This is a genomic window from Mycolicibacterium rutilum (assembly GCF_900108565.1).
Lineage (GTDB): Bacteria > Actinomycetota > Actinomycetes > Mycobacteriales > Mycobacteriaceae > Mycobacterium > Mycobacterium rutilum.
Map to the genome: position 1 here is coordinate 57,672 of NZ_LT629971.1, position 115,343 is coordinate 173,014.

Sequence of the window (115,343 nt, forward strand, 5' to 3'; positions counted from 1 at the left end):
TGAGGAAGTTGAACGGGAACCACTTGGTCAGCGTGTTGGGCAGCGCGACGACCGACGCCTCACCCTTCGGGGTCTCGAAGCTGAACGCCTCGCCGGGCTCGAGGTAGATGCCCTCCTCCTGGTTTCCGGCAAACATGTCGTTGACCCAGCCGACCATCAGCATCCGCGCGGCCGCCGAGTTCTGCGGCTTCGAGAAGCCCGCCACCAGCTCCTGGGCGAACTGGATGAGCGGGTTGCCGCCTCGCATGGCGTCGACGTGCGACCCGCCCACGAGCGTGACACCGACGAACGTGTCCGGCCGCGCCTCGACCAGCGCGTCCAGGCCGACACCGAAGTTGTTCCAGAAGTACACCGGTGCGGCGAGCTGGTAGATCGGAATGTCGAGCGGAACGAGCCTGAGCGACTCCGTCATCCGCTCCGGGTCGTCGAGCCCGACGCCGTCGAGCAGCACCACGCCGGCCAGCCGGTCGATCGTCTCGCGCTCGACCATGTAACCGGCGATGCCCGACACCGCGCCGCCGCCGAGCGAGTGCCCCATCAGCACCACCCGGTCCGGAATCGGGCCGGTGTAGCCCGCGGCCGCAGCGCTTTCGGCGAGCGCGGTGTTGCCGTCGTCGAACAGCTTGGCCATGCCTTCGTGCATCGGCGCGGCGCCGAGCCAGCACGCGTCGGCGGCGAAGAAGTTCGACGTGATCGACGGGGCCACCACGATGCTGTTGGTCTGCTCGGCCAGCGCGGCCGCCGTGTGGCTGTACCACGGCCCCGCCGCCAGGAACCCGTGCTGCAGATAGATCATCCGCTCGGGTGGGTTCTCCTCGGCGCCCTGCGGGATGTACCAGTCGGCGGGCACCTCGACACCCTTGCCGTCCTCGCAGGCGCAGTCGATGCGCAGCGTCGAACTGCGCACGGTGACAGTGCTGTTCGCCGGCAGAATCGGCGGCCCGCCCAGCAGCCGGGTCGCCACGGCGTAGAGGTTGAACACCAGCGTGCCGATGAACCGCACGATGGCGGGCATCCGGGGAGCCATCGCGGTCGCGGTGATGGCCGCGGTGGCCGGCGCCGACGCGAACGCCACCGCCTCGGTCTCGGCCTGCTCGTCGACGACGGGCGCATCCAGCACGACGTCTTCCTGCTCGACGGCCGGTGCGACGGTCGCCGTCTCTGCGACGGTGTCGTCGACCTTGGCTTCGGACGTGTCCTTCGACCGGGTTTGGGTGGCGACGACGGCCTTCGCGGCGGGCGCCGCAGCCGTGTCCGGCTCGTCCTCGACGCGGTCGGACCCCTTGTCCTTCTCCGGCTCCCGCGCGGGTTCTTCCTCGACCGGCTCTTCTTCTTCGGTCGTCTCCTCTTCGGCCGGCTCCTCTTCCGCGACGTCCTCGTCCGTCGGCTCAGGCTCCATCGACTCAGGCTTAGTCGACTCAGGCTCAGTCGACTCAGCCGGCTCCTGATCCGTCGAATCCGCCTCGTTCTCAGCCGGTTTCGACGACTCCGAGGTGTTGGCCTTGTCAGCGCCGGACGAGCCGGTCTCGTCGGCGATCGCCGCGCCCGCACCCGCAAGCACCGCCGCCGACATTCCCGCCGTAAGCACACCGACGCTGAACCACGTCACGAACCGGTCGACCATGACCCACCAATCTCTTTGCGCCGAACGCACACGGATTTCGACGCGTAAAGATAACGTGCGTTGTCACTTCGGCGAGGTGTTTTCAGCCGCTCGGACTGATCCGCACCGGCACACCGGTCAACCGGGCCATCCCGGCCAAGCTCTCGACATCGTCGACGGCGCTCGACATCAGCCGGTTGACGTTCGCGCCGCCGGCGCTGTTGGCCACCCGCCAGCCGGCGGTGCCCTTGTGGCCCCAGCCGTGCGGCACCGCGACCACCCCGGCGACGATGTCCTTGGTCACGGTGGCGGGCAGCTCGATCTCGCCGTGCGGCGACGCGATGCGCACCAGGTCGCCGTCGTCGATGCCGGCCGCCGCGGCGTCGTCGGCGTGGACGAGCGCGTGCTGGGCGCGCCCGCCGCGCATCAGCAGCGGCGCGTTGTGCAGCCACGAGTTCTCCGAGCGCGCCTCGCGCATACCGATCAGCCGCATCGGATAGCCGTCAGGCACCCGGCGCCGCGACAGCTTGTCCACCTCCGCGCCGATCGAGTCGTGCCGCAACCGCACCCGCCCGCCGCGGTAGACGACAACATCGCGCAACACGCCGCCGCGCAAATAACGTGCCAGCACGGCGCCGTGCGGGTGCTCACGCGTCAGCTTCGAAAAGCTCAGCCCGCGCCGCAGCCCGAACCGGTCGCCGCCCTCGGACAGCCGGATCACCGCATCGGCAAGCATCCGCGGCGACAACCGAGCCCCGAACAGCGACAACACTTTCCGAACGCCGGCGAGGAGAGCGAAACCCGGCGTAGTCCGCGACAGCCGGCCGGCCAGGTCGTCGATGATCTGCCACTCGGCGCGGGCCTGCCCGACCGGCGCGATGACGGCCTCGGTGGCCTGCCGCAGCGGCGTCGGCTGCAGCGTCTGGAACGGCAGCGGAAAGTCGTCGCGCTCGTACATCGACGTCGCGGGCAGCACGTAGTCGCAGTGCGCGAGCGTCTCGTTGACGTACAGGTCGATCCCGACCATCAGGTCCAGCGACTCCAGCGCGCGTTCTAGTTCGTCGCCGTTGGGCACCGACAGCACCGGGTTGCCCGCGCCGACGAACAGCGCCTTGATCTGTCCGCGTCCGGGTGTGGTGATCTCCTTGGCCATCACCGCGGCGGGCTCGGACCCCAGCACCGCGGGGAACCCGCCGATGCGTGAGCGCCGGCGCGTGTAGACGCCGCGCAGCAGTGCACCGCCGGCCTTGGTCAGCCACCGCTCCCCCGGAATGCCGAGGCGGCCGAACATGCTGCCGCCGGGCACGTCGAGGTTGCCGGCAACCAGGTTCACCGCGTCGATCAGATACGTTGTGAGCGTGCCGTTTTCGCCGATACTGGTGCCGACGCGGCCGTACACGGCGGCGCGTTCGGTGCGCACCAGATCGCGGGCCAGCGCCCGCACGGTGCCCGGGTCGATCCCGGTGTGCGCCTCGGTGGCCTCCGGGCTGAACGGACGCGCCAGCTGTTCGAGCCAGTCGACGCCGTCGGCGTGCCGCGCCAGCCGCGCGCGGTCGGCGAGGTTCTCGGAGAACATCACCTGCAGCAGCGACAGGAGCAGGAACGCGTCGCCGTCGGGGACGATGCCGAGCCACTCGAACTGCGCGGCGGTCTCGGTCCTGCGCGGATCGATCACCAGCACGCGGCCGCCGCGTTTGACGATGTCGTGCATGCGGTCACGGATCCGCGGCGCGGTCAGCACGCTGCCGTGCGAGACGACGGGGTTGGCGCCCATGACGACGAGCAGATCGGTGCGCAGCACGTCGGGCACCGGCAGCGCCAGCGGCGATCCGTACAGCAGCTGGCTGGCCACGAAGCGGTTGTTGACGTCCTGCGAGCCCGCGGTGAACAGGTGCATCCGCGGAAAGCCGAACGTCATCGACTGCAGCGCGATCGTGTACGAGTAGTTGAACGCCCCCGGGTTGCCGAAGTACCAGCCGATGCCGCCCGAACCGTGGTCGCGGTGCACAGCCGCGACGCGCGAAGCGATGTCGGCCATCGCCTCGTCCCAGCTGACGGGTTCGAACCCGTCTTCGGATGAGCCGCTTGCGCGAAGACCATCAACGCGAGTGCGGCGCAGCGGGGTGGTGACGCGGTCGGGGTCGTTGACGACCTCGCTGAACGCGATGCCCTTCTGGCAGGCGAACCCCGCCGACACCGGATGGTCCTTGTCGGGTCGCAGGGCGACCAGCCGACCGTCCTCGACGGTGGCAATCATCCCGCAGAGAGGCTCGCAGATCCGGCAGAACGTCGGCTCGTGGCTGACGTTCACCGGGCCGGCTTACTGCTGGGCGCGCGGAATGGCGCCCGTCGGGGCGTCATCCTCCACATGGCGGTGCCGGGCGGTCTCCCCCTCGGGGAACGCGCTCGCCGAATACGTGTTCGTGCCCTCGAGGTCGGCGCGGATCGCTTCCTGCGCGGCGGGCGGCAGCGTGTGCATGATCTCGCGCACCCGCGCCTGACGACGGCCGACGGCCTGGCGCTCCGGCATACCCGGAGTGGCCTGGATCTGCGGCGGCACGCCCTCGATCTCCTCGACGCCACCGTCGTGGTGGCCGGCGTCGATCATGGCCTGCTCCTCGGCCATCGTCGACTCGTCCTTCTCCTCGGACATACCGATCGGGCCGATACGGCGGCCGTTGAGGAACTGACGCACGACGGGCTCGTCGCTGGTCAGCAGCACCTCGCGCGGACCGAACATCACCAGGTGCTTGCGGAACAGCATGCCCATGTTGTCGGGCACCGTGCGGGCGATGTTGATGTTGTGCGTCACGATCAGGATCGTGCAGTCGATCTGCGCGTTGATGTCGATCAGCAGCTGGGACAGGTAGGCCGTACGGACCGGGTCCAGACCGGAGTCGGGCTCGTCGCAGAGGATGATCTGCGGATCGAGCACCAGCGAGCGGGCCAGGCCGGCACGCTTGCGCATACCACCGGAGATCTCGCCGGGGAACTTGTTCTCGTCACCGGCCAGACCGACCAGTTCGAGCTTCTCCATCACGATCTGGCGGATCTCGGATTCCTTCTTCTTCGTGTGCTCACGAAGCGGGAACGCGGTGTTGTCATACAGGCTCATCGAGCCGAACAGGGCACCGTCCTGGAACATCACGCCGAACAGCGTGCGGATCTCGTAGAGCTCCTTGGCGGTGCACTGGATCACGTCGGTGCCGTCGACGATGATCTTGCCGCGCTCGGGGCGCAGCAGGCCGATCAGCGACTTCAAGAACACGGACTTACCGGTACCGGAGGGGCCGAGCAGAACGCTCACCTCACCCGGCGGCAGGTCGAAGGTAACGTCCTCCCAGATTCGCTGGGGGCCGAAGGACTTCGTCAGTCCTTCAACCTGGATACCAATGCCCACGCGAGATCCTTCCGCCAATCATTGTCACAGGCCACACGCCTACCCGCCTGTGGCTTGAGTCACTGTATCTTACGCAGTCAGGCCACGGCACAGGTCTGCGCTCAGATTGTGACCCATCGCAAAAACGCCGATGGGGCCGACCCATTTGCTGGATCGACCCCACCGGTGTGGTATCGCGTCGGCTGAGCCGACTCGGTGCTACTTGACGGTCACCGAAGCGCCGGCGGCCTCGAGCTTGGCCTTGGCATCGTCGGCAGCGGCCTTGTCGACCTTCTCGAGCAGCGGCTTGGGAGCGCTGTCGACGAGGTCCTTGGCCTCCTTGAGGCCCAGGCCGGAGACGATCTCGCGGACGACCTTGATGACGCCGATCTTCTTGTCGCCGGCACCCTCGAGGATGACGTCGAACTCGGACTGCTCCTCGGCGGCCTCGGCGGGGGCACCACCGGCGGCGGGGCCGGCAGCCGCGACGGCGACCGGAGCAGCGGCGGTGACCTCGAAGGTCTCCTCGAACTTCTTGACGAACTCCGAGAGCTCCAGCAGCGTCAGTTCCTTGAACGCGTCGAGCAGCTCGTCGGTGGACAGCTTGGCCATGATGGTCCTTTCCTTACTTACTTCTTGCTAGTCGGGGGGTTAAGCGGCTTCTTCGCCGGCCTTCTTCTCTTGCAGAGCGGCGGCCAGCCGTGCGACCTGCGACGCCGGAGCGTTGAACAGGCCGGCAGCCTTGGACAGGTTCGCCTTCATCGCGCCGGCCATCTTGGCCAGCAGCACCTCGCGCGACTCCAGGTCGGCGATCTGCTCGACCTCGGTCACGCTCAGCGGGCGGCCATCCATGTAGCCGCCCTTGATGACGAGGGCCTTGTTGTCCTTGGCGAACTTCTTGATCGCCTTGGCGGCGTCGACGGCCTCGCCCTTGACGAACGCGATCGCGGTGGGACCGACGAACAACTCGTCGAGGCCCTCGATGCCCGCCTCCGCCGCGGCACGCTTGACCAGCGTGTTCTTGGCGACCGTGTAGGTGGCGGAATCACCGAGCGAACGGCGAAGGTCCTTGAGGTTGGCCACCGTCAGCCCGCGGTACTCGGTGACAAGCGTCGCCGAGGCCTCCTTGAACTGCTCGGCGATGTCGGCAACCGCGGTGGCCTTGTCAGCCTTGGCCATGCATGCCTCCTCGTGGTGGGTTACCGCCGGTCAACCCCGGAAACGACGAACGCCCCGACGCAGACAGGTCGGGGCGCGCATGCATACTCGCTACTAGCCTCGTCCTCCTGCGTGGGCCGCCCGGGTGATCCGGGACCTTCAACCGATTTCTCGGTGACCGACGGTCTTCGGTGGAACGCCGTCAAGAATAGCCGACCACCCCACGATCAGCCAAAACGCTCAACCTCGTCACGCCTCGGGCGGCTCGGCAGCTTCGTCGGCCGCCGTTTCGGTGCCAGTTTTGGCGGGCGCATCGACCTCGTCCTCGGCGGGGGTCTCTGTCTCGACCTCCTCGACGACGTCGGCGCCGTCGGTCTCGTCGCTCGGTTCGTCGACGACGTCGCCGGGTTCGACCCGGTTGCCGTCCGACAGATCCGTGGCTCCGTTCGGAGCGGTGGTCTCCTCTGCATCGTCAGCGACGGGTGCCTCGGTGGCCTCCGGCTCCACCTCGTCCGGCGTCGACGTGCTGACGGTGACCGTCGCGGCGGGGAGCGAAAACTCGTCGGGCGCGGGCAATGGGTCCGTCACATCCGGCGTCGCAACCTCCTGCCGCGCCTGCGGAACCGCTTCCGGCGGAACAAGATCCGCGATGGGCAGCACGACGCCGAACGCGCCGATGAGATCTTGGAAGTACTCGACCGCGTTGTTGACCCGCAGCGTGACGGCCTGGATCAGGTCGGGAACCAGCCCACCCGGCGTGTCCACGCCGTCGATCACCTCGGCGACCTCGAGCGCCAAATCAGCGATCAGATTGGGCAGCACCGTCGCCAGCCGGTAGACCGACATCACCACACCGTCGGACGTCCCGAACGGCGGCGGCAACTCGCTTTCGAACACCCCGAGAACGGGTGCCAGCGCGTCGATGACGGGCCACCCCAACGCGATGTTGAGCGCCAGCACGCCGAGATGGGCGAACTCGCCGGCGGCGACGTGGGCCTGGATCAGTTGCGGCAGCGTGCTGCCCGCGAACTCGACGAGCCGCTGCCCGACCTCCGGGAGCGCGGCGATCAGCGCATCGGCGAAGGCGACCAGTTCGACATCGGCGGTCACCGTGCGCACCGTCGACACGGCGGCGACGTCGACCGGCGGCTGCGGGGGCATCACCACCAGCGGGCTGAGCGCGATGACGCCGGCGCTCATCACCGCGAGGCCGGTGGTCAGTCCATTCTGACGAGCGACAGGCATGGTGGTCTCCTCCCGATTACGCTTACGCCGCAGGTGGACCCGGTGGTGTCCACGCTCGCTGGGCTTCAGTGTGCGTGCGCCGCTTCGCCCGCCACATGAGGCGTTCACCTCATTTGTTGACGAGCGGCCTCGTAACCCGTGGCCCCGGAACACAACCGAGGCGGTGAGTCGATGGCGGTGAGGCCGCGTCTTCTCGAACGTGAGCGCGTGCACGACCGACTCGACCGCCACCGACAGCAGGCAGCACAGGGCCAGGGCAGCACGGTGTTGCTGCGCGGCGAGGCCGGCGCGGGCAAGACGGCGGTGATCGCCGAGTTCCTCGCCAAACAGCCCGGAGACACGAAAGTCCTGCAGGGCTGGTGTGACCCGTTGTCCACGCCGCGGCCGCTGGGCCCGCTGATCGACATGCTGACCGGGGTGGCGCCCGAGCACGCCGTGGATCTGCGTGCCGGCGTCGACGCGGGTGACGTCGAGGCGGTCCACGCGGCGGTGACCGCGGTTCTCGCCAGCGGGCCGACGTGGGTCTGCGTCGTCGAGGACGTCCACTGGGCCGACGGCGCGACGCTGGATCTGCTGCGCTACCTCGCGGGCCGCATCGAGTCGTTGCCGGTGTTGCTGGTGGTGTCGTACCGCGACGACGAGGTCGGCGACCGGCACCCGCTGGCCGTGCTGCTCAACGAGCTCGCAGCCGCCGACCACGTCGCGGTCGAGCCGCTCAGCGAGGCGGCCGTGGCCGAACTGTCCGCAGGCAGCGGGGTGCACCCGGCAGAACTGCATCGCCTCACCGGCGGCAACCCGTTCTACGTCACCGAGGTGCTGGCCGCCGGACCCGCCGCTCTGCGCGACGGCCCGCTGCCGCCGAGCGTGTACGACGCGGTGTGGGGACGGCTTGCCCGGCTGTCCATGGCGGGCCGCCAAACTGCGTATGCTGCAGCGATTTTCGGTCCGAGGATCGACGTGGCGGTGCTGCGCGCTGTGTGTCCGGCCGCCGTCGACGGGCTGCCGGCCTGCCTGGAGACGGGCGTCCTGGTTGCCGATACCGCGACGGTGCATTTCCGCCACGAGCTGGCCCGCCGCGCCACCTACGAACAGATCCCGGCCTTCGAGCGCCGGTCACTGCACCGCCGGGTGCTCGACGCGCTCGCCGAGTACTCAGACCCGAACATGCTGAACCTGTTGGCTTTTCACGCCGACCAAGCCCGCGACAGCGAGGCGGTCATCCGGTACGGTCCTGACGCCGCCGCACGCGCATCCGCGCTGGCTGCCTACGCCGAGGCCGCCGAACTGTTCGCCCTGACGCTGCGTCACGCCGACGCGGTGCCCGACCATCGGCGCGTCGAGTGGGTCGAACAGCACGCGCTCAACAGCAACCTCGCCGGCCACGGCGAGGCCGCCGCGGGCTCTTTCCGGCAGGCGGCGGACATGCGGCGGGCGCTGGGCGATCGACTCCGCGAAGGCGACAACCTGAGATGGTTGTCCTACTGGTTGTGGGCGATGGGCCGCACGACCGAGGCCCTCGAGGTCGGTCGCGAGTCGGTCCGCCTCCTCGAGGATCTCGGCCCGTCGCGGGAATTGGCATGGGCGCTGGTGAACCTGACCGAACTGGCCGCGGTCGGATACGACCCGCAGTGCCCCGACTATTCCGCGCGCGCCGTCCGCCTCGGCGAACAACTCGGCGACCGCGCGGTGGCGGTGCGGGCGCGCTGCCACGGCACGCTGTCTACGGTGACCCGAACGGGCACGGGTTGGGAAGTGCTGGAATCGGTTTGGCGTGAGGCCATGGGCGACGACCTCGGCCCAGAGCATGCCGGCATCATCGGCGTGGTGCTGTGCTGGAACGCCGCTCACCATCACCGCCTCGACGACGCCGATCGCTACATCCGCACCAGTTCGGCCTTCTGCCGCGAACACGACCTGCGGGTGTTCGAGACGTTGACGACGGCGACGGCCTCTCTTACGGCGCTGCACCGCGGCGACTGGGTCAACGCGGCGTCGGCGGCCGAAGACGTGCTGACGAAGCCGGCGTTGTCCCCGCTGCACCGCTACCTGCCGTTGGTGACCCTGGCGCTGACCCGCGCGCGCCGCGACGACGCCCGCGTGTCCGATCTCCTCGATGAGGCGGTGGCCATCAGCGAGCCCCACGACGTGTACCGGCTCGGGTTGGTGTGGGCGGCGCGCGCCGAGGCCGCGTGGCTCGCCGGGGACGACGCGACCGCCCGCGCGGAAGCACTCGGCGGCCTGGCGGTGTGCACCGAACACACCGACCCCTGGCGCGTCGGGCAGTTGCAGCGCTGGGTGCGGCTCGCCGGCGGAGAGCACGGCATTGCGCCGAGCACCGACGTCATCACGCCGTATCGTCATGAGCTGCAGGGTGATTACGCGGCGGCCGCCGCGGAGTGGACTCGGCTCGGGTGTCCTACGACGCGGCGCTGGCCCAACTCGGCGGTGACGCCGACGCGGTCGCGGCCGCGCTGCAGACGTTCACCGACCTGGGCGCACCTGCAGCGGCCCGCCGCGCCGAGCAGCGGCTCGCCGAGCTCCGCGGCCGCGCCGACCGGCGCAACAAGGCCACCATCGCCGACCCCCGCGGGTTGACGCGCCGCGAGCACGAGGTCCTCGAACTTCTCGCCGCCGGCCACAGCGACGCCGAGATCGCCGCCGCGCTGTACATCAGCCCGAAGACCGCGAACCGGCATGTCGGTTCGATCCTCGCCAAATTGGGCGTCCGCAACCGCACCCAGGCGGCGGCCCACGCGCGGCTATCCGAGTGACGCCGGCGCCGAGAGCACCACGGCCGCAGCGCCGATCAGGCCCGCATCGCCGCCCAGTTCGGCCGGCACCACCTGCAAGTCGTGCAGGAAACTCAACCCGGCATACCCGTCGAGCGCCTCACGGAGCGGATCGAACAGCAGCGCACCCGCCTTGGCCACCCCGCCGCCGATGACGACGCGGTCCAGGTCGCACACCGCGCCGACCGCCGCGATCATCGCCGCCACCGCCGTCGCGCCGCGTCGATACGCCTGCAGCGCAAGCGCATCGCCCGCGTAAGCGGCATCGGCCAACTCCTTGGCGTCGGCGCCGGCGGGTGCCTGCCACCCGTGCTCGCGGGCCCAGCGCGCCATCCGCGGGCCCGCCGCGATCGTCTCGACGCAGCCGTGCCCGCCGCACGAGCACCCGTCACCGTCCGGGTCGACCACCACGTGCCCGACGTGTCCCGCGTTACCGGTCCGCCCGTCGTACGGTGCGCCGTCGAGCACCAGGCCGCCGCCGACCCCGGTCGACACCACCATGCCCAGCAGGAAGTCGGCGCCGCGTCCCGCGCCCCGCCACCGTTCACCCATCGCCATGCACAGCCCGTCACCGGCCAACCGCGCCGGCGCCCCCACCGTCTCCGAGACGCGGGACACGATCGGAAACCGTTGCCACGTCGTGATGTTGATCGGACTGACCGTGCCTGCCGCCAGGTCGATCGGCCCCGCCGACGAGATACCCACCCCGCGCACCCGGCCACCCGCCGCGGCCATCGCCTCGGTGACCAGCGTGTCCACCACGGCCCAGATCGCTTCGGGGTCGACGGCCGGGGTGGGCAGGGTGGCCCGGTGGACGAGCGTGCCGTCGTCGTCGACGAGGCCGGCGGCGATCTTCGTGCCGCCGATGTCGAGCGCGAGCGTGGGTGGTGCCATCAGTGCCGATGGGTGTTGTCGGGCTGCCGCGGATCGCCCGGATGCTCGTAACCCGGCGCCAGTTCGACGACGGCCGCGCACCGGGCGTCGAGCCAGAGCCGGAACGCGCGCCGCCGCGCCGCCGCCCGCAGGTGCTCATAGGCCTCGCTGTCGCTGTAGCGCAGCGGGTTTCGCGACTGGTACGACGCCACCTGCTCGGAGGTCACGTCGACGTCGGCGGTGACGCTCGCGAACACGGCCCGCGCGACCGGGTCGGCCAGCACTGACGCGGCGACGCTGCCGATCTCCATCCGCACGGTCAGGTCGGGCAGCAGCTCGTCCTCGGTCGGCGCGCCGTCGGCGGTCAACCCCCGCGCCGAGGCCTCCGCGGCGACCACCCGTTCGATCACCGCGAGCTGAGTCAGCCAGCGCCGCAACTGGCGTCCCTCGCTGGTGCCGGACCGCGGCAGCGACGACGCCAGCCGCGACGCCCGCAACTGCTCTTCGCGAGCATCGATCTCGGCGACCGGAACCGCCACCCCGCCCACCGTCGCGGCCACGTCGACGCTCATCGCACCGTCACCTTCACCGCCGGCGAGTACACGAGGTGCCCGGCCGCGGCAATGCGGATCAGCGCCCACCACTCCCCGGGTTCCGTCCAGGCCGGCGGCGCGACGTCGAACGACAGCGAAACCGTCCCCCGCGCAGGCACTTCCAGACCGCACGCGGCCGGGCCGATCCACTCCCAGGTGCCCCACGGGCTGATCAGGTGTGCCTCGGCCGCGATGTCGGCGTGCGCGTCGGTGCCGACGGTCACCGTGAGCCGCGCCGACTCACCCGCAGCGACGGCGACGGCGACCGGACCGTCGACCAGGCGCAGCAGACGGTCGTCCGGCGGCGCATCCACCGCGACCACGCACACGTCCTCGACCACCTGCCGCCACGACGGCGGGATCGGATCGTGCGCACCGGTCAACGCCATCTCCGCGCGCACGGGATACAACCCGGGCGCCACCCCGTCCGGCGGGCTCACTTCCACGGCGGCGTCCACGTATTCGCCGGGCGGCAGCATGAACGGCAGCACGGCCGGTTCGACGGTCCACCCGTCCGGACACACCATCCGCACCCGACCGTGCAGCACCTCGTCGGTGCAGTCGCTGGCGACCGTGAGCCGCAGGCGCACCTGCGAATCCGCGACCACATGCTGCGGGTGCAGGTGCGCGACGGCGGGCAACCCACCCAACGGGGCCGGGCCGCGGTTGTGCAGCCAGTAGCGGGCGTACAGCGGCTGCGCCTCCTCGGCGTCGGGCGCGAGCACCTCGTGGTCGGCGTCGATCATCCGCGGCAGGTTCAGCCGGGTCAGCGCGGTCGCGATTTCGTAGCCGTGCAGTGCCAGTCCGTCGGTCACCAGTTCCTGCACCCGCGGCTGCTCGAGCAGGTCCACCCGCGACGCCGACACGCGCCGCAGTCCCGAGGTGATCGTCACATCGGTTGCCGCCCCGCATTTTTCGACCAGCCGCATCGCGACGCCGTCGGAGGGGTGCAGCGGCTGGCTGCGGCCCGCGGCCAACGGATTGCCCGCCGCCTTCAGCGCGCCGAGGTGCACCTTGCCGGCGGGCTCGATCTCCAGCAGCGACCCCCACGACGGCAGGCTGCCGGTGACCGGGCGCCGCTCGGTGACCGGCAGCAGCGGCCGGGAGAACTCCGCACTGAGCGCCGGGACGCCCGATTGCCGCCAGTCACCGGCGCCGCTGACCAACGCGTACTCGAACGTGTGGGTCCAGTGCTGCAGCTGGAAGTTTGACCCGTCGGGTGCGGTGCGGCGCGGCGGGTCGATCCAGGTGCCCGACGGCCATCCGGTGCATGACCGCATCAACGACAGGTGCAGTGTGCCATCGGGTTCGACGGCGAAACCGGGTATCCCGCGGTTGAGCACCGCGACCGTGCGGTCCTCGAACTCGGCGGCCGGGGCCTGCTGCGCGACGGCGATCTCGAAGTCGGCCAGGTCGTCGGCCACCGCGGCGACCGCGTCCTCAAGCGCCGCACCCGCGACGATCAACACCGGCAGCGCCCGCACACCGCGTAGATCCGCGCCCGGCACCCAGACCGCGGACAGCGGCTCCGAAGCCGGCACCCACACCCGGGCCGTGCCGGTGGCCTGCAACTGACGGTGCAGTTCGTCGGTGTAGGCCTGCCCGGCATCGGCGAGAACCGCTGCGGTGAACGGGTTTTCCGACGGGCCGCCGAGGGCGATCCTCGTGTCGGGCAGGTTCGAGTCGACGGTCAGGTCGCCGTAGCGCGGGCCCGACGCCGAGCTGCACGTCGCGGTGACCCCGGCGCGGGCCAGCGCCACCATCAGCGGCCGCGCCACCGCCGACGACCCCACCACCTCGGCCACCGACACCGCACGCGTCGACGCGCCCACCCGGACCCGCACCGCCGACGATAGCCCGAACCACCCGTAGGCCGGATTGTCGAGTGTCCACGGGTGTTCGGCGGAGTCGACGGCCGCCTCGCCGGCGTGCAGCAGCCCGAAGCCGCGACCGATCACCGCGTCGCCGACCTCGCTGACCGGCAGCGCACCCGGGATCGGACAGGGCCACCGCAGCCGCAACAGCCGGTCCTCGCCGGTGAATTCGTCGATGACGGTACGACAGTCGACGCGCGCGACACCGTCCCACAGCGTCAACGTCTGGGTGTAGCGCAACAGCTCGCCGATGCGGCCCCGCACGACGAGCCGCGACCCGAGCGGCCCGCGGAACGCCTGCACCGACGCCGGCCCCGATGACGACGCCACCACCGGGCCGCGCGGCAGCAGATGCCACGGCCCCTCGCCGGCCTCCGGATGCGCCGAATACTCGTCGTAGACGGCCAGTTCGTTGCCGACCCGCCCGTCGGCCAGCAGCTCGCGGCCCGAGGCGACCAACGAGTCGACCGCCCCGCCGCGGGCCGGGTCGACCCGCAACCGGTACCACTCGTTGGCGATCTCGCAGCCGTCGACGGGTTCCCACGCCGACGACGTGTCCGCGGTCAGCACCCGGTACGACCGCCACCCCACCGACGGCACGTCGCGGGCCAGGAAGCTCACCGACCGGCCGTCGTGCTCGACGTGGGCGGGCACCTCGGCGCCGTCGGCGTCCATCACCCGCACCGCGCCCGCCGCGTCGGGCATCCGCGCGGTCACCACATCGGTCCGTTTGTGCGCCAGCGGATTCCACACGACGACACTGCCGTCGACCGCGCCGGACAGCAACGCCAGCGCGTTGTCTCGGGCGGTGCGGCCCAGCTCCCAGGCGTCGCGCCAGCCGGTCAGCAGGTCGAGGTACACCTGATCGGATTCCGACCCGGTGATCGCGTCGTGGTGGGCGCCGTAGACCAGTTGCACCCACGCCTTGGTCAGCGCCGCCTGCGGATAGGTGGCGCCGCCGAGCAGCCCGGCGAATACTGCGAACTTCTCGGCGTCGAGCACCGCGTCCTCGGCGGCCCGGTTGGCCTGTTTGGTGTCGATGTAGGAGACGTCCTTGCCGGTGTAGATCGGGTTCATGTCGCGTGTCTGCGGCGACGCCTCGACACCGCGCTCGGCCAGCTCGGCGCGCACGGCGGCGAAGAACTCGCTGGGCAGTGCGCAGATGAACCGCGGCCAGGTGTAGCGCGCGTTCCACGATCGGTGAATCTCGGTGACCCACTTGTTCGGTGGCGTGTAATCGGTGCCGACGGGCAGCAGCACGTTGCGGGTCAGCGCGACCTTCTTCAGCGCGGTGAACAACTCGTAGGTCTGCGCGGAGGCCTCCTCGAGCGTCGGCGCCGAGTCCATCCACCAGCCCGCCGCGTAGTGCGCAGGCATGTAGTGCGTCAGCAGCCCGCGCCCCGACGGCGCGATCCACTCGAACTCGCTGTCGAACTGCATCCGCTCCGGATCACCGCCGCCGGCCATCGGGCCCCACTGGTGGTGCGGCCCACGCGCCCACGAACTCGACGTCAGCCCGGCGTCGGCGGCCATGCCCGGGAACTGCGGGTCGTGGCCGAACGCGTCGAGCTGCCACGCGGTCGCAGGGTCGGCGCCGAGCACGTCGCGCTGAAAGCCGATGCCGTGCACGAAGTTCCGGATCGTCGTCTCGGGACTGGTCAGGTTGGTATTCGGCTCGTTGTAGGTGCCGCCCATGATCTCGACGCGCCCGTCGGCGATGAAGCGGCGCAGGTCGGCGCGCTCTTCGGGGTGGGTGTCCCAGAACGGTTTGAGGTAGTCGACCTCGGCGAGCACGAACTTGTATTCCGGTTCCCGGCGCGCCATTTCGAGGTGCGCGCTGACCAGGTCGAAGCCGTTGGTCTGCCGGCACCGGCCCGGCGGGTCCTCGCTCCACACGCTGGTGTAGGCGGCCTGGGTGTTCCACCACACCGGGTCGTAGTGGAAGTGGCTGATCATGAACATCGTCCAGCCGGGCTCGGCGACGGTGAAGTCGAACGGCGTGATCGCGTCGCTGGTGACGACGCGCGCCTGCCGTATGTCCCCGACGGCCGCCGCGGTCACCGCCACCGGCACCTCGACGGTGTCGGAGTCGGCGCTCGCATACGCCTGGCCGGTCAGCCCGTCACCGTCGACGCGGACGTCGCCGCCGCCGTCGGTGTAGCTCACCCGCACAAGCTGCAGCGGCGCATCGACCGGCCCGACGAACAGTTCCGTCGACTCCGCCGAAGTGACGCGCACGCCCCGACCCTACGTGCCGTTCTCCTGGCGAGCAGTCGCAAATTGCCCCAAATCCGCCGCGAAAAGGGCCACTTTGCGGCTGCTCGCGCAGGAAGCGTCAGGACCGGGACACGTCGACCACCAACGCGCGGTGGTCGCTGATCGGCAGCTCCGGTGTGCAGCACCGCTCGACACGCAGTCCGCGGTCGTCGGTGAGGATGTGGTCGAGCTGCCGGTCGGGCTGCTCGGCGGGAAAGGTGATCCCCGACGCGAGCGGCCGCAACCGCGTCCACCGGTGCACCGTCTCGGGCACCATGTTCAGATCGCCCATCAACACCCGCGGCGCCGGGAAACCCTGCATGTCGCGCACCAGCCGGCGCAGCTGCATGCGGTTCCACCCCGGCACGAACGACAGGTGCGTGTTGGCGACGGTCATCGGGCCCAGCGGCGTGTCCAGACAGCCGACCATCGCCGCGCGCGGCTCCTCGTTGACGACCTGCACGCGGTTCGGCCCCGGCAGGTACATCGGAAACCGCACCGGGATCCGCGGCAGCCGCACCACCTGCCACGACTCGGCCGGATAGCGCGACAGCAGCGCGATGCCGTAGGCGGCGGTGCCGGGCTGCTCGTGACCGGTGGCGGCCATCCAGGTGGCGCCCGGTGTGCCGGAGATCGCCGCGACGAACCGGTGGCTGACCGCGCCCATGGCCTCGGCGGCGACGGCGGTGAGGTCGGCCATGCCCGATCGCGGCTGGTCCAGGTCGACCTCCTGCAGGGCCAGGATGTCGGCGTCGAGCTCGCGGACGGACTCGACGAGCCGATCCCGGTGAACAACACCGTCGTGAACGCTGCGACCGTGCAGGATGTTGAAGGTGGCCATCCGCATCTGCATGGGTACTAGCTACCCACAATGACCGCTAGGTGATCAGTCGGCCCCGGGAGAGTAGTGCCACAGAGAAACGATGATCTGCGCGACGCGCTCAAGCGGGCGGCGTCGGCACTGCGCGCGCAGGGCCCGGACTTCGCGCTGGCCGGCAGCTATGCGCTGTGGGTGTTCGGCGGCCCGGAACCGGTGCACGACGTCGACTTCGTCGTCGCCGAACCCGACACCGAGAAGGCGGCCGCGACGCTGGAGGAGGCCGGTTTCCGCGTCGAGCGCACGCCCGAGGACTGGTTGTTCAAGGCGTGCGTCGAGGACGACTTCGTCATCGACGTGCTGCACCGCCTCAACGGCGTCCCGGTCGACAAGGAGAGCATCCTGGCCGCCGAGGAGCACGATGTGCTGGCGATCCGGATGCGGGTGTTGCCGCCGACCGAGGTGTTGACCGAGAAGCTGAACTCGCTCAACGAACACCATTGCGATTTCGCGGCGCTGCTGCCCGGCGTGCGTGCGGTGCGCGAACAACTCGACTGGGAGCACATCCGCACGGCCACCGCCGAGAACCCGTTCGCGGCGGCGTTCCTGTTTCTCGCCGACCGCCTCGAACTCACCGGCTGACGCTGCGCTGCAGCCGGGCCGAGACGGCGTCGACCGCACGTACCACTTCGTCGGGCTCGAGAACCTCGAAGTCGCAGCCGACCGTCGCGAAGTAGAAGACCATGCGCTCGGGGTCGTCGGCGCCGGTGGTGACGACGCACGCGTCGGGCCCGTCGGGTTCGATCGTCACCGACGCGGGTGAGAAGTGCTGAGCGACAGTGCTTTCCGGAGCATGGAAGCGCACGCGCGCGACGTAGCGGTAGGGCGAGCTGCTGATGGACCGCTGCACGTAGGTGGCGGCGTCGGGCGCCTCGCGCGGGGTGAACGTGCTGCCGGCCGCGCACACGTCGGCCATGCGGTCCAGCCGCAGGCTGCGCCAGTCCTGCTTGTCGCGGTCGTAGGCCAGCAGGTACCAGCGGCGCCCGGTGGTGACGAGCTGGTACGGCTCGAGGCGACGCTGGGTGGCGTTGCCGCGGATGTCGACGTAGCCGGCGGTGACGTGCTCGTGGTCGCGGCAGGCCCGCGCCAGCGTCATCAGCACATCGGGGGCGACGGGGGTGTCCGACGACGAGGCGAGGCTGACGGTCGAGTCGTGCACCGCGGCGACCTGCGAGCGCAGCCGCGACGGCATCACCTGGTCGAGCTTGCTCAGCGCCCGCAGCGCGGACTCGCCGACCCCGGCGACGGTCCCGCCCGCCGCCAGCCGCAGGCAGACGGCCATCGCGACGGCCTCGTCGGGGTCGAGCAGCAGCGGCGGCAGCGCCGCGCCGGCGCCGAGTTGGTAGCCGCCGCCGTGGCCCTTGCTCGCGTGCACGGGATAGCCGAGGTCGCGCAGGCGTTCGACGTCGCGGCGCACGCTGCGGGTGGTCACGCCGAGCCGCTCGGCGAGCTCGTCGCTCGTCCACACCCGTCGCGACTGCAGCAGCCCAAGCAGTTGCAGCACCCGGCTCGTCGTCTCCGACATAGCCGAAGACTGTCACATATTCAGGACAGATTCTGTCCGCTGAGTAGTTGGGCGGCTCCTCGCCGGTAGAGCGCCCAGCCGCCCGCGACCAGCAGCACCCCGAACACCAGGAAGCCGATGTCCCAGGACAGCGGGGCGCCGAGGTCGTCGCGCACGTGGTGCACGCCCAGCAGCTGGTGGTCGATGACGCCCTCGACGACGTTGAAGATCCCCCAGCCCGTCAACAGCAGCCCGACGTGGAACGACCAGTTCGGCGCGAGCCGGCGCTGTTGCCAGGCCAGCAGGGTCAGCGACATGCCGAGCGACACCAGCAGCCACGTCGCGGCGTGGAAGAAACCGTCGGCGACGACGTTGGCCTCCAGCCCGCCCAGCGTTTTCGGCGGATAGGCCTCAACGCTGCTGACCATGTGATGCCACTGCAGGATCTCGTGCAGCACGATGCCGTCGATGAAGCCGCCGAGCCCGAGCCCGAGCAGCAGACTGGGCGCGCGGGTCGGCATACGTTCGGTCACCGGGTACTGATGCCCGCTCGGTGGCGAGGTATGCGCCCGAAAATGTCATAGGACCGAAACTGTCCTATAGTTCTGCGACGCTGATCGTATGCGCACAACGGTCACCAACGAGCTCGCCGAACAGACCGACTTCCACTGGACCCGATTCCTGCGCCCGCGATTCCAGGGGCTCAGCGACGACGAGTACTTCTGGCAGCCGGTGCCCGACTGCTGGACCGTCCACCCGGACGGGTCGATCGACTTCGACTATCCCGAGCCGACACCGACACCGTTCACGACGATCGCGTGGCGGCTCGCGCACGTCATCGTCGGCGTCTTCGCGGTGCGCAACCACAGCCACTTCGGCGCGCCACCGGCCGACTATGAGACGTGGCAGTACGCCACCGACGCGGCCACCGCGCTGCGCCAACTCGACGAGCAGTACCAGACCTGGATCGACGGCGTGCGCGCGTTGTCCGCCGATGACCTCAATCGGCCGGTCGGACCGGCCGAGGGGCCTTACGCTGACTATCCGATGCTCACCCTGGTTCTGCACATCAACCGTGAGTTCATTCATCACGGTGCCGAAATCGCTTGTATTCGAGATCTTTACGCTCACACCAACCGAGAGGGAAAGTAACCATGCCAGGAATGCCGCCGCCCGCCGCCGACGAACGCCAGACGCTGATCGAGTTCCTCGCGTTCCAGCAGAACGCGTTCTTCTCGGTGGCGTTCGGGCTGACCGACGAGCAGGCGCGCTCGACGCCGTCGGTCAGCGCGCTGTCGATCGGCGGATTGGCCAAACACGCCGCCGGGGTGCAGAAGGGCTGGACCGACCGGATGGTCGCGGCGCCGGACTTCCCGCCCAAGGACGACCGTCCGATGGACGTGGTGATGGCCGAGTACCAGGACCAGTACGTGATGCGCGACGACGAGACACTCGCCGGGCTGCTCGACGCGTTGCGGGCGCAGAACGAGGAGACGCTGCGCGTGCTCAAGGCCGCGGATCTGTCGACGCCGGTGCCGGTGCCGCACGAGGTGCCATGGTTCCCGCACGACATCGACCACTGGAACGTGCGCTGGGTCGCGATGCACCTGATCGAGGAGCTCTGCCGGCACGCCGGACACGCCGACATCATTCGCGAATCCCTCGACCGCGCAACGATGTACGAGTTGATGGCCGCCAACGAGGAGTGGCCGGAGACGGACTTCATCAAGAGGTGGCGTCCCGCGTCGGTGGTGAGCTGACTCAGGGTCGGCGCGTCGTGCGCCGACGCGTCGTGCGCCGATTTCTACGCCAGGGCTGCGATTTGGGCCGTTTCACAGCCCTGGCGTAGAACTCGCGGAGACCCCGTGAACCCCGAGACCTACCGCAGCCACTGGCGCACGGCGTGGTCGACGACCGCATCGAGGTCCGTGCCCAACCGCCCCGCCAGCCACTGCTGGGCGAGCTCGGCCATCGCACCGGTGTACATCGCCGCGCCGACCTGCGCGGCGATCGGATCGGAGTCGGGGTGTAGCCGCCCGCCCTCGGTCAACACGCCCTCGCGCAACAGATCCTGCGTCGCCGCCCGCCGCGCCGCCAGCACCGGATTGGACCGTGCGTCGGTGAACAGCACGCGACCCCGCCGCGGGTCGGCCGAGCTGAACCCCAGCACCGCGGCGATGCCGGCGCGGGTCCGTGCGCGCACCGAGTCCTCCGCCGACGTCATCGCCGCCTCGACGGCCTCGCCCAACTCGGCGCTCACCTGGTCGTACACGGCACCGAGCAACTCGTCGGTGTCGGCGAAGCTTTCGTAGAAGTAGCGGGTGTTCATTCCGCACGCGCGGCACACCGAGCGCACCGACAGCGCCGCTTCCCCGCCGTCGCCGAACAACTGGAAGGCCGCGTCGATCAACCTCGCGCGCCGCTCGGCGCGACGGTCCGTCAGTGGCACCCCGGCCCAACGCGTGGGACTCGACATGAACCCAGGGTAGATCTGGTCACGGCCGTACCCAAAATGTATTCTGGCTACAGCTGTAACCAGAATCCGTGAAAGGACGCCGGACCGTGATCCTGCTGCCGCACCAGTTCATCGGCGAGTTCCTCAACCAGCGCTTCGACAAGGACGTCCGACGCAACTACTTCCGGGGCATGGAGTTCGCCGCGCCGGTCGGTGATCCCGGCTGGTTCGGGCCGGGCAGCGCCACCTGGCACGTGCACTCGCACATGCAGACGCTGATCTTCGGCCTGCAGTGCGCGGCGTTCATGGAGCGCCTCGACCCGTCGATCTTCTGGATGGGCATGCACCACTCGCGACTGGTCAAGCGCGACGAGAACGGCGTCGGCATCCCCGAGATCGACCCGAAGGGCGCGGCGGTGCGGCTGGGCCACTCGATCGCGTTCTTCATCGGCACCGCCTACGGGTCCACCGAGACCGCCGAGCGACTGGCGCAGACCGTGCGCTCGATGCACCACACCATCAAGGGCACCCGCCCCGACGGCGCCCGCTACGACGCCGACGACCCCGACTGGCTGCGCTGGAACTACGCCACCGTGGTGTGGGGCCTGGCCACCGCGCACGAGCTCTACCATCCGAACCCGTTGCGCGGCAAGGACATCGACCGCTACTACCGCGAGTTCATCCGCGTCGGCCACGCGCTGGGCGGCACCGACCTGCCCGAACCCAAGGCCGAGGTCGCCGAGTGCCTCGAGTCGTATCTACCGAAGCTGGCCGTCACGCACGGCACCGCGGTGGCCACCGGCCCGGAGCTGCCGCTGGCGGAGTCGGCCATCAACTGGGCGATCCGCGACACCATGCCGCGCTGGGCCAAGCAGTTGATCCAGCACAAGGACATCAACATCGTCGAACGCACCGCCCGCCGGGCCACCGTGTGGACGATCATCAACGGCCTGCATCTGGCGCAGGGCCCGATCCCGGAGTTCCGGCAGGCTCAGGCCCGGGTCAAAGCGGGGACGACGGTCAAGCACACGCTGCCGACGTACCAGCCGGGCGACGACCCCGTGCGCAGCCGCGACGAGGTCGAGCGCGCCTTCGCCGAAGCCTGAGGCGCGCCGGCTCACTGTGAGCCGGTCCACAGCTTTTCGCGGGCCACCACGGATTTTGAGAGACTGCAACCTATGAGTGCCACGCGAAAGACGCAGCACCGCGACATCGCCAGGCTGGACCGGGTCCCGCTTCCGGTCGAGGCCGCGCGCGTCGGCGCGACGGGATGGCAGGTCACCCGCACCGGCGCGCGGGTCCTCGGCAACATCACCGGCCGCGGTTCGCTGCAGCAGAAGATCCTCAAGCAGATCCCCCAGACCTTCGCCGACCTGGGCCCGACGTACGTCAAGTTCGGCCAGATCATCGCGTCGAGCCCCGGCGCGTTCGGCGAGCAGCTGTCCAAGGAGTTCCGCGGCCTGCTCGACCGGGTACCGCCGGCCGACGCCAACGAGGTGCACAAGCTGTTCGTCGAGGAACTCGGCGACGAGCCCACCAAGCTGTTCAAGAGCTTCGACGAAAAGCCGTTCGCGTCCGCCTCGATCGCGCAGGTGCACTACGCGACGCTGCACAGCGGCGAGGAGGTCGTCGTCAAGATCCAGCGGCCCGGCATCCGCCGACGGGTCGCCGCCGACCTGCAGATCCTCAAGCGCGGCGCGCGGCTGGTCGAATTCGCCAAGCTGGGCCAGCGCCTCTCCGCACAGGACGTCGTCGCCGACTTCGCCGACAACCTCGCCGAGGAACTCGACTTCCGCCTCGAGGCGCAGTCGATGGACGCCTGGGTGTCGCACATGCACGCCTCGCCGCTGGGCAAGAACATCCGCGTGCCGCAGGTCTACTGGGACCTCACCAGCGAAAAAGTCCTGACCATGGAACGCATCCAGGGCACCCGCATCGACGACGCGAAAGCCATCCGGCAGAAGGGCTTCGACGGCACCGAACTCGTCAAGGCCCTGCTGTTCAGCGTCTTCGAGGGCGGGCTACGCCACGGCCTGTTCCACGGCGACCTGCACGCCGGCAACCTCTACGTCGACGACGACGGCAAGATCGTGTTCTTCGACTTCGGCATCATGGGCCGCATCGACCCGCGCACCCGCTGGCTGCTACGCGAACTGGTCTACGCGCTGCTGGTCAAGAAGGACCACGCCGCCGCGGGCAAGATCGTCGTGCTGATGGGCGCCGTCGGCACCATGAAGCCCGAAGCCGAGGCCGCCAAGGACCTGGAGAAGTTCGCGACGCCGCTGACCATGTCGACGCTGGGCGACATGAGCTACGCCGAGATCGGCAAGCAACTGTCGGCGCTCGCCGAGGCCTACGACGTCAAGCTCCCGCGTGAGCTTGTTCTCATCGGAAAACAGTTCCTCTACGTCGAGCGTTATATGAAGTTGTTGGCGCCCAAGTGGCAGATGATGTCCGACCCGCAGCTGACCGGGTACTTCGCCAACTTCATGGTCGAGGTCAGCCGAGAGCACAAGGACGAACTGGAGGTCTGAGTAGTGGAGGTCCGGGAAGGTAAAGCCCGATCGAGGGATCTGCAGATCCACTACGAGGACATGGGCAATCCCGACGATCCCGCCGTCCTGCTGATCATGGGCCTGGGCGCCCAGCTGGTCTACTGGCGCGACGGCTTCTGCCAGCAGCTGATCGACCAGGGCTACCGGGTGATCCGCTTCGACAACCGCGACGTCGGACTGTCCAGCCACCTCGACGGTCAGCGCACCAAGGGCTCCCAGCTCGGCAACATGCTCCGCTCGCTGCTCGGCATCAAGAGCCCGGCGGTCTACACGCTCGAAGACATGGCCGACGACGCCGCCGCGCTGCTCGACCACCTCAACATCGGCAAGGCGCACATCGTCGGCGGGTCGATGGGTGGCATGATCGCGCAGGTCTTCGCGGCCCGGCACGCGCACCGCACCCGCACGCTCGGCGTGATCTTCTCGTCGAACAACCGCGCGCTGCTGCCCCCGCCGGGTCCGCGCCAGCTGCTCGCGGTGGTCACCGGTCCGTCGCCGGACTCGCCACGCGAGGTGATCATCGAGAACTCGATCCGGGTCAGCAAGCTCATCGGCAGCCCGGGCTACCCCGTCGACGACGAGACGCTGCGCGCGGACGCCGTCGCGTTCTACGAGCGCTCCTACTACCCGCAGGGCATCGCGCGGCAGTTCAACGCGATCACCGGCAGCGGCAGCCTGCTGCACTACGACAAGCAGATCACCGCGCCGACGGTCGTGATCCACGGCAAGGCCGACAAGCTGATGCGCCCGGCGGGCGGCATATCGATTGCCAAAGCTATCCCCAACGCACGATTGGTGCTGTTCGACGGCATGGGCCACGAGCTGCCCGAATCGCTGTGGGACGACGTCGTCGGCGAGTTGAAGAGCAACTTCGCCGCCAGGGCCTGAGCGCGCGACGGACTTTCTGCCGACGGGAACGCAGCGTACTGTCTGTTCCGAGTGCTTCGGGGCTTGAGATGTCACAGGCGACGCCGAGCTTTGAATCCGCCCAGAAAGGCACCACGATGGCTGTTGGCCGCAAATTGAAGCCGCATTTCAAGGACGTACAGGCCCACTACGACCTGTCCGACGACTTCTTCCGGCTCTGGCTCGACCCGTCGCAGACCTACAGCTGCGCCTACTTCGAGCGCGACGACATGACCCTCGAGCAGGCGCAGCAAGCCAAGGTCGACCTGGCGCTGGGCAAGCTGGGCCTGCAGCCGGGCATGACGCTGCTCGACGTCGGCTGCGGCTGGGGCTCGACGATACTGCGGGCGCTCGAGAAGTACGACGTCAACGTCATCGGCCTGACGCTCAGCGAGAACCAGTTGGCGCATGTGGAACGCAAGTTCGCCGAGCACGACAGCCCGCGCACCAAACGGGTCCTGCTGCAGGGTTGGGAGCAGTTCGACGAACCGGTCGACCGGATCGTGTCGATCGGCGCGTTCGAGCACTTCGGCAAGGACCGCTGGGACGACTTCTTCGCGATGGCCTACCGCGTGCTGCCCGACGACGGCACCATGCTGCTGCACACCATCACCGCGCTGACGCTGCCGCAGATGGCCGAGCGCGGGATGCCGCTGACGTTCTCGGTGGCCCGGTTCGTCAAGTTCATCCTCACCGAGATCTTCCCCGGCGGATATCTGCCGACGATCGAACTGGTCGGCGAGCACGCCGCGCAGGCCGGCTTCGAGCTGACCCGGACGCAGTCGCTGCAGCCGCATTACGCGCGCACCCTCGACTGCTGGGCCGAGGCGCTGGAAGCGCACAAGGACGAGGCCATCGCGGTGCAGTCCGAAGAGGTCTACGACCGCTACATGCATTACCTGACCGGCTGCGCGAAGGGTTTCCGCGTCGGCTACATTGACGTCAACCAGTTCACGCTGCAGAAATAGGCGTCAAACCCGCCCTCACCAGGTCAAACAACGGCCGCTCGGGGGCGAGTTCACAGGTTTCAGGGATGTACTGAAAGTCGAGGCACACACGTCGGGCAAACACCGCCGGAGTGGCGCGCCCGCGAATTAGGGTCAAGCTCTCGCCGACGGCTAGGGTGTACGACCAGATCATCAGGTGACGAACCGCGTCCCGATACCGGTCACGTCATGAGAAAGGCCAAGCAGGGGAAATATGTCTGACAACTCAACCGGCACGAAGGACATGCGGCCGCACTTCGAGGACATCCAGGCGCATTACGACCTCTCCGACGACTTCTTCGGCGTGTTCCAGGACCCGACGCGCAAGTACAGCTGCGCGTTCTTCACCGGCCCCGACGTCACGCTGTCGGAGGCGCAGATCGCCAATGTCGACCAGCACCTCGACAAGCTCGACCTCAAGCCGGGGATGACGCTGCTCGAGGTGGGCTGCGGTTGGGGTCTGACGCTGCAGCGGGCGATGGAGAAGTACGACGTGAACGTCATTGGCCTGACGCTGAGCAAGAACCAGCAGGCCTACTGCAACCAGCTGCTGGGCAAGATCGACACGCAGCGCACGTTCGACGTCCGGCTGGAGGGCTGGGAGCAGTTCCACTCCCCCGTCGACCGCATCGTGTCGATCGAGGCGTTCGAGCACTTCGGTTTCGAGCGCTACGACGACTTCTTCAAGACCTGCTACGACATCCTGCCCGAGGACGGCCGGATGACGATCCAGAGCAGCGTGGGCTATCACCCCTACGACCTGGCCGAGCGCGGCAAGAAGCTGACGTTCGAGCTGGCCCGCTTCATCAAGTTCATGATCACCGAGATCTTCCCCGGCGGCCGGCTGCCGACCACGCAGATGATGGTCGAGCACGGCCAGAAGGCCGGCTTCCAGGTGCCGGAGACCATGTCGCTGCGCAACCACTACATCAAGACGCTGGGCATCTGGGCCGATCGCCTGGAGGCCAACAAGGACGTCGCGATCGCGGCCACCGACGAGCAGACCTACAAGAACTACATGCGCTACCTCAAGGGCTGCCAGTACTACTTCATCGACGAGAGCATCGACGTCAGCCTGGTGACGTACCTGAAGTCCTCGGCCGCGGCCTGACTTCAGCAAATCCCCGCGGAACGTAGCGGTCGCGCCGCAGATGCGGTTGAATCGCTCCCAATCGCCAACGGGGAAGGCTGAAGTATGGGGGACGCGGTCGTCTCGGCGCGGATGCGCAAGAACTTCGAGAACATCCACGCCCACTACGATCTGTCCGACGAGTTCTTCGGGCTGTTCCAGGATCCGAGCCGGATCTACAGCTGCGCGTACTTCGAGCCTGCCGAGCTGAGCCTCGAGCAGGCGCAGTACGCCAAGGTCGATCTGCATCTGGACCGCCTCGCGCCCGAACCCGGGATGACGGTGCTCGACATCGGATGTGGTTGGGGCGCAACGCTCAAGCGCGCCGTCGAGCGCCACGACGTCAACGTCGTCGGCCTGACGCTGAGCCGCAACCAGCACGCCGCGAGCACCGCGCTGCTCGACGCCGTGGACACCGACCGCAGCCGGCGGGTGCTGCTGACCGGTTGGGAGGATTTCGACGAACCCGTCGACCGGATCCTGTCGATCGAGGCGTTCGAGCACTTTGGCTTCGAGCGCTACGACGAGTTCTTCGCCAAGTGCTACGACATCCTGCCCGCCGGCGGGCGCATGACGATCCAGACCAGCATCAGCTACCACCCGGAGGAGTTCCGGGCGCGCGGGATTCCGCTGTCGATCGACGTGCTGAAGTTCATCAAGTTCATGATCACCGAGATCTTCCCGGGCGCGCGGCTGCCGTCGACGCAGATGCTGTGGACGCACGCCGAGCGGGCCGGCTTCACCGTCGACGAGGTGGTGTCGCTGCGCGAGCACTACGTCAAGACGTTGACGCTGTGGGGCGACGCGCTCGAGGCCAACCGGGACGCGGCCGTGGCGATCCAGTCGCAGACCGTCTACGACCGCTACATGAAGTACCTGCGCGGCTGCGCCCAGAAGTTCGCCGACGAATACATCGACGTCCTGCTGGTCACCTACGCGAAGGACTGATCAGGCGGCTGCCTTGTCGGCGTCCTTGTCGTTCTTGTCGGCCTTGGCGGCGGTGTTGTCGGCGCCCTTGTCAGCGTCCTTATCGGCGTCCTTGTCCGCGTCCTCGCCGGCGTCGTTGGTATCGCCGGCGTCCTGGCCGTCGTCGGTGGTGACGGTTTCGTCGTCGCCCTCCACGGCGTCGGTCGGCTGCTCGTCGTCCTTGACGCCTTCTTCCTCGTTGACGACGTCGTCCGTCCCGATCTCCTCGTCGGTGCCCTCGTTCTCGTCGGCGTCGTCCTCAGTGCCGTCGGTTTCCTTGGCGCCGTCGGTTTCTTCGGGCTCATCGCGCTGAGTCTCGTTGTCCACCAGGGTCAGATTCGGCTTCGGGTCCGACCCGGTGATCTCGGTGGACCGGGCGGAGCGTTGCGACGTCGCGGCCAGCGTCTCCACCTCATCGGCCGGGACGGTAATCGTCGCGCCGCCGTTGATCGCATCCGAGATGCCTTGCACGACGGCGACGGCCAGGTCCACGCTCACTTTCAGCCAGTTGGTCGTCGGGCTGAACGGCAGGATCGACAGCCAGCGGGTCTTGCCGGGGTCACCGCTCCAGTCGTAGGCCAGGTCGATGAGCACCTTGGCCACCGGGCTGGTGAGGTCGACGATCGGCTTCACGAAGGGCCGTAGCGGTTCGGGCACCGCACCCATGATGAGGTTCATCATCGGCAGGCTCTTGGCCGGGATCATGTAGTACTTGTTGTCGAATTCGTCGACGCGGCAGTACGCGCCCGGGCAGCCGGTGGCGAGGATGTCCGCCAACTCCTGGTTCGTGTACCCGTAGGCCATCGGGTCGTCGGGGCCCTTGCCGTTGGGGGTCAGGTAGTAGCCGTGCACGTTGTCGAACGCCGCGAACGCGTTGAACAGCGCGAGCGGGTTGCCCCAGTACAGCGGCGCGTACATGACCGGGTCGTACTCGAAGCCGATCGTGGTCATCTCGACGCCGGTGTTGGTCGGCGTCGCCGGCCCGAACGTGATGTCCAGGAACGGGATCGTCGGCAGGAAGCCCAGGCGGGTGAACAGCCCGCCGTCGGGGTTGTAGGCGTTGCCGATCATCACGACCGACGAGATCTTGTCGAACAGACTTGGATCCTCCTTCGCGATGCGCCGCAAGGTGTTCGAGACGACGGCGCCGCCCTGCGAGTACCCGAAGACGGTGAAGCCGTCGGGGTCCTCCATGGTGTCCAGCGCGGTGTAGAGGTTTTCGACGCCGGTGCCGACCGAGGTGTTCCAGGTCTCGCAGCGGCCCGGATCGCACCAGCCGGGAAAGATCACCAGCGGGAAAAACGATGCGGGATAGTCGATTCCGTCGAGTGTGCAGGTAGCGTCGTCGCAGTTGGAAAACGGCGCGAGGTACCGGGTTTGCGCGTTCTCCTTGAAGTCTTTGACGACGTTGGCGTCCGGCGTTCCGGTGCCGGGCACGATCAGCGCGGTGGCCGCCAGGCTGACCGCCGACATCAGCGCCGTGACGACGCCGAGCAGCGCGGTGCTCAGCAGGCTGACGAAGAAAAGCACGATTAAGCGACCCGCTTTACGCATGTGTCAACCTTCACATATCACGCAGGATTCAAGCGGTAATTCTGAGCATTTTCAGAAGATCGGATTTCCACGAAAGGCCAGTTGATGATGCGGCGATTGTGGACGGCAGCCGGCGCGGTGGCGCTGGCGGTCGCGGCCGTCGCGTTCGCGGTGCGCTTCGTACCGCTCGTCAACCTCCCGCTGCTCGTGATCGCGGCGGCGGCGCCCTACCTGATGCTTGGCGCGCCGGCGGCCGCGATCGTGTTCGCGGCGCTGCGGCGCTGGTTCGTGGCGCTGCTGGCGGTCGGGCTCACCGCGGCCGTCGTCGCCACCCAGCTACCGGGCTATGTCGCCGACGAGGCACCGCCCGGCGTGACGGTGCGGTTCGCGTCGGTGAACCTGCGCTACGGCGACGCCGACGCCGATTCCGTCGTGCGCCTCGCCACGGACAGCGTCGACGTGCTGGCGGTGCAGGAACTCACGCCGCAGGAAGCGCAGCGCCTCAGCGGACTCGACGCCGACTTTCCGTATCGGGTGTTGGAGCCGCGCGACGGGCCGGCCGGGGTCGGGATCTGGAGCCGGTATCCGCTCAGCGGCGGCACGCTGTACGACGAGTTCTGGCTCGGCCTGCTCACCGCGCGCGTCACGGTGCCGGGCACCGGGGTGGAGACGACGGTCGTCACGACGCACATGTCGGCGCCGTGGCCCGACCCGTTCGAGGGTTGGCGCGAGGACATGGCGGGATTGGCGGCGACGCTGCAGCAGATCGCCGCCGACTCCCCCGGCCCTGTGCTGGTGGCCGGCGACCTGAACAGCACACCGGACATGCGCGAGTTCCGCGCGCTGCTGCGCGACGGCTACCGCGACGCCGCCGAGCAGGCCGGCGCCGGACTGACCCGTACCCACCCCGCCGACATCGCGGTGCCGCCGGTGTTCGCCCTCGACCACATCCTCACCCGCGACGCGACCGCGACGTCTGTGCGGACCGTGTCGATCCCCGGCTCGGATCACCGCGCGCTGGTGGCCGACATCGTGCTGCCAAGGTGAGCCACGAATTTCCTTGCATAGGGAAGAAATCGTCGGGAACGTAGGGAAACCCCGGATTCCGTTCCATTGACGAATGGCTACCGTCTGTCAGGTGGACAGCATTGACGGGGAGGCGTGCTACCTCGCCGAGTGGTACCTGCCGGAGTTGAGCGAGCAGTCGGTCGACGACATCGTCGCCCGCCTCGATGCCGCCGCCGCGACCGCCACCGATGAGGGCACGCCGGTGCGCCTGCTCGTCACGTTGTCCGTCCCGACCGACGAGGTTCTGTACGGCGTTTTCGGCGCCGAGAATCAGGAGAGCGTTTCGCGCACCTGCCTGGCCGCCGGCGCGCCGCACCAGCGACTGTCCGCCCACGTCGGCACGCGAATTCGCCAGTGCCACCATCAAACCGGCCAAGCCGCAACTCTTTGACATCGCCACGAAAGGCTGTCCCCCGAACGTCCTAACCTGTCCCGCCGAGCCTGCGTCCGTACCGAACAGCGCGGTATGGTCGACAAGCTGTTTGGGATGGGGAGGTCATGGCCGTTGGGGTAATCGAGCGTCCGGCCGAATTTCGGGCGGTGACAGAGTTTCTGCTGTCCGCCGAACGCTCCCCGTCGGCACTCGTCATCGAAGGTGATGCCGGCGTCGGCAAGACGACGCTGTGGCTCGCGGGCATGGCCGAAGCCGAGGAACGCGGCTTTCGCGTCCTGTCCGCGCGGGCCGCCCAGGCGGAGACCGCGCTGGCCTATGCGACCGTCGCCGACTTCCTCGGCGACGTCGACCCCGACGTCCTCGCGGGCCTGCCCGAGGTGCAGCGCCTCGCCGTCGACCGGGTGCTGCTGCGCGCCGAGGGCGGCGGTCCGTCGACGGATCAGGGTGTGGTCGCGGCGGCCTTCACTACAGCGCTGCAACGACTCAGCGACGAGCGGCCACTGCTGCTGGCCCTCGACGATGTGCAGTGGCTCGACCCGTCCAGCCATGCGGTGATCGCGTTCGCGGCGCGACGGCTGACCGGCCGGGTGGGTCTGCTGCTCACCGAGCGCAGTGAGCACGAAGGCGAAGGCGCCTGGCAGTGGCTGAAACTCGGCGAAGAAGCCGAGGTCGGCCGGGTGTACGTCGGCCCGCTGAGCCTGGGCGGTCTGCACGCGCTGGTCTCGGCGCGTCTGGGCCGGTCATTTCCGCGGCCGACCATGGTGCGGATCGCCGATATCTCCGGCGGAAACCCGTTCTACGCGCTCGAACTCGCCCGGGCGATCGAGACGGGCGCGTCGCAGTCGGTGTTGCCGGCGACGCTCGCCGAATTGATGCGCCAACGCATCGGCCGGCTGGAATCCGAGACGCAGGTCCTGTTGTTGGCCGCGGCGGCCGCGGCCACACCCACGGTTGATCTGCTCGCCCGCGTCACCCGCAACACCCCCGAGCGGACCCTCGAATTACTCGCCGAGGCAACGGAAAAGGGTATCGTCTCGATCGACGGTGACAGCGTCGCGTTCGCCCATCCGCTGCTGGCGCGCAGCGTCTACACCGACGCGACGCGCGGTGCGCGCCGAGCCATGCACCGGGCGCTGGCCGAAGAAGTTTCCAGCCCCGAATCGCGGGCCCGGCACATGGCGCTGGCGGCGTCGAGCGCGGACCCGTCGACGCTGGAGGCGCTCGACGAGGCGGCGGCCACCGCGTGGGCGCGGGGCGCGCCCGCGGCCGCGGCCGAACTGCTCGAACTGGCGATCGGACTGGGCGGCGACACCCCGGTGCGACGGATCGACGCCGCCGACCAATACCTGCACGCCGGGGATCTCCCCCGTGCCGAGAAGCTGCTGGAGGGACTGACTGACCGGGTGCCCCGCGGTGTGCACCGCGCGATGGCGCTGAACCTGTTGGCGTCCATGCGAATTCACAACAACAGCTTCAGCCAGGCCGTCGTGATGCTCGAGCAGGCGCTCAAACACGACGAGGGCGACCGCGAGGTCCGGGTCCGCACGCTGCTGCTGTTGTCCTACGCCCAACTCAACGAGGGCGACTTCGGCCGGGCACTGCAGAACGTCGAACGGGCCGCGGCCTACGCCGAGGACGTCGGCCACCACGACCTGACGAGCCAGGTGCTGGCGGTACGCGCGACCATCGCCTGCATGTGCGGACGTGGCATCGACTGGGCCAGCATCCAGCGGGCACTCGCCTTGCAGGACACGCATAGCCAGGCGCCGATCGCATTCCGACCCAAGGCGAACAACGCGCTGCTGTTGGCGTGGGCGGGTCGGCTGGAAGAGGCCAGCCAGCAGATGGCCGTGGTGCGCAACCGGTGCATCGAGCGCGGCGCGGAAACGGACCTGATCTTCGTCGCGGTGTTCACCGCGCTGATCGAGATCTGGCGCGGCCGCTACGAGGAGGCGGCCCGGATCGCGGCGGAGACCGTCGAACGCTCCCAACAGCTGGGCGGCGAACACATGCGCATCATCGCGAAAGTCATCCAGTCGCTTGTGGCGTCGTACACAGGCCGAGAGGCTGCAACACGTTCCGCGGCAAGGGAAGCGATGGAGCTCGCCGCGGGATGCGGTTCCCCGCGGTTGGCGGATTGGGCCGCGGTGAGCGTCGGCTTCCTCGAGGTCTCGCTCGGCAATCACGAGCGGGCGCTGCAGACGCTGCAGCCATTGATCGAGCGGTTCCCCTACATCCCGGGCACCGAGATCATCACGGTCGAGTACGTGCCGGATGCGGTCGAGGCGATGATCGCTCTTGGCCGCGTCGACGAAGCCGTGCCGATGATCGAGACGCTGGAGACCAACGGTCGGATGGTGGACCGGGCGTGGATGTTGGCGGTTGGTGCGCGGGGCCGCAGCTTGTGGTTGGCCGCGCGCGGGGATGTCCCGGCGGCCGTCAGCATGGCCGAGAAGGCGTTGACGCATCACGAATGGCTGCCGATGCCGTTCGAGCGGGCGCGCACACTTTTGTTGCTCGGCCAGTTGCAGCGCCGGCAGCGGCAGAAAGACACGGCGCGGGCGACGTTGAACGAGGCGCTCGCGGTGTTCGAACAGCTCGGCACGCCGTTGTGGGCGGAGCGGGCGCGCGCGGAACTGGCGCGACTGAGCACGGCGCCCAGCGGGAACCTGGGGCTGACGGCGTCGGAGCAGCGGGTGGCCGAGCTGGTCGCGACGGGGATGACGACGAAGGATGTGGCGGCCGCGTTGTTCATCAGCCCGAAGACGGTCGAGACGAACCTGTCGCGGATCTACCGCAAGCTGGGTATCAAGTCGCGCGCGGAGCTCGGCCGGATCTTCGGCGACGAGGGCTAGCAGCCGGGAGTTGGTTCCGCGGTGATATGCCTGCGTTCGGAGTTGGCCGACCGTAGGCTAGGGCCGACGTTGCGATCGAGGGGGTTTCATGAGGTCGTCATCGACGGCGGGGGTTGTCGCCATCGTGGCAGTGGCGTTGGGCATCGGTGTGGCCGGCTGTGGGTCGGACGGTGAGAAGGCGGAGTCGACGTCGGCGGAGCAGACAAGCGAGACCAGCGCGACGCCGGAGCAGGCCGCGCCGGAGATGACGATCGCGGAGTACATCCAGCAGAACGGGATCGTCGAAACCCCGGTTCTCCCAGGCGATCCCGGCGCGCCGGTGATCGAGTTGCCGGTCCCGCGGGGGTGGGGTCGGCTGGCCACGATGCCGGAACGGGCGTATGACGCGGTGATCGTGACCGACCCCGCCGCCGGCGGCGACCGGCCGCGGATCATCACCTACGTCACCAAGCTCACCGGCAATGTCGACCCCGCGAAGATCATGGAGTACGCGCCGAAAGAGATCCAGACGCTGGAGGGCTACGAGGGTCCGAAGGTAGGCAGCCCTACGAAGCTGGGTGAAACCGACGCCACGCAGATCGGCGGCGCCTACATGAAGAACGGCCAGAAGCGCGCCATCGGCCAGATGACCGCCGTCATCCCGGCCGCCGACGGCGTGTACATGATTCAGCTGAACGGGTCGGCCCCCGGCCAGCCCGAAAAGGTGCAGGCGCTGGCGGCCGGGAGTGCCGAGATCGCCATGGGCGCGAAGATCAATCCGGTCGCCTGATCGCAAACTAGATAGCAGACTTCCGCGCACCCCTGGTCAGGCCGAATAGTAGAAGAACTCACCTGCCAGCCGACGACCAGTCGCTTCCCGAGCGGATCGCTGGACAGACGCCGTGCCGGTGTCTTCCCAGCCACCTTCGGCAACCTCACAAAAACTGTGTCGTTCCAGTTGACAGGCGGGGCGAAGAGTGCGAAGCTACAGCTAATTCTCTGGAGGGGGGAAATTATGACATCGGTTCTTTCCAAGGTTCGTGTTGCAACCGCTGCGTCAGCCATCGCGGCCGCTGGGCTGGTCGGTCCCGCAACGGTCGCCAACGCACTTCCGGCCGTGCCGGCGCCCGTTGCCGACGTGGACGTCGAACTCGACTGCGTGCTCGACCCATCGGCCTGCGTGACACTCGCTGACACACCGACCCAGAACTCGCTCTTCTGGTTCGGCCCGGCCAACCCTAACTTCCAGCCGCTGTTCGGGTTCACCTTCCCGAACCTCTTCGGGCTTGACTTCGAAGCCTGCTTCCTCGGTGGTGCGGTTCACTTGTCGCCTTACGGCAACGGATTCGTCGGCGTCGGCCGCGGCTGCTGATCGGTCTGAAACCGTCTGAGTGCCAATCTTTTCGCGGGACCCGTTCCGGCGTAAGTCGAACGAGTTCGATGACGATGCTGTCGATGCGGATGACACTCCGAGCTGGCGCCTGAGGCTTTTCAACCGACGCAACACCGCACTAGCTGCTGCGGTTCTGATCCTCCTCGCAGTGTTCGGTTGCTGGCTCGCGTTTGAAGCGTTCACCGCAAAGTCGAACTTGGAGCAGGCGCGCTCCGCTGTCACCGGAGCGCGCGAGTCCCTCCTCAAAGGAGACTCCGCAGCGACAGCGCGGTGGGTCGACCGGGCCGAATCGCACGCCAATAAAGCGAGGATCGCGACACATTCGCTGCCATGGAACATTGCAGCGGTTATCCCGTGGGTCGGTAGCCCGTTGAAGACGGGCCAGCAGATCGCCGATGTGGTGCAGGGCCTGGCTACGAACGTCATGCAGCCGGCGGCGGATATCGCGGAAGTGCTCTCACCGGATCGACTCCTTCAAGACGGACGCATCGACGTTCAACTCCTACGCGAGTCGGCTCCGAGGTTGAATACGATTTCCAGATCGGCTGCCGAGCTGGAGAGACAAGCCCGAGCTATTTCGGAACCGGCTTATCTCGCCGTGCTGGCCGACGCGCGCACCCAACTTCAGGAACAGTCCGCCAACGTCACAGGATTGCTCAAATACACTGACCTCGCCGCGCAACTCGCACCGTCGATGATGGGCGCGGAGGGACCCCGAAGTTACTTCATGGCGTTCCAGACCAATGCCGAAGCGCGGGGCACCGGCGGGATGCTCGGCGGCTTCGGCATACTTCGCCTCGACGACGGCAAGCCGACGGTGGACAAGCTGGGACCTAATACGGAACTCGCGGGCTCGTCCTCCTCACTCAATCTGGGTCCCGAGTTTTCGTCCCAGTATGGCTTCGCCAATCCATTCACCGATTTCCGTAACAGCAACTTCAGCGCCCATTTCCCCTATGCAGCGGAGATCTGGCGCTCGATGTGGGCCGAGCTATCCGGAACGGAGGTCGACGGTGTCGTCGCTATCGACCCGGTGGCATTGAGCTACATTCTCGGCGCGGTCGGCCCGGTGATAATGCCGGACGGAGAGGAAATAACTCAGGACAATGTCGTTGAGTTAACTGAATCGTCGGTATACAGCCGTTTTCCGACAGATCAGGGTGCCCGCAAGCAGTACCTTCAAGACATCGCCAGCGAAGTAGTCAAGAAGACGACCGGTGAGGTCAAGTCACCACGCCTACTATTGGACGCTCTCGGGAAAGCCGTGAGCGAGGGACGCATCGCAGTTTGGAGCGCGTCGACGACGAATCAAGCGCTACTTGAGCAGACCCCGTTAGCCCATGTAATTCCCGATGATGCAGCTCCGTACGCGGGGATCGTTATCAACAACCTCGGAGGAAACAAGCTCGATTACTACCTCAGGCGCGAAATCGAGTACGCGGCCGATGGTTGCCGTGGCGACACACGAGAATCGACTGTAACGGTGCGGTTGTCGAATACGGCTCCCGACGCACCACTACCAGAATATGTAGCCAGTATCGGAGGACTGCCACCGGGACTCGCTACTAACATCCCTCCAGGCACCAACGTGACGTCCGTATCTCTCGTGGCAACCACGGGTGCAAAACTGAAGGGGGCTGTCGCGAACGGCGAGAAGATTCCGGTCTTCACGGGCACGGACAGGGGACACCCGGTGTTCGAAGTTCAGGTGGCGATACCTCGTGGACAGTCCATTGATGTGAAATATCTCCTGTCGGAGCCCACGACTCCAGGCATACCCCGCGTACCGATTCAACCCTTGGTCGACGCTGTCGAGCCGAATATGTCGGTGCCACAATGCTAGAGCTGAGTATCCGGAGGGAGTCCACGTTCAGTTATCGGTCGGTGCACGTCTTGCGTGGTCCGCCGGACTCCACGCGACCTCAACATATGTTCTTACGAGTCGCGCCCGCGCTTGATGGGGCCGCGAAAGGTTGCCGGTAGTGAAGGGCAAGCGTTGAATATTCAAGATCTCATCAAGCTGCTGCGCAATCGTTGGATGCTGATATGCGCGACTACCGCGATTGCCGTACTCATTGCGGTCGCTATCAGCCTCCTGACGACGCCTCTTTACCAGGCGACCACCCGTCTGTTCGTTTCGACGACTACCGGAGCGTCGGCGACCGAGATCTACCAGGGCAATCTCTTCTCGCAGCAGCGCGTTGTCTCCTATACGGAGCTGCTGATGGGTGAAACAGTTGCACAGCGGACCATCGAGAAACTCGACCTAGACATGACCGCGGAAGAGCTACGGGGGAACGTTCGTGCGAGCGCGAAACCAGACACCGTTCTCATAGACGTCCAGGTATTGGACGAGTCGCCTGTTCGAGCACGCGACGCAGCGGACGCCCTGTCGGATGAGTTCGTTTCCCTGGTTCGCGAACTCGAAACACCAGAAGCGGGGGCGAAGCCTGACGCACGAGTTGTTGTCGAGCAACGCGCCTCGATTCCAGCCGACCCCGTTTATCCGAAGACCTCACGAAATGTCACTGTTGGCCTTGTCCTCGGCCTGTTGCTCGGTGTCGGCGTCGCCATCATCCGGGATCTACTCGACAACACTGTCAAAGACGAAGAGACACTTGAACAAATCACGACAGTGGGTGTCGTCGCGAACATACCTCTCGACAAGAGCCGGCGAAAGGAACCGGGGATATCCTTCGACAACGACCACTCCTCGATCGCCGAGGCATTTCGCGAGTTTCGCACGAATCTGCAGTTTCTCGACGTCGACAATCCTCCACGCGTACTTGTGGTCACCAGCTCACTGCCGAGCGAAGGTAAGTCCACTACCGCGCTCAACATCGCGCTCGCCCTCGCGGAAGCTGAACACAGCGTAGTTTTGATCGACGGTGATATGCGGCGCCCCAAACTGGATGCATACCTCAATCTGGTTGGGTCAGTTGGTTTCAGCACCGTTCTGACCGGCCGCGCGACGCTGAAAGACGTGCTGCAGAAGACTCGATTTCCTGGGCTTTCAGTGCTTACGTCCGGAGCGATTCCGCCAAATCCCAGCGAGCTACTCGGCTCAATGTCCGCCAAGAAAGTGCTTGCAGAATTGCGGGCGAATTTCGACTTCGTCATCGTGGACTCTTCCCCACTTCTCGCCGTTACTGACGCCGCGATCCTGGCAGCGAACTCCGATGGTGTCCTGGTGATCGCCCGCTATGGCGAAACAAAGCGCGATCAGCTCTCACATGCCGTAGGGAACCTGAAGGCTGTCGGTGCCCGCCTTCTTGGCGCCGTTCTCACCATGACGCCCGTACGGGCAGCATCGTCCTATAGCTACTCGTACTACGGTCCCACGGGCGACGAACGGAAGCGGTCGTCCGGCGGGGAGAAGAAACAATGACTCCTGAAGACAGCGATTGCGTCGATTCGCCGGCCTATGCACTCAACTCGTTACGGCACACCTCTAGGATAGGGGGCAACACACGCGCGATCCGCTCACCCACCATTCGGAAGTACGCCTCATTCCTGCCGATCGGGTCAGGTATATCCAAGGCATCTCCTGACGGAACGTGGGCGCGTATCGCTGCGAACTCGGCAGTACGCTGCGTCTTGCCTTCACTGCTCAATCGGGCCGCTTCTTCGAGAGTGAAAGTCCTATTTAGCTGTTGCGGTGCGAGTCTCAGGACCGCGTCACGGTGGCTTCTCGTCATGCAAAGGACTAAGTCAGCCCCTGTGATCCGAGGCGGCGTCAGTTGCCGAGCAGAGAACTGTGATGGCTCACCTCCCAGGTCTTCCAGCACGCGCGCCGCCGAGGGCTCCATGGGGTGCCCGACAAGTGCGTGTGTCCCAGCACTTGATACCTCGAGTTGCCTGATCCCGGACCTGCCCGCATACGCAAGCATCAGGCGTTCAGCCATCGGGGAACGGCAAATGTTTCCCGTGCAGACGAACAGCACATGCATCGCGGACTCCTCCAAGCCCTTCCTTGAAGCCAATTCTGGCGTCCGCCAGAGTTGTTTGCCGGCCCTAGTCGAATCCAGTATGTATCTGGAGAGCGTCGAGCGCGCGAACCGGGGGTTCGTAAGCCTCATTAGTACACATCCCGTACCGCGGCGAGGCGATGGGGCCTTGACCCCGGATGTTGGACACGGGATTTGGATTACGCAGCTTCTGGCAGCGTAGCTGATGTGTGGGTGTTTTCGTAGCTGGCCGGGCTGGAATAGCGGCAGCGGGAGTGCCTCCGTTTCAGGTTGTAGCGGACCAGCCAGCGGAACACTTCGCGGCGGCAGGTAGCAGCGTCGGTCCACTGGCTGCAGTCCTGCAGGATCTCGCGTTTAACGCTGGCGTTGAACGATTCGGCGAGCGCGTTATCGGCACTTGACCCCACCCCACCCATCGACTGGACGACGCCCAGGTCTGCGCAGAGTGCCGCGAAAGCCTCTGAGGTGTACTGACTTCCGTGATCTGAATGGAACACAGCACCGGCCAGTGAACCCCGCAGCGACTCGGCGGCGATGAGGGCATCTTCGACGAGTTCGGTGCGCATGTGCTCAGCGATCGCCCACCCCGCCACGCGGCCGGAGAAGCAATCGATCACCGTCGCGAGATACAAATTCGACCCGGTCGCCAAGGGCAGGTAGGTGATGTCTCCAACGTACTTTTCGTTGGGTGCCGCTGCGGTGAAATCCCTGTTGAGCAGGTCCGGGACCTTCTGGTTGGCCGGATCCGGTGTGGTGGTATTCACCCGGCGGCGGCGTCGGTAGCCGGCGATCTTGGCCGCCCGCATCACCCGTGCCACCCGCTTGTGGTTGACCCGCTCACCCTCGGGCACGCCATCGTTGAGCTCGGCGGTGATCCGCGGCGCCCCGTAGGTGTTGTCCGCCTCATGGACGGTACGGATCCGTGCGGCCAGCGCCTGGTCAGCCGCTTCACGAGCGGCGCGGCCATCGGCACCAGCAAGCCAGGCGTAGAACGAGGAACGCGCGATCTCGACGATCGCGCACAGCCACTTCACCGGGTAGGCGTCGAGGTGGTCGGCGACGAACTGGAAGCGGCTCACCAGTTCGTCTCCCCGGCGAAATATTTGGCCGCCGACCGCAGAATGTCTCGCTCGGTGGACAACCGGGTCTTGTCCGCACGTAGCTGCCCTACTTCGGCACGTAGCCGGGCCAGCTCCTGGTCAGGAGTTTCCGCGCCCGGTACTGGTGCGGCACCCGTGGTGGGGTTGCGGTGCCGAATCGGCACCCCAGCGGCCTTGCACCAGGCCGACAGCGTCACTCCACTGATACCGAGCTCGTCAGCGATCTGGGTGATCGTCGCGCCCTCAGTGTCTCGGTACAGCGCCACCGCGTCACACTTGAACTCGTCGGGATAATTTTTCCTTGCCATCGCGTTGGATCATCTCGCTTCCCCCCGCCAATCATGCGGGATTCAGCGTGTCCAACATCTGGGATCAGGCCCCATGAGCGCTTCCACCGTGACTGACGAACGCCAACTGCTGCGCGCCGGAACGATTGAGGACATGGCGACAGCGTTGTCTTGAAACCCACGTTTATAGTCGACGAAACCGGGAACGGCTAAGATTTGACATACTGGAATCTGCAATTAATTCAGTGCGTTGGCGTTCAGGCTGATCGCATATATAGGGGGAGAGAATGAGTTCGGATCCACAGGTGTATGTGGGAATGAGTGCTGATCTTGTTCACCCGGGGCATCTAAATGTCTTGAAGACTGCGGCCACACATGGTTCGGTAATAGTCGGTCTCCTCAGCGACAAAGCGATAGCGAGCTACAAGCGGCTACCATATATGACCTATGAGCAGCGTCTAGAGGTCGTCAGCAGCCTGCGCTATGTAGATCGCGTCGTACCGCAGGACACCCTCGACTACGTACCGAATCTGCTCGAACTCCGTCCCGACTTCGTAGTACATGGCGACGATTGGCGCACCGGAGTACAACGCGAAACACGTCAGCGCGTTATAGACACCCTGGCGACATGGGGCGGACGGCTCATCGAAGTTTCATATACGGAGGGGATATCTTCGACGCAACTAAATCTCGCGCTCAAACAGGTCGGCACCACACCGGCCATCCGCCTTTCTCGATTGCGTCGACTGATTGACAGTAAAGACATCGTTCGAGTGCTCGAAGTTCACAGCGGATTATCGGGCTTAATCGTGGAGAACGCTTCTGTGAAGGTCAATGGTGCGATTCGTGAATTCGACGCCATGTGGTCTTCCTCGCTAACCGATTCCACGATGCGGGGCAAACCGGACATCGAGGCTGTCGATATCTCATCTCGACTACAGACAGTCAACGAACTTTTTGAAGTCACCACTAAGCCCCTCATCTTCGATGGTGACACCGGCGGAAAGCCCGAACATTTCGCATTCACTGTGCGGTCGTTGGAAAGACTTGGCGTATCGGCCGTAATCATCGAAGACAAAGAAGGGCTCAAGCGAAATTCACTCTTTGGGACGGAAGTCGCTCAGGAGCAGTCGCAGATTGACGATTTCTGTTTCCGACTGTCGACGGGCAAGAAGGCACAGATCACGGATGATTTCATGGTGATCGCGAGGATCGAAAGCCTGATTCTCGGTAAAGGTATGGATGACGCCCTGAGGCGTGCTACCGCATACGCAGAAAGCGGCGCGGACGCAGTGATGATTCACTCCAGGGCGAAGGAACCCGACGAAATATTCGAGTTTATCGACGCCTTCCGACGAGACCCCAACCACGTTCCCATCGTTGTGGTGCCCACCAGCTACGACCAAGTATACGAGAGCGAACTCATCGACCACGGTGTGAGTGTCGTCATTTATGCGAATCATCTGATGCGCGCGGCATATCCCCAGATGTCGAAAGTCGCGCATTCGATACTGGAGCATGGGCGCGCACGCGAAGCCGACACGATGTTGACTTCAGTCTCCGACGCATTGGCGATCATCCCCGAGAATCGCGCATGATCTCCCCGGAGACTTTCTGTGGCGAATTGCTCCGCGGTGGGGTGTCCTACTTCGTAGGAGTGCCGGACAGTCTGCTCAAGAATCTCGGTTCCCATTTCGCATCAAGCCTTACGCCAGACGAGCACACGATTGCAGCCAACGAGGGAACGGCTGTAGCGATGGCGATCGGCCATCACCTTCGCACCGGTGAACTCGCGGCGGTCTACCTACAGAATTCAGGCATCGGCAACGCGGTGAATCCCCTACTCTCATTGGCCGATCCGGAGGTTTATGGGATCCCGATGCTTCTGATCGTGGGCTGGCGCGGTGAACCGGGGGTAAAGGACGAGCCTCAGCACGTCAAGCAGGGGCGAGTGATGAAAGCCTTGTTGGAGGCAATAGAAGTCCCCTATACCGTTCTACCTCGCGACCAGGAGGACGCACTGACGTCGGTCCGAGATGCGCTGGAGCGAGCGGTATCGCGCCAAGGCCCCGTCGTCGTCCTCGTGGAGAAGGACACATTCGATCGACCCAGGAGAGGCGTAACCGTCACTCCGTTGGCTTCGAATCTGCCCACTCGAGAGGCAGCCTTGAAGAGAGTGATAGATACGCTAGGCACGGACGCCATAGTCGTCTCGACCACAGGCATGTTAAGTCGCGAACTCTACGAGTATCGCGTCGCCAACGCCACCGAGCCATCAGATTTCTTGACTGTCGGCGGGATGGGCCACGCCTCCTCGATCGCCCTCGGCGTGGCACTGAGGGAGCCGACCAGGCAGGTGTGGTGTCTGGACGGTGACGGGGCACTCCTCATGCATGCTGGCGCGTTGACCAATGTCGCCAGCCAGGCACCGCCGACCTACCATCACGTCGTGTTCAATAACGGAGTTCACGACAGCGTCGGGGGTCAACCTACGGCTATCTGCAACGTGGATCTTCCTGCGCTTTCCCTGGCTGCCGGGTACCGAGGCGCCCTGCGCGTAAACGAGATTGACGCAATTCCATCTGCGGTCGCGAAGATGCGTGAGAACGGTGGCCCCACCCTTATCGAGATATTGGTAAAGCCTGGTGCCCGATCAGATCTTGGCCGCCCAACAACGACACCGGCAGAGAACAAAACGGCATTCATGGAGAACGTTCGAAGCCATGCCAGAGCGCTTAATGCGGACTGAAAACTAGTGCAGGATAACAGCTCCGCCCCAAGGGCCCTTCCCCACGGGGACCGGCCCGGCGTCTTCGGTCGCGGCGCCATCGACAGCCTGCCCGAGTACGCGAAGCGACACGGATACAGTCGCATTCTGCTCGTCACCGGGAAAAGAAGCTTCGATAGCTCCGGCGCGGCTCGGGTGGTCGCAGGACTCGCGCCCATCGCGACGATAGACAGGTGGTCAGACTTCGAACCGAATCCCAGTACGGATGATCTCGCCTGTGGGCTGTCAAAGATCGCTCAGTTCAATCCTGAGTTAGTAGTGGGAATCGGCGGCGGAAGTGTGTTGGATATGGCGAAACTGGTTCGTGCGTTCGCCGGCACAACTGACTTGATGGCCGATCTCCACTCATATAAGGCAGGCGACTTTAGCCGGCTGCCGTCCGATCAGCCCGATCTTGTGTTGCTACCAACGACCGCTGGCTCCGGAAGCGAGGCTACGCATTTCGCTGTCGTCTATGTTGGATCCGAGAAGCACTCGGTGGCCTCTGCATCGTTGCGAGCCGACTACGTCATTCTCGACTCTGAGCTTTCGATGAGCGCAAGCCCATATCAGAAGGCTACGTCGGGAATCGACGCAGTGTGCCAGTCAATGGAAAGTATCTGGGCTGTCGCATCTACCGCGGAGAGTCACCGGTTCGCTGTTGAGGCACTCGCCCTGCTGATTCCGGCGCTGCCTGAATGGGTGGCCGGCAATAATGACATGGCGGAACGGGTGGTTGCCGGAAGCCACCTTGCCGGTAGAGCCATCGACGAGACTAAAACGACTGGCCCTCACGCGATGTCGTACGCCCTAACTAAACAGTACGGCATATCCCACGGACACGCGGTTGCCTTGACTTTCAGCGCATTCGCGGTGGCGCATGCGTCCGCTGGCGCTGACAAACTGCAAGGAGCGTTGCCGCCGCAGGCCCATCGAGTTTCGATGGCCGCTCTCTCAGATGCAGTTGGACTGCGCGAGCCTTCTGAATTGGGTGATTGGTTCCGGCGATTCTGTGCAAGTGTGAATCTTAAATTGGGACTACACCATTACGGCGTCGACTCGGCCGCGTACCCGGCGCTCGCGCAATGCGTCAACTTAGAGAGACTGTCCAACAATCCGATTGAAATGTCCCATTCCGACCTTTGCGAAATACTTCACAGGTCGCGATGAAGGATGATCGGCTGAGTGCCTGCGTGTTCCCGCGCGGCATGTCGTGCGCCAGGCGACACGGTATACGGCGCGTCGACATCGTGTTTTCGTGTAGTAGGAGGTGTGCGCGGGTATCCGACCGCCTTCCCTTGCCATACTGTAAACCCCCAAATCAAGCCAATAAACACCCACATGTACCGAACGTTCTGAAAATTCAGTGTGAACATCCCGATGCAAATTGCGAAGACCCCGAGGCCGAGCGCGTATCGAAGACGACCCTCTATCCGGCGATCCAGGAGGAGGCGAAACACCAGGAACGCCATTCCCCCGACGCAAAGAACGAGTCCGAGAATTCCACTTTCGACAAGAAAACTTAAGAACGTGTTGTGCGCGATCTGACCCACGTCGTGCTCGTCGTAACCGTTGACATCGATCGTGAACCTGCCGAATTGCCCGATGCCCACACCGAAGACGGGTTGATCACTCCAGATGTCCACCGCGCGTCGCCAGATGCGCAGTCTTGGATCCTCCCCGACCGACCGTCCGGCTTCCCCCAATCTCGCGATGGCCGGGCTCAGCCACGGCACGCTGAATCCCGTACCAACGGCGTATAGCGCCGCTGAGGCGACGCCCAGACCGCCGACGACGATCCGAACTTTCCATGTGGCCACGAAGACCAAAGCGAGAACCCCCACGAGTCCGAGTGTGATCATCGAACCGCGAGAAGCCGTCAGGACTACTGCAGCTGCCACCGACAGTATCTGCAAGATCGACCAATAAGAGGTTTTCATGACTTCTGCGGCGACGATAACGCAAAGCGAAAGCGTCAGATAACCCCCGTAAAGGTTGGGGTCCTGAAAAAACCCCTGCGATCGCGCGCCGTCGGATGAAAATGGAACTATTTGGACGAGCCCCACAGCGGTGAACACCGTAGCAATAGACACCACGGTCGCGGTCCATCCCCACAGACGAAGGAGGCTGAGAAACTGCTCACGCGTCAAAATCGCCGCGTACACCGCGAAGACGACCGCGTAGGCGAATACGACGACAAGTTTGATCGTGTTTAGGACAGCTAGTTTCGCGTTGAATCCTGGGTCGAAAAGCGAGGCGACAAGCGTCGAACATGCGACCAGCGTCAGCATCGCCAAAGCGAAGTAAGCCAGCGGACGCAAAGCCGAAAGCTGGCGCTTCGTCGCTGGGGCCGCGAAGGTGACCAGTGCCAAAAACGGAAAGATGAAGTCGGCGTACGCGATGTGCATTGACCCTGAGAGCCCATAAAACATAAAGGGGAGCGACATGACGACGAGTCGCTCGAGTGTGAACCACCGAGGATTGACGTATAGACCGCGGGAGGCGGCTGACTTGGCATGCCGCTCATCGCGAAGGTATTCGTTTGTGCTAAACAATTGCCCCCACCCGCACGCGCGGCTGCGAACGCACAGTCTCTTTGCTCTCGGCGCTCGTCCAGCGAGCCGACTACGGTCGATCGGCTACCGACATGATACCGGCGGTTAGCAGCCACGTACGACCTTCCTTGAGGCTGCTCGACCTGAAAACGCGACTGCCTGCATTTGCGCTCAAGTTCCGCTTGGCGCCTTCCCGGCAGCCATCATCGCTCGTAAGAACTAAACTCGTGGCGTATAGGCCGGTAGCGCAGCGAATGCGTCGGCCCTCGACTAGAGTTTGCCGAGCGTCGGTGGGGTGACGCAAAGCCGGCGACGGCTGCATGAGACGTTGATTGTGGGGGTGGGGCCTGATCCCAGATGTTGGACACGCTGAATCCCGCATGATTGGCGGGGGGAAGCGAGATGATCCAACGCGATGGCAAGGAAAAATTATCCCGACGAGTTCAAGTGTGACGCGGTGGCGCTGTACCGAGACACTGAGGGCGCGACGATCACCCAGATCGCTGACGAGCTCGGTATCAGTGGAGTGACGCTGTCGGCCTGGTGCAAGGCCGCTGGGGTGCCGATTCGGCACCGCAACCCCACCACGGGTGCCGCACCAGTACCGGGCGCGGAAACTCCTGACCAGGAGCTGGCCCGGCTACGTGCCGAAGTAGGGCAGCTACGTGCGGACAAGACCCGGTTGTCCACCGAGCGAGACATTCTGCGGTCGGCGGCCAAATATTTCGCCGGGGAGACGAACTGGTGAGCCGCTTCCAGTTCGTCGCCGACCACCTCGACGCCTACCCGGTGAAGTGGCTGTGCGCGATCGTCGAGATCGCGCGTTCCTCGTTCTACGCCTGGCTTGCTGGTGCCGATGGCCGCGCCGCTCGTGAAGCGGCTGACCAGGCGCTGGCCGCACGGATCCGTACCGTCCATGAGGCGGACAACACCTACGGGGCGCCGCGGATCACCGCCGAGCTCAACGATGGCGTGCCCGAGGGTGAGCGGGTCAACCACAAGCGGGTGGCACGGGTGATGCGGGCGGCCAAGATCGCCGGCTACCGACGCCGCCGCCGGGTGAATACCACCACACCGGATCCGGCCAACCAGAAGGTCCCGGACCTGCTCAACAGGGATTTCACCGCAGCGGCACCCAACGAAAAGTACGTTGGAGACATCACCTACCTGCCCTTGGCGACCGGGTCGAATTTGTATCTCGCGACGGTGATCGATTGCTTCTCCGGCCGCGTGGCGGGGTGGGCGATCGCTGAGCACATGCGCACCGAACTCGTCGAAGATGCCCTCATCGCCGCCGAGTCGCTGCGGGGTTCACTGGCCGGTGCTGTGTTCCATTCAGATCACGGAAGTCAGTACACCTCAGAGGCTTTCGCGGCACTCTGCGCAGACCTGGGCGTCGTCCAGTCGATGGGTGGGGTGGGGTCAAGTGCCGATAACGCGCTCGCCGAATCGTTCAACGCCAGCGTTAAACGCGAGATCCTGCAGGACTGCAGCCAGTGGACCGACGCTGCTACCTGCCGCCGCGAAGTGTTCCGCTGGCTGGTCCGCTACAACCTGAAACGGAGGCACTCCCGCTGCCGCTATTCCAGCCCGGCCAGCTACGAAAACACCCACACATCAGCTACGCTGCCAGAAGCTGCGTAATCCAAATCCCGTGTCCAACATCCGGGGTCAAGGCCCGGTGGGGGGAACCATTCTTCGGAAGTTCGGGCAACAGGTCGTATGGTCCACATCGGCGCGGGTGATCTTTGCGATGTTGCAGCTGGGTGTAACGGTATTGCTCGCCCGCTCCTTGACGCCCGCTGAGTTCGCTTTCGCCTCGACCGCAATTGCGTTACTGATGATCATGATTGCGCTGAACGGCTTCGGCATCATCCGTCAGATCGAGTACCGCCGCAGCCTCGACGCCGAGGACCCCGAGTTGCCCCTGCTCTTCATCGTGCGACTCCGCTACTCCTATGCAAGCGGAGTTGTGTGGGCACTCGGATGCCTCGCATTATGGTTGGTTGTTAAGGATGGTCGTTTCCTAATCCTTCTGCCGGCCGCGATTTGGCTCGTGATCGAGCAGATCACTCAGGTCTGGAATGGCATCTCGATAATCGATGGAAAATCTCATCTCCTAATCCCGTCATATGTCTCGAGGCGCCTACCACAGGTGCTCTGCCTTGCCGCCGGCCTGCATCTGGGCTTGGACGGTCTCTCTTGCCTAGTGACAGGCATGGTGATTGGAGCGCTGATTTCCTACGTCCAAGGGTGGTTTACGCAGGAATCGTGGGCGCGGGCGCTTCGACCGATCAGCATAAAGAATCGTGCGGCCCGCGTCGGGCTCGACATTCCGTACTGGTTTAGCCAGGTTGGCGAGCAAGTTAGGGATCTTGATGTCGCTGTTGTAGCTCTAGTAAGCACTTCGGGCGCCGGCATTTACGCCCTGCCAGCTCGACTCGTCCGCCCGATGAATCTTGTTACTCAAGCCGGCGGGATGGTGGCGTTTCCACATATGGTCCGGAGGCCGAAAGTCTCTCGCCGACAGCTCTGCCTCTTCCTCGCGGCGGGAACCGTTCCTGTCTTGGTCGCATCTTTGGCGGTATTCCTCGCGGCACCTCTCGTCCCAATGCTCGTGGGGACAGATTACGTCGATTCAGTGCCAGTCCTGCAAATCCTTGCGGTTACAGCGCTGTTGTCCGGCCCATCGATCCTGTTGTGTTTCTTCTTGCAGGCGCGGGGCCGGTCTGCAGTACGCTCCGCCGGTTTGATCATGCTGATCGGCAACCTAGCCCTCCTGCCATGCGTCTATCTCGGCGCGTTGAATAGCGGCGCCATCGGCGCCGCGGTGGGCGCGCTAATCGGACAAGGGCTGATCTTCGTCGCTCTCTTGGCGCGAGGATTCTTCGAATGCGGTGTTGGCGTAGGACTGCGAGGACCTAGACGATCCTCGTTGGTGACAGCAGATGAAGGGAAACCCAAGTGATCAGACCGCCGGGAGCTCCCACATGCCCCGCCTGCCTCGGCATTACCGAGCCGACGACAATTACGGTAACGGCCGAAGGAGCACTGCGTCGGCTGCATCGCTGCATAGGGTGCGGGTCACAGTCATGGAGCGGCGGCGAGCACGCCGTCAGCACGTACTGGGAAGGCTATAAAGGCATCCAAGCCTTCGATTTGTACAAGAATCCAGAAACGATCGCTGCCTATCATGCGCGCTACGCCAAGGCGTATGACGCGATGGTCGAAGCGCTCGGTCGGGCGCCCACGCGGGTGCTCGACTACGGCGGTGGAATCGGTAACTATGCGGCCTGGCTCGAGGGTAAAAACGTTGCCACGCTCACCATGGATGCCGACGAGGCCGCTGTGGAAGCCGCGAAGGGACGCGGTCTGCATGCCTGCCTACCCGAAGGTGCCTCTTCCCAAGCCGAAGATGGCGGTTTCGACGCCGTCACCCTGTGGGATGTCGTTGAGCACACGAACGAGCCTGTCGACTTGTTGGCGTCAGCTCTCAAGTATGTTGCACCCGGGGGTATCACCTTCTTGGAGACGCCAGATGCGGGTTTCCTGCTGAGAACCGCAGTCCGCGCGAGTCATCGCGCAAGCCGAGGCCACCTCGACGCCAGCGCCCCGCTCTACTATTGGGAGCACAAGGTCTACCTCACGCTGCAGGGCCTGCGTACTCTACTGGCACGTAACGGTTTCGGCATCGTTTGGGTTGACCGTTGGACCTCACCGCGGGGAAAGATGGTAAACATTTTCGACAGGGAAAGCGAGGGCGACAGTCAACCGGGCCTATACCGCGCCATGGCGCGCGCGTATCCGATCGCATCTGCGGCGGTCGAGTTCTTCGGTGGCGGAAACAAATTAGTCGTCGTAGCCCGTCGAGTAAGTTGACTCTGCCTGTGCTTCCGCGTACTACCGGAGATATCCCACTCTGTCCCATAACTCTCGATACTTGGCGGTCCAACCGGCTTTGTCGTAGCACCGCTCAGCTACCTGTCGTGCAGCTTGCCCTAGCTCGGTGCGTAGCGGCTCGTCTTGAAGAAGCTTCCTCAGAGACGCGGCTAGCTCGGATACCACATCCGCGTCCGTGTCTCCCCCCACTTCGAGACCCGCCGGCGAGAGCATTTCGCTCGAACCGTCTTTGGTGGCAATAATCGCGCAGCCGCAAGCCATGGCTTCTAGGAGCACCAGCGACAGACCTTCCCAGCGACTCGGGATGACAGCCACGTCGGCCGCTCGGTAGTGGGGAGCGGGATCGCATTCACCGAGAAATTCGACTTGCTTTGCGACACCTGTCCGAGCCGCGAGTTCTTCCAGGTACGAACGTTTCTCGCCGTCGCCGATCAGGCGTAAACGCACATGCCAGAGCTCGCCGTGCGACAGAGCCTTGATCAGTCGATCCTGCCCCTTCTGCTCTGTGAGCCGACCGACGCATATTACGAGGGGCTCAACAGGGCGTGCCGCGCCCGGCCCTCGCGGACTCCAATGCTCCGTGTCCACAGCGTTCTCGATGACGATCAACGGCGCATCTTCTCCAAGGACGCGCCGGCCGACTTCCAGCTCGCGCGCGGAAACCGCGACGATATACGCGCAGGAGTGCGCCATTCGGCGTTCAAAGGCGCGGTAAGCAACGGCCAGTGGCCCTCCTACACACCAAGACCAACCATGCGGTACGAAAATCAGTTTCCTTTGGGCATCTCGGTCGGACATCCTTGCGGCTATGCGTGCCGTCGCACCCGCCTTACTTGAATGCGCATGCACCACTTCGTATTCCGCCAACAAATTACGCATCCGAGCTATTGCCCGGATATCACTGAGATGCGGAGATCTGCGCATCTCCAGTGGAACCCAATCAGCACCCTCAGCCAAGATCCATTCCCGTAGTGGCCCGGAACTCGGACACGCAACGGACACACGGTGGCCATCGGCGACCCCTACCCGAACGAGCTCACGTACCACAACTGCCGTTCCAGCCGAGGTGGGTTGGGAGATGTGGAGAATCTTCAGCAGCGGCCCCTCTAATCAGCCGCAATGACGCCGAGGTCCTGCAGCGGCCTGACGTAGTACAGCTCCGCGATGTCGAGCTCCCTTGCCTGTTGCTCGGCGGAGACCGGTGTCATGAAATCACCGTAGACTCGTTCGAGGTAGCGCTCCTTATCGCGCGGCGCCTTGAATAACCGGCCATCCAACTCCACCTCCGTAGCGCTGTTGAACCAGGCCGCCTCGAAGAATTGTCGGGCTCCGAACCGACCGCAGCTATCGGCGACGGTTCCACCCCGAAACCGCGCCCTCCGCACGCGATTCATCCCCCAGAGCAGCACTCGCGACGGTACAAACGCAAGCGGGATCTTGGCGAGACGCGTGATGATGCGCTTCCGCAGGTCGTAATGGAGTTTTTCCTCGATCGCGACCAGCTTGAGCATGTGAGCGAGGTTCACCGCCTTGACGAAAACCGCATAGCTGAAGCGACCAACTCGGCTCTCGGGCCCCCGGCCCAGCGGGTAGAGGTCGATGCGCAAGATCTTATGATCGATACCTCGATATGCGACGCGCGAGAACGTCTGCTCGTATCCGGGAGTCGATAAGGGACTCAGCAGGCACATCTCGGGGGGAAGCTCTGCCTCCAGCACCCGACAGAGCGCGTCGTACCTATCCACTGGTACGAGGACGTCAACGTCGGTATCCCACGCTATGAGTCGTTGATCGCGCACTGCGCCAAGCAAAGTGCCGTACGCCAAGAAGTACGGCAACCCGTTGTCACAGGCCACCCGATTCAACTCCGTGAGCATGTCAATGAGCATGCGGTGTACGGAAATCATTCCCTTTGTCGGTGAACGATTGACATCGGAAAGACTGTCAACTTCTTCGTATGAGCTGTTCAAATTCAGTTCCTCGACTACTCGCGCACCGTGTTTACCTATCACGAACGAACTCACCGACCGCGGGAAAGCACCACTTCTCGGAAGGTCCTCAAGATGATCTTGATGTCGAGCCAGAGCGACCAGTTCTCGATATAGAAATTGTCGTAACGAGCTCGATCGGCAATCGATGTGTCTCCACGGAGCCCACTGACTTGCGCGAACCCGGTAAGGCCAACCTGCACCCGGTGGCGGTGGGCATACCTGTCGAACTGAAGCGAAAATTGTTCGACGAAGTGCGGCCGCTCTGGACGAGGCCCGACTAAAGTCATGTCGCCTCGGAGGATGTTCCATAGTTGCGGTAGCTCGTCTAGCGACGTACAACGGAGGAACCGCCCGATAGGGCCAACTCGACGGTCAGTCGCCACGCACCATAGCGTCTGGGACTCCGACTCACTGGCCGGCCGCATCGTCCGGAATTTCAAGACTTCGAAATGCTTGCCGTCACGTCCAACCCGGATCTGACGGAAGATTATCCCCGGTCCTCCCTCGATCCGAACGGCTAGCGCTGTGGCCAAAAGGAGAGGTAGCAACATGACGAGGGCAGCAGACGCGACTACGACGTCGAACGCACGTTTAACTATCCTCGACGGACCGTGAAGGTTCGGATTCCGTACGCGCGACACAGGGATAGATCCAATGTGGTCCGCGGCGCCCGTCTGCGTATGGAAGTAGTGAAGTCTGGGAACGACGAGTAGTTCGGCGCTATGACACGCCTTCGTACGCACTACGTCGATCAGTACACGCTCGTCGAACTGACCATCCGCAACAAGCAGCGTGTCCGAACCGCTCGTCAATACCGCGATCTCGAGATCTGCGAGACGTCCTAACCGAGGCACGAACTCTTCTGCCGGCGAGTGGTTCGCGTCATCGACAAATCCTTCGATGACAAGGCCGTACTCTTGGTGGTCTGAGAGAATCCTCGCGAGCTCAGCCGCGACAGCACCTCCTCCTATCAGGACGGTGCGATGCCGCGAGATCCCCCGGCTGCGTCCGAGCGCGATGAGGCGAGTCGTCAATAGGCGACCAAGGATCACCAGAACGGATGCTTGGAACGCCGTTTCGAGGAAGACCCAAACCTGTGATTTCTCGTGCAGGTGCAGTATCACTGCAGAGACCGCGGCGGCGGCCGTAAGCAGCCGAGTAACGAGCGTAGGCAGCTCGTCGAGAACGCTCAGGTGAAGTCGCGCAACGTACTTGCCGCCGTCGCTGAGCAACAAGGTCGCCAGTACAGCCATGGCCACTGCGGCATAAAACTGATGTGGGCGCCACGCCATAGGTAAAAGGATGAGGGCGAAATCTACAGCCGGGACCACCATCCACGCTCGTATGCCACTGAGTAGCTTTTTCTCGCGAGGGGACGGCGCCAGGTCTCTTCCGTGGAGGTACTTCTCACGAGCCTCACTGGCACTTTCGACAGCGTCACGAAGACCGAACGTCTCGCGATCGGCCAGATTCTCGGTGAGCGCGCGAGACACGATGTGCGGTTCAACGCCGGGTTGCTGGACAGCGGCTCCCCATCGAATAGCCGAAGCAGCAGGATCGACGACTTCGGTCACGATTCACCGCCCGGGGCAGCCATGATCGCTTCCAGGAAGAGCTCCGTTGCGGGCCGACCGCAAGCGGCGGTATCTGCTCGTTTCCTCCCGCTACCGATCTTGTTGACGCAGATATGCGCGCAACCAAATACAAACACCATTACCCCCTGTAGCCGCCAAAAGGCGACTTTGCTCGCACATGTAAGACGTCGCGGGCACCTACCAGCGGCTCACGCAGTAGCCCCAAAATGTGACGACTACGTCCGCGACTCTTCCCTCCCTACGATGAACAGCATATTAACGCACGGGATGGAAGGGAATACGGGGATTCCCTATGTTTTCAAGGAGTTAACTCAGCAACCCGTTCGTTAACCAACCTCGGACACGGCGCTCGACCCGCGAACGGCCCCTCACCACCGGGCCACCCGAGGAAACGCTGGCTTATTTCGCTTAACGGACAGAGCGCGCCGCCCGAGGGGCAAGTCACCGTCGTAACGCCCGGCCGCCGGCGGTCCGTCACACCCTTCACTGCGGCCGACACGACGTAACTACTACGGAGCCAGTGCATATGCGCAGCTAAGCAGCTTCCAGAGACTGCAGCACAGAAGCTATCAGCTTCACGAGGAGGTCGTTCGCATCTCCATCTAGCACAGCTAGGCGAATGTAATCGTCGCGCTCGAGCCCGGTTTTGCCGATCAACGGCTTGATCAGCAACCCACCCTCTTCCAGGATTCGACGCGCCAGCTGCTGCACCACCCCTCGGTGCCTCAGTCGGCAAAGAACAAAGTTTGCCTGACTGGAGAAACACTCAATCCCCTCGATCTCACGGAGATTCGCAATGAAACGGCTGCGCTCAGTTCGCACCCTCGCTAGCGATTGCACATAATCGTCGCGATAACGCGGAAGAAGTTCTAACAAAGACTCAGCCGGCGAACTGATATTCCAGATCGGAAGCCGTTCGCGGATGGCCGCCAGAAGCACCTCATTCGCCGTGGCAAGGACGCCGAGTCTCAGGCCTGGAAGGCCATGGGTTTTGCCTAGGCTCTTCAGAACTACGACATGGGGGTTGTCCTGCAGCCTGCGGGAATCGAGCCAAGAGCTACAACAATCTTGATCAGCGAAATCTACAAAGGATTCGTCTAGAAGGACCAACTTGTCCAGCCTCGCCGCCGCGGCGCACACCTCTTCTAACTGTGGGTTCGACAGCACTGCACCAGTCGGATTGTGGGGATTGACTAGCACGAGCACGTCGAGCGTTGGAAGGGCTTCGATTAACACCTCAACCGAGGGGGTCAGTTCCGTCGAGGCGGAATATATCTCGATCACTCGATCTGATCGGAACCGCGAACGATACTCCTCGAAACACGGCACGGGTACGCCGATGATTCTGTCACCAACCGCCTCAGCGACAGCGGCGATGAGTTCTGATGCGCCGTTGCCGAGGACAACTTCCTCGGGCGCAACGCCGAAGACCTCCGCTGCAAGATGGCCGAGTACCGAATGGGAGGACGGATACATGGATGCTACCGAGGCGAATTTCGCACTCAACTCGAGCTTCAAGGGTTCGGTTGGGAAATATGGGTTTACAAGAAGCGCAAAATCCCGCACATGCGGGAACCGCCAGAGACCTCCGTAACGCGTCAGGTACGCGTTAAAGACCTCATTGGAGGGGGCAAAGACAGTGCTGGCGTTTAAGAGATCGTGGGCATTGTCAATTTCGTACCACCGGTGGTCCGAAACGATCATAGCGCTCAGCTTCGGCAGAGCCGGACCAGTAAGGATGGAGAGAACCTCTTCATAGTATGCATTTTTGCCGATGGCTTCGACGTACGCATTTAGAAATGGCATATACGTCGAGGTGATATATTGCTTGGAGAATTTATAGATATTTATCGTTTTAAAATAGTCTGATCGACCGTGATCCTGGAGATTCTTTGGGATGAAAGACTCGACGGTCCCGGACTCGTTCACCGTGACTACGGTCCCGTCGAGTCCCGCGTGGTACTGCGCCACCGCGACGACGTTCGGTCGTGTGTCTTCGGCCAATCTTGCGAGAATCGAGTGATCGAATATAACGTCGGCTTCGAGAAGTAGCGAATCATCGGCCGAAAACTCATGGCGAGCGCGGTACAAAGAATAGATGTTGTTTGTTGTCGCGAACTCCGGATTCATCACGTAAATCACAGGTACACCTTGATAGGAGTCCCCGATCAAAGTCATCAGCTTCTCGGCCTTGAAGCCGACCACTAAAACTATGCGACTGACGCCCAGGGCAGCAAGTGAATCGAGGGCCCTCTCAATCAGGGCTCGACCGGCGACCTCCACCATGGCTTTGGGCTGGTCACGAGTCAGTTCACCAAGGCGACGCCCCATTCCGGCGGCCAAAATAAGGCCCTGCATCAGAGTTTCCCATCGTTCTCGTGACCCCCGCCGACCAAAACGAAGAATAATGGCCTGATCACGACACACTCGCGAACACGTTGAATCGGCCGGCGGCGTTTCCGTAGCCTTCGATATCCTGATCGCAGACTAGGACGCTTTTCGCGCCCGCCGATTTCAGTGCCTGCGCGAACCAATCCCGCTGATAGTATTGGTGATCAAGGTTTTTGTACCGCCGTTCATACTCTTCTTGGCTTCCCGCCGTCTGATATCGCAGCGCGATCGTCTGCTCTCTTACCGCGATATCCGGTATGTCCATGATTGCCACTCCGCGCCGCGACTTCGCACAGATGATCTGGATTACATCTCCTGCGTAGTCCAGCGAATTGAAGTACATGAATACCCCACTCGCTACTACATGGTCGTATTGCGGCTCTGCCGACACTTCGTTTGCCTCGCAGCACTCGAAAGTGCCTGCGGGCAGCGCCTTCGACGCCGCCTCGACGAGCGTCGAAGAATAATCCGACCCCGCGACGATCAATCCGCTCTCTTGCAGAGGAATCAGGAATGCTCCGGCGCCGCAGCCCACCTCGTACACACTGTCTCCCGGGCAGGCTCCTAGCTGCTCGCCTACCCGAGCCACGTACGATTTCCATGCATCGACAGTCAGATTGCCGTGCCCTGTGTCGTAGCCGTTGGCGCGGAGGAGCTGGCCTAGGTCAGCTGAGCCGGCCCGCACTTGGCTGCCCTTTCGTTCCCAAACGGCTTGCCAGCCATCGGCAGAAGTCATATTTGACCCTTCCTGTCTTTGTGCCGCCCACTCAACGCGCCTTGTATCGGGCCACGAACCATGCGAGCGGGTTGACTTTTGATCGCGCACTAAGCGTCCAATATGCCGATTTGACGCAAGGGCTTAAGGTAGTACTGGTCGGCGATCCTAAACTCGTCTTCCTGCTGGTCGGCAGGGGGCGGAGTCATATAGTCGCCGTATGTGAGCCGCAGGAAATGGTCGAAGCCCTCTGGGGCGGGAAACTTTCCTGACCCCATCCCGACCATCGTCGAAGACCTGAACCATTCCTCGTCGAAAAACTGGCGACGCCCGAACCACCCACAACTGTCGGCGAGCGTATTACCAGCGTATTCCCTATTCCGGATGTACTCTATTGCAGACAACATCAGCTTCGCGGGTATCGGCGCGAGAAGCACCTTCGCGATGCGCGCAACCACCCGCTTACGGAAGCCGTAGTGAATCTTTTGCTGCAGGGGAACGAGCTTAAGCATGTAAGCAAGGTTCAGAGTTTTGGTCAGGCTGGAATAAAGAAATTGCGCAGCCAAACTCTCCGGACCCCGACCAAGCGGATAGAGATCGATCCGGAGCATTTTATGATCGACTTCGCGAAAGCCTATGCGAGCAAAAGTATTCTCGTAGCCGTGCCCTGAGTGCGGGCTGTATAAGGATAGATCATCTGGAAGTTGCTTCTGAAGTGCATCGCAAAGGGCGGCGTAGTCGTCGACCGGTACAAAAACGTCAACATCTACATCCCAATCGATGAGGCTTCGCTCCCTTACCGCACCGATCAATGTGCCATATGTCAAGAAGTATCGAAGTCCGTTCTCGCGGCTCACCTGATCAAGCGATAAGAGCATGTGCATGAGCATTCTGTGAAGAGCCCACATGCCGCTGGCGAGGTTGTCGCTTGGGAGATGCTTCTCGCTGCCCTCAGGGTTGGAAGAAGTCGCGGGGTCCCGGCCGTCATCCAAGATTTTGACGAACATTTTCAGCGGCCCCGGTAAAATAGAACTTCGCGGAATGTCCTGAGGATTATTTTGATGTCCAGCCACAACGACCAATTTTCGATATAGAAGTTGTCGTATCTCGCCCGGTCCGCGATTGAGGTATCGCCACGCAATCCGCTGACCTGAGCGAAGCCGGTCAGCCCGACCTGAACCCGATGGCGGTGGGCGTAACGGTCAAACTGCAACGAGAACTGCTCCACAAAATGCGGACGCTCGGGTCGCGGCCCGACGAGCGTCATCTCGCCTCGTAAGATGTTCCAAAGCTGCGGCAGTTCGTCCATCGATGTGCACCGGAGGAAACGTCCCACGGGTCCGACGCGGTCGTCGGTGGCTACACACCACAGCGTTTCGGACTCGCGCTCGGTGGCCGGCCGCATCGAACGAAACTTGAGTACCTCGAAATGCCTGCCGTCTAGACCCACGCGGACTTGTCGAAAAATCACGCCTGGCCCGCCCTCCAACCGGACCGCCAAAGCGACCAACCCGAGCAGCGGTGAGAGCACGATCAGGGCTGTCGCGGCGACCGCGATGTCGAAGCCCCGCTTGATGAGTCGTGCAGGACCGTGAAGGTTCGGGTTCCCGATTCGCATGATCGGGATCGAACCGATGTGGTCAGCGACGCCGGTGAGCGTATGGAAGTGATGCAAGCGCGGAACCACCAGCATCTCCGTGTCTCGACACCCTGCAGAGCGAACTACATCGATCAGCGCGCGCTCGTCGAAGCACCCATCGGCCACGAGAATCGTCTCGGCGCGGGTAGCGATGACCACAGCCTCGAGGTCTTCCAACCGACCCAGGCGCCCCACGTACCCCTCCGCCGGGAATCGCGCGCCATCGTCTACGAAGCCGACGACGTTCAATCCGTAAACCGGATACTCGTGAAGGATTCTGGCTAGCTCGGCAGCCAACGGGCCGCCGCCGATGAGAACCGTACGGTGCTCAGCGAATCCCCGCCGGCGCGCGACGCCGATCAAGCGTGTAGTGACCAACCTTCCCGCAACCACCAGCAGGACTGACTGGCATGCCGTCTCCAAGAAGGTGACAACTGGGTACTGGGTGTGGAGCAGAAGGCTGACTGATGCGACTGATGCCACTGCGGTCAGCAATCGACCGGCTATTGTTGGCAGCTCATCCAGAAGACTAAGGTGCAACCGCGCTTGATAGCGGACGCCTCCCGACAAAAGAAGGACTGCTAATAGCGCAGTTGCGAACACCGGAACGGCCTGATGAGGCCGCCACACCAGGGGTGCCAACATCAGCACGAAATCGAGAGGCAGCACCAGCATCCATGCGCGGAGGTGCGCTGAACGCGTCGCCTCTCCGAGCAGCGGCGGACAACTCGTCGCGCCCACACCACCCTCGGGCCGCTGAAACGTCAGCTTCCGGTCGATTCGCAGCACGTCGGCCGACGGAGGCGCCGTAGCCACAGGAGCAATTGGTAGGGCATCGATCTCGACATGCGCGGTCATCGGAGGTCACTCCGGCCTCGCGCTGCGGACTTGGATGCGCAAGGCTTTTGCTTCTTGAGAGCGACTAGATCAAATGGCCTGTGCGACTCCAGCTGTCGTGGGCCCCTCGGCCATGGTTCGCGCTTGTCCGCGACCGACGACTCGCATCCCTGCGGTCTGCGAGCGGGCCCTAACCGCCGCGTTGATGTATGTACGCGCATCTCCACCCCCGGGGTTGCCGATTTTTTGACAACTTCCGCTGAGATGTGGGTTCCGCCGGTCTAGCCCCCCGGAGCAATTTCCCCAGGCTTAGATAGCCCTACAGCCAACTAGCCCCCGCATCTCAAGCAAACCGTATCGTATTAGCTGTTCTCGCGTTAGGAATCAGGGGTTTCCCTACATTTCACTCATCAGCGTCGGCTGCCTGCTGTGATAGTTGCGGTTGAATTCATCGGCAGTCCGTCAGCACATTGTGCGACCTTTGCCAGAATTGACGTAGTCGTGCTTTTCCGGTGTTGTCGAGTCGTTCTCAAACGGGGCACGCGACCACCGGCGGCGACGCTCTGCATCGCACCCATACTTGGGCAAGCAGCCTTCCCCACCAAGACTCGCTGAGATGACATCTCCGGGACGCTGACGTTGGCTCGCGGACTCCCGTCGAAGTTCGCTGCGTCCTGCCCGCCGTGCCTCATCGAATGGCGCGGTGCTGCTCTTCCGTGTAGGCGGGTTCCGGGGCGTTTGAGGCCCGGCATCCCGTCGGCAACCTGTCGTAACTACCGTTCGGCAAACAACTACCGTCCCGCGACAGCCTCCGCTGGCCCCGCTGAGGAGGGAAGTCCCCGCAGTGGCGATGTGCCTGTTTCGCGTTCGGCTCAAACCACACGAACCCAACATCCGCGCGACCAGCCCCACCTTGGCCATTGATCGGCGTTGCGCTCGTCGCCCTGGAGTCGGGCCAAGGTCCCGAAGCCGTTAATCCTGAATCGCTACCCGATTGTTTGTTGACTACCTTTGTCAACCCCGCGTCGCCTCGAGCGTCGAGCTTGACCTCATACCTCGCAGAGGCCGGTGCGCTTGCAAATCCGCTGACAATAAGAAAGGTTCTGGTCGCTCCGCTCACACCAAGACGGATTCTCCGCAATCCGTGCTGCTGTCTTCTGGTCTTCGCGAGCTTTCACCCCCTCGGGCGTCACCGCGGAATTACCTGGATGGCCAGCAGACGCGACGGAGTTATTGCAATTCAAGTGAACGTAGTACTCGTTTCTCCGGTCGTCCTTTCCGCGAGAGTTGAGGAACCCGCCCCTGCTCCAGGACGTGACTACGCAGTCATTCAGTGCGAGCTGGCTACCGTACACCGTGGATACCACCGGCGTGCCGTTGCGGGCAGAGATCCACGAAGCGGCATCTGAGTAGGTCTTGCCAATCAACGGATCGGCGGCAGTGGCAAGACCGGAGCTGAAGGCCGCGACCATAACTGCGATCGCGGAGACAACGACCATGATCTTGACGCCGACCACTCCCAACCTGCTTTCTCTCGCTCGGTACGCCCGCAACCGACAGATTCCGCCCATGATGGATCCCCTCAGATAAATCGCAGGCAACCCCTGCGGAATGATGCCCTCCCTATGACGAAACAATGTAGCGCATCGACCTTTGCTGCGCGACGAGGACGACGTCGTTTCGCATCCGATCTTCCCCTAAAACACCGACGCCCCCGCCTATTTCAGGCGGGGGCGTCGTGTTCGAGAAGGTTCTCTACCCCTCGGTGAAGTTGCGAGTCACCGACGGGTCGACCGGGATGCCCGGGCCGGTGGTCGTCGAGACCACGATCTTCTTCAGATAACGGCCCTTCGACGACGACGGCTTGGCCCGCAGGATCTCGTCGAGCGCCGCACCGTAGTTCTCGGCCAGCTTCTTCTCGTCGAACGAGGCCTTGCCGATCACGAAGTGCAGGTTGGCCTGCTTGTCGACGCGGAAGTTGATCTTGCCGCCCTTGATGTCGGCGACGGCCTTGGCCACATCCGGGGTCACCGTGCCCGTCTTCGGGTTCGGCATCAGACCACGCGGGCCCAGCACGCGGGCGATCCGGCCCACCTTGGCCATCTGATCGGGCGTCGCGATCGCGGCGTCGAAGTCGGTCCAGCCACCCTGGATCCGCTCGATCAGATCATCGCTGCCCACCGCGTCCGCGCCGGCAGCCTCAGCGGCCTCGGCCTTGTCACCGACCGCGAACACCACAACGCGGGCGGTCTTACCGGTGCCGTTCGGCAGGTTCACGGTGCCACGCACCATCTGATCGGCCTTACGCGGATCCACGCCCAGCCGGATCGCCACCTCCACGGTCGCGTCCTGCTTCTTCGACGACGTCTCCTTGGCCAACTTCGCCGCCTCCAGCGGCGTGTACAGCCGGGTGCGGTCCACCTTCTCGGCGGCTTCGCGGTATGCCTTGCTCGTCTTGCTCATTGAAATCTCCTCTGGTTCAGAAGTTGTGGTTGCGAGCCGATGCCAGCTCTCCCACAGGGACGGCCTATTCGACCGTGATCCCCATCGACCGGGCGGTGCCGGCGATGATCTTGGCGGCCTGATCGATGTCGTTGGCGTTCAGGTCCTCTTTCTTGGTCTCGGCGATCTCGCGCACCTGATCCCAGGTCACCTTGGCGACCTTGGTCTTGTGCGGCTCACCGGAACCCTTCGGCACCCCGGCAGCCTTGAGCAGCAGCTTGGCCGCGGGCGGGGTCTTCAGCGCGAAGGTGAAGCTGCGGTCCTCGTAGACGGTGATCTCCACGGGGATGACGTTGCCGCGCTGCGACTCGGTCGCGGCGTTGTACGCCTTGCAGAACTCCATGATGTTGACGCCGTGCTGGCCGAGCGCCGGACCCACCGGCGGGGCGGGGTTGGCCTGCCCGGCCTGGATCTGCAGCTTGATCAGCCCGACGACTTTCTTCTTCGGGGCCATGGGTGTGGTGTTTCCTTTACTTATCTCCGGGGACGCCCACGCGTCCGCTGATTAGATCTTGGCGACCTGGTTGAAGGTCAGCTCGACAGGTGTCTCGCGGCCGAAGATGGACACCAGCACCTTGAGCTTCTGCTGTTCGGCGTTGACCTCGCTGATCGACGCCGGCAGCGTCGCGAACGGGCCGTCCATCACGGTGACCGATTCGCCGACCTCGAAGTCGACCAGGATCTCGGGCCGTTCCAGCGTCGCGTCGGTGGACGCGGCGCCCGCGGTGGACGCGGCGGCCTTGCCCGGCTTCTTGGCCGCGGCCGGCGGCAGCAGGAACTTGACCACGTCGTCCAGTGACAGCGGCGAGGGTCGCGACGTCGCGCCGACGAATCCGGTCACGCCGGGCGTGTTGCGCACCGCGCCCCACGACTCGTCGTTGAGTTCCATGCGGACCAGGATGTAGCCCGGCAGCACCTTGCGGTTGACCTGCTTGCGCTGGCCGTTCTTGATCTCGGTGACCTCTTCGGTCGGCACCTCGACCTGGAAGATGTAGTCGCCGACGTCGAGGTTCTGCACGCGGGTCTCGAGGTTGGCCTTCACCTTGTTCTCGTAGCCGGCGTACGAGTGGATCACGTACCAGTCGCCGGGCTTGAGCCGCAGTTCCTTCTTCAGCGCGACGGCCGGGTCTTCCTCTTCGTCCGCAGCGGGCGCCTCGGAATCGGAGCTCGCCTCGGACACCTCAGCCTCACCGGCAGCGTCGGCGGCGGTGGCCGCCTCGTCGCTGACGGCGTCGCCGGCGACGTCGGCATCTTCGGTCGCGGGGTCGGTGGTCGTCTCGTCGACCAGATCGACACTGTCGGCCGAAGGCGTATCGCCCTCGAAGCTAGTCACTTGTCAGTCCTCTCAATACTTCGCGTCGCTCGTTACCCGAACACCAGCATCACGAGCTTGGCCAGGCCGTAGTCCACGCCGCCGATCAGGGCGACCATGAACGCCAGGAAGGCCAACACCACGATGGTGTAGCTGACCATCTGCTTGCGGTTCGGCCAGATCACCTTGCGCAGCTCGGCGACGACCTGCTTCAGGAAGTTCCAGACGAACAGGAACGGGTTGCGGGACGGGCCGTCGCCGCGCTTCTTGGCGGTCTTCTTCGCGCTGCCCGAGCCGTTCTTGGTGGGCGACGCCTCCGTGCCGGTGTCCAGGTCGATCGCGGAGCCGGCGTCCTCGCCGACCGGCGCCCGCCGGGACCGCTTGCCCGACGGCCGGTTCGGCCGGGTCACCACCGCGCCGCTGCCGGTGTCCTCGGGCCCGCTCGTGCCTGCGGAGCCGGCACCATCGCGCTCGTCGCTCACCGCATGCCTTTCGTCTGGTCTTTGTGGGGTCACCTTCCAGTGTCCACACTTGTCGAGTATTCAGTTGAGCAGGGGCGACAGGACTTGAACCTGCAACCTGCGGTTTTGGAGACCGCTGCTCTGCCAGTTGAGCTACGCCCCTTCGGGGTGGCGCTGGGCACCACACCACCCGGTTCGGGGCTCACACAATTTGCGCGCTCCCCGATCGGTCGATCTTCACACCGACGGAAGCGCGCTGTACTGGGAAAACCCCGAGGTCCGAGTGTAGCGTGCCTGCCGTCGGACTTACTAATCCGCCGCCTGGCCCGTTTCGACGGCGGCGGCCTCCACGGCGTCGTTCACCGGGTCGTGCACGACGGGCTTGCGGGTGACCTGCCCGGTCTTCGGGTCCCACCCCGCCGAGATCGAGTTGTCGCCCTCGTGACCCATCAGCGTGGTGAACGACTCCATCACGACCTCACCGTGCTGGTCGGTCAGCACGTTGCGGGTGGTGACGATGTCGGCGCCGAACCGCTCGTCGACGCTCTCGATGTGCATGACGCCGGTCAGCGCATCGCCGGCCTTGATCGGCCGGTGGAACTTGAATTTCTGATCCACCTGCACGATCTGCATCGTCTCGAAGCCGATGTCGTTGTGCTGGAAGAAGTGGCGCTGAATCATCACCGCGAAGATCGACATGAACGTCGGCGGCGCGATGAGCGCGTCGTGGCCCGCGGCCTTCGCGGCCTCCAGGCTGTGGCTGGTCGGGTCGTCGGCCTTGACGGCGTTCGCGTACTGACGGATCTGCTCGTGACCCACGACGTACGGCTCGGGGTACTCCCAGACCATGCCCTGGATGTCGATTTTCAGCGCCATGAGCTACGCCAGCTTCGCAACCGCGACGGCACGGCCGAAGATCTTCTTCCCCCCGGTCGTGGCCGACAGCGCGATGGTGACCGACTTCGTCTCCGGCTCAACCGATTTCACCCGACCGTTGAACACGATCTCGGCGCCCACGCCGTCGTTGGGCACCGGCACCACCGCGGTGAAGCGCACGTTGAACTCGGTGACCGCGGCGGGATCGCCGACCCACGACGTCACATAGCCGCCACCCAGACCCATGGTCAGCATGCCGTGCGCAATCGCGGTGTCCAGACCGACCTGCTTGGCGATCTCGTCGTCCCAGTGGATCGGGTTGAGGTCACCGGACACGCCGGCGTAGTTGACCAGGTCCTGGCGCGTCAGCGGGATGACCTTCTCGGGAAGTGTGTCACCCACCTTCACCGAATCGAACTCACGCAGTGGCATCTGAAAAACCCTCTTCTCCGTCACCCGTCCGACCCGCCAGGGTCGTGTATGTCTCCTGCAGGACGTCACCGGCCTCATTGGTGACGATGGTCTTGAGCACGACGATGTCGGTGCCGTGCGCCTGGCGCACCGAATCCACCGACACGTCGCAGTACAACCGGTCGCCGGCGAAGATCGGCTGCGCGTACTTGAACACCTGGTCGACCTGGACGATCTGCATGTCGGTGATACCGACACCGGCGTGCGCGAAGAACGCCGTCTGCGCCTTGTATCCCAGGACGCTGGTGAACGTCAGCGGCGCGGGCAGCCCCCTGTGACCGAGTTCGGCCGCGACGTCCTCGTCGAAGAAGGCGCGGTCGTCGTTCTTGACCGCGGTGGCGTACTCGCGGATCTTCTCGCGGCCCACGACAAAGTAGTCGGGGTAGCGGAACTCGACCCCGACGATTCGCTCGGACAACGACACAGTTAGTGAACCTACCTAGTCGGCCCGGGCGGTGCCCACGGGCCGGGCGCGTCTTAGCGCGATTCCTTGTGGGGCTGGTGCTTGCCGCAGTTCGGGCAGAACTTCTTGATCTCGAGGCGGTCGGGATCGTTGCGGCGGTTCTTCTTGGTGATGTAGTTGCGGTGCTTGCACACCTCGCACGCCAAGGTGATCTTGGGCCGTACGTCGGTACTGGAGGCCACGGTTGTCGTCCTTCGTCTACGCGTTCAATTGCCTGTAGCGGTGGGGGGGCTCGATCCCCCGACCTCACGATTATGAGTCGTGCGCTCTAACCAGCTGAGCTACACCGCCCCGGGATCCGGGCGGATGTCCGCCCGCTCACCGAGCCCCCTAACGGAATCGAACCGTTGACCTTTTCCTTACCATGGAAACGCTCTGCCGACTGAGCTAAGGGGGCCTGCCTACTTCGAGTCCCGCGCACTGAGGCGCGAGCCTTAAAGAGGGTACAGTCTCGCGGTTTGCCGCGCCAAACCGCAGGTCACTTCCTCGACTGTAGTCCAGGGTGCAACCACAGGTGATAGGACGGACCAGTGACCGAACCCAACCCGACGCGCGTGGCGGTGTACCTCGATTTCGACAACATCGTGATCTCGCGCTACGACCAGGTGCACGGTCGCAACTCGTTTCAGCGCGACAAGACCGCGGGCTTCCACAAGCACCCGGGCCGGCTGACCCAGGCGGTGGTCGACGTCGGCGCGATCATCGACTTCGCCTCGTCGTTCGGCACGCTGGTGCTGACCAAGGCCTACGCCGACTGGTCCACCGACGTGAACGCCGACTACCGCGACCAGCTGGTCGGCCGGGCCGTCGACCTGGTGCAGCTCTTCCCGGCCGCCGCCTACAGCAAGAACGGCGCCGACATCCGGCTGGCCGTCGACGCGGTCGAGGACATGTTCCGCCTGCCCGACCTCACCCACGTCGTGATCGTCGCCGGCGACTCCGACTACATCCCGCTCGCGCAGCGCTGCAAGCGGCTCGGCCGCTACGTCGTCGGCATCGGCATCACCGGGTCGATCAGCAAGTCGCTGACCGCCGCCTGCGACGAGTACGTCTCCTACGACGCGCTGCCCGGCGTGCCCGAGGTCGCCGCCGAGGCGCCGAAGAAGCGCCGCACCAAGGCCGACGCCGAAGCCGAACCCGAGCAGCCCGACCCGCAGGCCGCCGCGACGGCGCTGCTGCAGCGGGCGCTGTCGATCGCCCACGGCAAGGACGACTCCGACTGGCTGCACAACTCGGCGGTCAAGGCGCAGATGAAGCGGATGGATCCGTCGTTCTCGGAGAAGTCGCTGGGCTTCAAGTCGTTCAGCGACTTCCTGCGCTCGCGCACCGATCTGGTGGAACTCGACGAGAGCAGCACCATCCGGATGGTCCGGTTGCGTAGCGACGACTGAGCCGTCTATACGCTGACGACCATGGCCACCGACCGCCTCTACTTCCGCCAGCTGTTGTCCGGCCGCGACTTCGCCGCCGGCGACATGATCGCCCAGCAGATGCGCAACTTCGCCTACCTGATCGGCGACCGCGAGACCGGTGACACCGTCGTCGTCGACCCGGCTTACGCCGCAGGCGATCTCGTCGACGCACTGGAGGCCGACGGCATGCGGCTGTCGGGAGTGCTTGTCACTCACCATCATCCCGACCACGTCGGCGGGTCCATGATGGGCTTCGAGCTCAAGGGGCTCGCCGAACTGCTCGAGCGCACCAGCGTGCCCGTCCACGTCAACGCCCTTGAGGCCGACTGGGTTTCGAAGGTCACCGGCATCGCCCGCAGCGAGCTCACCGAGCACACCCACGGCGACGTCGTCACGGTCGGCGACATCGACATCGAACTGCTGCACACCCCCGGCCACACCCCGGGCAGCCAATGCTTCCTGCTCGACGGGCGACTCGTCGCCGGCGACACCCTGTTCCTGGAGGGCTGCGGGCGCACCGACTTCCCCGGCGGCAACGTCGACGACATGTTCCGCAGCCTGCAGGCGCTGGCCAAGCTGTCCGGCGACCCGACGGTGTTTCCCGGGCACTGGTACTCCGCCGAGCCGAGCGCGTCGCTGTCGGAGGTGCGCTCCACCAACTACGTCTACCGGGCGAGCAACCTCGACCAGTGGCGCATGCTGATGGGCGGCTGACTTCGCCGGAGCCCCGTCACCTGGGACAAAGGTCCGCATACCGGACGGTATTGCGATATTCTCCCGTTTGCTCAGCGCCTTGGGCGCATACGGGGAGGACCGCTTGCGATGACGACACCGCCCACCCCTGCCGGCTGGTACCCCGATCCCGAGGGCGCAGGCGGCCAGCGCTACTGGGACGGCTCGGCCTGGACCGAGCACCGCTCCCCCGCAGACACCCAATCGTACGAACCCGCCGCTGCCGCACCGGCTTTCGACATCGCGCCCGCGTCGGTCGACCGCGGGCTGCTCACCCGGTACCTGGCGGCCTGCGCGGCGATGCTGGCCGTGCTGATTGCCGCCGTCGCTTACGGCGTCTTCGTCAACGACGACACCGCCTCCGAGCCCGCCTCCATCCAGATCGAGACTCCCGCGGCGCTGCCGCCGGGCGGCTGGGGCGTCGAGACCGAGGCACCGACGGACCCGACCACCACCGAGGCGGCCGCCGCCGGCGGAGAGGCCGTCGACGGGCCGCTGGCGTTCAGCGTCGCCGACGTCGAGGTCGGCACGACGGTGTCGTCGACCGAAGCGCCCGTGGAGAAGGACGCCGTCGGCGAGTACGTCGTGGTGCGCCTGTCGGTGGTCAACATCAGCGATGCGCCCGCGCAGTTCCTCGGCACCTTCCAGACCCTGTTCGCCGGCGGCACCGAGTACAACATCGACGACGAGGCGACGTTCTACGTCAACGGCGGCTTCGTCGAGATCCCGCCGGGCGCCGAGGCGCAGGTCGGCGTCGCCTTCGACGTCCCGCCCGGCACCGCGCCCGAATTCATCGATCTGCACGCCGACCCGATGAGCCCGGGCGTGCAGATCCCGCTGCCGTAGCGTTCCGACACACTGGGAGGCGTGCCCGACACGCTCTATGCCGACGTGTCCGAGTGGCAGGTCGGCGTCGACGACAGTTACCCCTACCCGGTGCTGTGCATCCGGTCCAACGACGGAACGTATCGAGATCGTCGCTGGCGCAACAACTATGACTGGTGCGTGCGCAACGTCGACAGCGGCCGCCTGACGTTCTTCATCGTGTATTTCGTGTGGCGACCCAATTGGCGGCAAACCGTCGAGGTGTTCAAAAGCCAGATCGGTACGCCGCATCCGAGGATGGCGGTGATGCTCGACGTCGAATCCTGGGGCGGACAGATCCGCGGAAACCAGTCCGCGGGCATCAACGCCGCCCACGACGCCGTCGGCGCGTTCGTCGGCAGCCCGAAGAAAGTCATCGGCTACGGCAATGTCGGCGACCTCAACAACCTGTGGCCCACCAAACCGCCGGGCATCCGCCTCGTGGTCGCCGCCTACGGACACAACCCGCCGTATCCGGGGAAGGTCGCCCATCAGTACACCGACGGGTCCGGATACGGCGGCGGACTCCCCGAGGGCGCACCACCCTTCGGCAATTGCGACACGAACTCCGCCGACGGCTACACCCCTGCGCAATTCGCAGACACCTGCGGAATTAGCAACTCCGTTGAAAATGCCGTTCTCTCCACGGCGAAAACCCGTCGCACGAAAATGGGAAACAACGGGGGGAATTCGTAGACAAGATCGTTCCCGTTGGGCAAACTGTAACGCCAGCGTCAATAAACGGACGGGGACCGCGTGAAGAAGCTAGTGCTGTGCTTCGACCGCGCCCGTCGCTATCCGGAACCGAGCGACGCGACCAACGCGCACCGGCTGTTTCACCTTCTCGACGACCGCGCTGACCAGGTCACCTGGTATCACCCCGGCGTCGGGGTGCCCCGGTTGTGCTGGCGGGAAGCCGCCGCCGACGACGCCCGCGCCGCGATCGCCGAGGCCTACCAGTTCCTCGTGGATTGGTGGGAACCCGGCGACCGGATCTACATGTTCGGCGTCGGCCGCGGGGCGTACTGCGCGCAGACGCTGACCCGGCTGCTCAACACCGTCGGCGTGCTGCCCGACCTGATGGACTACGCGCTGGCCGCCTACACGTTGCCGCGCACCGCCCGCACGATTCAGGACTGGAAGCGGGTCCGCGACATCGCATCGCAACTGATCGAACAGCGCGGACTGGGCGTGCCGGTCTGGTTCCTGGGCCTGTGGGACTCGATGACGATCCCCGGCTTCACCCGCCGGTCGATGCCCAAGCCGCTGTCGAACGTCGAGATCGGCAGGCACGCGGTCGCGATCGACGGACGCCCCGGCGTGCGGCTGATCGGGTCGGCGTCCGACCGCATCGACGAGGTGTGGTTCCGCGGGGCGCACTGCGACGTCGCCGGCGGGCGCGGCGCATGCGAATCGCTGGCCGACATCACCTTCGACTGGATGCTCGATGGTGCCGTGTCGGCCGGGCTCGGCATTCCCGCGTCCCGCAGGCAAGCCGCCCTGGGCCCCGCGCAGTTCGACGCGCTGGCCGAGACACCGCCGACCATCGCACTGCGCCGGCTGCCCGAGTCCGCGGCGGTGCACGGCAGCGTCGAGATGTATCTGCGTGAGCATCCGCAGTACTGGAAGCGGCTGCCCGACGAGGTGACGTGGTCCGATCTGGAATGGGCGGCACGCGCCGCGCGCCGCGGCCCCGCCACGGCACCCGTCAGCAACAGCAGCGAGCTGAGCTTGGTAAACACCCGAGGAATCTCAGTTCGCCAGTGACCGTTGCTTGATCACTCATCCGGGACTGCCCAGCAAATTTACGCCGATGCCAATTAGCAAAGGCTGTGCAAACGGCTCCGGCGTGATATACAGCGGGGCGTGGACGCGGATCAAGAACTGCTCGGCTTATCGGCCGGCATGTGGACGGCGATGGCCGCATGGCTCGCCGTCGTGGTCGGTATCGCCGCCCTGATCTACGCGTGGCGGCAATACCAGCGGGCGAAGCGGCAGAGCGCCGAACTGATGCAGCCCAACGTGGCGATGTTCATGGAACCGGCCGCCAACGACTGGCACTTGATCGAACTCGTCGTCAAGAACTTCGGGCGCACGCCGGCCTACGACATCCGGTTCGACTTCGCTAACCCGCCGACGGTGGCCAAGTACGAGAACGTCTACGACGACCGGTACGTCGACATCGTCCACCTGAATCTGCCCGCCGAGATCCCCTACCTCGCGCCGAGCCAGGAGTGGCGGATCGTCTGGGACTCCGCGCTGGACCGCAAAGAGCTCGGCGAGAGCATCGCGTCGCGGTTCGACGGCGAGCTGCGCTACTACGACCAACCGCGCGGCGACAAGAAGAACCGCGGCCGAACCCAGTACCGCTCGACCGCGGTGCTGGACTGGTCAACGCTGCATCCCGTCGAGCGGCTCGAGCTGCTCACGACGCACGACATGGCGCGTCAGGAAAAGCAGAAGCTCGAACTGCTGCGCCACCTGCTGACCTACTACCACTACGCGGCCAAAGAGAGCCGCGAAGAGGTGCTGCGTAAGGAGATCAACCAGGTCCGCGCGGCCGCCGACGAGCTACGGGAGCGCTACCGCACCGATATCGAGGCGCCGCAACGCGTTTCCTACCACCCGGCGGCGACCAACGGTACTGGGCCCGCCCATATCGACGAGATCGACATCAACGCCGAGTTCGAAGAGGCGCACACCCAGATCCTCAACGGTCGCGCGGCACGGCACCGGCTCGACTAGAGGCTACTTCCAGACGGCGCCGACGCCGACCTCCCACAGCCCGAGCTTGGGTATGCCGCTGCGGCGAGATGCCTTGCGCCGCCTGGCGGCTGCGCGGTCGCTGTCGAGGTGCTCGGCGGACCGGCTTCGCTTCGCACGCATGATGTCCCCCTGATGTTCGGGGCCCGGCAACCCCTCGCTGCCGGGCTGAAACCAACGCTAGGGAGCGACGACGCACGCGTCGTGCGTAGTGGGCTACCCCACCACCTGTCGACGCCCACGCCGACGTTTCGTAACATCGATACGATTACGCACCGCATTCAAAGGAGAAGCGATGACCGTTGGCTATGAACTGACCGAATCCGTCGCGACGATCACGCTCGACGACGGCAAGGTCAACGTCCTCGGCCCCGATATGCAGGCGGCCATCAACGAGGCCCTGGACCGCGCCGAGAAGGACTCCGCCAAGGCGGTCGTGCTCGCGGGCAACAACCGGGTGTTCAGCGGCGGATTCGACCTGTCGGTGTTCCAGTCCGGCGACCCGAAAGCCGCCCTGGCGATGCTGGCCAGCGGGTTCGAGCTGTCGGTGCGGTGCCTGACGTTCCCGGTGCCGGTGTTCATGGCGGCGACGGGCCCGGCCATCGCGATGGGCTCGTTCCTGCTGCTGTCCGGCGACCACCGCGTGGGCCAGCCGAAGACCCGCTGCCAGGCGATCGAGGTCGCGATCGGCATGACGATCCCCAACGCCGCGCTCGAGATCATGCGGTTCCGGCTGACGCCCGCGGCGTTTCAGCGGGGCGCGGCGCTGGCGTCGACCTACGTCGGCGACGAGGCGATCGCCACCGGGTGGCTCGACGAGATCGTCGAAGCCGACCGCGTCGTGACCCGCACCCAGGAGTTGGCGGCCGAGGCGGCGTCGACCCTGCACACCGGCGCGCACCTGGGCACCAAGCTCAAGGCCCGCGAGTCGGCTCTGAAGGCAATCCGCGCCGGGATCGACGGCCTGGCAAGCGAATTCACGCTCGGCTAGGCCGCGCGTATGCCCAGGGCGAAGCAACGCACGCCCGAACTGGCCGAACACCTGCTGACGGTGGCCATCGCGACGCTGTCCGAGGAGGGCATCGCGGGGTTCACCACCCGGCGGGTAGCCGAGCGGGCGGGCACGTCGGTGCCTGCGGTCTACGAGCTGTTCACCGACAAGGCCGGCCTGATGCGGGCGATGGTGTTCGAGGGATTCCGGCTCCTCGGCGCCGAACTCGCCGAGGTGCCGACCACCGACGACCCGCTCGCCGACCTCGAACAGCTGGTGCCGGTGTTCCGGTCGTTCTGCCGGACGTATCCGCGACTGGCGCAGCTGATGTTCGCCCGGCCGCTGGCCGATCTCGAGCCGGGTCCCGACGACCGCGCTGCTGGCGCCTCGGTGCGCGACGCCTTCACCGGCCGCATCCAGCGCTGCGTCGACGCGGGACTGCTCGCCGGCGACGTCTCCGACATCGCGCACCTGCTGCTCGCGCTGGCGCAGGGGTTGGCGGTGCAGGAGCTCGGGCGGTGGCTGGGTTCGTCGGCGCCGTCGATCGAGCACCGGTGGCGGCTCGGCGTGCGCTCGCTGCTGGCGGGGCTGCGCCCGTAACCCGGCCTCCCCTCCGCGAGTTCTACACCAGGGTCGCGAAATCGGCCGAACGGCAGCCCTAGCGTCGATCTCGGCGACACCCAAATCGCCCGCATGCGGCCTCCCCTCCGCGAGTTCTACACCAGGGTCGCGAAATCAGCCGAACAGCAGCCCTAGCGTCGATCTCGGCGAACACCCAAGCCGCCCGAGGGATTGAGGCAATTGCCCCATGTGGCCGACCCGCCCGCCGGGCAACGCTAGCGGCCATGAACACACCACAAGCGGCCGCGACCGCCACCAAGTCCATGCCCCTGCCCGACGGCGACGAGGAGCGCGTCATCGGCTTCGGCGTGATGGGCCTGCCGTTCGCCAACGGTCACTATCTCGCCTACCGCGACTTCCCCGAGACGTCCTTCTCGCCCGCCTACAAATCGGTCTGGCACCGCACGCCCGACGGCGTGTGGACGTTCTACGCCACCACGCCGGGACCGCAGAGCTGCTCGCGCTACTTCAGCTCGGCGACCACCGTCGAACCGGTCGTCTGCACCATCGACACGACGTGGCTCACGCCGTGGTCGTTGACGATTTCGATTCCGGGGGTGCTGGATTGGAGCGTCGACATCACCAGGACCGCGGCGACCACGATGATGAGCGCGATGGCGTCGCGCATCCCCGCCGCGGCGGCCCGCAACCGAACGCTGCTACGCGCCATGAGCCGCGTCGTCGGCCCGGTCATGCGGATCGGCAAGGTGCGGCTGACCGGCCACATGCCCAACGGGCAGGAGTTCCGCATCGCGCCGCGGCGGGTGTGGGCGGTCGCTGACTCCTCGGCCGTGCTGAGAGGCGTCGATCTCGGGCCGATCGGGCCGCACGAAACCCAGGGCAGCCTCGCCGACTTCCAGTTGCCGCAGCGCGGTATCTGCGTGGTCGCCCAAGGCCTGTTCGAAGCGTTCGACGTCGCCCGGCACCGCGACGGCGACCGGCTTGACCTTTCCCGCTGAGCCGACGGACCTGTCGGTGCACAATCAGGGCGTGGCCAGCAGTTCCACCCGGCATGAGCTTCCGACGCGGGCGGAGGTGCTGGCCGCGCTGTCCGTCGCCGTCGACCTCGGGCTGGGCCAGCCGGCCGAACACATGCTGCGCTCGGCGCTGATCGCGCTGCGGCTGGCCGACCGGCTCGGTCTGACTGAGCGACAACGTGATTGCGTCTACTACACGACGCTGATCATGTGGATCGGCTGTCACGCCGACTCGCACGAGTACGCCCGCTGGTTCGGCGACGACATCGCGGTGCGGCGCAGCTCGTACCTGGTGGACTGGTCGGGCCTGCCGTACCAACGGTTCCTGCTGACCAACATCGGGCACGGCGAGTCGCTGCTCAGCCGCCTCAAGACCATGGCGACGCTGTATGCCAATGCGCGCGGGCACATTACGCAGCTGATCCATTCGCATTGCACGTCGGCGGGTCTGCTCGCCGACCGCATCGGCCTGGGCGCCGACGTGCGCGACGCGCTGCGCTACACCTTCGAGCGGTTCGACGGCGGCGGGCTGCCCACCGGCGCCTCGGGTGAACAGATACCGATCGAGATGCGCGTCGCCCAACTCGCCGACATGGCTGAAGTCCATCAACGCGAGTACGGCGTCGAGGGTGCTGTCGCGATGGTGCGCAGCCGCCGCGGCGGCCAGTTCGATCCCGCGCTGGTCGACCCGTTCGTCGCCGATGCGGCCGGGGTGCTGGCGGTGCCGTCGACCGGCGACGTGTGGGCGACCGCGCTGCAGTACGCACCGGATCACGGCACCCGACTCGACGGCGAGTCACTGGACGCGCTGCTGGTGGCGCTCGGCGAGTTCGTTGACCTGAAATGCCCGTTCACACTAGGGCATTCGCGGGCGGTGGCGACGCTGGCCGGCGCGGCAGCCGAAGCGCTCGGGCTGGACGCCGTGGCGGTCGCGACCACCCGGCGTGCCGGATACGTCCACGACATCGGCCGCATCGGCGTGTCCAACCAAATCTGGTCGAAGCCAGCGCAATTGAGCACAGCCGAGTTCGAGCGGATGCGGCTGCACCCGTATCTGACCGAACGGATTCTGTCGCAGGTACCCGCTCTCAAGGAGGTGGCCGCGGTTGCGGCCAACCATCACGAATGCCTGGACGGTTCGGGGTATCCGCGCGGGCTGTCGGCGCGGCAGCTGGGCATGCCCGACCGGGTGCTGGCCTGCGCGGTGAGCTACCAGAGCGCGCTGGAGCCGCGGCCGTACCGCGACGCGCTGGGCCCGGCGGGGGCGGCGCGGCGACTGCGGGAGAGGGCGACGAACGGTGAATTCGACCCGTCGGCCGTCGACGCGGTGCTGTACGCGACCGGTCACGCATCGACCAAGCGGACCGCGCGCCCGGACGGGCTCACCGCACGCGAGGTCGAAGTCCTGCGACTGGTCGCGCAGGGCGCGAGCAATAAGGACATCGCCGCCAAGCTGGTGCTTAGTGAGAAGACGGTGCGCAACCACGTCGAACGTGCCTACGCCAAAATCGGCGTCAGTAACCGCATCGGCGCCAGCCTGTATGCGCTGGAACACGGCCTGACGAGCGAATGAGTCGGAAGCTGGCGGTTGGGTGAGAATTCGCTCGAAGATTAGGTGGACGGAGATCGCCGGGGTAGCCTGAGGAAGCAGGTTGAGTTTCCAGCCTTCCGGAAACGTCACAGTTCCAAGCGTGAATCCGCCGCTTGACGCCTCGACGTGACCGTCCTAGCTTTTTCCTCCATTCCCCGGAGATCTCGATGACCCGCTCCACCTCTACCCAGCCGTCCCCAAATCACGAGGGTCGCAACCAGTTGACCATGTCCACCGAATGGATTGACCCGTACGTCGTGCGCATCACCGCTCGGGGTGAGGTCGATGCGTCCAACGCCGCACAATTACGCGAGTACGTCTTTCGTTACGCGGCGAACTGCCGCAACCTCGTGCTGGATCTGCGGGACGTGACGTTCTTCTCCAGCGCCGGCTTCGCGGCGTTGCGCACCATCAACGTTCGGTGCGGACGCGCCAACGTCGAATGGACGCTGCAGTGCGGGTCGATCGTGTCCCGCGTGGTGGACATCTGCGATCCCGACGGCAACTTGCCCCAGACGATCGACTGATCACCGCCGGAAGAAATCCACCGTCTTCGCGACACCCTCGACGATCCCGACACGAGGTCGCCAGTCGAGCACTTCACTTGCGAGGCGGATGTCGAGGCATGAGCGCCTCAGATCACCGACACGCGGCGGGCTGAACTCCGGTTCATCGGGCCGTCCTGTCGCCCGCGCCACGATCGAATGCAATTGGGTAGTCGACGTTTCCGTACCGGTCCCGATGTTGAAGCGTTGACCGTCACCGGCCTGTCCGCCGGCCCGCACGTAGGCGTCCACCACATCGTCGACGAAGACGTAATCGCGGGTGTCGCTGCCGTCGCCGAAGATCGTTGTCGGTTCGCCGGCGAGCAGTGCGTTGACGAAGATCGCGACGACGCCCGCCTCTCCGTGCGGATTCTGGCGCGGCCCGTAAACGTTGCCCGGCGCGATGTGCGAACACTGGAGTCCGTGGAGGTTGCGGTACATGTTCAGATACACCTCGCCGGCACCTTGCCCGCGGCGTACGGTGAAGCGGGATCGGTCGGGACCTGTTCGGAGACAGGGTAACTCGGCGGCACACCGTAAATGGCGCCACCGGATGAGGTGTGCACGATCTTGCGGACTCCGGCACGGCGGCACGCCTCGGCGAGCCGCACGGTGCCAACGACATTGACGGTGGAGTCGAACTGCGGGTCGGCGACGGATCGGGTAACCGAGATCTGCGCCGCCAAATGGAATACCACCTCGGGTCTCGCCTCAGACAGCAAGCCGGCAAGGTCGGCGGTGACGATGTCCGCCTCGACGAACGCGAAGGTACCGTGCTGCCGCGCCTCGGCGAGGTTCTCGGCGCGACCCGAACTCAGGTCGTCCAGTCCAGTCACTGTGTGACCGTCGGTCAGCAAGCGGTCGACCAAGGCCGATCCGATGAAGCCGGCCGCCCCCGTCACCAGCGCTCGCACCGGCTTCACAGTACCGATGCAAGGCAAAGACGGCGCCGAAATCGCCCGCTGCCATGATGGAGCGGTGACACATATCCGGGGCCGGGTCTGGCGGGGCGGCAAACCGCAGGACGAGTTCGACTTCTCCTCGATCTCGGACTATCTCGGCGAGGACGACGCGCTGGTCTGGTGCGACATCTACGATCCCGTGCACAGCACGCTCGAAGACCTCGCGCAAGAACTCGGCCTGAACACCTGGGCCGTCGAGGACGCGATCGCCGAGTCCGAGCGCACCAAAGCCGTCGTCTACCGCACCCACACCTTCTTCACCGTCTACGCGGTCTCCGAGGCTCCCGACGATGACGGCTCCAAGCTGTCGATCCACCGCATCTCCGGGTTCGTGCTGCCGCGCGGGCTGATCACCGTGCGACTGTCCCCCGAATTCGACATCGACACCGTCTCGCAGCGCTTCGACGAACTCGGCGGCCAGGAGTACGGCGTCGGCGCCCTGGTGCACGGCCTGCTCGACGTCGTCGTCGACGGCCACTTCGAAGCCGTGCAGAAACTCGACGACGAGATCGAAGACCTCGAGGACGAACTGTTCGAGGAGCGGCCCCAGCGCGGCGATCTGCAGCGCAAGACCTACCGGCTGCGCAAGGATCTCGTCGAACTGCGCCGCGTCGTGCTGCCGATGCGCGAGGTCGTCAATTCCATCCAGCACCGCCGCCTCGACGCCAAGACCGCCCCCGAACTCGACCCGCTCTACGCCGACCTCTACGACCACGTGCTGCGGGTCTCGGAGTGGACAGAGTCGTTGCGCGACATGATCACGACGGTCTTCGAGACCAACCTGTCGCTGCAGGACGCCCGCCTCAACATGGTCATGAAAAAGCTCACCGGCTGGGCCGCGATCATCGCGGTGCCGACCGCCGTCACCGGCTTCTACGGCCAGAACGTGCTCTACCCCGGCATCGAGACCGCGAGCGGCTTCATCGTGAGCACCCTGCTGATCGTGGTGCTGGTGATCGTGCTCTACGTGATGTTCAAGAAGCGAGACTGGTTGTGAGTCAAGCGGATCGCAGCATCTGCTCGGCGCGCCGGTAGTCGTCGTCGGCGTTGAGCGTCAGCACACCGACCACGTCGTCGCCCGACTCGTACCACACCGTGAACCCGTTGTGGTGCTCGACGAACCGGCTGCGCTCGTAGCCCGCACCCCAACCGCGGTAGCGCAGCACCGAACTGTCGATCACCGACGCGTACGACGGCACGATGTCCCACACCGCCGAGAACCCCGCCGCGGTCAGCCCGGCCACCCGGCCCTGATGCGCCGCGTCGCGCCAATGCTCGGCGGGGATCGGCCGCCCCGCGGTCACGTTGTGCGCCAACGCCACATCGCCGGCGGCGTACACGTTGCGCGCCGAGGTGTGCATGTGCTCGTCGACCACGATCCGCCCGTCGCGGGTCGCGATGCCCGCCGCCTCGGCCAGCCGGATGTCGGGCCGCACTCCCGCCGCGCTGACCACCAGGTCCGCCTCGACGGTCTCGCCGGTGCCCAGCACCACCCGGCCGTCCTCGATCGCGGCGACGGTGGTGTCGCCCGCGAAACGAACTCCGGTGTCCGACAGGATTTTCGCGACGCGTTCGCCGGCCTGTGCGCCGAACCTCCGCTGCAGCGGCACGTGCTCGGCGGCGACGATCATCGTCGCGACACCCCGCCCGGCCAGACACGACGCCGCCTCACACCCGATCAGCCCCGCGCCGATCACCACCGCGCAGTCGGCGTACCGCGCCGCCATCTTCAGCGCGACCGCGTCGGCGAACGACCGCAGCGTCAGCGCGGACTCGATCCCGGCGACCGGCGGGCGCACCGCCGCCGAACCGGACGCGACGACCAGATGCCAGTACGCGTATCGCCGGCCGCCCGCGGTCACCACCTCCTGCCGCTCCACGTCGATGCCGCGCACGGTGACGCCGCGGATCAGCTCGACGCGGTTGCGGTCGAACCACGCCGCGCTGTGCAGATCCAGGCGGGTGTCGCGGTCACACAGGAAGTCCTTGCTCAGCGGCGGCTTGGCGTACGGCAGCGCCGGATCGGTGGTCAGGATCCGCACGGGGATGTTCGGATGCCGGGCCCGGAACGTCTCGGCGGCGCTCACGCCCGCTGCGCCACTGCCGATGACGACCAACCCGGACACGGCCGTCAGCCCGTGATGTTGAAGACGAGACAGAAGGTGTGGCCGGACGGGTCACGGAACACGCGGAAGTCGGTCTCCGGCACCCCTGTCACGCGGGTCGCCCCGAGCTCGAGCACTTCCTGCTCGGCGGCGTCGGGGTCCTCGACGAGAATGTCGAGGTGCAGCTGCTGCGAGCCCTTCGGGTCGGGAAAGGTCGGCGCCTCGTGCTCGGGTGAGTACTGGAACGCGATCCGGCGCCCGCTCGGGTCGGTGAGCACCACCCAGGTGTCGTCCTCGTCATCGAGGTCCCCGCCGATCACGCCGGCGTAGAACCGGCCGAGTTCCCTCGGATTCCGGGAGTCGAGGACGACGGTACGTAGTTGGCCGATCATGGTCGCCGGGTTACCGCTGCACGCACGGCTCAAACGGTGCCGGCTACTCGCGCTGCCCGCCGTAAGAATTGGCGTTCCCCAGCATCTCCTGCAGCCGGTCGCGAGGCTCGCCCTCGCCGGGTTTGAGGCTCAACGGCGGGCCGGCGGTGTTGGGGTCGCCGATCGGCAGACCGTCGGGGCCGACCTGGCCGAGGATCCGAGTCGGGTTCGGCGCGGTGGGGTCGGCCACCTGCAGATCACCCGGGCCCGGTTCGGCGGGCGCTGCCGGCGCGGGCGGGGGCGGTGGTGGTGGCGGGGGCGCGGGCAGGTTCTCCCCCGGCAGGTTCGGCGGCTGACCCTGCTCCTGCCCCGGCCCGGGACCCGGTCCCGGGCCTTGGCCCGGCTGGCCGATCGGCGGCAGCCCCGGCGGCGGGCCGATCTGCTGGCCGGTCGACCCGGGCGGCGGCGGAGGCTCCGGCGTGACGGTGGCCAGCGTCGGCGGCGGGGTCGGGGCCGGCGGCTCGTTGATGATCGCGAGCTTGCGCTCCAACCGGGCCTGCGCGTCGGCGCGCACCGCCTGACGGTCCGCGACCGGGTCGGTGTTGTCGGCGAAGCAGCCGGCCGGCGCCTCGCCGACGACGGTGAGCGCGTCGCGGTACAGCGTGTCGGCGTCGGCGCTGCGACCGCTGGAGACGGCGAGATCACCGAGTGTCTCGCGGACCAGTTCGAGGTTGACCCGCACCGGACACGACGCCTCAGCGCTCGTCGCATCCAACGCCTCGGCGAAGCGGGCCTCGGCGTCGACCAGCTTGCCTTCCAGCACGAGCACGTCACCCTCGGCCAAACCGATTGTCCCCGAGTCGATGACACCGAAGCTGCGGAGCCGTTCGACGTCGCTGCGCAGCGTCGCGGTGTCGTGGTTGGCGAACGCCGACACCGCCGAGTTGCCCACCTTCACCATGTTCGCAATCAGACCGGCGGCCACCAGCAGACCGATCAGCACCGGCGCGGAGAACAGCAGCGCGCGGCGGCGCAGCCGCAGCCGGCTGCGCGGCGGGTGATACCAGGCCCGCCACCGTCGCAGCAGGGTCTCCGGGGCGCGGCGCAACATCATCGGGTCACGTCCTGCGCGGTGAAGTCGCTGCGCGACAACCTGTTCCGCCGGTATTCGCGGACCGTGAGGATCACCTCGACGAGCACCAGCGCCGACGCCAGCAGCGCGAAGACCCAGTACCACTCGGTGCGCCCGACCTGCGGGTCGTTTCGCCCGGCCTCGACGGTGTCGGACATGCTCCCGGCGTTGACCGCGGGCAGCACCGGCGTGATGTCCTGGCCGGCCTCGCGGTGCACGTAGGGCATATTGAGGCTCTCGGCGATGTTCTCGAGCCGCTGCTGGTCCATCGGCGCGGTCATCACCGTCGACGTGCCGGTGACCGGCAGGTACAGCTTGCGCCCGGCGGCGTAGTTGGCGGGGATCGGCCCGCCGGCGGTGGTGCCGTAACCGAACACCGCCCCGGCGGTGATCAGATCGGCCGGCACGTCGAACGGTTCATACGACACCTGCGACCCGAGGGTGCCGTCGCCGAAGTAGAACACCACGTTCTGGGCGCGCGGATAGTTCTTCTTGGCCTGTTCGAGTTGTTGGCGCAGTAGGTCGTTGGCCGCGGTGGGGTTGATGTGGTCGACGGCGTCGGGTGCGACGAGTGAGTACGCCGACAGGTTCTTGGCGTAGGCCCGGAAGCTGAACTCGTCGGCCGACAGCGGCCAGTCGACGGCGGCCTTGGTCGCGAAACCGATCATGCTCACCCGCGCGCCGCGGTACTCGTCGAGCAGTGCGGTGATGTCGTTGCGGACGCCGACCATGCGCGCCTCGTCGTCGCCGTAGTCGGCGACCCGCGAGGTGACCGAGCGGTCGACGACCAGGATGAGGTTGACGTCGGAGACGTAGGACGCCGTCGCCGAGGCGGTGCGGTCGCCGTCCATCGGATGTCCGGGCCGCAGCGCCGCCAGCGCCAGCAGCAGGACCGCGAACGTCAGCCCCGACCAGCGCAGCACCACGTCGCGGTATCGGCCCGCCGGTGTGCGCACCAGCAGCCGGTACAGCGTCACCACCCGCACGATCACGATCACCGCGGCCAGGACCGCGATCACGTACACCGGCAGCACAGGAAGGAACGTCATCGCCGCAACACCACCAGACCGACCGACAGCAGCGCGGCCGCCACCACCGCGACGGCGAGCGGCAGTTGCGGTTTGTCGAAGTACCGCGGCGTGTTCGTGCTGACGCCCAGCGACGCCGCCGCCGGCGGATTGTCGGTGATCTCCTCGAGGCTGGCGCTGAGCACCTGGCTGGTGCCGCCCGCCGTGCCCGCGGGGTTGTAGAGCGTGAACCGGCCGCCGGTCGCGTCGGTCAGTGTCCGCAGGCCGTCGTTGCCCTGGTCGCTGGTCTCGGCGACGTCGGCGCGGGAGATCGCGTTGATTTGCACACCGCCGCGCTGCGCCATGCTCTGCACCTGATCGAGGGTGTACAGCGCGGGCCGGGTCTCCTCGGAGCTGCGGAACCGGCTGTAGCCGAGGTAGACCAGTTGGCGACGGTGGTCGCTGGTGTTGTCCAGCGCGGGAAAACCGCTCAGGCACAACGCGAGTACATCCTCGAGGCTGGTGGCGTAGTCGACGTAGTTGACGGTGCGGGCGAACGCTTCGATGCCGCCGGCCAGTTCGAGGCGGTCGTCGAGCGACACCTCCTGGTGCGTGTCGAGGGCCTGCTGGATCTGTGGCATCGACGCGAAGTACCGCAGCCGCTGCTCGATGAACGTGTTGTCGCGGGTCATCGGCATCACCCGCAGGTTGGCCGACGTCAGGCCGATCTGTTCGTTGGTGAACGACTTCGCCTGTTCGGCATAGTAATTGAGGAAGTCGGCGGTGGTGGGGTCGGTGACCGGCTGCCCGACGCACAGCATGACGTCGCGTGGGTGGGCGGCGTCGTATCCGTCGTCTGCGGCGGCGAGCTGGACCGGGCGCGCGGCCGCGACGATCGCCGACAGGAACACGATGAGCAGCAGCCCGGCGGTGACAGCCATCGTAATCATGTAGATGCGTTGCACGCGGGCGAATTCGGGCAGTCGGGTGAGCCGGTTGACGTGGGCCAGCGGGCGCAGCCGGCGCGCGACCCGTTCGACCGGTGCCAGCCAGGCCGCGGCGGCGCCGACCGCCAGGCACAGCAGGCCGGCTGCGAGGATCACCCACCATTTCAGCTCCACGTGCGGATCAACTCCTCCGCCGAGCGGCCCAGCGCCGTGACGTCGGCGCGCGAGTCGGCGTTGAACTGCGCGTCGTGCAGCCTGGTCAGCACGGGCACCGCGCGGGCGAGCTCACCGTCGCGCAGCTCGGCCAGGTGCAGGTACTGTGCGCGAACTCCGGTGGCCACGAACAGGAAACTGCGCACAGCGCGACCGTAGGCGGCGCTGGCCTGCGGCCCTGTCAGCGCCCGCGCCTGGTACCGGGCGGTGGTGTCGGCGATCGTCTTCGAGAACCGGCGCCGCACGAGCTTGGCGTGCAGGTTGCGCAGCACCGGGATCCTGCGTAGCCGCGCCGGCGGCAGCGTCCACAGCACGACGCCGACGCACCACCCGACGGCCACCACGACGAGCAGCACGGCCAGCAACGTCCACCATCCCGGCAGCGGCAGCGGCCCGCCGATGAAGCGCAGCAGATCATCGCCCGGCATGGCTGTAGGCCTCCGTGAGTTCGACCATCTTCGCGCGGATCTCGGCACTGCTGTTGATCCGCACGAACGGCACGGCGCGGGTGAGGAAGAACTCGTCGAGTTCGGCGGCGCGGCGAGCCTCGGCTTTGCGGTAGGCGGCTGCCACCGCCGGCCCGAGGGTGACGCCGTCGGGGACGAACCGGCCGGTGGCCACGTCGTAGGCGTCCTGCTCACCGGCGTCGGCGCCGACGGCGGGCATGTCGGCGACAGCGACCCACACCAGTTCGTGGCGCGACGTGAGCCGGGTGACGACGTCGTCGAGGCGGTCGGTGACGTCGGGTTCGTCGCTGACCACGACGATCAGCAGGCGGCGCCGGTGGCCCAGCGCGACGTAATCGAGTTGCGTGACAATGTCACTGGTGCCGACGTCCCCGAGGCTGTGCGCGTAGTAGCCGTCGAGCATGCCCTCGATGTGGTTCTCGCCGCGGCGCGGCCGCACGTTCGCGCAACCGTGGGAGTCGCCGTAGACCATGCCGATCTGGTCGGTGCGCCGCTGGCTGATCAGCGCGACGGCACCCATGACGAGGGTGGCGACGTCGCGTTTGACCTCGCCGCTGGGTGTCAGCGCGCTCATGTCGCGGCCGGCGTCGCAGACCAGCAGGATCTTGTGGTGCTTCTCGGTGACGAACTGCTTGACCAGCGTCTCACCGGCGCGCACCGACGCGCGCCAGTCGATGTCGCGGATCTCGTCGCCGGGCACGTAGGGCCGCAGGTCGTCGAATTCCATGCTGCGCGTGTGTAACAGCGCATAGTGACCGCCCTCGAGCATGCCGCGGGTGTCGGTGCCGAAGTGGGCGATCGCCCGGTTGAGGTGTCTGCCCATGCGGTCAGGGCACCCGCACCGACTGCAGCACCGCGTCGATGATCGTCTCGGCGCTCACGCCGGCGCTGATCGCCTCGAATCGCAGGATCAGCCGGTGCCGCAGCACGCGGTGCGCGACGTTGCGGATGTCGTCGGGCAGCACGTGGTTGCGCCCGGTCAGCAGCGCGGCTCCGCGCGCGGCCTTGGCGAACGCGATGGTGGCGCGCGGGCTCGCGCCGTACTCGACGAGCCGGGCCAGCTGCGGGGCCAGCACCTCGGTGGGATTGCGGGTGGCGTACACCAGTTGCGAGATGTAGTGCACCAGCACCGGATCGAGGTGGATGTTGGAGCAGATCCACTGCAGCTGGCGCATGTCGTCGAGGCTGATGACCGGCCGCGTCGGCGCATCCCGGTCGTACACCCCGGCGTCGATGCGGAAGATCACCTCGGCCTCCTCCTGCGGCGAGGGGTAGCGCAGCACCTCCTTGAGCATGAAGCGGTCGGTCTGCGCCTCCGACAGTGGATAGGTGCCTTCCTGGTCGACCGGGTTCTGGGTGGCGATCACCAGGAACGGTTCGGGCATCGGGTAGGTCTGCCCGGCGATGGTGGTCTGGCGTTCCTCCATCGCCTCAAGCATCGCGCTCTGGGTCTTGGCCGAGGACCGGTTGATCTCGTCGAGCAACACGATGTTGGTGTGCACCGGACCGAGTTGGGTGACAAACGAATTCGACGCCGAGTCGTAGATCTGGGTGCCGAGGATGTCGCTGGGCAGCAGATCGGGCGTGCACTGGATGCGGTTGAAGCCGCCGGAGATCGATTCGGCGACCACCCGCGCGGCCGTCGTCTTCGCCAGCCCGGGCACCCCCTCGAGCAGGATGTGCCCGCCGGTGAGCAACCCGATCAGCAGGGTCTCGCGCAGGTTGTCCTGCCCGACCACCTTGGCGGAGAACGACCGCGCGATCGCGTCGACCACGCGCTGCGCGTTCTCCATGTCGGTGGCGTTGGGTTGCACGCGGGTCGCAGTCATTGGGGTCCTCAATACGGTTGGGCCGTCAGGCCTTGCGGATGGTGAAGGTCGGCGGGTTCTTGGTCATGTCGGCCTTGCCCTCGAACCAGTAGGGCGCCGGTTGGTTGTTCCGGTTGAAGATCGGGTCGGTGGCCTGCAGCGTCACCATGAACTCGACCGAACCCATCACCTGTTGCAGGCCCTGGTTGTCGATGGTGCCGGTGAAGCTCAGGTCGTCGAGGTCGGTGGGCGCGGTCCACCTGGCGGTGCCCTGCACCCGCGGCGAGGCCGCGTTCTGCGGGCAGTTCGGCGGTGAGAGTTCGGTCGATTTCGCGCATTCGACCAGCAGGGCCATGATCGCCTTCTTGACCGCCTCCTGGCCGGCCTCGCTGGTCTCGAAGCCGTAGTTCATGTTCTCCCCGTACTGCAGTTTGTCGAGCAGGAAGACCGGCTCTTCCGGGGTGAACAGCGTCGTGACGTTCGGGTTCGAGCCGGCGATGTCGACCCAGCCGGGGAACACGTACGGCCGTCCCGACGCGGGCATCTTCTCGCCGAACAACGTGATCTGGTCGATCAGCCCGGGTGCTTCGTCGCCGCCGTCCTTGCGGAAATCCAATGGCAGCGCAGCGTTTTCGAGTTTCCAGCCGCCGCCGTCGGCGCCCTGCTTGAGGTAGAGGGTCTCGTCGATCGCGACGTGCCCGAACGTCGCCATCACCTGTACGCCGCCGATGCCGCCGGTCTCGTTGACGACGATGTCGCTGATCGGCATCTTCTCCAGTTGCTTCTGCAGGATCTCGTCGGTCAGCAGCGATTTGTCGGGCGGCTGGTTGATCGCGTAGGACAGTGCCTTTTCGGCGTCGCCGGCGGCCAACGCCTCGAGGTAGCTGCGCATGGCGTCGGCCGGGGTCTTGGTGCTGCCGGAGCCGCCGTCGTCGCCTCCGCTGAACACCACGAAGCCGGCGACGAGCACGATCACCGCGATCAGCACGCCCGCCCCGGCGAGGATCAGGCGGCGCCGGTTGCGCGACGGCGGTCGCGGGGTGATCGGCGGGCCGAACGCCGGGCCCGGCGGGTAGGTGGGCGGCGGCTGCCATTGCGGCGGTTGCGGGGGCTGCCACTGCGGCGGGGCCGGTTGCCATTGTGGTGGTTGCCCTTGCGGGGGCTGTTGTGGCGGTTGCCCTCCGCCGATCGGGTTCGGGCCACCGAAGTTCGTCATTTGTTCTCCACCACGGTCGCGGGGTCTTCGCCGAGGTCGACTTGCTGGGTGAACCACACCTGGGCCTGCAGCGGCACGGTCTGACCGTCCTTGCGCCGCACGGTGACCGGCACGTCGTTGACTTCGCCCATCACCATCACGGTGCGCAGCACGCCCTGAAAGGTGTACTTCAACCCGTCGAGGTTGATCGGTCCGGTCAGCTGGATCGTCGAGGTGTCGTAGTCGGCCCAATCCTCGCCGCCGACAATCTCATTGCAGTAGGCGGGTTTCTGCCCCGGGCTGTAGCACTTCGTCAGCCACGCGCGCACGGCGTCCTCGGCGCCCTTCTTGCCCGCGTCGGTCATCGAATACTTGAACTCGAGGAACGCGAACCCGCTGAGCTGGTCGAGACCCAACGGCCCCGGCGGGGTCACCGCGATGAACGGCGTGGACGTGCCTGCCTCCAGATAGCCGGGGAACGCGTAGAAGTGGCCGGCGCTGTCGAGCGGCTTGCCGAAGATCTGCAGCGTCGCGTCCGGGCTCAGCTCGTTCTTCTCGGCGAGCGTCCCGACGTTGACGAACGCGTACTGGAGTTTCCAGCCGTTGTCGTCGCGCACCATCGAGATGTTGCCTTCGGAGCGGCGGTCGCCGAACCGGGCCGCGGCCTTGACGGCGACGTGGTCGGCGTCGACTCCCGCTGTCTCACCGAGGATCTCGATGTCGGTGATCGGCAGCGCGTCGATCTGCTTTTTGAGGACCTCGTCGGTGAGCAGGTCGTCGGATCCCGGCCGGGTCGACCCGAGCGACAACGCCGCCTCCGCGTCGCCGCGGCTGAGCGCCTCGAGATACGACTTGACCACCTCGCTGGCGTCGCCGCTCGTCTTCGCGGTGCCGGCCGCGGCGTCACCGGTGTCCTCGGCGTCCCCGCCCGAAAGCAGCAGCGCCGCGGTGACGACCGCGATCACCACCAGGACCACCACCGACGCACCGATCGTGATCAGCAGCGGCTTGCGGTTCTTCGGCGGTGGCGGACCCCCGAACTGTGGCGGATAGCCCTGCGGCGCAGTGGGATAGCCGGGCGGGTTGACCCATGGTTGTTGCGGACTGCCCCATGACGGCTGCGGGTTGGGACCCGGCCAGGGCGGCGGCTGGTTGCTCATCACCTTTCCAACGTGATCTTCGGCGGGTCCTGCGAGATGTCCGCCTCGCCCGTCACATAGGCGGTGGTGGTGGTGCTGTACGGACCGCGGTCGGTCTGCACCGTGATGCCCCATTCGGTGGACCCGTACAACCGCACCGTCGCGGTCCGCTGGTCGAGGAAGTCCGCGTCGATGTCGTCGAAGTTGGTCGGCGCCGTCCATTTCGCGGTGCCCTCCACGGCGCTGGGGATCTTGAAGTCGTTGGGGCAGTCGGGCGGCTCCAGTTGGTTGGACCGCGCGCACTCGTCGGCCATCGACTTGAGTGCATCGCGGATGGCCTTCTGACCGGCCTCGGAGATCGAGTACTCGGGGCGGCTGCTCGACAGACCGAGCCAGATCTCCTGCAGCGACGGCGGTTCGTCCTTGTAATTGACGATCTCGACGTTCGGGTTGGTCGAACCGAAGTCGACCCACCCCGGAAACAGGTACGCCTTGCCGGTCTTGGGTACCGGCTTGCCGAAGATCGTCACCATCTCGACAAGCTTCTTGCTCGTCAGATTGCCGATGTTGGCGTCGACGGATGCCACGCCGCGCTGCAGCTTCCAGTCATCGCCGTCCGCCGGTTTGGGCAGCGTGATCTCCTGATCGGAGGTCTTGCCGCCGAAATCGGCGCGCACCTGCACTGTCGCGCCCTTGGCGCTGGTGTTCTCGCCGAGGATCGTGATGTTGGTGATCGGGTACTTCTCGGCCTGCTTCTTGAGGATCTCGTCGGTGAGGAACGTCTTGTCCGGCGGGACCTGCTGGGAGAACGACAGCGCCGCCTCCGCGTCACCGCGGGCCAGCGCGTCCAGGTACCCCTGCACCGCCTCGCCGGGAGTGGCGGCCCCGCCCCCGCCGGCGCCGCTCCCGGAGAAGATCACCACACCGGCCACCACCAGGACGATGACCGCCGCCGCGGCGCCGATACCGATCAGCAGGCCCTTGCGCCGCTTCGGCGGTCGCGGCTGAATCTGGTTCGGGCCGAACTGGTTCGGATAGAACTGGCCCGGATACTGCGGCGGATATTGAGGCGGATAGTCCTGATACGGCGGCGGCTCCTGCGGCCACTGCGCGGGCGGTTCCTGCTGCGGCGGCTGCCAGGGCGCCTGCGGTGGTGGTGGTGGTGGTGGTGGCGGCGCGCCCGCCGGCCCGCCGATCGGGTTGGGCCCGCCGAAATCATGGCGGTCGCTCATCAAAACCCCCGACGGTCATGCGCCAACTGCGCCTCAACATGAACGGTGGCCCCGGCAGAACAGGGGCCACAAAAATCCTAAAGTCCGCCGGGGTATGGTCCGTGCACTAATTTTTGGCGGCGAAATCCCAGGTCGGCGCGGTCAGCCGCCGCAGTGCGGCGGTCGGGGCGATTTCATCTGGGCGACGTGCGTGACCGCGTCGTCGACGCGGGCGGTGCTCAGCTGGCCGGTTGTGACGGCCTGCTCCAGCGCGTCGAGCACCGCGGGCACCTCGTCGGTGGTGATCCACAGCGCCACGTCCGCGCCGGCCTGCAGCGCCCGCAGCACCGCCTCGGCGACGCCGTAGCGCTGATTGATCGCGGCCATGCTGGACAGGTCGTCGGTGAACACCGGCCCCGTGAACGGCGGGCCGCCGTACCCGCCCGAGCGCAGCAGGTCGTAGGCCGGCTGCGACAGGCTGGCGGGGTCCGTGCCGGTCAGGCCGGGCACCTCGAGGTGACCGAGCATAACCGCGACCGGCGCGACGGTCGTCAGCGTGTGATACGGAATGAGGTCGTCGGCCATCAACTGGTCGAGCGCGGGGGTGCTGACGAATCCGGTGTGCGAGTCCCCCGAACCGTGGCCGTGGCCCGGGAAGTGCTTGAGCACCGGCAGCAGTCCGGCGTCGCGCAGTCCCTGGGCGTACGCACCGGCGAACGCCGTGACGGTCTGCGGGTCGGATCCGAATGAGCGGTCACCGATGACGGTGTTGTCGGGCGCCTCGGTGACGTCGACGACCGGCGCGAAGTCGATCGTGATGCCCATCTCCCGCATCTTGCGGCCGCGGTCCAGCGCGATCGCGTACACCTGTTCGGGACTCATCGTGGCGGCCAGCTCCCGCGGTGACGGCTGCGAGCCGATCAGGCTCGACAACCGTTGCACCCGACCGCCTTCCTCGTCGACGCTGACCGCGAGCGGCAACGGGGCGGCCGAGTCCGCGATCGAGCGCAGCTCGCCGTTCTGCAGCATCGACCGGTCGGTCCAGCTGCCGATGAAGATGCCGCCGACCCGGTGATCGGCGACCACGGCGCGAGCGTCGTCGGCGCCGGTGACACCGACCATCAGCAGCTGGGCGAGCTTGTCGCGCAACGGCAGCGCGGTCGCCGCGATCGCGGGGTCTTCGCAGCCGGGCGGCGGCGGGGGCGGGGGCTGGTCGTTCGCGGGCGCGGCCGACGGCGCCTGTGCGGCAGGCGGATCCGGTTCCAGCCGCGGTTTCAGGACCACCCATCCGGTCACCGCGAGCACCGCCACCACGACCGCCGCCAGCGCGGCGGTCGCCCACCGGCGGTTCGCCGGCTGCGGGGCCGCAGGTTGTGGCGCGGGTGTGGTGGTGGTGACGCCCGTGGCGGCGTCGCGCAGCGCGTCCGCGAACGCCCGACATGTCGGGTAGCGGTCGGCCACGTTCCGCGACAGCGCTCGGGCGAACACCGGGTCCAGCGGCGCGAGGTCGGGTCGGTCACCGGCGAGCCCGGACTCGATGTAGGTGCCCGGTGCGCGGTTCGTCAGCAGGTTGATCGCAGTCGCGGCCAGTGCGTACTGGTCGATACGACGGCTGACGTTCTGGCGGGGCCGCCCAGTCGCGAAGTCGGTCAACAAGATTCGGTAGCCACCCGAGAACGGGTCGGCGACCAGGATGTTGGCCGGCTTGACGTGGCGGTGCACGAGTTGGTGTTCGTGCGTGTAATCGAGCGCGGCGGCGACGCCGTCGACGACCGTCGTCACCGCCGTTACCGGCATCCCGTCGGGGTACCGCTCGCGCATCAGCCGTGCCGCGCCGGGCCCGTCCACCGGTTCGGTGGCCACCCACAGCCGGCCGTCGGCCTCGCCGTGACCGAGCACCGCGGTGATGTTGGGGTGACGGAGCCGTGCCGCGATCTCGATGTCCCGGTCGAACTGGGCGCGAAACTGCGGGTCGGCCGAGACGTCGGCGTCCAGCACCTTGAGCGCGACGCGCCGTGAATCCTGTTGCCGCTCCGCCAGATAAACGGTGCTGGATCGTCCGGCCCCGAGCCGGTCCACGATGGTAAATCCGGCGAACGTCGCGCCGTTGGCCAGGGCCACGCGGTCTATCGCTTCTGCAGCAGCGTCGTGCCGTCGCTGCCCTTGGTGTGGCTCAGCATCTTCGCGAAGCAGTGCTCCCAGTCGTAATTGTGGTCGACGCACCAGCCCAGTGCCTGTTCGCCGGTGTTGAACGGTACTCCCGACACGGTGACCCACCAGGTGCGGTCACTGTAGACCGGCCAGTCCCCCGACCACAGCAGCCGGGCGCTGGGGTACTGCTCGCGGAACGCCAGGTGCTCACGCAGGATCTCGGGATTGGTCCAGGTGATGCCGTCGGCGAACAGGCCGGGCCGCTTGGAGCTGAGCTGCGGCTGCCACATGTCGAGCAGGGTGGAGTCGATGACCGAGCGGTCGGCGGCGGCGATGTCGTCGAGCGCGGACTGCGCGGCGGTTTCGAGGTCGCCGCTCTCGGGTGCGCCGGCCTTGTCGGCGGTCACCGCGGTCGCCGAGCGCATGCTCGAACCCGGTGTGGTGTCGTAGCCGTCGCGGTGCGGGATGAGCTCCAGATCCCCGCTGATCGCGTCGGCGGTGCGCCAGTAGGTGCCTGCCGGGAAGGTGAAGTCGACGGTGGTTCCGCCGCTGCCGACCGCGATCGGTGTGCTGCCGAGGTCGAAAACCCCTGAGGCGACGTTGTTTCCGGCACCGTCGACGACGGCGACGCGGAATCCGCGGTTGGCGAGCAGGTCGCCGTTGTCGCAGCCCGGCGTGATGTGAGTGGAGATCATCAACCCGCTGTTGGTGAAGCGGACCGTCTCCGGCTGCAGCAGCGGCGCCACGTCGCAGGGGCTGACCTCGTCGACCGCGGCCGGAGCCGCGTTCGGTCCCGACGCCGCGGTGTTGCGCGGCGACTCGTCCGATCCGGTGAGCGCGAAGATGGCCGCGGCCGCCACGATGCCGACCGCGACGACCGCGCCGGCGATGAGCATGGGGTTGCGCGACGTCGGCGTCCGCGACGGCGGCGCTTCGGCAGGCGCGTCCCCGCCGATGGGCAAGGGCGTCTGCGCTGCCTGCGTGTGGGCGAACGGCGAAACGGGCGGGATGGCCGTCGTGGGCGGCTCCGGCACTTCGGAGTACGCATGCGTCGGTTCCGAAAAGCTCACTGTCGGCGCTGAATTCGCGATCTCGTCGGCTTGCCGGAACGCGTAGTCGGCGAGCTGATTGGCCTCAGCGTTGACGGTCTCGGCCGTGGGTTCGACGGTCTCGGCCGGGAACGGCAGGTAGAGCACCACGATGTCGGACGCGAGATCGAGGCGGTACCGACCGTACGAGCGGCTGCGGTACTGCGGCGGGATCGCGCCGTCGACGGCCCCACCGATCGGCGCCAACAGGGCGAGGGTGCCGGGGCCGTGCGGCCCGAACACCATGGTTTGCAGTCCACCGCCGGTCACCGACAGGTCTTGACGGTAGACGTGATCGTCGATCTGGTTCCACCCCGTAGCGGTGAGCCGGGCACCCAGTTCCGGCGAGACCTGCACGGACTCGGCGGGCGCTTGTCCGGAGAACGACGACAACTGCCACAGCGGAACCATCTGCGCACCGGCGAAGATGGTGGCGACGCCGGAGGGGACCTCCCCACCGGCGGTGCTGATTGCCCAGTTCCACTCTGCGGGCATCCGCTGGATCGGTTTGAGGAGGTTGTCGATGATGCCCTGTCCCTCGCCGCCGGTCACGAAGAAGGCGATCATCGAACCGGCAGGACCCTCGAAACCGAGCCACATGCCCTCGACGCCCGGCAACTCCGCCGCGCCGGCATCGGACAGCTCGGTGTCGCGGAAAGCGGGTGCGGTCGCGAGCAGCCCCTGGACGTGTTCATCGAGCGGCCGCGGCCCCCACGACAGCAGGGTGAGCCCGCAGGCGTGGAACATCCTGTATGCCAACTGTTTCGCATCGTCGTCCGGCAGACCCGGGTTGACCAGCGGCACCTGCAGATCGGTCGAAGCGGGCTTGTCGCTGCCGGCCGACGCCTGCGCGGTGAGCGGATTGGGCGCGGCGGCCATTGGTTGCGCCGCGGCGGTCGGTTGTGGGGCCAGCGGTACCGGGTTCGCGGCCTGCTCGGCATTGCGCAGCGCCTTCGGAAGGGTCCAGCGCTTCCAGAACACCTTCTCGACGTGGCTGATCATCCCGTACTGCGTCGTCCACTGCGACAGCCACATGCCGACGAACGTCAGATCCGATTCGTCGTCGGGAAACACATTGATCGACAGCGTCGGCGGTTTGGCACCGCGGAACTCGAACCCGCGCGGTGAGTAGTTGAGCGTCCCGTCACCGTCGACCCGGCGCCAGCCCACCCGCGAGAACCTGCTGTCGCAGACCTCGACCGCGCGCTCCGGGGGCAACGTGGTGGCGATGGTTTTCTGCCGACGGGCCAACAGCGACAGGGTCCACATCAACACCATGAGGCCGATCAGGACCATGAACAGGACAAATACTGCGTCCATCGATCAATTCACCTCGAAAAAGCCGGAGCGGCTGACGGTTTCGGCGATACCGGCACCGGTGAGGAACAAGCCGTGCGCAGCCGATCACACGTGGGGCGGTGCAAGGCCGGTCCTTTCCGTTCGGTGAGGCATCACATTGACATAGGCAACGATATTTTGCTCAAGCCGTACGCGTGGAGATATACGCCGTTTGACCGACATCGCGGCTACGGTAGCCATACATCAGTATCGGCATACTGGTACGCTTTCCCCCGCATCAACCGGTCCAGTTAGCGAACAACGGACAATACAAATGTTCAGGGCCGGTCTGATCGTTGATCTAGACAGGATCGCAATAGCTGATAAATTTGACGTGCACGACAACCGAGCACGCGATTCCTGGCCGCGCCGCGTCGGGAAAATATTGCGGACTCAAGAAATGGTTGATCTAATCGATCAGTCACTGAATTAGCTGAAATGGGGATTGGGGTTCGTGCCGGGGGCTACTCGAGAAGAGACAGACGTCGCGGTTGCCGTGATCGACGGCCACGACGTCGTCCACGCCGGCATCGAGGCATGGGTGACGGGCAGCCAGCCACGGATGAAGGTCGTCGGCCATTACTCGCATCCACGCGACTTTCTCGACCACCACCCGAGCGCATCGCCGGCCATCGACGTCGTGCTGTTCGGCCTGAAGTACGAGGGCCATGTCCCGGAGTTCGACGCGCTGCGCGACCTGTGCGCCCGCGGCTACCGCGTCGTCGTCTACTCCTACCTCAGCGGCGACGAGATCATCCTCACCAGCCTCGACGCCGGCGCGGTCACCTACGTGCAGAAGTCCGAGAGCGGTCAGCACCTCGCCGACGCGATCTATGCCGCCACGACCGATACGCCCTACGTCGCGCCGTGCATGGCGCGGGCACTGCGCAACGGTGAGGTGATGGGCCGACCGCGGTTGAGCAGCCGCGAGCGCGAAGTGCTGATCGCGTGGTGCCAGACGGAGAACAAAGACCTCGTCGCGCGGCGCCTGTTCGTCGAACCGTCGACGGTGCGCACCCACCTGCAGCGGGTCCGCGCGAAGTACGCCGCCGTGGGCCGGCCCGCTCCGACCAAGGCGTCGCTGATCGCACGGGCGATCCAGGACGGCATCCTCAACGTCGACGATCTGTGATCGTCAGCTGGCGGCGCCGGCGATCCCGATCGCGATCAGGATGACCACCCCGACGGCCGCGATGCCCAGCGCGATCAGCAGCACGAAGCACACCGCCGACAGCACCAGCGGCAGCAGGCAGACGCCCCCGAAGCCGATCGCGGACTTGGTCGCGGTGTCCATCATGCGCAGGTCCAGGTCGGCGAAGTTGACCACCACCACCATGAGCACCAGCGCGGCGATCGCCAGCACCAGCGCGACCTGTTGGAACGTCGCGCTCGGAAAGTTCAGGATCTCGTGCACCCAGCTGAACGGCCACTCGGTCGTCGGCGGCACCTTGGGCGTCACCATGATGTGCGCGATGAGCGCCGCGACCGCGACGGCCGCCGCGCCGAGCGCCCGCAACGTCAGCCCCCGCTTGATCGCCTGATTACGGTGCCGGACCGCCGCGGCCTCGGCGGCCTCGATCTCGCGCCGACGTTCCTGTTCGGCGGCTTCGGCGGCCGCAACGGCCTGCTGGTAGTGCCGGGCCAGGTCGCCGACGCCGTGGGCGAGTGCCGTCGTCGCGATCTGTTGCGCGTCGGCGTCGGCGTTGTCGGGGTGGCGTGCGGGCGGCCTGGTTTGCGCGCACAGCGCGGCGAACCAGTGCGGTCCGCTGCGGTCCATCTGCGTGAGGTCGCGGTGCAGATCGGTCAGGCAGGCCGGTGACAGGAGCGCGGCGCGCGCGACGCCTTTGGCGCGGGTGATGCGCCGCGGGATGGCCTCGCGCACATCGACGCCGACGTCCACGCCGGCCACCCTGGTGGTGGCGGCCTGCACGATCGCGGCCGCGGCGGCGTCGATCCGCTGGTCGACGTCCTTGGCGTACCGCGACAGCCGCGCCAGCGCGTAGTACTCCGCCGACTGTCCGGCGGGCCCGGCTTTCTCGTCGAACTGGGTTTCGACGAGCGCGGCGACGACGTCGGGTTCGAGCGACTGCAGCAGCGGGTCGCGCGGCCAATCGTCGCCGGCCTGCAGATAGCGGATGGCGAGGTCACGCGAATTGATCGGCGCGCCACGGTAGATCACGTCGCTGCCGCGATAGTGGGCGGCGAACTCGAGGATGCGCGCGTCGATCTGTGAGCGTCGTCCGCCGACCGGCGTGAGCAGGTTGGTCTCGATGTGGGTGTCGCGGACGTCCTCGCGGATCCAGGCGCGCAGCGCGTCGCACTGCTGCTTCGACGTGAACAGCGAGACCGCCGCATCCCAGTTGGTCACCATGTGGGTGGCGAGTTGGACCGGGTCGGTGAAGCGTCGTCGGGCGAACCGGAACGCCGGAATCGGCCGGTCGCCGCGGATCCCGGCCGGTCGTGCCGCGGCGACGGGCGGCGAGTCGCCGTCCAGCCACGCGCGGATCTGCGGTGCGCTCCACCGGTCGACGGGGTTGTGCACCAACAGCCCGCGGCACAACAGGTTCCACCGCGGGTCGGCGACCGCGGACAGGTCGATGTCGCCCATCGTGATGGCGTGCCGGATGGCGTTCTCGTCGCGCAGCGGCCGCCCGCTGCCGTCCTTGAACGGGTGCTGGCCGGTGAGCACCTCGCACATCATCATGCCGACGGCCCACCAGTCGCGGCTGCGGCCGGCGTTCGGGGTGTTGAGCGTCTCGGGTGACTGATAGACCAGCGTGCCCTTGATGCCGCCGGTGGTGTCGCGACGCGACTGCCGGGTGGCCGCCAGTTCGGCGGCGATACCGAGGTCGGCGAGCACGAGATCGAGCGGCTGACGGCTCCGGATCAGGATGTTGGCCGGTTTGATGTCGCGGTGCACGATGCCCATGCGCTGATGGATGTACTGCAGCGCCTCGGTCATCTCGACGAGGATGTCCAACGCGAGTTCGGGGGCCCGGCCGCCCGAGCGCGCCAGCAGCGTCTCCAGCGAGCCGTCGGGCAAAAAGTCCATCACCTCGATGAAACGCGGTGCACCCCAACCGGTGTAGGTCGATCGCGTGACAGGCAGGACGTGGGCCGGGTCCGCGGTGGCGAGACGGTCGACGAAGGACTGCGACAGCGTGATACCGCGGTGGTAGATCTTGACGACCTTGCAAACGCCGTCGCGGCGGCGGCGGATGACCGCGACGTTGGCCTCGCCGCCGGAGTCGAGGTCTTCGATCAGGTCGTACTCGGCTTCCAGGTAGTCCGGCAGCCGCAGGGCGCTCCTGGGCGGCGCATGATCGCGTTGAGTGTGTGGCCGCTGGTCGCGTTGTGTCGGCGGGCGCTGATCGCGCTGTGTCGGCGGCCGCTGATCGCGTTGCGTCGGTGGCCGCTGGTCGCGCTGTGTCGGTTCACTGGCCATCCGCGGCCCCCGGTATCGAGATCAGCGCGAACGAGAAGTTGTCGTGCGCCCCCGCCTGCCGGGTGGCGTCGATAATCGCCTCGGCGGCGTCGGCGAAGTCGGCGGTCATCACCGCGGCGCGCAGCCCGGCTGCGGTCATCATGCCGCTCACCCCGTCCGAGCACAGCAGGTAGCCGGATCCGTCGCGGGGGTGCAGCGTGATGTGCGGGTCGATGGGCAGCCGCTGACCGAGGGACTGGGTGATCGTGTTCGTCGGCCGTCCCTCGGCGTCCAGTATCGCGTCGTCGATCGAAACCTGCTGCAGGAAACCGCTGTTCACGCTGTAGACCCGGCTGTCGCCGACGTTGAAGACCACGACGTGCTCATCGAGGACGCAGATGCCGGCGATCGTGGTGCCCATCCCCCGGAGTTCGGGGTTCTGGCCGACCTGGAACACCCGCTCGTTGGCCTGGTGCAGGCCGTTCACCACGTCGTCCGGCGTGCTCCAGTGCGTCGACACCTCGGCGATCGCGCCGAGTGCCACCCTGCTGGCCAGGTCGCCGCCCGCGTGTCCGCCCATGCCGTCGGCGACCGCGGCGACGAACGGCGCGTCGGCCGAGAACCGCATGCTGACAACGCTTCCCACAGCCGCCTGACACGACCACCCACCGATGAGCAGAGCGTCCTCGTTGCGCTTGCGCACCAGGCCGGTGTCGGTGAACGCGGTGACGGCGATGTGGGTCACTGACCGGTCCTCCTCATCGCCACGACCGCCCGCAGATGCGCGCCGAACCCGATGACGTCGCCGTCAGCCAGGGCGGTCGGCTGGTATTCGTCGATCCTGTCGCCGTTGACCGTCGTGCCGTTGGTCGACGCCTGGTCTTCGACGGACAGCTGGCCGTCGCGCAGCGTGAGCTTGGCGTGCAACCGCGACACGTTGGTGAACTCCTCGATCTGGGCGCCGCACCGGTCGGCGTGGTCGCGGCCGATGATCAGCTCGCCCTCCTCGAGCGCGACCGGTCCCCACGGGAACCGCAACTCCGTATCGGTCTGCGCGGTGGCCTGATTCGCGGTGATGTACGCCGCGGCCTCGGCTGCGTCGCGCTTGGCGCCCGTCGAATGCAGCGGGCACGGCACCGGCATGTCGCAGCCGGGCTCCGCGCACGCCTGCGGCTGCGCGGCATCCACATCGGGCTCGACCGGTTCGAAGCAGCCGGGCTGCTCGCAGACGTCGCCGGTCAACCGGCCGTGGGCGCGGCATCTCATCGGGGTCGCCACGACACCTCCTCGAGTTCGACGCCGCTGCTGCGCAGGGCGGTTTCGAGGCGGCGCAGGTCGCCGCGGCGCGGGATACCGATCATCCAGACCTGTCCGTCCTCGACGGTGACCTGAAGCGGCGGGTGCTCCGCGCGTTCGTCGAGGAAGGGCCCGTATCGGAGCCGCCCGAGGTCGGTGAGCGGGATCAGCCGCTGGTTGGCCGAGCCGCGCCACAGCAGGTCGGTCGGTTCGGTGATCGCGAACGCCCCGACGATCACCGCGTCGATCAGGTCGGCCGCCCACGGGAACGCGGCGTGGAACTCGGCCTCGTCACGGCCGGTGTAGCACAACACATCACCGGCGAAGTGGCCATCGCGACGCAGTCTTTCGATCCCCTGGAGCAGGGCGTGCAGCGCCGCGGGTTGTTCGGTCGGCTCGCCACCGGAGATCGTCAGCCCGTCCACCTCACCGAGCCCGGCGAGCCAGGCCAGCACGTCATCGACCTCGAGTGCGGTGCCGTCGCCGTGGTCCCAGGTGTCCCGGGACACGCACCCCGGGCAGCCGATCGTGCAGCCCTGCACCCACAGCCCCGCCCTGATACCGGGACCGAGCGCGGTGACCGGATGGTGCAGCCGAGAGACGTTCAGCTTCACTGGAGTTCGAGCTCCCAGTTCTGCCCGAGCTGCTTGGCCTGCACGATCTGCACCGGAACGGACCCGGCGTCGGGCATCGCGAACAACGCCCGCGACAGCGGGTTGATCAGCATGGTCTCGATCGCCGAGACGACGCCGCGGCCGCCGTTGTTGGAGTCGGCGGTGGCGGCGGTCCGGATGGTGGTGCGCGCGTCGTCGGACATCGTGATCGGGACGCCGAACCGGGTGGACGCGGTGTCCAGCGCCCGCGAGATCGACCCCTCGGCGATGTCGGCGAGCACGTCGGAGGGCAGGAAGTTGAACACCACCACGCCCTCGCGCAGCCGGTTGTACAGCTCGGGACGGCCGAGGGTCTCGCGGAAGTGGATCTCGATGTAGTCGCGCACCTTGGTGTCGATGACGTCGGGCGGGTCGGCGATCGTGACATTGTTGACCGGGCGTCCGTCGGGTCCGGGCACGACGATGCCGAGGTTGGTGGTGAACACGATGATCGACTCGGTGAAATGCACTGTGGCGCCGCGGCCGTCGGTGAGCCGGCCGTCGTCGAGGATCTGCAGGAACTTGTCGAGGATCCGCGGGTGGGCCTTCTCGATCTCGTCGAACAGGATCACCTGGAACGGCCGTGCGCGCACACCGTTGGTGAGCTCGCCGCCGGCGTCGAACCCGACGTAGCCGGGCGGCGCGCCGATCAGCCGGGCCTCGTTCTGCTCGGCGGCGAACTCGCTCATGTCGAACCGCAGATAGGCCTTCTCGTCGCCGAACACGATCTCGGCGATCGCCTTGGCCAGTTCGGTCTTGCCGACACCGGTGGGCCCGGCGAAGAACAGCACGCCGCGCGGCCGGCTGGACTGGCCGCGCATGTGCGCGCCACCCAGGCCGATCGCGGCGCGTTTGAGGATGTCGAGGGTGCGCATCACCGCCTGCGGCTGGCCGAGCACCCGTTCGGCGAGTTCGACGTCGGCCTGCGCGATACGTTCCCGCAGTTCGGGTTTGACCCATGGGTTGTCCGGTACGCCGATGCGGTAGGCGCGCACCGCGTCGGCGATCGCGGTGGCGGGCACCTCGCTGGCCGCCGCCAGCGCGCAGATGTCGCGGATCGCGCGGCAGTGCAGCCCGTGGGTGAGTTCGGCGAACGTCTCGATCAGCGCGTCGCCGCCGTCGACCGGGAAGCCAGGCACCCGACGCAGCATCACGTCGCACATCTGCAGCCGCGCCGCCAAATCCGGCGTCGGCACCACGGTGGTGCGGATCGCGTGGTTACCGGAGCTGAACCACGCCGGCAGGTCACCGGGCTGGTCGATCAGCCAGACGATCACCGGGTAGCTGCCGCCGAATCGCACTGCGTCGTAGGCCAATTGGTTCGCCGTGGCCAGGAACGTGCGCTGCTCCTCGGTGAGCGGATCGTCGAACAGCCGCCCGGCGTCGGGGAACATCAGCGCGATCGGCGCGCCCGGGTCGACGCCCGGCTGCACCGCGGTGATCGCCTCGAGCACCTGGCGCAGCATGTCCCACGACAGCCGGGTGCCCAGTTCAAGATTGCGGACCGCGCCGAGGATACGGCTCGCGTCGGGGCTGAACGACCCGGTCTTGTCGGCGACGACGCCCAGGCCCGCCGAATGCGTGTAGGTCAGCATCGCGGCGAATCCCTGCTGGCGCAGCACGAACCACAGCGCGTCGGTCATCGACATCGGCCAACGCCGGCCGGTAGGATCGTCGAGCAAATACATGTCGCGCAGGTTGCCGGTGAGGATCAGCTGCGGGTGCATGCGGGTGGCGAGGTCGATCTCGCGGATCCAGGCCGGCCGCGCATCAGGTGCGGTCACAGCGTGCGGCCTTTCTCGGCGGGCCTGGTCGCCGCCCTGGTGGCCGCCGGCTTGGCGAGCTTGTCGTCGGCGACCTTCTGCACGGCGTAGGCGCCCGGTTCGTGGCGCAGGTCGACGTCGAGGTCGACGCCGTCGCGCTTGGCCAGTTCGATCATCTTGTCCAGTGCATCGCAGAACACGCGTTCGGCGGCGGCGTCCTCGTCGGCGGTGGTGAGCACTGCGTCCGAGCGCACGGCCTGCGCGGTGAACCGGTTGGAGCCGGGTTCGAGCCGAACCTTCAGCCCGTAGTGCGAGGAGCCGTTGCGCGCCACTGCGGCGTTCGCGCTCGACAGGTCGGTCGAGAACTGCGGTCCCACCACGTAACCCAACTCCTGGAGCGCCTTGTTCATGACGCGCACGACGTGCTGACGGTCGGCCTCGGCGTCGGCCTGTTCGATCGCGGCCTCGACCGCCGCGGTGAGGTAGTCGGGGACGGCGGTCACGCCGTCGGCAATCAGCGTGGCGACGCGCTCGCGCAGCGCGTCGGCGCCGGCCACCCCGTCGAGGCGGGCCTGCATGGCGAGCAGGTCCGCGCGCGTCGCCGCTTGTGCCTCGCGTTGAGCCGTGGCGGCTCGACTCTCCGCGATCAGGAAGTCGAGTTCGTTGAGCAGCAGGCTTATTCGCGATTCAGATCGGCAGCGGTGGATGTCGGCGATGAGCTCCTGCGCGCGGGCGGCGTCGTGGTCGAGGTGCGCGAGGTCGCGGATCCGCCGGTCGATGCGCTCGTTGACGCGGTCCCAGTCGACGGTTTCGGGTTGGGGTTCGGGCGCGCGGGTCTGTCGCCAGCGCGACGCGCGGTGGTCGGGTTGGTGTTGCGGTTCAGCCTGCAGGGTGGCCACCAGTTTGGCGACCTGCGCGGCGTGGGCGGTCTGCGCGACCTCTTCACGCGCGGCCGACAACGCGGTCGCCGCAGTGGCGGTCGCGGCTTCCAGAGCCTGCGCGGCGGCCGAGAATGCCGCGGAGTCGGCGCTCGCCGGCGGCGCGGCAGGGCGTTCGCATGCCGGTGCTTCTCCCGCGACAGCGGCCAGCGCGGCGCGCCGGGAAACGATTTCCTGCCAACGGGATTCGGCGCGTGCGTAGGCGGCCTTCGCGTCGCGCAGCATCCGGGCTTCGCGTTGTTCGGCGGTCTCGACGTGGTAGGCGCCGCCCTTCGGGCCGCTCACAGCCTGCGCCGTCCGCTGAAGGGCCCGGCCACCGCGCGGGTGGCGAAGTAGGCGCCGCAGTACAGCAGGATCACCATCAGTCCGGCGGCGTTGCCGCCGCAGGTTCCGTCGAGAGTCGAGGTGTAGACGGCGTGCAGGCCGAGCGCGACCGCGGCCAGTCCGGTGACCACTTGCGGCAGCCGAATCACCAAGAGGCCGAGCACGAATGCCGTCGGCACCATCACCGCGAGGATCACCATGTCCGAAGTCGTGCCGTAGGTCAGGAACGTCGTGACGGCGACAAGCGCTTCCACCGCACCGAGCAGCGCCACCCCGACGCCGAACCGGAACGGCTTGTGCAGCGTGATGAAGGAGGCCGCCGCGGTGAGCGCGGCGACGGCGAGCAGCAGCGCGAGCGCGGTCCAGCGCAGCGGCGTCGCGACGCCGTTGCCGCACACCCCGTTGACGAACGACGCGATGGCGGGAAAGAGCAACAGGATCGCCATGCCGTCGAACAGCAGTACCGAGGGCCTGCGCAGGAAGTCGGCGAGCGCGAACACCGCCGAGGCGATACCCATGCCGATCGCCACCATCAGCACACCGCTGTCGGTGGACCCTGCCGAGGAGACCACGCCACCGAAGGCGACCGCGGTGATCAAGCCGTTGACGAACGGCCCGATCGCGCTCTCGTCGGTGCCCAGGTTCTTGGTGATGCTCACCGAGTGCTCCCAGTCGTCGACGGCTCCGCGCGTCCGCGGAACACCTCATCGTGGCCGACGCGGGAGCGTGTGGGTATCGACCGTTCGACTGACATTTGCCGTCGCAATCCATTGAGCAGGGGCGTTTGCTGTGGGAGCATCTGCGCATGAACCCGGAGGACGACCCGGAGGCCCGGATCCGGCAGCTGGAGCAGCCGCTGGCCGGCTATGCGACCGAACTGGGGAGCACGGAATCCGCACCCACGTCGGCGCTGCCGCCGCCCGTCTACACCGGCCCGTACGATCAGTCGCCTTATACGGCGCCCCCGTTCGGTGTCGCGTATCCGCGGATCGAGAAGTCCGGGCCGCCGATCGGGCTCATCATGGGTCTGATCGCGGTGGTGTTCGTGCTCATCCTCGGCGGGATCGGCGCGGTCGTGTGGATGATGTCGTCGAACACGGGCGGTCGGCCCGGCATCGTCAGCGGCTCTTCGGGTGACAACGACGAGTGGACGTTCGCGCCGACCTGGACGATGCCGAGCGTCCCGTCGGAGGTGGCCCCGTCCGATGAGCCGCCGCAGGTGGCGGTCGCGCCGGCGGGCGGGAGCTACAGCGTCTCCGGCGTCGACAACGTCGAGACCATTGAATGCAACGGCAGCAACATCAGCGTCAGCGGGGTCAACAACACCGTGACGCTGCGCGGTCACTGCCTGAGCGTGAACGTCTCGGGCGTCGAGAACAAGGTCGACGTGCGCAGCGCCGACCGCATCAGCGCGTCAGGCTTCGACAACGAGGTGCGCTACCACGAAGGCCAACCCGAGATCACCGTGACGTCACGCAACGTCGTCGCATTGGGCTAGGTCCGTCGCCCAGCTCCCCGCGAGTTCTACACCAGGGCTGCCGCTCACCGGAAATCACGACCCTCACGTAGAACTCGGCGCATCGCTAAGCCGACGCCGCGCCCAGCTCCCCGCAACTTGCCCGCGAGTTCTACACCAGGGCTGCCGATCGCGCGAAATCACGACCCTCACGTAGAACTCGGCGCGAGCCAGTCGAGGATCCGCGTCGCCAACTCCGGGCCGCAGTCCTCCTGGACGAAGTGGCTGCCGTTGATGCGGGCGTGCGGTTGTCCGGTGGCACCGGGCACGTGCGCGATCAGTGGGCGGTCGGCGCGGCCGAGAATCGGGTCCTTGGCGCCGAAGATGCACAGGAACGGTTTGTCCCAGCGGCCCAACGCGTCCCACGCTGCGCGGTTGGCCGGTAGCGCGGGATCGTCGGGCGTCGTCGGCACCAGCGCGGGAAAGGCGCGTGCACCGGCCTGAAATCGCTTGTCGGGGAACGGCGCATCGTATCCGGCGCGGATGCGGGCCGGGACGTCGGTGACAGTGCCGAACGCGACGATACGCCCGGCCGGAAACACCGGCGTGTAGCGGGCAAAGGCACGCCAGATGCGAAACGGCAGGTTCGCCTCCGTCTGCCCGGCGGGCAGGAACCCGTTGGCCACCACGATGCGCGCGATCCGGTCACCCTGCTCGGCGGCGATCCGCAACCCGATCAGCGAGCCCCAGTCCTGCACGACGATGGTCGCGTCGCGCAGATCGAGCGCCTCGAACCACGCGGTCGCCCACTCGACGTGGCGCTGATAGGTGTAATCCGTGATGCGGGTGGGCTTGTCGGAGCGGCCGAATCCGATCAGGTCCGGGGCCAGCACGCGACGGCCCGCCGCCGCCAGGGGCGGAATCATGGTGCGGTACAGGTAACTCCATGTCGGCTCGCCGTGCAGCAGGACGATGGGCTGCCCGTCGGACGGGCCCTCGTCCACGTAGTGCATGCGCACGGGGTCGGTGTCGGTGGCGGCGACGTCGACGTAATGCGGCGCGAACGGGTAGCCCGCGAGGTTGGCGAAGCGGACGTCGGGTGTGCGCAGAACCTCCATGAGTCCACCAGCGTAGACCCGCGGGTCCCCCGATCGGAGGACAACGGATTCCACCCGCTGCTCCCCCAGTCGCCCGACATACATCGTCGTCGCGGTGCCGCATCGTTGAGTCATCACCGGAACACCGGAAAATGAACTCACAGAGGAGATCACGACATGAACGCCAACACCACCACCCGCATCGCCCGCTTCTTCGCGCTGCCCTTCGTCACGGCCGGGCTGCTCGCCAGCGCCTTCTTCTTCTCCGCGGCGGCCCACGCCGGCACCTACTCGCCGGACAACTCCCCGCGGCCGGGCATCGTCGCGACGCCCGACACCCACGCGCACCACCACAACGCCGGCCCCGGCGTCCTGCACCACCGCCACGGCTACTTCCACGTCCAGGGCATGCAGCCCTGACAGCCCTCCACATAAAGAGGCCCTCCCCGATGGCGTATTCGGGGAGGGCCTCGCTCATGTTCGCCGAGTTCTACGCCAGGGTCGTTAAATCGCGTTATCCACAGCCCTGGCGTAGAAGTCGGCGGTCGAGCACACTTCTGCCGGTCGCTGGCCTCGCTCATGTTCGCCGAGTTCTACACCACGGTCGTGCAATCGCGTTATCCACAGCCCTGGCGTAGAAGTCGGCGGTCGAAGACACTTCAGCCAAGTCGCTCGCCGCGACGCATTTCGCCGAGTTCTACACCACGGTCGTGCAATCGCGTTATCCACAGCCCTGGCGTAGAGGTCGGCGGTCGAAGACACTTCTGTCGGTCGTCGCCGCGACGATCCGGGCATGTGGCAACCATTTCTCGGCCCCGAGGCGATCGCCGACGGCAGGCTCACCCGCGGCCAACTGCGATGGAACAACACCGCGATACTGCCCCGCGTCTACATTCCTAACGACGCCGAGCGCACGATCTACACCAACGCCGTCGCGGCGTGGCTGCACTCCGGGCGTCAAGGCATCATCGCCGGACGAGCGGCCGCTGCGCTGCACGGCGCGAAATGGGTCGACGCGTCGACACCTATCGAGATCATCACGAACCATGGACGCAGGCGGCCGGGCGTCATCGTCCACGAAGAGCGCATCGCCCCTGACGAGATCACCTACGTGGGCGACCTGCAGGTCACCAGCGTCGCGCGTACCGCGCTCGACTTGGCCCGCCACCTGCCCCGAAACTCAGCGGTCGCACATCTCGACGCCTTGGCAGCGGCGACCGGTGTGACCGCCGGCGACGCCCTCGCGCTCATCGACCGCTACCGGGGCGCACGCGGCGTACGACGTGCCCGCGCCTCGCTCGCGCTGATGGACGGCGGCGCCCAGTCACCCGAGGAAACCCGCGTGCGATTGATCCTGATCGACGCCGGGCTGCCCGCCCCGCGCACACAGATCAGGCTCGCCGACGGATACGACGAAGCGTTCCTCGACATGGGCTACGACGAGCCGATGGTCGGACTGGACTACGACGGGCTGCACCACAGCGAGAATCGACGACAGTACGTCTACGACGTCGGGCGCGCCGAGTTCGTCGACCGCCAAGGCTGGATCGACATCCACGTGCTCAAGGAACACAGCCGCGGCTACATCCTGCACCGGGTCTTCGAGGCATTCGCCCGACGCGGTTGGACGCCGCCGAGTTCTACACCACGGTCGTGAAATCGCCGAACGCACGACCCTGGTGTCGATCTCGGCGCTAAAGGCGAAACTTAGCCGCGCGCCACCGGCCGCGACGGATCCGAACTCCACTCCGACCACGAGCCGGGGAACAGCGCCGCGTCCACGCCCGCCTCCGCCAGGGCGGCGACCACCACCGACGCCGTCACCCCCGATCCGCAGTACACCGCGACGTCCGATCCGGGCACCTCGACGCGGGGCAACAGTGTGCCGTCGTCGGCGAGCAAGCTGGTGCTCGGAACGTTGACCGCGCCCGGGATGTGCCCGGCGACCGGGTCGACGGGTTCGACGTCGCCGCGGTAGCGCTCCGGGGCCCGCGCGTCGAGCAGCACCTTGCCCGACACGTCGTCGGCGCTGACGGTCGGCAGCGCGCCGGCGTACAGGTCGTCGTGCGCGACGGTCACATCGCCGGCCGGCGGCTCGACGACACCCGACTCCAACGCACCGCGCCACGCCGCCAGTCCACCGTCGAGGATCCGCACGTCCGGAATGCCCGCGGCCGTCAGCACCCACCATGCCCGCGCCGAGCCCGCCCGGTTCCAGTCGTCGTAAACCACGACGGGCACGCCCTGCCGCACGCCCCACCGTCGCGCCGCCTCCTGCACCGCGGCGCCCGACGGCAGCGGATGGCGTCCGCGACCGGTGACGCTGTGGTCGCTGAGGTCGTCGTCGAGCGAAACGTACACCGCGCCAGGCAGATGCCCCTGCTCGTAGGCGGGGCGTCCGTCGGGCTCGGCGAGCTGCCAGCGGACGTCGAGCAGCGTCACCGGCTCCCCGGCATCCAACAGTCGCTGCAACTCGTCCGCGCTGATGAACACGTTCGTCATCTCTCAAACGGTAGCCGCGGGCGGCGGACCGATCTTGTCGGCCAGCGCCTCGACCACCGCGGCCAGTTCGTCGACGATCCAGCTGTCGCTGCGCCGCCGGTACACCTCGAGCAGCGACTGGTAGTACCACAGGTGGTCATGCGGATTGGACGTGTTGAACCGCTCCCACACCGCGTCCCCGTAGCGGCGCAGGTCGCGCAGGATCGCTCGCGCGTTGTCCAGCTTGTCCGCCATCGACACGCGAATCGTACTGTCCGACACCGTGTTCAGATGCGCGATGTAGTTCTCCTTGCGCTCGCGCCACGGCGGTTTCGGGGTGATGACGGTGTCGCTACACTCCTCGACGATGCCGGCGACCTCAGGGCCGAAGCGGGAGTCGATCTCGGCCAGCGTCGCCTCGCCGCCCTGATCCTCGGCGGCGTCGTGCAGCAGCGCCGCGATCGCCTCGGTCTCGGTGCCGTCGGCCTCGATCACCAGCCCGGCGACCGACAGCAGGTGCCCGACGTAGGGCACCTCGCTGGCCTTGCGGGTCTGCGTGCGGTGCAGTTCGGCCGCGTACGCGAGCGCTTCGTGGAACTTCTTGCCCAGCCGGGGCGACGTCGTCGTCTCGCTCATGGTTCCTCCCTACGCCGAGGAGGGCGCCGGGTCCAGCATCACGACCCGATCGCCCTGCCACTGGTAGCGCACACTCGACTCGGGCTGGTCGGGCGTCTTGTACTTCAGCACGACGGTGTCGTCGTTGCTGGCCGCGGAATCCAGCGACGTGAACCCGCGCGCCTTGGCAGTGCCGGTGCCGACGTATTCGCCGTGATGGAACATCAGCGCCTGCACCGGCGAACTGCCGGTCGCGCCCTCGACGGTCACCAGCATCGAGGACAGCGTCGCGCACGGGTCGTAGTTGCTCTCGACGGGCACCGGATCCCACTTGGCGCCGGTCAGCGGTTCGAACGGCAGCTGAGCCAACGCGAACCGCATCGCGGCGGCCTCGTCGGGCCCGCAGGTCTGCGCGGCGGCGAGGGGACTCGCGATCACCGACAGGCACGTCAGTGCGGCAGCCGTCGTCGCAGCGACACATCGAGTCATTTGTCTCGGCTTCCCTGGCTCGGTGATGGACAAACGTCCCCCACGTCGGACCCACCTCCTAAGGTGAACAGCGATGGCGCTTCACATCCATCGCGCGGAACGCACCGACCTGCTGGCCGACGGTCTGGCTGCTTTGCTCGCGAACCCGCTGGCCGACCCGTTCGCCGAGGAACTGGTCCTCGTGCCGGCCAAGGGCGTCGAACGGTGGCTGAGCCAGCGCCTGAGCCACACCCTCGGTCGCGGCGACGGCGCCGACGGCGTCTGCGCGGGCATCGCGTTCCGCAACCCCCGCTCGCTGATCGCCGAGCTCACCGACACAGCCACCGACGACCCGTGGTCACCCGACGCCATGGTGTGGCCGTTGATGGAGGTCATCGACGCGCACTGCTCGCAGAACTGGTGCAAGCCGCTGGCCGTGCACCTCGGCCACTTCGAGGCCGGCGACGAGAAGGAACTGCGGCAGGGCCGGCGCTACGCGGTGACCCGCCGGCTGGCCGGGTTGTTCGCCTCCTACTCGCGCCAACGGCCGCAACTGCTGATCGACTGGGAGAACGGCGCCGACGGCGACATCGCCTCCGACCTGAACTGGCAGCCGCCGCTGTGGCGCGCGCTGATCGAACGCATCGACGCCGACACCCCGCACATCCGCCACGCCAAAACCCTTACCAGACTTACGGAGTCGCCGACAAACCTGCCGGAACGGCTGTCGCTGTTCGGCTACACCCGGCTGCCGGGCACCGAGATCGAACTGCTCGACGCGCTGGCCACCCACCACGATCTGCACCTGTGGCTGCCGCATCCCAGCGACGACCTGTGGCAGCGGCTGCGCGGCATCCACGGCCAGGTCGCCCGCCGCGACGACACCAGCCACCGCGAGGTCGGCCACCCGCTGCTGGCTACGCTCGGCCGCGATCTGCGCGAACTGCAGCGCAGTCTGCCCGCCGACCTGCAGACCGACGAATACCTGCCCGGCCGCGAGCATCCGGACGCGCTGCTGGGCTGGCTGCAGTCCGACATCGCCGCCAACGCGATCCGCCGCGACGGCCGGACCCATGACCCGAAAGACCGCTCGGTGCAGGTGCACAGCTGCCACGGTCCGGCCCGGCAGATCGACGTGCTGCGCGAGGTGCTGCTTGGTCTGCTCGCCGACGACCCGACCCTCGAGCCGCGCGACATCCTCGTCATGTGCCCCGACATCGAGACCTACGCGCCGCTGATCGTCGCGGGTTTCGGGCTCGGCGACATGATCAAGGGCGTGCACCCGGCGCATCAACTGCGGGTGCGGCTGGCCGACCGGTCGCTGGTGCAGACCAACCCGCTGCTGGGCGTAGCCGCGCAACTGCTCACCCTGGCCGGCGGGCGCGCCACCGCCAGCGAGGTGCTCAACCTCGCGCAGGCCGCGCCGGTGCGGGCCCGCTTCGGGTTCACCGACGACAACCTCGAAGACATCACCCGCTGGGTGCGGCAGGCCAACATCCGCTGGGGCTTCGACACCGAGCACCGCAAGCCGTACGGCGTCGACTTCATCCAGAACACCTGGCGGTTCGGCATCGACCGGGTGCTCGCCGGCGTCGCGATGTCCGACGACTCGCACGCCTGGCTCGACACCACGCTGCCGCTCGACGACGTCTCCAGCAACCGCGTCGACCTGGCCGGGCAGCTCGCCGAGTACGTCGACCGGTTACAGCGCGCCGTCGAATCGCTTACCGGCGCAGCGCCTCTCGCGCAGTGGCTGACGTCGCTGACCGACAGCGTCGCGCTGCTGACCCGGGTGAACGACGACGACGTCTGGCAGAGCGCGCAACTGGAGCGCGAATTCGCCGAGGTGCTGGCCACCGCGGGCCCGCGCGCCGACACCCTGATGCGGCTCCCCGACGTGCGTGCCCTGCTCGACCGCCAACTGGCCGGCCGGCCGACGCGGGCCAACTTCCGCACCGGCACGCTGACGGTCTGCACGATGGTGCCGATGCGTTCGGTCCCCCATCGCGTGGTGTGCCTGGTCGGCCTCGACGACGGCGTGTTCCCGCGCATCGGCATCGTCGACGGCGACGACGCGCTGGCCCGTGAGCCGATGACCGGTGAGCGCGACATCCGTTCCGAGGACCGCCAATTGCTACTCGACGCGATCGGCGCGGCGACCGAAACCCTGGTGATCACTTACACCGGCGCCAACGAGTACTCGGGCCAGAAACGGCCACCCGCGGTGCCGCTGGCCGAACTGCTCGACACCCTCGACCGCACCACCGAACACCCGGTCCGCAAGACCGTCGTCGTCGAACATCCGCTGCAGCCGTTCGATGACCGCAACGTGGAGCCCGACAAGCTGATTCCCGATCAGCCGTTCACCTTCGACACGACCGTGCTGCGGGCGGCGCAGGCCCGCACCGGTCAGCGCGGGCCGCGGCCGGGGTTCGTCTCCGGGCCGCCGCCCGCTCCCCCGCCCGATGACGTCGTGCTCGCCGACCTGGTGGCGTTCTTCCGCGACCCGGTCAAGGGATTCTTCCGGTCGCTGGAATACACGCTGCCGTGGGAGGTCGACGGCGTCGACGACGCGATGCCCGTCGAGATCGACGCGCTCGAGGAGTGGACGGTCGGCGACCGCATGCTCCAAGACATGTTGCGCGGCATGACCTCCGAGCAGGCCCGCCACGCCGAGTGGCGGCGCGGCACGCTGCCGCCGGGCAACCTGGGGTGGCGGCGGGCCAACGAAATCTGCGAGCAGGCCACGCTGATCGCCGACGCGGCCCGGCCGTATCGCGGTGACCACCCCTCCGCGGTCGACGTCGACGTCGAGATCGCCCCGGGCCGCCGCGTCACCGGCACCGTCGGCCCGGTCTACGGCGACCGGCTGGTGTCGGTCACCTACTCCAAGCTCGACGGCCGCCACCTGATGCAACCGTGGATCCCGTTGCTGGCGTTGCACGCTCACGCTCCGGCGCGCGAATGGAAAGCGGTGTGCATCGGGCGCCCGCGGCGCGGCAAGGATCCGCGGGTCGAGGTGATCGGCCGGCCGCAGGAACACGCCCGCGCACTGCTCGCCGACCTGGTCGCGATGTACGACGAGGGCCGGCGCCAGCCCCTGCCGCTGCCGGTGAAGACGTCGTTCGCGTGGGCGGAAGCCGTGCACAGCCACGGCGATCCCCAACAGCGGGCCGGGTACAAGTGGCGCTCCGGCAACTACCCCGGCGAGGAGGATGAGCCCGCGTACCAGTTGGCGTTCGGCCGGTTCACCTGGCTCAAGCACCTCGTCGACCGCGGGCTCGACACCTACGCGGGCCGGCTGTGGCTGCCGATGCTGCGGGCGCTGGAGACCTGATGGAGCCGTTCAACCTGTTGGGGCCGTTGCCCGCCGAGCGGTCGACGACCCTGCTGGAGGCCAGCGCGGGCACCGGCAAGACGTTCGCGCTGGCGGGTCTGGTCACCCGGTACCTCGCCGAAGGCGTCGCGACGCTCGACCAGATGCTGCTGATCACGTTCAGCCGCGCCGCCAGCCAGGAGCTGCGTGACCGGGTGCGGCGCCAGATCGTCGACGCGGTACAGGCTTTCAGCGATCCCGCCGGCGTCGAGACCAACGAGATCATCGACTACCTGCGCGACGGCACACCCGACGTACTCGCCGAGCGCGAGCAGAACCTGCGCGACGCGCTTGCCGCGTTCGACGCCGCGACGATCGCCACCACGCACCAGTTCTGCCAGCTGGTACTGCGGTCGCTGGGGGTGGCCGGCGACACCGACTCCGGGGTCACGCTCGTGGAGAGCCTCGACGAGCTGGTCACCGAGATCGTCGACGACCTGTACCTGCATCACTTCGGCCGCGAGCGCGACCATCCGCTGCTGGCCTACCCCGACGCGCTGCGGCTGGCCAAGGACGTGGTGAAGAACCCCGCGACCGAGCTGCGGCCCGCCGATCCGGAGCCCGAGTCGCGCGCCGCGGTCTGCGTCCGGTTCGCCAAAGACGTTCTGGCCGAACTGGACAAACGCAAGCGGCAACGCGGCATCCTCGGCTACGACGACCTGCTCAGCAGGCTGGCCGACGCGCTGGCGGCCGACGACTCGGCCGCGCAGGTCCGGATGCCGCAACGCTGGCCGATCGTGATGGTCGACGAGTTCCAGGACACCGACCCCGTGCAGTGGCGGGTCATCGACCGCGCATTCACCGGCCGCTCCACGCTGATCCTGATCGGCGACCCCAAGCAGGCGATCTACGCGTTCCGCGGCGGCGACATCGTCACGTACCTGAGCGCGGCGTCGAAAGCCGATGTGCAGAAGACATTGGCGACGAACTGGCGCAGCGACGCGGCGCTGGTCGACCGGCTGCAGGCGGTGCTGCGCGGCGCGCAGCTGGGTCATGAGCAGATCGTCGTGCACGACGTCGCCGCACACCACACCGGGGCCCGACTGGCGGGCGCCCCGTGCCCCGATCCGTTCCGGCTGCGGGTGGTGCGACGGGAAACACTCGGCGGCAGCGGAACCCGCACGCTCGCGATCGACCAGCTGCGCAGCCACATCCCGCGAGATCTGGCCGCCGAGATCGCCGGGCTGCTGGCCGCGGGCGCCACGTTCGACGGACGCCCGCTCGGTGCGGGCGACATCGCGGTCATCGTGGAGACGCACAAGGATGCCCGCGTCTGTTACCGCGCGCTGTGCGATGCGGGGATTCCCGCGGTGTACACCGGTGACTCGGACATCTTCACCAGCGATGCCGCCGCGGACTGGCTGGCGCTGCTGGAGGCGTTCGACCAGCCGCACCGGCCCGGCATCGTGCGGGCGGCCGCCGCGACGATGTTCTTCGGAGAGACCGCCGAGTCGCTGGTCGCCGGCGGTGACCCGTTGACCGACCGGATCGCGGAGACGTTGCGGGAGTGGGCCAGTCACGCCCGCGAACGCGGGGTCGCGGCGATTTTCGAGGCCGCGCAACTGGCCGGCATGAGCGACCGCGTGCTGTCGTGGCAGAACGGTGAACGGCAGATGACCGACCTCGCGCACATGACCCAGCTGCTGCAGGAGGCCGCGCACCGCGAGCACTTCACGCTGCCCGCGCTGCGCGACTGGCTACGCGCCCAGCGCGAGGAGGGCAGCGGCGCGGCCGAACGGTTCCGCCGCCTCGACAACGACGCCGCGGCCGTGCAGGTGATGACGGTGTTCGTCGCCAAGGGCCTGCAGTTCCCGGTGGTCTATCTGCCGTTCGCGTTCAACCGGCACGTCTGGGACCCCGAGATCGTGCTGTACCACGAGGGCGAAACCCGGTGCCTGCACATCGGCGGCAACGACAGCCCGGATTTCCACGCGGTGTCCAAGCTCGGCCGCGAGGAGGATGCCAGCGACGACAGCCGGTTGATGTACGTGGCGATGACGCGGGCGCAGTCACAGCTGGTCGCGTGGTGGGCGCCGTCGCGCGACGAGCCGAACGGCGGGCTGTCGCGGCTGCTGCGGGGCCGTCGTCCCGGTGAGGCGATGGTGCCCGATGTCGTTGTGCCGTCAAAGGTTTCCGATGCCGACGCGATGGCGCGGTTCCAGGAATGGGCGGCGGTCGGCGGACCCGTCATCGAGGACTCGGTGCCGCGTCCCATACCCGCGAGGCCGACTGTGCCGGGGTCCGGCGAGTTCGGTGTTCGCCACTTTCACCGCCCGATCGACACCGCATGGCGGCGCACGTCGTACAGCGGGCTGATCCGGGCGGTCGAGGCGACTCCGGTCAGCAGCGAACCCGAGGTGATCGATCTCGACGACGAGGTCGCCGAGATCGCGCTGACGTCGGAAGCCGTCGGCGCCGATGTGCCGTCGCCGATGGCGGATCTGCCGACCGGCGCGAAGTTCGGTTCGCTGGTGCACGCGGTGCTCGAGGACGCCGACCCGTTCGCCGCGGACCTGGCCGCCGAACTGGAGGCCCGGATCCGCGAGCATTCGGTGTGGTGGCCCGTCGACGTCGAGGCGGCCGAGTTGGCGGCGGCGCTGCTGCCTCTGCACGACACGCCGCTCGGTCCGCTCGCCGGGAACGTGACGCTGCGCCAGATCGGGCTGTCCGACCGGATGCGGGAGATGGAGTTCGAGTTTCCGCTCGCCGGTGGGGATCTGCGGTCGTCGGCGCCTGACATCCGGCTGGCGCATGTCGGCGCGCTGCTGCGTGAGCACCTGGAGGTTGACGATCCGATGCGCGCATACGCCGACCGGTTAACCGAGGCAGGGCTGGGCGGCCAGTCGCTGAAGGGGTACCTGTCCGGTTCGGTGGACGCGGTGCTGCGGGTCGACGGGCGCTACCTCGTCGTCGACTACAAGACGAACTGGCTCGGCGATCCGAGCCGCCCGCTGACGGCGGCCGACTACGCCCGCCCGCGGCTCGCCGAGGCGATGCTGCACTCGGACTATCCGCTGCAGGCACTCCTGTACAGCGTTGTGCTGCACCGGTTCCTGCGCTGGCGGCTGCCGGGGTATTCGCCCGAGCAGCATCTCGGCGGGGTGCTCTATCTGTACCTGCGCGGGATGTGCGGGCCGGGCACCCCGGTCGTCGACGGCCATCCTGCGGGGGTGTTCAGCTGGCAGCCACCGGCGGCGTTGATCATCGCGCTGTCGGAGCTGCTCGACGCGGGCCGGGCGGCGGCATGACGAGCGTGGAGTGGCGGCGGGCGGTCAGCGCCACCGGCGTGCTGCGGACATTCACCGATGCCGAGGTGCTCGACGCCGCCGATGTGCATGTGGCGCAACGCCTCTGCGAGATGTCCAAGGCGCCCGACGAACATGTCGCGCTGGCGGTGGCGCTGACGGTGCGTGCGCTGCGCAACGGGTCGGTGTGCCTGGACCTGTCGGCGATCGAGCAGCAGGTCGCGGTCGACGGGCTGCCGTGGCCGGCGCTCGACGCGTGGCGGGCGGCTGTGGCGGGCCATCCGCTGTCCGGGACGCCGCCGGTGCTGCGCCTCGACGAAAATCTGCTGTACCTCGACCGGTACTGGCTCGAGGAACAGCAGGTGTGCGACGACATCCTGGCGATGGTGGCGACGAAGCCGGGTGCCGCGGCGCCGGACGTCGACCGGTTGTTCCCGCCGGGCTTCGAGGAACAGCGAGCCGCCGCCGAACGCGCACTGTCGCAAGGGTTGACGGTGCTGACCGGCGGGCCAGGCACGGGTAAGACGACGACGGTGGCGCGACTGCTGGCGTTGCTGGCCAGCGGAACGCAATTGCGGGTTGCGCTGGCGGCGCCGACCGGGAAGGCGGCGGCGCGGCTACAGGAGGCGGTGCAGCTGGAGGTCGACAAGCTCGATGCGGCCGACCGGGAGGCGTTGTCCGGGATGCACGCGACGACGCTGCATCGCCTGCTGGGTAGCCGCCCGGACACGTCAGCGCGGTTCCGGCACCATCGGGGAAATCGGTTGCCGCACGACGTGATCGTCGTCGACGAGACGTCGATGGTGTCGCTGACGATGATGGCGCGACTGCTCGAGGCGGTGCGCCCGGACGCGCGCCTGGTGCTCGTCGGCGATCCGGATCAGTTGGCGTCGGTGGAAGCCGGTGCTGTGTTGGCGGATCTGGTCGAGGGGCTGGGCGCGCAGCGGATCGCGCAGCTGACGACGTCGCACCGGTTCGGCGAGTCGATCGGCGCGCTGGCGACCGCGATCCGCGACGGTGATGCGGACTCGGTCGTCGACGTGCTGCGCGCCGGCGGTGAGCACATCGAGTGGATGGACACCGCCGAACCCGCGGAGCATCTGCGGAAAGTGGTGATGCCGCCGACGATCGCGTTGCGGCAGGCGGCGCTGCTCGGCGACCACGAGGCGGCGCTGGCGACGCTGAGCGAGCACCGGCTGCTGTGCGCGCACCGCCGCGGCCCGTACGGCGTGCGGTACTGGAACCATCAGGTCGAGCGGTGGCTGGCCGAGGCCACCGGCGAGCCGATCTGGTCGGCCTGGTACGCCGGACGCCCGATCCTGGTGACCGCCAACGACTACGGGCTCGGACTGTACAACGGCGACACCGGGGTGACGGTCGTGCGTGACGGGGTGCTGCGCGCGGTGATCGCGGGCACGCAGCGGCTGGAGTTCGCGACCAGCCGGCTCGCGGAGGTCGACACCCTGCACGCGATGACGATCCACAAGTCGCAGGGCAGCCAGGCCGACGAGGTCACGGTGCTGCTGCCGCCCGAGGATTCGCGGCTGCTGTCGCGCGAGCTGCTCTACACCGCGGTGACGAGGGCGAAGAAGCGGGTCCGAGTGATCGGTCCGGAGGCGTCGCTGCGCGCGGCGGTCGGCCGCCGGGTGGTCCGGGCCTCGGGCCTGGCGCGCCGCCTCCGCGGCTGACTTTTTTCTTTCTTGGCGCCGAACGTGGGTTACCCGCACGCCACCCGGCGGTTCGACGTGCGTCGAGCCCACACTCGGCGAGATAGGGACAACCCGCCATCCCTTCCCTCCCCCGCGCGAACGTGGGTTACCCGCACGCTCCCCGGCGGTTCGACGTGCGTCGAGCCCACACTCGGCGCGAGACGGCTACCGATGTTTAGGGCGGCCCGCGGACCGGGCACTCCTGTCCGGCGGTGTGAGCTGGCACACATCGCTCCTTGGCGGACGGAGACGTGCGATGAGTACGGAGAACCAGGTCAAGCCCACCGACGTCGACAAGGCACTGCTTGGCAGCGCGACCTACCGAAGTCTCGGCGAGCAGCGACTCTCGCCGCAGGAGGAGCGCTTCGAGAAGGGCCGCCGCACCACCGGCCTGTTCCTGGCGCCGCTGCTGACGGTCGTGATGCTGGTGCTGCCGCTCGACATCCCGCGCGAGCAGCAGGTGCTGGCCGCGGTGCTGCTCGGCGTGATTGCGCTGTGGATCACCGAGGCGGTGCCGATCCCGATCGGCGGCCTGCTCGGCGTCGCGGTCGCGGTGTTCCTCGGTGTCGCGCCGGTCGACGACGTGCTCGGCCCGTTCGGCTCGTCGACGATCTTCACGTTCATCGGCGCATTCATCCTCGCGCAGGCGATGCTCAAACACGGGCTGG

At 66.6% G+C, this 115,343-nt stretch carries 102 protein-coding genes, 3 tRNA genes and 2 pseudogenes (2 of these 107 cut by a window edge); 44 read left to right on the forward strand and 63 right to left on the reverse strand.

The window, feature by feature from the left end; genetic code table 11:
- From BLW81_RS00260 to BLW81_RS00285, 6 genes are all read right to left on the reverse strand, one after another.
- Positions 1 to 1,624: the 5' portion of an alpha/beta hydrolase family protein gene (locus BLW81_RS00260; RefSeq protein WP_083405450.1), read on the reverse strand. 113 nt of this gene lie to the left of the window's left edge; the window shows 1,624 of its 1,737 coding nt (coding positions 1-1,624); its start codon is at positions 1,622 to 1,624; its stop codon lies off the left edge, out of view.
- A gap of 82 nt (positions 1,625 to 1,706) precedes the next feature.
- A complete protein-coding gene (locus BLW81_RS00265) occupies positions 1,707 to 3,914 on the reverse strand; it encodes a molybdopterin-dependent oxidoreductase (protein ID WP_083405451.1) in 2,208 nt (735 codons plus the stop codon).
- Positions 3,915 to 3,923: 9 nt separating this feature from the next.
- Positions 3,924 to 5,003 (reverse strand): ABC transporter ATP-binding protein, encoded by a 1,080-nt coding sequence (locus BLW81_RS00270; RefSeq protein ID WP_083405452.1) that lies wholly within the window; start codon positions 5,001 to 5,003, stop codon positions 3,924 to 3,926.
- A gap of 198 nt (positions 5,004 to 5,201) precedes the next feature.
- On the reverse strand, positions 5,202 to 5,594 hold the full coding sequence (gene rplL / locus BLW81_RS00275) for a 50S ribosomal protein L7/L12 (RefSeq protein ID WP_083405453.1): 393 nt from the start codon (positions 5,592 to 5,594) through the stop codon (positions 5,202 to 5,204).
- 39 nt (positions 5,595 to 5,633) lie between these two features.
- On the reverse strand, positions 5,634 to 6,161 hold the full coding sequence (gene rplJ, locus BLW81_RS00280; RefSeq protein ID WP_083405454.1) for a 50S ribosomal protein L10: 528 nt from the start codon (positions 6,159 to 6,161) through the stop codon (positions 5,634 to 5,636).
- A 228-nt stretch (positions 6,162 to 6,389) separates the two neighbouring features.
- Positions 6,390 to 7,385: a hypothetical protein gene (locus tag BLW81_RS00285; protein ID WP_157897515.1), complete on the reverse strand. Its 996-nt coding sequence runs from the start codon at positions 7,383 to 7,385 to the stop codon at positions 6,390 to 6,392.
- A 207-nt stretch (positions 7,386 to 7,592) separates the two neighbouring features.
- On the opposite strand from BLW81_RS00285, the gene BLW81_RS29790 reads away from it, so the two are divergent.
- Both BLW81_RS29790 and BLW81_RS29795 read left to right on the forward strand, forming a co-directional pair.
- Positions 7,593 to 9,980, forward strand: a complete 2,388-nt coding sequence (locus BLW81_RS29790) for an ATP-binding protein (RefSeq protein ID WP_162277389.1) — start codon at positions 7,593 to 7,595, stop codon at positions 9,978 to 9,980.
- Complete coding sequence (locus tag BLW81_RS29795) at positions 9,977 to 10,156, forward strand: helix-turn-helix domain-containing protein (protein WP_322788806.1); 180 nt, start codon at positions 9,977 to 9,979, stop codon at positions 10,154 to 10,156. The genes BLW81_RS29790 and BLW81_RS29795 overlap by 4 nt, the downstream gene beginning before the upstream one ends.
- Here the strand turns inward: BLW81_RS29795 and BLW81_RS00295 are convergent.
- The 4 genes from BLW81_RS00295 to BLW81_RS00310 all read right to left on the reverse strand — a co-directional run bounded on the left by BLW81_RS00295 (position 10,145) and on the right by BLW81_RS00310 (position 16,617).
- Positions 10,145 to 11,068, reverse strand: a complete 924-nt coding sequence (locus tag BLW81_RS00295; RefSeq protein ID WP_083405456.1) for an ROK family protein — start codon at positions 11,066 to 11,068, stop codon at positions 10,145 to 10,147. The two genes, BLW81_RS29795 and BLW81_RS00295, sit on opposite strands and share 12 nt — an antisense overlap.
- Positions 11,068 to 11,619: a DUF7158 domain-containing protein gene (locus tag BLW81_RS00300; protein ID WP_083405457.1), complete on the reverse strand. Its 552-nt coding sequence runs from the start codon at positions 11,617 to 11,619 to the stop codon at positions 11,068 to 11,070. Before BLW81_RS00300 ends, BLW81_RS00295 begins: the two co-directional genes overlap by 1 nt.
- Complete coding sequence (locus BLW81_RS00305; protein ID WP_083405458.1) at positions 11,616 to 15,752, reverse strand: glycoside hydrolase family 38 N-terminal domain-containing protein; 4,137 nt, start codon at positions 15,750 to 15,752, stop codon at positions 11,616 to 11,618. Before BLW81_RS00305 ends, BLW81_RS00300 begins: the two co-directional genes overlap by 4 nt.
- Before the next feature lie 97 nt (positions 15,753 to 15,849).
- Positions 15,850 to 16,617 (reverse strand): endonuclease/exonuclease/phosphatase family protein, encoded by a 768-nt coding sequence (locus BLW81_RS00310; RefSeq protein ID WP_083410225.1) that lies wholly within the window; start codon positions 16,615 to 16,617, stop codon positions 15,850 to 15,852.
- A gap of 60 nt (positions 16,618 to 16,677) precedes the next feature.
- Here BLW81_RS00310 and BLW81_RS00315 point away from each other — a divergent pair, with 60 nt between their 5' ends.
- A complete protein-coding gene (locus BLW81_RS00315) occupies positions 16,678 to 17,229 on the forward strand; it encodes a nucleotidyltransferase family protein (protein WP_083405459.1) in 552 nt (183 codons plus the stop codon).
- Here the strand turns inward: BLW81_RS00315 and BLW81_RS00320 are convergent.
- Together BLW81_RS00320 and BLW81_RS00325 are read right to left on the reverse strand one after the other, a co-directional pair.
- Positions 17,219 to 18,172, reverse strand: coding sequence for a helix-turn-helix transcriptional regulator (locus BLW81_RS00320; RefSeq protein ID WP_083405460.1), 954 nt, complete (start codon positions 18,170 to 18,172; stop codon positions 17,219 to 17,221). The genes BLW81_RS00315 and BLW81_RS00320 overlap by 11 nt on opposite strands.
- Before the next feature lie 20 nt (positions 18,173 to 18,192).
- The gene (locus BLW81_RS00325; protein WP_083405461.1) at positions 18,193 to 18,672 is read right to left on the reverse strand and encodes a DUF2243 domain-containing protein; all 480 of its coding nucleotides are present in this window, start codon (positions 18,670 to 18,672) and stop codon (positions 18,193 to 18,195) included.
- Between the two features lie 100 nt (positions 18,673 to 18,772).
- Here BLW81_RS00325 and BLW81_RS00330 point away from each other — a divergent pair, with 100 nt between their 5' ends.
- Both BLW81_RS00330 and BLW81_RS00335 read left to right on the forward strand, forming a co-directional pair.
- Positions 18,773 to 19,303, forward strand: a complete 531-nt coding sequence (locus tag BLW81_RS00330; protein ID WP_083405462.1) for a DinB family protein — start codon at positions 18,773 to 18,775, stop codon at positions 19,301 to 19,303.
- A gap of 2 nt (positions 19,304 to 19,305) precedes the next feature.
- Positions 19,306 to 19,911 carry a DinB family protein gene (locus BLW81_RS00335; RefSeq protein WP_083405463.1) on the forward strand — a complete coding sequence of 202 codons (606 nt, stop codon included), beginning with the start codon at positions 19,306 to 19,308 and terminating at the stop codon, positions 19,909 to 19,911.
- 119 nt (positions 19,912 to 20,030) lie between these two features.
- Here BLW81_RS00335 and BLW81_RS00340 read toward each other — a convergent pair whose 3' ends face one another.
- Complete coding sequence (locus BLW81_RS00340) at positions 20,031 to 20,627, reverse strand: TetR/AcrR family transcriptional regulator (RefSeq protein ID WP_083405464.1); 597 nt, start codon at positions 20,625 to 20,627, stop codon at positions 20,031 to 20,033.
- Positions 20,628 to 20,716: 89 nt separating this feature from the next.
- Between BLW81_RS00340 and BLW81_RS00345 the strand changes: the two genes are divergently transcribed.
- The 6 genes from BLW81_RS00345 (at position 20,717) to BLW81_RS00370 (ending at position 27,130) form a co-directional block, all read left to right on the forward strand.
- Positions 20,717 to 21,712 carry an oxygenase MpaB family protein gene (locus BLW81_RS00345; protein ID WP_083410226.1) on the forward strand — a complete coding sequence of 332 codons (996 nt, stop codon included), beginning with the start codon at positions 20,717 to 20,719 and terminating at the stop codon, positions 21,710 to 21,712.
- 72 nt (positions 21,713 to 21,784) lie between these two features.
- Positions 21,785 to 23,140, forward strand: a complete 1,356-nt coding sequence (locus tag BLW81_RS00350; RefSeq protein ID WP_083405465.1) for an ABC1 kinase family protein — start codon at positions 21,785 to 21,787, stop codon at positions 23,138 to 23,140.
- Positions 23,141 to 23,143: 3 nt separating this feature from the next.
- The gene (locus tag BLW81_RS00355) at positions 23,144 to 24,049 is read left to right on the forward strand and encodes an alpha/beta fold hydrolase (protein WP_083405466.1); all 906 of its coding nucleotides are present in this window, start codon (positions 23,144 to 23,146) and stop codon (positions 24,047 to 24,049) included.
- A gap of 116 nt (positions 24,050 to 24,165) precedes the next feature.
- Positions 24,166 to 25,035 carry a cyclopropane mycolic acid synthase family methyltransferase gene (locus BLW81_RS00360; protein WP_083405467.1) on the forward strand — a complete coding sequence of 290 codons (870 nt, stop codon included), beginning with the start codon at positions 24,166 to 24,168 and terminating at the stop codon, positions 25,033 to 25,035.
- 232 nt (positions 25,036 to 25,267) lie between these two features.
- Positions 25,268 to 26,164 carry a cyclopropane mycolic acid synthase family methyltransferase gene (locus BLW81_RS00365; protein WP_083405468.1) on the forward strand — a complete coding sequence of 299 codons (897 nt, stop codon included), beginning with the start codon at positions 25,268 to 25,270 and terminating at the stop codon, positions 26,162 to 26,164.
- 84 nt (positions 26,165 to 26,248) lie between these two features.
- Positions 26,249 to 27,130 (forward strand): cyclopropane mycolic acid synthase family methyltransferase, encoded by an 882-nt coding sequence (locus BLW81_RS00370; RefSeq protein WP_083405469.1) that lies wholly within the window; start codon positions 26,249 to 26,251, stop codon positions 27,128 to 27,130.
- Here the strand turns inward: BLW81_RS00370 and BLW81_RS00375 are convergent, their stop codons facing one another.
- Positions 27,131 to 28,702: a PE-PPE domain-containing protein gene (locus BLW81_RS00375; protein ID WP_083405470.1), complete on the reverse strand. Its 1,572-nt coding sequence runs from the start codon at positions 28,700 to 28,702 to the stop codon at positions 27,131 to 27,133.
- 84 nt (positions 28,703 to 28,786) lie between these two features.
- Here BLW81_RS00375 and BLW81_RS00380 point away from each other — a divergent pair, with 84 nt between their 5' ends.
- The 7 genes from BLW81_RS00380 (at position 28,787) to BLW81_RS00410 (ending at position 37,758) form a co-directional block, all read left to right on the forward strand.
- Positions 28,787 to 29,728: an endonuclease/exonuclease/phosphatase family protein gene (locus BLW81_RS00380; RefSeq protein WP_235632128.1), complete on the forward strand. Its 942-nt coding sequence runs from the start codon at positions 28,787 to 28,789 to the stop codon at positions 29,726 to 29,728.
- Positions 29,729 to 29,819: 91 nt separating this feature from the next.
- On the forward strand, positions 29,820 to 30,140 hold the full coding sequence (locus tag BLW81_RS00385) for a hypothetical protein (RefSeq protein ID WP_235632129.1): 321 nt from the start codon (positions 29,820 to 29,822) through the stop codon (positions 30,138 to 30,140).
- A 107-nt stretch (positions 30,141 to 30,247) separates the two neighbouring features.
- Positions 30,248 to 32,998, forward strand: coding sequence for a helix-turn-helix transcriptional regulator (locus tag BLW81_RS00390; RefSeq protein ID WP_083405473.1), 2,751 nt, complete (start codon positions 30,248 to 30,250; stop codon positions 32,996 to 32,998).
- Positions 32,999 to 33,086: 88 nt separating this feature from the next.
- A complete protein-coding gene (locus tag BLW81_RS00395) occupies positions 33,087 to 33,767 on the forward strand; it encodes an LpqN/LpqT family lipoprotein (protein ID WP_083405474.1) in 681 nt (226 codons plus the stop codon).
- Positions 33,768 to 33,992: 225 nt separating this feature from the next.
- The gene (locus BLW81_RS00400) at positions 33,993 to 34,349 is read left to right on the forward strand and encodes a hypothetical protein (RefSeq protein ID WP_157897519.1); all 357 of its coding nucleotides are present in this window, start codon (positions 33,993 to 33,995) and stop codon (positions 34,347 to 34,349) included.
- Between the two features lie 19 nt (positions 34,350 to 34,368).
- A complete protein-coding gene (locus BLW81_RS00405; RefSeq protein ID WP_083405476.1) occupies positions 34,369 to 36,213 on the forward strand; it encodes a DUF4012 domain-containing protein in 1,845 nt (614 codons plus the stop codon).
- 153 nt (positions 36,214 to 36,366) lie between these two features.
- A complete protein-coding gene (locus BLW81_RS00410) occupies positions 36,367 to 37,758 on the forward strand; it encodes a tyrosine-protein kinase domain-containing protein (protein ID WP_083405477.1) in 1,392 nt (463 codons plus the stop codon).
- A 34-nt stretch (positions 37,759 to 37,792) separates the two neighbouring features.
- On the opposite strand, the gene BLW81_RS00415 is transcribed toward BLW81_RS00410, so the two are convergent.
- Both BLW81_RS00415 and BLW81_RS00420 read right to left on the reverse strand, forming a co-directional pair.
- A complete protein-coding gene (locus BLW81_RS00415) occupies positions 37,793 to 38,449 on the reverse strand; it encodes an arsenate reductase/protein-tyrosine-phosphatase family protein (RefSeq protein ID WP_322788807.1) in 657 nt (218 codons plus the stop codon).
- Positions 38,450 to 38,517: 68 nt separating this feature from the next.
- Positions 38,518 to 39,746 (reverse strand): IS3 family transposase gene (locus BLW81_RS00420; protein WP_157897520.1). Its coding sequence is split into 2 segments (ribosomal slippage): positions 38,518 to 39,434 and positions 39,434 to 39,746, totalling 1,230 coding nucleotides; the frame shifts between segments, so codons are not numbered across the junction.
- A gap of 266 nt (positions 39,747 to 40,012) precedes the next feature.
- Here BLW81_RS00420 and aepX point away from each other — a divergent pair.
- From aepX to BLW81_RS00435, 3 genes are read left to right on the forward strand one after another with little or no spacing between them, the layout of a single operon-like run.
- On the forward strand, positions 40,013 to 41,323 hold the full coding sequence (aepX, locus tag BLW81_RS00425) for a phosphoenolpyruvate mutase (protein ID WP_083405478.1): 1,311 nt from the start codon (positions 40,013 to 40,015) through the stop codon (positions 41,321 to 41,323).
- Positions 41,320 to 42,474 carry a phosphonopyruvate decarboxylase gene (aepY, locus tag BLW81_RS00430; RefSeq protein WP_083405479.1) on the forward strand — a complete coding sequence of 385 codons (1,155 nt, stop codon included), beginning with the start codon at positions 41,320 to 41,322 and terminating at the stop codon, positions 42,472 to 42,474. The genes aepX and aepY overlap by 4 nt, the downstream gene beginning before the upstream one ends.
- A 6-nt stretch (positions 42,475 to 42,480) precedes the next feature.
- Positions 42,481 to 43,662, forward strand: coding sequence for a phosphonoacetaldehyde reductase (locus BLW81_RS00435; protein ID WP_083405480.1), 1,182 nt, complete (start codon positions 42,481 to 42,483; stop codon positions 43,660 to 43,662).
- On the opposite strand, the gene BLW81_RS00440 is transcribed toward BLW81_RS00435, so the two are convergent.
- Entirely contained in the window at positions 43,647 to 44,900 is a 1,254-nt protein-coding gene (locus BLW81_RS00440; RefSeq protein WP_157897521.1) for an O-antigen ligase family protein, read from the reverse strand. The two genes, BLW81_RS00435 and BLW81_RS00440, sit on opposite strands and share 16 nt — an antisense overlap.
- Before the next feature lie 562 nt (positions 44,901 to 45,462).
- On the opposite strand from BLW81_RS00440, the gene BLW81_RS00445 reads away from it, so the two are divergent.
- The 3 genes from BLW81_RS00445 to BLW81_RS00455 all read left to right on the forward strand — a co-directional run bounded on the left by BLW81_RS00445 (position 45,463) and on the right by BLW81_RS00455 (position 48,926).
- A protein-coding gene (locus tag BLW81_RS00445) for an IS3 family transposase (protein WP_157897520.1) occupies positions 45,463 to 46,691 on the forward strand; the annotation gives its coding sequence in 2 pieces (ribosomal slippage) (positions 45,463 to 45,775 and positions 45,775 to 46,691; 1,230 coding nt in all).
- A gap of 97 nt (positions 46,692 to 46,788) precedes the next feature.
- Positions 46,789 to 48,015, forward strand: coding sequence for a lipopolysaccharide biosynthesis protein (locus BLW81_RS00450; protein WP_083405482.1), 1,227 nt, complete (start codon positions 46,789 to 46,791; stop codon positions 48,013 to 48,015).
- The gene (locus BLW81_RS00455) at positions 48,012 to 48,926 is read left to right on the forward strand and encodes a class I SAM-dependent methyltransferase (protein ID WP_157897522.1); all 915 of its coding nucleotides are present in this window, start codon (positions 48,012 to 48,014) and stop codon (positions 48,924 to 48,926) included. Before BLW81_RS00450 ends, BLW81_RS00455 begins: the two co-directional genes overlap by 4 nt.
- A gap of 21 nt (positions 48,927 to 48,947) precedes the next feature.
- On the opposite strand, the gene BLW81_RS00460 is transcribed toward BLW81_RS00455, so the two are convergent.
- The 19 genes from BLW81_RS00460 to BLW81_RS00550 all read right to left on the reverse strand — a co-directional run bounded on the left by BLW81_RS00460 (position 48,948) and on the right by BLW81_RS00550 (position 64,597).
- Positions 48,948 to 49,994 carry a glycosyltransferase gene (locus BLW81_RS00460; protein ID WP_083405484.1) on the reverse strand — a complete coding sequence of 349 codons (1,047 nt, stop codon included), beginning with the start codon at positions 49,992 to 49,994 and terminating at the stop codon, positions 48,948 to 48,950.
- Positions 49,995 to 50,053: 59 nt separating this feature from the next.
- On the reverse strand, positions 50,054 to 50,971 hold the full coding sequence (locus BLW81_RS00465; protein WP_157897524.1) for a LicD family protein: 918 nt from the start codon (positions 50,969 to 50,971) through the stop codon (positions 50,054 to 50,056).
- A complete protein-coding gene (locus BLW81_RS00470; RefSeq protein WP_235632131.1) occupies positions 50,968 to 52,512 on the reverse strand; it encodes a sugar transferase in 1,545 nt (514 codons plus the stop codon). Before BLW81_RS00470 ends, BLW81_RS00465 begins: the two co-directional genes overlap by 4 nt.
- A gap of 555 nt (positions 52,513 to 53,067) precedes the next feature.
- Positions 53,068 to 54,891, reverse strand: a complete 1,824-nt coding sequence (locus BLW81_RS00475; RefSeq protein WP_083405486.1) for an aminotransferase class I/II-fold pyridoxal phosphate-dependent enzyme — start codon at positions 54,889 to 54,891, stop codon at positions 53,068 to 53,070.
- Between the two features lie 58 nt (positions 54,892 to 54,949).
- Positions 54,950 to 55,660 carry a methyltransferase gene (locus tag BLW81_RS00480; RefSeq protein ID WP_083405487.1) on the reverse strand — a complete coding sequence of 237 codons (711 nt, stop codon included), beginning with the start codon at positions 55,658 to 55,660 and terminating at the stop codon, positions 54,950 to 54,952.
- An 89-nt stretch (positions 55,661 to 55,749) separates the two neighbouring features.
- On the reverse strand, positions 55,750 to 56,712 hold the full coding sequence (locus tag BLW81_RS00485) for a LicD family protein (protein WP_157897525.1): 963 nt from the start codon (positions 56,710 to 56,712) through the stop codon (positions 55,750 to 55,752).
- A complete protein-coding gene (locus tag BLW81_RS00490; RefSeq protein ID WP_235632132.1) occupies positions 56,649 to 58,136 on the reverse strand; it encodes a sugar transferase in 1,488 nt (495 codons plus the stop codon). Before BLW81_RS00490 ends, BLW81_RS00485 begins: the two co-directional genes overlap by 64 nt.
- A 1,028-nt stretch (positions 58,137 to 59,164) precedes the next feature.
- Entirely contained in the window at positions 59,165 to 59,632 is a 468-nt protein-coding gene (locus BLW81_RS00495) for a hypothetical protein (RefSeq protein ID WP_235632133.1), read from the reverse strand.
- Between the two features lie 238 nt (positions 59,633 to 59,870).
- Positions 59,871 to 60,578 carry a 50S ribosomal protein L1 gene (gene rplA / locus BLW81_RS00500; RefSeq protein ID WP_083405489.1) on the reverse strand — a complete coding sequence of 236 codons (708 nt, stop codon included), beginning with the start codon at positions 60,576 to 60,578 and terminating at the stop codon, positions 59,871 to 59,873.
- 64 nt (positions 60,579 to 60,642) lie between these two features.
- The gene (gene rplK, locus BLW81_RS00505; RefSeq protein WP_083405490.1) at positions 60,643 to 61,071 is read right to left on the reverse strand and encodes a 50S ribosomal protein L11; all 429 of its coding nucleotides are present in this window, start codon (positions 61,069 to 61,071) and stop codon (positions 60,643 to 60,645) included.
- 51 nt (positions 61,072 to 61,122) lie between these two features.
- Positions 61,123 to 61,950, reverse strand: coding sequence for a transcription termination/antitermination protein NusG (gene nusG, locus BLW81_RS00510; protein ID WP_083405491.1), 828 nt, complete (start codon positions 61,948 to 61,950; stop codon positions 61,123 to 61,125).
- Between the two features lie 32 nt (positions 61,951 to 61,982).
- Positions 61,983 to 62,411, reverse strand: a complete 429-nt coding sequence (secE, locus tag BLW81_RS00515) for a preprotein translocase subunit SecE (RefSeq protein ID WP_083405492.1) — start codon at positions 62,409 to 62,411, stop codon at positions 61,983 to 61,985.
- 69 nt (positions 62,412 to 62,480) lie between these two features.
- Positions 62,481 to 62,553 (reverse strand) — tRNA-Trp (locus BLW81_RS00520).
- Between the two features lie 146 nt (positions 62,554 to 62,699).
- The gene (hadC, locus tag BLW81_RS00525; protein ID WP_083405493.1) at positions 62,700 to 63,266 is read right to left on the reverse strand and encodes a (3R)-hydroxyacyl-ACP dehydratase subunit HadC; all 567 of its coding nucleotides are present in this window, start codon (positions 63,264 to 63,266) and stop codon (positions 62,700 to 62,702) included.
- A 3-nt stretch (positions 63,267 to 63,269) separates the two neighbouring features.
- Positions 63,270 to 63,698, reverse strand: coding sequence for a (3R)-hydroxyacyl-ACP dehydratase subunit HadB (gene hadB, locus BLW81_RS00530; protein WP_083405494.1), 429 nt, complete (start codon positions 63,696 to 63,698; stop codon positions 63,270 to 63,272).
- Positions 63,685 to 64,161: a (3R)-hydroxyacyl-ACP dehydratase subunit HadA gene (gene hadA / locus BLW81_RS00535; protein ID WP_083405495.1), complete on the reverse strand. Its 477-nt coding sequence runs from the start codon at positions 64,159 to 64,161 to the stop codon at positions 63,685 to 63,687. Before hadA ends, hadB begins: the two co-directional genes overlap by 14 nt.
- Before the next feature lie 53 nt (positions 64,162 to 64,214).
- A complete protein-coding gene (gene rpmG, locus BLW81_RS00540) occupies positions 64,215 to 64,382 on the reverse strand; it encodes a 50S ribosomal protein L33 (protein ID WP_059101288.1) in 168 nt (55 codons plus the stop codon).
- A 35-nt stretch (positions 64,383 to 64,417) separates the two neighbouring features.
- A tRNA-Met gene (locus BLW81_RS00545) sits at positions 64,418 to 64,491 on the reverse strand.
- A gap of 33 nt (positions 64,492 to 64,524) precedes the next feature.
- Positions 64,525 to 64,597, reverse strand: a tRNA-Thr gene (locus tag BLW81_RS00550).
- Between the two features lie 133 nt (positions 64,598 to 64,730).
- Between BLW81_RS00550 and BLW81_RS00555 the strand changes: the two genes are divergently transcribed.
- The 6 genes from BLW81_RS00555 to BLW81_RS00580 all read left to right on the forward strand — a co-directional run bounded on the left by BLW81_RS00555 (position 64,731) and on the right by BLW81_RS00580 (position 69,953).
- Positions 64,731 to 65,591, forward strand: coding sequence for an NYN domain-containing protein (locus BLW81_RS00555; RefSeq protein WP_083405496.1), 861 nt, complete (start codon positions 64,731 to 64,733; stop codon positions 65,589 to 65,591).
- A gap of 21 nt (positions 65,592 to 65,612) precedes the next feature.
- Positions 65,613 to 66,326, forward strand: a complete 714-nt coding sequence (locus tag BLW81_RS00560) for an MBL fold metallo-hydrolase (RefSeq protein ID WP_083405497.1) — start codon at positions 65,613 to 65,615, stop codon at positions 66,324 to 66,326.
- Positions 66,327 to 66,434: 108 nt separating this feature from the next.
- Entirely contained in the window at positions 66,435 to 67,190 is a 756-nt protein-coding gene (locus BLW81_RS29560; protein WP_173839559.1) for a DUF2510 domain-containing protein, read from the forward strand.
- A 21-nt stretch (positions 67,191 to 67,211) separates the two neighbouring features.
- Entirely contained in the window at positions 67,212 to 67,904 is a 693-nt protein-coding gene (locus BLW81_RS00570) for a glycoside hydrolase family 25 domain-containing protein (RefSeq protein WP_083405498.1), read from the forward strand.
- A 60-nt stretch (positions 67,905 to 67,964) separates the two neighbouring features.
- Positions 67,965 to 68,975, forward strand: coding sequence for a phospholipase effector Tle1 domain-containing protein (locus tag BLW81_RS00575; protein ID WP_083405499.1), 1,011 nt, complete (start codon positions 67,965 to 67,967; stop codon positions 68,973 to 68,975).
- Between the two features lie 138 nt (positions 68,976 to 69,113).
- Positions 69,114 to 69,953, forward strand: coding sequence for a DUF8453 domain-containing protein (locus BLW81_RS00580; protein WP_157897862.1), 840 nt, complete (start codon positions 69,114 to 69,116; stop codon positions 69,951 to 69,953).
- 3 nt (positions 69,954 to 69,956) lie between these two features.
- Here the strand turns inward: BLW81_RS00580 and BLW81_RS29155 are convergent, their stop codons facing one another.
- Entirely contained in the window at positions 69,957 to 70,094 is a 138-nt protein-coding gene (locus BLW81_RS29155) for a hypothetical protein (protein ID WP_157897526.1), read from the reverse strand.
- 172 nt (positions 70,095 to 70,266) lie between these two features.
- Between BLW81_RS29155 and BLW81_RS00585 the strand changes: the two genes are divergently transcribed.
- The 5 genes from BLW81_RS00585 to BLW81_RS00605 all read left to right on the forward strand — a co-directional run bounded on the left by BLW81_RS00585 (position 70,267) and on the right by BLW81_RS00605 (position 74,678).
- A complete protein-coding gene (locus BLW81_RS00585) occupies positions 70,267 to 70,962 on the forward strand; it encodes a crotonase/enoyl-CoA hydratase family protein (RefSeq protein WP_083405501.1) in 696 nt (231 codons plus the stop codon).
- Positions 70,963 to 70,971: 9 nt separating this feature from the next.
- Positions 70,972 to 71,562 carry a TetR/AcrR family transcriptional regulator gene (locus tag BLW81_RS00590; protein WP_083405502.1) on the forward strand — a complete coding sequence of 197 codons (591 nt, stop codon included), beginning with the start codon at positions 70,972 to 70,974 and terminating at the stop codon, positions 71,560 to 71,562.
- A 245-nt stretch (positions 71,563 to 71,807) separates the two neighbouring features.
- Positions 71,808 to 72,542, forward strand: coding sequence for a hypothetical protein (locus BLW81_RS00595; RefSeq protein WP_083405503.1), 735 nt, complete (start codon positions 71,808 to 71,810; stop codon positions 72,540 to 72,542).
- Positions 72,543 to 72,573: 31 nt separating this feature from the next.
- Positions 72,574 to 74,133 carry an HD domain-containing phosphohydrolase gene (locus tag BLW81_RS00600; protein WP_235632134.1) on the forward strand — a complete coding sequence of 520 codons (1,560 nt, stop codon included), beginning with the start codon at positions 72,574 to 72,576 and terminating at the stop codon, positions 74,131 to 74,133.
- A 245-nt stretch (positions 74,134 to 74,378) separates the two neighbouring features.
- On the forward strand, positions 74,379 to 74,678 hold the full coding sequence (locus BLW81_RS00605) for an STAS domain-containing protein (RefSeq protein ID WP_083405504.1): 300 nt from the start codon (positions 74,379 to 74,381) through the stop codon (positions 74,676 to 74,678).
- Here the strand turns inward: BLW81_RS00605 and BLW81_RS00610 are convergent.
- A pseudogene (locus BLW81_RS00610) lies at positions 74,679 to 75,610 on the reverse strand (NAD-dependent epimerase/dehydratase family protein).
- Between the two features lie 64 nt (positions 75,611 to 75,674).
- On the opposite strand from BLW81_RS00610, the gene BLW81_RS00615 reads away from it, so the two are divergent.
- Positions 75,675 to 76,655, forward strand: a complete 981-nt coding sequence (locus BLW81_RS00615; protein ID WP_083410232.1) for a magnesium transporter CorA family protein — start codon at positions 75,675 to 75,677, stop codon at positions 76,653 to 76,655.
- A 1-nt stretch (position 76,656) separates the two neighbouring features.
- Here the strand turns inward: BLW81_RS00615 and BLW81_RS00620 are convergent, their stop codons facing one another.
- From BLW81_RS00620 to BLW81_RS29530, 14 genes and pseudogenes are all read right to left on the reverse strand, one after another.
- Positions 76,657 to 77,793 (reverse strand): NAD(P)/FAD-dependent oxidoreductase, encoded by a 1,137-nt coding sequence (locus BLW81_RS00620; RefSeq protein WP_157897864.1) that lies wholly within the window; start codon positions 77,791 to 77,793, stop codon positions 76,657 to 76,659.
- Complete coding sequence (locus tag BLW81_RS00625; RefSeq protein WP_083405506.1) at positions 77,790 to 78,155, reverse strand: VOC family protein; 366 nt, start codon at positions 78,153 to 78,155, stop codon at positions 77,790 to 77,792. Before BLW81_RS00625 ends, BLW81_RS00620 begins: the two co-directional genes overlap by 4 nt.
- A 43-nt stretch (positions 78,156 to 78,198) precedes the next feature.
- A complete protein-coding gene (locus BLW81_RS00630) occupies positions 78,199 to 79,248 on the reverse strand; it encodes a hypothetical protein (RefSeq protein ID WP_083405507.1) in 1,050 nt (349 codons plus the stop codon).
- Complete coding sequence (locus tag BLW81_RS00635) at positions 79,245 to 80,315, reverse strand: vWA domain-containing protein (protein WP_083405508.1); 1,071 nt, start codon at positions 80,313 to 80,315, stop codon at positions 79,245 to 79,247. The genes BLW81_RS00630 and BLW81_RS00635 overlap by 4 nt, the downstream gene beginning before the upstream one ends.
- A complete protein-coding gene (locus tag BLW81_RS00640; RefSeq protein WP_083405509.1) occupies positions 80,312 to 81,394 on the reverse strand; it encodes a hypothetical protein in 1,083 nt (360 codons plus the stop codon). Before BLW81_RS00640 ends, BLW81_RS00635 begins: the two co-directional genes overlap by 4 nt.
- On the reverse strand, positions 81,385 to 81,861 hold the full coding sequence (locus BLW81_RS00645) for a hypothetical protein (RefSeq protein WP_083405510.1): 477 nt from the start codon (positions 81,859 to 81,861) through the stop codon (positions 81,385 to 81,387). Before BLW81_RS00645 ends, BLW81_RS00640 begins: the two co-directional genes overlap by 10 nt.
- Entirely contained in the window at positions 81,848 to 82,723 is an 876-nt protein-coding gene (locus BLW81_RS00650) for a DUF58 domain-containing protein (RefSeq protein ID WP_083405511.1), read from the reverse strand. Before BLW81_RS00650 ends, BLW81_RS00645 begins: the two co-directional genes overlap by 14 nt.
- Positions 82,724 to 82,727: 4 nt before the next feature.
- A complete protein-coding gene (locus tag BLW81_RS00655; RefSeq protein WP_083405512.1) occupies positions 82,728 to 83,729 on the reverse strand; it encodes an AAA family ATPase in 1,002 nt (333 codons plus the stop codon).
- A 25-nt stretch (positions 83,730 to 83,754) separates the two neighbouring features.
- On the reverse strand, positions 83,755 to 84,924 hold the full coding sequence (locus BLW81_RS00660) for a DUF4878 domain-containing protein (protein ID WP_197680348.1): 1,170 nt from the start codon (positions 84,922 to 84,924) through the stop codon (positions 83,755 to 83,757).
- A complete protein-coding gene (locus BLW81_RS00670) occupies positions 84,921 to 86,066 on the reverse strand; it encodes a DUF4878 domain-containing protein (RefSeq protein WP_157897527.1) in 1,146 nt (381 codons plus the stop codon). Before BLW81_RS00670 ends, BLW81_RS00660 begins: the two co-directional genes overlap by 4 nt.
- Complete coding sequence (locus BLW81_RS00675) at positions 86,063 to 87,274, reverse strand: Rv0361 family membrane protein (protein ID WP_083405515.1); 1,212 nt, start codon at positions 87,272 to 87,274, stop codon at positions 86,063 to 86,065. Before BLW81_RS00675 ends, BLW81_RS00670 begins: the two co-directional genes overlap by 4 nt.
- A gap of 141 nt (positions 87,275 to 87,415) precedes the next feature.
- Positions 87,416 to 88,564: a glycoside hydrolase family 3 N-terminal domain-containing protein gene (locus BLW81_RS29800; protein ID WP_407662367.1), complete on the reverse strand. Its 1,149-nt coding sequence runs from the start codon at positions 88,562 to 88,564 to the stop codon at positions 87,416 to 87,418.
- Positions 88,565 to 88,900: 336 nt separating this feature from the next.
- A pseudogene (locus tag BLW81_RS29805) lies at positions 88,901 to 89,476 on the reverse strand (protein kinase domain-containing protein); the annotation flags it as partial.
- On the reverse strand, positions 89,380 to 91,812 hold the full coding sequence (locus BLW81_RS29530; protein ID WP_162277391.1) for a hypothetical protein: 2,433 nt from the start codon (positions 91,810 to 91,812) through the stop codon (positions 89,380 to 89,382). The pseudogene BLW81_RS29805 and the gene BLW81_RS29530, both read right to left, overlap by 97 nt.
- A 514-nt stretch (positions 91,813 to 92,326) precedes the next feature.
- Between BLW81_RS29530 and BLW81_RS00685 the strand changes: the two genes are divergently transcribed.
- Positions 92,327 to 92,962: a LuxR C-terminal-related transcriptional regulator gene (locus BLW81_RS00685; RefSeq protein ID WP_235632135.1), complete on the forward strand. Its 636-nt coding sequence runs from the start codon at positions 92,327 to 92,329 to the stop codon at positions 92,960 to 92,962.
- Positions 92,963 to 92,965: 3 nt separating this feature from the next.
- On the opposite strand, the gene BLW81_RS00690 is transcribed toward BLW81_RS00685, so the two are convergent.
- From BLW81_RS00690 to BLW81_RS00720, 7 genes are read right to left on the reverse strand one after another with little or no spacing between them, the layout of a single operon-like run.
- Positions 92,966 to 95,275 (reverse strand): serine/threonine protein kinase, encoded by a 2,310-nt coding sequence (locus BLW81_RS00690; RefSeq protein ID WP_083405517.1) that lies wholly within the window; start codon positions 95,273 to 95,275, stop codon positions 92,966 to 92,968.
- Positions 95,265 to 95,999, reverse strand: a complete 735-nt coding sequence (locus BLW81_RS00695) for a PP2C family protein-serine/threonine phosphatase (protein ID WP_235632136.1) — start codon at positions 95,997 to 95,999, stop codon at positions 95,265 to 95,267. The genes BLW81_RS00690 and BLW81_RS00695 overlap by 11 nt, the downstream gene beginning before the upstream one ends.
- Positions 95,996 to 96,532, reverse strand: coding sequence for an FHA domain-containing protein (locus BLW81_RS00700; protein ID WP_083405518.1), 537 nt, complete (start codon positions 96,530 to 96,532; stop codon positions 95,996 to 95,998). The genes BLW81_RS00695 and BLW81_RS00700 overlap by 4 nt, the downstream gene beginning before the upstream one ends.
- Positions 96,517 to 97,164: a 4Fe-4S cluster-binding domain-containing protein gene (locus tag BLW81_RS00705; RefSeq protein ID WP_083405519.1), complete on the reverse strand. Its 648-nt coding sequence runs from the start codon at positions 97,162 to 97,164 to the stop codon at positions 96,517 to 96,519. Before BLW81_RS00705 ends, BLW81_RS00700 begins: the two co-directional genes overlap by 16 nt.
- A complete protein-coding gene (locus BLW81_RS00710; RefSeq protein ID WP_083405520.1) occupies positions 97,161 to 98,987 on the reverse strand; it encodes an AAA family ATPase in 1,827 nt (608 codons plus the stop codon). The genes BLW81_RS00705 and BLW81_RS00710 overlap by 4 nt, the downstream gene beginning before the upstream one ends.
- Entirely contained in the window at positions 98,984 to 100,189 is a 1,206-nt protein-coding gene (locus BLW81_RS00715) for a hypothetical protein (RefSeq protein ID WP_083405521.1), read from the reverse strand. The genes BLW81_RS00710 and BLW81_RS00715 overlap by 4 nt, the downstream gene beginning before the upstream one ends.
- Positions 100,186 to 100,887: a hypothetical protein gene (locus BLW81_RS00720; protein ID WP_083405522.1), complete on the reverse strand. Its 702-nt coding sequence runs from the start codon at positions 100,885 to 100,887 to the stop codon at positions 100,186 to 100,188. The genes BLW81_RS00715 and BLW81_RS00720 overlap by 4 nt, the downstream gene beginning before the upstream one ends.
- A gap of 146 nt (positions 100,888 to 101,033) precedes the next feature.
- Between BLW81_RS00720 and BLW81_RS00725 the strand changes: the two genes are divergently transcribed.
- Positions 101,034 to 101,726: a DUF3060 domain-containing protein gene (locus BLW81_RS00725; protein ID WP_173839560.1), complete on the forward strand. Its 693-nt coding sequence runs from the start codon at positions 101,034 to 101,036 to the stop codon at positions 101,724 to 101,726.
- Between the two features lie 167 nt (positions 101,727 to 101,893).
- Here the strand turns inward: BLW81_RS00725 and BLW81_RS00730 are convergent, their stop codons facing one another.
- The gene (locus BLW81_RS00730) at positions 101,894 to 102,802 is read right to left on the reverse strand and encodes a haloalkane dehalogenase (protein ID WP_083405523.1); all 909 of its coding nucleotides are present in this window, start codon (positions 102,800 to 102,802) and stop codon (positions 101,894 to 101,896) included.
- A gap of 156 nt (positions 102,803 to 102,958) precedes the next feature.
- Between BLW81_RS00730 and BLW81_RS00735 the strand changes: the two genes are divergently transcribed.
- The gene (locus BLW81_RS00735) at positions 102,959 to 103,201 is read left to right on the forward strand and encodes a hypothetical protein (protein ID WP_083405524.1); all 243 of its coding nucleotides are present in this window, start codon (positions 102,959 to 102,961) and stop codon (positions 103,199 to 103,201) included.
- Between the two features lie 373 nt (positions 103,202 to 103,574).
- Positions 103,575 to 104,438: a hypothetical protein gene (locus tag BLW81_RS00740; protein WP_083405525.1), complete on the forward strand. Its 864-nt coding sequence runs from the start codon at positions 103,575 to 103,577 to the stop codon at positions 104,436 to 104,438.
- Between the two features lie 50 nt (positions 104,439 to 104,488).
- Here BLW81_RS00740 and BLW81_RS00745 read toward each other — a convergent pair whose 3' ends face one another.
- Genes BLW81_RS00745 through BLW81_RS00755 form a run of 3 tightly spaced genes read right to left on the reverse strand, consistent with a single transcriptional unit; the run spans position 104,489 to position 106,315 of the window.
- Positions 104,489 to 105,283: a sulfurtransferase gene (locus BLW81_RS00745; protein ID WP_083405526.1), complete on the reverse strand. Its 795-nt coding sequence runs from the start codon at positions 105,281 to 105,283 to the stop codon at positions 104,489 to 104,491.
- A 3-nt stretch (positions 105,284 to 105,286) separates the two neighbouring features.
- Positions 105,287 to 105,898, reverse strand: a complete 612-nt coding sequence (locus BLW81_RS00750; protein WP_083405527.1) for an HD domain-containing protein — start codon at positions 105,896 to 105,898, stop codon at positions 105,287 to 105,289.
- Between the two features lie 9 nt (positions 105,899 to 105,907).
- The gene (locus BLW81_RS00755) at positions 105,908 to 106,315 is read right to left on the reverse strand and encodes an LppP/LprE family lipoprotein (RefSeq protein ID WP_157897528.1); all 408 of its coding nucleotides are present in this window, start codon (positions 106,313 to 106,315) and stop codon (positions 105,908 to 105,910) included.
- A 124-nt stretch (positions 106,316 to 106,439) separates the two neighbouring features.
- Here BLW81_RS00755 and recC point away from each other — a divergent pair, with 124 nt between their 5' ends.
- The 4 genes from recC to BLW81_RS00775 all read left to right on the forward strand — a co-directional run.
- A complete protein-coding gene (recC, locus tag BLW81_RS00760; protein WP_083405528.1) occupies positions 106,440 to 109,682 on the forward strand; it encodes an exodeoxyribonuclease V subunit gamma in 3,243 nt (1,080 codons plus the stop codon).
- Positions 109,682 to 112,969 carry an exodeoxyribonuclease V subunit beta gene (gene recB, locus BLW81_RS00765; protein ID WP_083405529.1) on the forward strand — a complete coding sequence of 1,096 codons (3,288 nt, stop codon included), beginning with the start codon at positions 109,682 to 109,684 and terminating at the stop codon, positions 112,967 to 112,969. Before recC ends, recB begins: the two co-directional genes overlap by 1 nt.
- Positions 112,966 to 114,654 (forward strand): exodeoxyribonuclease V subunit alpha, encoded by a 1,689-nt coding sequence (gene recD / locus BLW81_RS00770; RefSeq protein ID WP_083405530.1) that lies wholly within the window; start codon positions 112,966 to 112,968, stop codon positions 114,652 to 114,654. Before recB ends, recD begins: the two co-directional genes overlap by 4 nt.
- A gap of 277 nt (positions 114,655 to 114,931) precedes the next feature.
- On the forward strand, positions 114,932 to 115,343 hold the start of the coding sequence (locus tag BLW81_RS00775; protein ID WP_083405531.1) for an SLC13 family permease. The gene runs 1,193 nt beyond the window's last position; the window shows 412 of its 1,605 coding nt (coding positions 1-412); the start codon lies at positions 114,932 to 114,934; the stop codon falls past the right edge of the window.

What these genes read in the sequence shown, in the direction of transcription:
- rplL (WP_083405453.1), bottom strand. Translation starts at nt 5,594, where the DNA reads ATGGCCAAGCTGTCCACCGACGAGCTGCTCGACGCGTTCAAGGAACTG.
- rplJ (WP_083405454.1), bottom strand. Translation starts at nt 6,161, where the DNA reads ATGGCCAAGGCTGACAAGGCCACCGCGGTTGCCGACATCGCCGAGCAG.
- BLW81_RS00285 (WP_157897515.1), bottom strand. Translation starts at nt 7,385, where the DNA reads ATGCCTGTCGCTCGTCAGAATGGACTGACCACCGGCCTCGCGGTGATG.
- BLW81_RS00295 (WP_083405456.1), bottom strand. Translation starts at nt 11,068, where the DNA reads ATGGCACCACCCACGCTCGCGCTCGACATCGGCGGCACGAAGATCGCC.
- BLW81_RS00300 (WP_083405457.1), bottom strand. Translation starts at nt 11,619, where the DNA reads ATGAGCGTCGACGTGGCCGCGACGGTGGGCGGGGTGGCGGTTCCGGTC.
- BLW81_RS00310 (WP_083410225.1), bottom strand. Translation starts at nt 16,617, where the DNA reads ATGCGGATGGCCACCTTCAACATCCTGCACGGTCGCAGCGTTCACGAC.
- BLW81_RS00320 (WP_083405460.1), bottom strand. Translation starts at nt 18,172, where the DNA reads ATGTCGGAGACGACGAGCCGGGTGCTGCAACTGCTTGGGCTGCTGCAG.
- BLW81_RS00325 (WP_083405461.1), bottom strand. Translation starts at nt 18,672, where the DNA reads ATGCCGACCCGCGCGCCCAGTCTGCTGCTCGGGCTCGGGCTCGGCGGC.
- BLW81_RS00330 (WP_083405462.1), top strand. Translation starts at nt 18,773, where the DNA reads ATGCGCACAACGGTCACCAACGAGCTCGCCGAACAGACCGACTTCCAC.
- BLW81_RS00335 (WP_083405463.1), top strand. Translation starts at nt 19,306, where the DNA reads ATGCCAGGAATGCCGCCGCCCGCCGCCGACGAACGCCAGACGCTGATC.
- BLW81_RS00340 (WP_083405464.1), bottom strand. Translation starts at nt 20,627, where the DNA reads ATGTCGAGTCCCACGCGTTGGGCCGGGGTGCCACTGACGGACCGTCGC.
- BLW81_RS00350 (WP_083405465.1), top strand. Translation starts at nt 21,785, where the DNA reads ATGAGTGCCACGCGAAAGACGCAGCACCGCGACATCGCCAGGCTGGAC.
- BLW81_RS00360 (WP_083405467.1), top strand. Translation starts at nt 24,166, where the DNA reads ATGGCTGTTGGCCGCAAATTGAAGCCGCATTTCAAGGACGTACAGGCC.
- BLW81_RS00365 (WP_083405468.1), top strand. Translation starts at nt 25,268, where the DNA reads ATGTCTGACAACTCAACCGGCACGAAGGACATGCGGCCGCACTTCGAG.
- BLW81_RS00370 (WP_083405469.1), top strand. Translation starts at nt 26,249, where the DNA reads ATGGGGGACGCGGTCGTCTCGGCGCGGATGCGCAAGAACTTCGAGAAC.
- BLW81_RS00375 (WP_083405470.1), bottom strand. Translation starts at nt 28,702, where the DNA reads ATGCGTAAAGCGGGTCGCTTAATCGTGCTTTTCTTCGTCAGCCTGCTG.
- BLW81_RS00380 (WP_235632128.1), top strand. Translation starts at nt 28,787, where the DNA reads ATGATGCGGCGATTGTGGACGGCAGCCGGCGCGGTGGCGCTGGCGGTC.
- BLW81_RS00390 (WP_083405473.1), top strand. Translation starts at nt 30,248, where the DNA reads ATGGCCGTTGGGGTAATCGAGCGTCCGGCCGAATTTCGGGCGGTGACA.
- BLW81_RS00395 (WP_083405474.1), top strand. Translation starts at nt 33,087, where the DNA reads ATGAGGTCGTCATCGACGGCGGGGGTTGTCGCCATCGTGGCAGTGGCG.
- BLW81_RS00400 (WP_157897519.1), top strand. Translation starts at nt 33,993, where the DNA reads ATGACATCGGTTCTTTCCAAGGTTCGTGTTGCAACCGCTGCGTCAGCC.
- BLW81_RS00415 (WP_322788807.1), bottom strand. Translation starts at nt 38,449, where the DNA reads ATGAGGCTTACGAACCCCCGGTTCGCGCGCTCGACGCTCTCCAGATAC.
- aepX (WP_083405478.1), top strand. Translation starts at nt 40,013, where the DNA reads ATGAGTTCGGATCCACAGGTGTATGTGGGAATGAGTGCTGATCTTGTT.
- aepY (WP_083405479.1), top strand. Translation starts at nt 41,320, where the DNA reads ATGATCTCCCCGGAGACTTTCTGTGGCGAATTGCTCCGCGGTGGGGTG.
- BLW81_RS00440 (WP_157897521.1), bottom strand. Translation starts at nt 44,900, where the DNA reads ATGCACATCGCGTACGCCGACTTCATCTTTCCGTTTTTGGCACTGGTC.
- BLW81_RS00475 (WP_083405486.1), bottom strand. Translation starts at nt 54,891, where the DNA reads ATGCAGGGCCTTATTTTGGCCGCCGGAATGGGGCGTCGCCTTGGTGAA.
- BLW81_RS00480 (WP_083405487.1), bottom strand. Translation starts at nt 55,660, where the DNA reads ATGACTTCTGCCGATGGCTGGCAAGCCGTTTGGGAACGAAAGGGCAGC.
- BLW81_RS00490 (WP_235632132.1), bottom strand. Translation starts at nt 58,136, where the DNA reads ATGACCGCGCATGTCGAGATCGATGCCCTACCAATTGCTCCTGTGGCT.
- rplA (WP_083405489.1), bottom strand. Translation starts at nt 60,578, where the DNA reads ATGAGCAAGACGAGCAAGGCATACCGCGAAGCCGCCGAGAAGGTGGAC.
- rplK (WP_083405490.1), bottom strand. Translation starts at nt 61,071, where the DNA reads ATGGCCCCGAAGAAGAAAGTCGTCGGGCTGATCAAGCTGCAGATCCAG.
- hadC (WP_083405493.1), bottom strand. Translation starts at nt 63,266, where the DNA reads ATGGCGCTGAAAATCGACATCCAGGGCATGGTCTGGGAGTACCCCGAG.
- hadB (WP_083405494.1), bottom strand. Translation starts at nt 63,698, where the DNA reads ATGCCACTGCGTGAGTTCGATTCGGTGAAGGTGGGTGACACACTTCCC.
- BLW81_RS00560 (WP_083405497.1), top strand. Translation starts at nt 65,613, where the DNA reads ATGGCCACCGACCGCCTCTACTTCCGCCAGCTGTTGTCCGGCCGCGAC.
- BLW81_RS29560 (WP_173839559.1), top strand. Translation starts at nt 66,435, where the DNA reads ATGACGACACCGCCCACCCCTGCCGGCTGGTACCCCGATCCCGAGGGC.
- BLW81_RS00580 (WP_157897862.1), top strand. Translation starts at nt 69,114, where the DNA reads ATGTGGACGGCGATGGCCGCATGGCTCGCCGTCGTGGTCGGTATCGCC.
- BLW81_RS29155 (WP_157897526.1), bottom strand. Translation starts at nt 70,094, where the DNA reads ATGCGTGCGAAGCGAAGCCGGTCCGCCGAGCACCTCGACAGCGACCGC.
- BLW81_RS00585 (WP_083405501.1), top strand. Translation starts at nt 70,267, where the DNA reads ATGACCGTTGGCTATGAACTGACCGAATCCGTCGCGACGATCACGCTC.
- BLW81_RS00590 (WP_083405502.1), top strand. Translation starts at nt 70,972, where the DNA reads ATGCCCAGGGCGAAGCAACGCACGCCCGAACTGGCCGAACACCTGCTG.
- BLW81_RS00595 (WP_083405503.1), top strand. Translation starts at nt 71,808, where the DNA reads ATGAACACACCACAAGCGGCCGCGACCGCCACCAAGTCCATGCCCCTG.
- BLW81_RS00605 (WP_083405504.1), top strand. Translation starts at nt 74,379, where the DNA reads ATGTCCACCGAATGGATTGACCCGTACGTCGTGCGCATCACCGCTCGG.
- BLW81_RS00625 (WP_083405506.1), bottom strand. Translation starts at nt 78,155, where the DNA reads ATGATCGGCCAACTACGTACCGTCGTCCTCGACTCCCGGAATCCGAGG.
- BLW81_RS00630 (WP_083405507.1), bottom strand. Translation starts at nt 79,248, where the DNA reads ATGATGTTGCGCCGCGCCCCGGAGACCCTGCTGCGACGGTGGCGGGCC.
- BLW81_RS00635 (WP_083405508.1), bottom strand. Translation starts at nt 80,315, where the DNA reads ATGACGTTCCTTCCTGTGCTGCCGGTGTACGTGATCGCGGTCCTGGCC.
- BLW81_RS00645 (WP_083405510.1), bottom strand. Translation starts at nt 81,861, where the DNA reads ATGCCGGGCGATGATCTGCTGCGCTTCATCGGCGGGCCGCTGCCGCTG.
- BLW81_RS00650 (WP_083405511.1), bottom strand. Translation starts at nt 82,723, where the DNA reads ATGGGCAGACACCTCAACCGGGCGATCGCCCACTTCGGCACCGACACC.
- BLW81_RS00655 (WP_083405512.1), bottom strand. Translation starts at nt 83,729, where the DNA reads ATGACTGCGACCCGCGTGCAACCCAACGCCACCGACATGGAGAACGCG.
- BLW81_RS00660 (WP_197680348.1), bottom strand. Translation starts at nt 84,924, where the DNA reads ATGACGAACTTCGGTGGCCCGAACCCGATCGGCGGAGGGCAACCGCCA.
- BLW81_RS00675 (WP_083405515.1), bottom strand. Translation starts at nt 87,274, where the DNA reads ATGAGCGACCGCCATGATTTCGGCGGGCCCAACCCGATCGGCGGGCCG.
- BLW81_RS29530 (WP_162277391.1), bottom strand. Translation starts at nt 91,812, where the DNA reads ATGGACGCAGTATTTGTCCTGTTCATGGTCCTGATCGGCCTCATGGTG.
- BLW81_RS00690 (WP_083405517.1), bottom strand. Translation starts at nt 95,275, where the DNA reads ATGGCCAGTGAACCGACACAGCGCGACCAGCGGCCACCGACGCAACGC.
- BLW81_RS00725 (WP_173839560.1), top strand. Translation starts at nt 101,034, where the DNA reads ATGAACCCGGAGGACGACCCGGAGGCCCGGATCCGGCAGCTGGAGCAG.
- BLW81_RS00730 (WP_083405523.1), bottom strand. Translation starts at nt 102,802, where the DNA reads ATGGAGGTTCTGCGCACACCCGACGTCCGCTTCGCCAACCTCGCGGGC.
- BLW81_RS00735 (WP_083405524.1), top strand. Translation starts at nt 102,959, where the DNA reads ATGAACGCCAACACCACCACCCGCATCGCCCGCTTCTTCGCGCTGCCC.
- BLW81_RS00740 (WP_083405525.1), top strand. Translation starts at nt 103,575, where the DNA reads ATGTGGCAACCATTTCTCGGCCCCGAGGCGATCGCCGACGGCAGGCTC.
- BLW81_RS00745 (WP_083405526.1), bottom strand. Translation starts at nt 105,283, where the DNA reads ATGACGAACGTGTTCATCAGCGCGGACGAGTTGCAGCGACTGTTGGAT.
- BLW81_RS00750 (WP_083405527.1), bottom strand. Translation starts at nt 105,898, where the DNA reads ATGAGCGAGACGACGACGTCGCCCCGGCTGGGCAAGAAGTTCCACGAA.
- recC (WP_083405528.1), top strand. Translation starts at nt 106,440, where the DNA reads ATGGCGCTTCACATCCATCGCGCGGAACGCACCGACCTGCTGGCCGAC.
- recB (WP_083405529.1), top strand. Translation starts at nt 109,682, where the DNA reads ATGGAGCCGTTCAACCTGTTGGGGCCGTTGCCCGCCGAGCGGTCGACG.
- recD (WP_083405530.1), top strand. Translation starts at nt 112,966, where the DNA reads ATGACGAGCGTGGAGTGGCGGCGGGCGGTCAGCGCCACCGGCGTGCTG.